Below are 107,415 nucleotides of genomic sequence, written 5' to 3'. Positions count from 1 at the left end.
CGCCCTGCCAGCTCGAGCCGGGATAATTCTTCGGGAACCACTGCTGCCAGCTTTTCAGCACTGTCCGATCGGCGTCGCGGAACGACGTGCGCACCACGACCCAGCGCGAGCGCCGGACGCCCTTCTTGTCGACCGGCATGAGGGTTGCCGCCAGGATCCGCTTGAACACGCACGTCGTGGTTTTTCCCCCGCCCACCGGCCCCATGAGGAATTGGGTGAGGTCACGTTGGTTGTTGAGAAATGCCTGGGACACTGGACCCGGCGGTCGATAGCTGAAAATATCGAAGCCTTCATCGAGCTCTAGGTCCGCCACCAGTGAGCGCACATCGTCGTCGGACAGCTCAGCCATTTCGCGCGCCCTCCCCGGCCTCGGCCTGACGCACCGCGCGGGCGACCCGCACCCCCACCCCATTCCGCTCCAATTGGTTCGCGGCCTCGAAACCCGGCACCGCCGCTGAAAACCGGATCGGTGTGCGCACCGTCCCCCCTGAGTGGGGGGGCGGGGGCGGCTCGGGGAAGGCCTCCGGCTCGACCCCCCGGGGGGGTGCGGCGCGCCCGGCGGCGCGCCGGCCGGCGGCGGCGCCTCGGCCGATCGGGTCCGATATCCGAGCGAGGGGGACGGCCGACACCGGACACGTGCATTGATTTTCAATCATCGTCCTCATCCCCCGCGAAGCCTTGATCCGCCTCACTTTCACCGGGTCGTGAGACGGTCGCGTCATGAGACGCTTCCGCCTCGCCCACGCTAACCCCTTGATTTTCCAAGAGCGGCAGGCCGGCCGAGAGCGCACCGTCGCGGCGCCCGCCATCGATGCGCCCGCGGTCGATATCCAGCTGGTTGCGGCCGGCCTCGATGATCAGCACCGGCAGCTGCTCATCGGGCTGCACCTCGACGTTCGGCATCTTGCCGTGCAGGAAGGGCATGAGCTCCGCCGCCGCCCGCAGCCGGATCGCGCGCGCCTCCGCCAGGGTAATCCGCTCGGTCCGCACCGAGCCATCCGGCTCGCGAACCCGCTGGCTTAACAGGGCTTGCAGGTCGCCATCCGCCATCGACATCGTCTCCGCCAGGACGACGGCCGGATCGCGGTAGCCGAGGCCAGCGAGGTATTCCCGCAGCTGGCGCTTTGACCGCCCCTCGGCGCCGGCCGGTCGCCCGGGCGTCCGAAGCCGCAGCGGCTCGATGCCCGGCAAAGCGGCCTGCCCGGCGCCGGGAATTTTTTCGTCGTCGGTGCCGTCCGCCATCCCGCTCAAAACCCCCTCGAAATATTCACTTCCGCCACCCGCGCCCTAAACACCGCCGGGCAGGGTGTTTCCGAAAGTGTTTCCGAAATTCCCCTGCAATTCTCGACACTTACAATCCCGTAAACACCCTAAACACCGTAAACACCTCTATCTCTCTTTATGCGCGCGCGCGTGCGAGCGCATATACGTGAGGCCGATCCGGTGTTTACGGTGTTTAGCCATGGCTATTTGGTCGGATTGTCCTGATAGATCAGCGCCTTGCGCCTAAACACTTTCGGAAACACCTCGGAAACACCTGCCGTCTGGTGTTTCCCCCGCACCCGACGCCGGCCGAACCCACCGCCAAGTTTCCCCGATCCTGAGCCGCAAGGAGTAACGTCAACCGCATGGGGCCGGGGTGCATGGCAGGAGCAGGAGGGACGGACGGGTGCGGGTTCATGCGCGGCCGATCGGGTGCGGGATGGGGATGATCAAGCGGAGCCGGCCTGGTCGGCCGGCAAGTTGATGCAAGAGAGCGCGCCGCGGGCGCGCTAATCGGCGCGGCCTGGCGGCCGCTGATCTATGCAGGAGGCAAAGCGCTCAGTGCGCGCCAGGATGGCGCTCACCGCCTAAGCAGACGGTGAGCTCAGGGACGTCAGGCTCACGCGCTTCGCGGCCCTGCATCTGCACAGGCACAATCGTCACCAATCGGAGCTCCGGGGCCTTTCCGGCCGCCACCAGCTTCTGCAGGATCTTCTCGACGTACTCGGATCGGGGAAGAAACGTCGTCGCGCCGGCGAGGCTCCACGCCGTCATCACACGACGTCCCTTGCCGAAGCGACAGAAGTACCGAGAACCGATCTTGATGACGTAGGCTGTCGCGAGAGGATCGGGTTTCATCATCCCTCCATCAACTTGAAAAAATCATCCAGCTTGACCAGCGTGCAGCGCTGTTGCACGCCGCCGATCTTCCGATTGTTCTTCTTCTTGTCGGTCACGACGATTTCGGGCGGCCCCTGCCGCAGCGAGCCCGCCCAGCCGCCGACGCCGGCGGCGCCGGCCCACACCGAGCCGTCGAAGAGCTCGGCCAGCAGCGGCGAATTGTTCGGCACCGAGAGGATCAGGCCGTGGGACAAGTCGGGATCCCGGTGCAAGCCGAGGCCGGCCTGCGCCATCAGGCGCACCGCCTCCTCCATGTTCACACCGCCGTCCATCTTGAGACGGCTCGTCTCGAGCACGTCCTCGACTAGCTGCCCGATCGTCTGGCGCGCGCCGTGGCGCCAGGCCGGCACTCTCGAGGTGAGGATGTGCATGATGCATTTGCGCCAGTTGTCCTCGCGCTGGACGTGATCCGGCAGGGCATCGACGCCGAGCAGATCCGCCCACTTCTCGATCGCGTTCACCCCGGCCTCGGCCATGGCGTCGTCGCCGAGCAGCAGATGCGCGGCAGCGAGGAGCGTGCCGTAGGTATCCTGCCCTCGCGTGTCGTGCTTCCCCTTGAACAGCGCCGCCTTGTAGGCATGGAGGAGTTGCGGCCACTGGTCCCAGCGGTCGACCAGGCGCCGCAGGATCCGCGGGCCGATAGTGTCGGCCGCCTCGAGCACCGGCGGCGAGGCGATCTTCTCGGGATCCAGCCGCTTGAGCGTCAGCACGCCGAGCCGGGAAAGATCCTGCGGCGGCAGCGGCGGCGCGACGATCGCGGAGAACAGGAAGGGCGAGCGCGCCTGAAATTCGGTGCCGGTATTGTCCTGGCCGCCGCGCAGCATCAGCCCGCCGGACGCCGAGAGGCGGGCGAGGTTCACCACGCCGATGACGCGCTTGTTGTCGGCACCCGCCTCGAGCTCGTCGACCGCGACGGGCAAGGCATCGGTGCCAATCCGCTGATAGATGCCGGCCGGCGTGGTGTCCGTCGCCTGGACGAGCATGCCGCCCAGGACGGCCTTGATCAGCCGCTGCAGGTGGGATTTGCCGGTGCCAGCGTCGCCGACCAGGAAGATGCTCGGCCGCCATTCGAGGGCGCCGCCGATCATCGCCACGACGATCCAGCCGACGACGAGCAGCGGATCGACGTCCGGCCGCTCCCACGACCAGGTGCGCAGGATCTCGACGAGCTTGAGGCCGGGAGAGGCGTCGTCATCAACCGGTCGCGCGAAGGGATGCGCGATCGACGGCCGGCGGGGATAGAAGAATTCGCCATGCTCGCCGGTGTCGATCCGCTCGACCCCCATATACAGGGCATCGCCACAGTGCAGCACCAGGCGGCCATCCTTCGTGGTCCATGCGCCGCGGCCGCGGATCCGCTCGACGGAATTCCACGGCCCCTTGAGCTTGCAGGCCTGAAAGAGATCCTGACGCACGAGCTCGGCGCGCCAGCTGGTGACGCTGAAACTCTCGCCCTCCTTTTTCGGCGGCGAGATCTTCGGCCACGCCCAGTAGAGATAGTTCGGCCGCGAGCCGAACAGCCGCTGGATGACGTCCTGGCCGAACTGCCGCCCCTCGGGGACGGAGAACAGCTGGCCGATATCGTCGATGAAATGGAAGGTCTGTCCGTCGACGCCGAGCGGATGCACCGGGCAGCCCGGCGGCAGGCCGAGATCATCCTCGAGCCCGCGCGCGCGCCACTGGCCCGGCGGAATGCCGTCCCGATCCGCACCGATGGGCGGGTCGGGGATCGCCTGGCGGCGCTCGACACGAGCCCGCACGCGATCGACAACACCGCCCACCACGCCGGCGACAACGCCGGCGCTCGACTTCCGCTCTGCCATGGCGTGGATGCTCAGGCGTTGGCGTCGTCGGTGCTGGCGGCGTCGGCCTCACCCTCGACGGGTTCGGGCGGCAGATCCACCTTCGCCGGCATGGCGGCCGACATCACCGCCGGCGCGGCGGCGGGCGCCTCCGCCGCCTTGCCCTTTTTGCCCTTGCCCTTCTTCTTCGCCTTGTCGGCCGCGTCCAGCTGCAGCGCCGCCACCCGCACCGGGTCCTGGGCGGGCTCACGGTCCACGTCGAAGATGCTCTCGGCCACCGCCGGGATCCGCGCCGGCGGCGTCACCGTCGCCCCCTCGGCCGCGCCGTCCTCGAGCGTGTCATAGACCTTGTTGCTCACCAGGCCGAACACCTCCCACGCCTTGCGACGGCCGATCGACAGCCCATCCCAATCGCTGCCGAGCGCGGCGAACACCTTGCGCTCGGCCGAGAGGCGGAACAGCACCTCGCCGCTCGGCGGGCGATAGGTGACGGCGAGCCGGGTGATGCGCTCGAGCATGTCATCGGTCTCGCCGAGGATCATCTCGCTGGCTGCCGCTGCGACGATATCACCGGGCAGGAACCACAGCTGCGGATAGGCGCCGCTGTCGTCGCTCCCCTCGGCCGAGATCTCCTCCCGGCCGAGCGTCATCATCACCGCCGTCGCCGAGCCATGGCCGCCGGCCAGCGCCGCCTGCACGAAATCCTCGATCAATTCGCCACGATACATGACTTCCCCCTGTCAGAGCGCGCCGGCGGCCGCCGCCTGCGCCAAATCGTTGAAATCCTTGCCGTGCGGGGACGCGACCCACTCGCAGGGCTTGCCGAAGGAGCGGATCCGATCGAACCCCTCGTCGAACGCCAGGGCGGCCTGCGGCTTCTCCCAATCATTGTCGCGGAGCACCACGTAGCCGGCTGCGCAATCGAGATCGGAGAGGTACGGCAAGTAATAGAGGCTCAGAAACGCCGCCACCCGCGCCGTCGGCTCGCCCATGGCGGCGGTGAGGCCGTCCTCGATGCCCTCGCCCAGGATCACGATCGTCTGCTCGCCACGCCGGCCGGCATCGACGAAGCCGTGCTTCGAGCCGCCGCGCGAGAGCCACACCAGGCCGCCGGCGATGCCGCGCGGCCAGATCTTCCGCGGCGGCTTCACCGGCGCCTTGTCGGATCCGTCCGGCTGCAGCCAGGTGCGATGCGTGCCGATGATGTCGCCGGCCCGATCCACGATGCCGGCGACGATGCAGGGGAACTCCTGCCCGCTCTCGACGTGCTTGTGTGCCGGGAGCCAGCGCAATTGCGACGGCACGCCGCCGATCCGCTGGAAATCGATCGCCCGCGCCTCGGTCAGATAGCGCCACGCCGGCGAAGGCGCCGCGCCGAACACCGGCGGCGCGATCGGCTTGCCGGCCAGCCAGAGAGCCTTGGCGCGCCGGCGCTGCTCGTCGAGCTCGCGCTCGTCCTCGTGCGAGGTGCGCGCCGCTTCCTCGCGCCACTCGACCCGCCGCGCCAGCAGGGCGGGACCGCGGAGCTCGCGCACGCCGGTACGATCCGCCAGCCAGCGGATCGCCTCGCCGGGGCTCAGCTTCAAGGCCAGCTGGACCAGGTGGAAGATATCCCCCTGCTCGCCCGTCGCGCTGTCGCGCCAGAAGCCGGCGCGGGCGCCCTTCACCAGCACGAAGAACGAGCCCACGCTCTTGTCGAGCCGGCCCGGGTTGCGGCAATGGTAGTAATTGCCCGCGAAATAGCCCTTGGGATCCGGCAGCAGGTGCTTGACCAGGTCGAGCATGCCCGCCCTCGAGGCGGCACGCACATCTTCGATGAACTGGCGATCATCGGCCATGCTCACCCCCCGAGACCGGAGGCGAGCAACGTAAGCTCGCGATCGCGGACGGGATTGTCCCGCCGATCCTCGACGCGACGCATGGCCTTGCTTACCGCCTGTTTGCTGATGCCGGCGACGGCGCCGGCGTCGGTCATGGTGACGTTGTGCTGCGTCACCAGGAGATAGATCGCCGTGTGCCGCGCCTCGGCCGCCTGCAGCCAGAAATCATCGCCCTTGAGGTTGGCGTGCGGATCCGCCGCCAGCACCCGGGAGGGCGAGAGGCCCATGTCGATCGACACCAGGCTGACCGTGGCCTGCCACAGCGACAGCAGCGAGAGGGCGAGCTTGCGCTCCGCGTCGGCCTGGTCGATGAGCCGCTCGAGCGCCGCCTCGAGGAGGCGCATGGTCGAGAGGCGCGGCGCCTTGATGCCACGTCGGGCATATATGTAGCCGCGCAGACCGACGCCGGCGGCACCGACAAGCTGCTCGAGGCTGACGCCGGCGGCGGTGCGCCGGGCATCGAGCGCGCGGAAGGCCGCAAATTTTTTTTCGTCGGGCCGGGGCCGCCGACGCATTTGCGTCGAGACGGTTGACAAAGTGCATGCACTTTTAAGGAGGGCGGCGGCGCGGGTCATGCGAACACCCCGGCTTTCTGAGCATCGAGCCGCCGACGCAGCTCAAGATAGGTGGCGGGATGCATGACCATCGTGTCGCCGACCCGGTAGATCGCCGGATCCGGCGTGACGGTGACATCGATGTTCTGGCGGTGCCCCCGGCGCCGGCGACGCGCCGCGCGGGACGGAGAGCGCACGCGCGACCAATCCTCGATCGTGCGCTCGAGCAGGCGGCTTTGGACGATACGCAGGCCCATATAGGTCGGCCCACCAAAATCAATCATGCCCGCCCTCCGCCGCCCGATAGGCCGGGCATCCGACACAGTTTCGTTCAGGCTCGACCGCGACGCCGGCCGCCGCCAGGCGCAACAGCCACAGGGGCGCGCCGGCGAAGCGTTCCGGGTACATGTCCGGCCAGGTGCACAGGGCCACGACGTCGACGGACTGCGGGCCGTCGCGATCGACGACGGCGGGCCCCTCGGATGGCTCGAGGAAGGTGCAGGGAGGGAGGGAGGCCATCTACACCTCCGCCCTGGCGGCGGCGCGGTCGATGCGCTCGATCTCGGCGATGATGAGGGCAGCAGCCCGTACCAAGTCGCGGCGCGGATCCTTTGGCTTCCACCAATCGAGCGACCAGCCGCGAGGCCAGAGGCGCGGCACGGTGAACGCGGCGCCGGCGACACGGCGCAGTAGCGTCGGCCGGGCGGCGCCTTCGCAGTAGCTGCCGGCCGCGAGAGCAAGCTCCCCGTCGGCGTGCTGGTCATCATGCTCCGGCGTCCAGCCCTCTTCATTCCACTGCCGATCGCGTTCGTTCATCACGTCGATCATCGCCTTGGAAAGGTCGGTCGGGTCGATCCAGCCGGCCTCGATCGCCGCCTCGAATGGGCTATCGTCGGGCTCGCCCCATGCTTCGTAGCTCATTGCGAGTCCTCCCTCGGGAAGCTGGGCTGCAGACCGAGCGCCCGGAAGCGCTCCACGAGGCGCTCCTCACGCGCCAGGAAGCGGGCCAGCACGTCGGGATCCGCCTTGTCGGCGATCGACAGGCGCATGAACTCTTCCGAATTTGCCTTGAGCTGCCGTCGAAGATCGGCTGCGTCGGGATGCTCGAGCACCATGTCAGCGCCCCTCCCCCTGCTCTGCCAGCCGCTCGAGCGCACGCTCGGTGATGACCTCGAGGTACTCGGCCATCACGACACGGCTCACGCCGAAGATCTTCTCGACCGCCCGGCTTACACCGACCACGACACTTTCAAGCGCGAGCATCACTGCCGCATCGTCGGCTCCGGCCTCGACCAGATCGCGCACGAGCTCGCGGACAATCCTCGTCGCAATCCGGTTATGAGCTTCCATAGATGCCTTGCTCATGTGGATACCTCCGCCCGCGACGCAGCAATGCCGATCGCCGTCCGCTCGGTGATCGCCTTGCCTTCATCCGTCCAGCTGGCGGCCATGGCCTCGCAGCACAGGCGGCAGAAGCGGAAGGTCATGACCCGGCCCGCACCTTCATTGATCCGTTCGGTACGGGCGCGATGCCGCTCACCGCGAAGGACGTCGCCGAGACAAATGGCGCAGCGATGCGGTGCGCGCGCGAACACCATCCGGTCCGCTAGCAGCGTGGTGTCCGTCTCGTCGGGGAAGAACGGATGGAATGCCATGACCTTGGCGTCGAGCCGCACATCGCCCACCGCAGGATCCGGGTTGCCTTCATCGGCGAACGACACCCAGTCGCCATTGAGCTTGAAGACGTGCAGGGCATGGATGTCGCTCAGGCTGGTGGAGCACATCCATTGCCCCTCCCAGCCGATGAAGGTCGCGCGGGACCGCACACCGCCGCAGCGCGTGAATTGAAGCACGTCGCCCGGCTTCACGATCGCCTTCGCCCGCTCGGTTGCGCGCGCACCGTGCGCACGGCGTTCCTCAAGCTGCTCGGGGGTGAGACGCGGGGTCATGCCGCCCCTCCCACACTGACCGAGTAGCCGATCGGCCTGCCCTCGAGCTCTTCATCGCCGAACAGCAGCGGGATGCGCACCTCTGATCCGTCGAGGGCAATGCCGGCGCAATCTGGTCCCATGCCGACCGGCCCGCGAAAGCGAATGCCGGCGCCGCACAGCTTGCAGCGGCCGGTCATCTCGAGATAGCGCAGGTTGGTATCCCCGAACGAAGCAAGGTTCAGGTTGAAGTCCACGTCATTGTGCGGGCAGCGGGAGGACGCGCTCATGCCGAGCCCTCCGGCATCCTCGCCATCGCCGCGTCGACGGCGAGCATGTCGCCGTTCTTGCGCACGAAGGCGTTCAGCATGTTCACCATGTCGGCGCGGTCGCAGTTCGACATGTAGTTGAAGCGCGGCATCCGGCCTTCGCCTTCAGCCTTGCTGTCGGGCTCGCTAATGAACAGCGTGATGCCGTAGCCGGGCAGCACCTCCGCCAGGGTGTCGATCGCCGCGCCCATCACGGCGACGACGTCGCTCTGCACCGGACCGTGCCCGCCGGAGAGGATCTCCTCCGGCTGGGCGTCGCGGGAGAGCTTCTTGCGCTTGGCCTCTCCCATCGTCATGCCCCCACCATGCCGAGCGCCTGCAGATACAGGTCGACGATCGCCTCATGCTCGGCCCGCTGGTCGCCATCCTGTTTGCGAATGCGGAGGATCTCGCGCAGCGCCTTGACGTCGAAGCCGGTGCCCTTGGCCTCGGCGAACACGTCCTTGATGTCCTCAGAGATGGTCTTCTTCTCCCCCTCGAGCCGCTCGATGCGTTCGATGAAGGATTTCAGCTGTTCCTTGGCGAAGCCGGCCGCGGCATCGGACAGGGGTTGATCGTTCGGGATCTCGCTCATGAGTTCGGCTCCGCAGCGGTATCGGCGGCGGTGAGCTCGCGGCCGTACAGGGTGAAGAACACGCCGCAGCCGATCGCCATGGCGATCTGGGCCTGCGGCCAGGTGACGGCCCGCTGGTTGCCGGAGAGGACGTTCTCGGCACAGCGGCGAATGGCATCGAAAGAGAAGGGGCCGGCGATCGGGATGAAGCGATCACCCTCGCGGCGCGCCAGCGCGCCCGACAGTCCGTCCTGCGACATCAGCAGGTAGCGTGGCGCCGCCCGATCGGCCTGCATGCCGTCGAGCTCGCCGATGACCTGGAACTGCACTTCGGACGAGGTGTCAGCCATGGCCGATCACTCCGCCGCCGTGGCGGCGGCCAGCGGCAGCCGCTTCTGCAGATAGGCGGTGATGCGCGCGGAGAGCACACCGTTCAGGGGTTGCCCCCCCCTATGGTGTTCGACGCGCGCCTCGGTAAGCTCGTGCTTGAAATCGAAATCGTCGAAGGCGTCGAGCAGCGCTCCGCCCGCTTCGCGCCATTCCTTGGCCGCGCCGAGCACGGTGCAGAGCGCCTCGATGACCGGCTTGCCGAGCATGCCCGGGTTGCCCTCGGAGGTCTGGGTCACGCTCGCCAGCGCCGTGGTGACGGTATCGCGGCCGTGGCGGGCAATCGCCGCCAGGATGACGTTCGGCGCGATCGTCTCCCCGCGCTTCATCAGCGTCGCTTGGACCGGATAGCGCAGCACCTTCACCTCGGCGCATCGGCACACCTCGTCGCAGATCTTCGCTTCGGGATCGCCGGCCGCCACGCGGGCGTGGTAGATCGCCACGGAAGACAGCTTCGTCACCTGGCCGTTGATGGCGGCGAAGGCGGCGGCCTGCTTGGCCTGGTCGGCGATCACCACCTCACAGGGCACGCTCTCGACCTTTCGCAGCGCCGCCGCCGTGGCGCGGTGCTGGCCGTCGATCACGGCATAGAGACCGCCCTCGATCGGCGCGACGACGAGCGGAGCGAACTTCGCCCAATCGAAATTGCGGGCGATCGCAAACAGCGAGCGCCGCCCTTCGGCGGTGATGTCGCGCTGATAGGACGGGTCCACGCGCAGATGCTCGATCGGCACCCACTGCAGCATGGGCGCCGCGCCGAGCGGGCGATCGGCGCCGGCGAACTCCGCCCAGAAAGCCTTGACATAGGGTTCGGTCTCAATGGCGCGCATGCGGCAATCCTCCCCAGGGCACCCGGCGGACACGGAAACCGCGATCGCGATGACGCTGGCGGCGAGCGAGCTCATTCACGACCGCGGCGAGCAGCAGGAAGGCCACGCCCAGGGCAGCGAGCAGCAGGGCAAGGGGTTCGAACGAGCCCATCACGCCGCCCCATCCATGCGGGCGAGCTCGCCCTTGAGCCGCGCCATCTCGGCGGCGATCGCCTGTTTGCGCTCCTCCCGCGCCGCGACCTCCGCCCAGCCCGGGCAGGGCGAGACGCAGGCGAGGATCAGCGCCGGCCCATAGGCCGACACCAGCCGCATGGTGTGCTGGAAGGTCGGCGCCGCGCCCTCGATCAGCCAGTTGGCGACCGTGCGCGCGGGGATGCCGGCGTCGGACGCCACGCGCTTGGCAGTGTCCTGCGGATGCCGGGCACGGAGGAACTGCGCCAGGCGCGGGAGATCGACGGAAATCTCTGCGGCGCGGTTCGCGCGAGGGCGGGCGACCGCCGACGCGGACAGCGACGCACGAATATTCGACAGGGAGACAACGCGGGAGCAGGCGGACATGAGCACCTCGTTGCGGGGGAGGGATGGAACGGGCGCAATCATTCGGCGGCTCGCAGGGGTTCGGCTGACACCGGGGCGATGGCCGGAAGGAAATCCGAAGCCGTCACAGCGCCGCCCGTCATCGCGATGATCGCAGCCAGCTTTGCTGGGCGCGGCACTCGCTTGCCGAGCTCGTACTTTCCGAACGTTTGGCCGGTGACGCCGATAGGCGCACCGGCCTGCTCAAGCGTCAGGTCCCGCGCCAGGCGCCACTTCCGAAGGGGATGCGATGCAGAGTGATTTGCGTCCATGCGACAGAATGAGCCGATTTGGCTCATTATTGTCAAGCGAGGATCCAGCCATTTCCGCTGCGGATTATCGGCGGCCCGTCACCTACGATCCGCCCATGTCCGCCACAACTGCCGCCCCTGCTCTCCCCGCCAAGATCTTCTTCCTGCGTGAATGGCGCATTGCGAAGAAGCTCACCCAAGAGCAATTGGCCGAGCAGCTCGGAATGCACCATACGAGCCTCGGAAAATACGAAAGAGGCGAGCGAGAGCCGGGCCCGCCGATGATTGCTCGCATGGCCGACCTCCTTGAGATTTCGCCGGGAGACCTCTTCCGGGACCCGAAAACCCCGTCACTGGACGGCCTAGTCGCCGGTCTGGACGCTTCCGCGCGCGCCCATATCACCCGCACCGTCAAGGCCTTGGCCGACAGCTACAGATAATATGAGCCAAATTGGCTCATTAATTCTTGACACCACATGAGCCGAAATGGCTCAATCTCTCGGCGCAAATCACTGCGCTGAGGGTCAATGTCATGGGAATTCCGGCTTTATCCCCGCCGACGATCGGCCGTGAAGAGCTCGCGCTCTGGCTGAACGTCACGCCCGATCACCTCACCAGCAAGCTCCCGCGGCTGGTTGCCGAATATGGCTTCCCGCCCAAGCTGCCCGGGTTCAATGGCCTCTGGTCGCGCGCGGCCGTCATCGCCTGGATCGACGGCGTGACCAATCCGCCGGCCGGCCAGGCCGTCACCGCGGCCTCGATCGTTCCCACGCTCGAACAGCACTATGGGAGCGCGGCATGAGCAAGCGCGTCACCGACAACGAACTGCTCGATCTCGTCATCATGGTGAAGCAAAAGCTGGGCGCGCTGCCGGCAATCGAGCCCGGCAACCACCAGAGCATGCGCGCCTATCATATCGCCGCCGCCGACGTCCTGGACGAGCTCGTCCGGGAGGGCCGCGCGAAAATGGGCAAGCCGCTGGGCGCCATGTCGCTCTCAATGGGCGGCTTGCGCACCAGTTGCACCCATGGTGCCGCTGGCCTCCTGAAGAACTGGGTCGCAGCAGCTTACCGCGAGCTCGACAAGCGGAGGATGGCGGCATGAACGCGCACGTCAAGCTCCCCCAGCTGCTGATGGCCGACGACGACATCAACCGCCGGATCGGCGAGCGCGCCCGCGCCGCCCGCCTTTTCGCCGGCATCTCCCAGCAGCAGATGGCTGCCCTTCTCGGCGTCACCTTCCAGCAGGTGCAGAAATGTGAGAAGGGCAAAAACCGCATGGGCCCGGAGAAGCTCATCCGCTGGGCGGCCGCCACCGACAAGCCGGTGGAATGGTTTTTCCAGGATGTCATCGGCACGCGCGCGGCCACCACCGCCGACGTCATCGCCACGATCGCCGCCGATCACCACTTCGGCGAGCTCGCGAAGCTTTGGCTCGGCCTTCCGCGCCCCGCGCGGGAGCTCCTCGCCGAACAGGGCCGCATGCTGGCGAACCTCACCGTCACTCTCAAGGCGGAGGGCCGCTGACATGCCGCGGCGCCCCGACGATTACAGCGCGACCCAGAAGGAAGCGCTGATGGCCGCCAAGCGGAAGAAGATCTTCCGCAAGCCGACCGGCCAGTGGAAAGGCCAGGGCACGGCCACCTTCAACCACCAGACGATCCACCGCCTGGTCATCGATGGCCTGCTGACGGAGCGCAACAACCCGTCGCTTCACGTCATCGCCACCACCGCCGGGTGCGAGTTTCTGGCAAACCTCGAGAAAGGGCGGCGCCGTGGCTGAACCGCTCTCCATCGAAGAGAGACGCGGGTTTCCCGCGCCTCGCCCCACTCTCTGGCAGGAGATCTATGGCGAATTCCGCCGCCTCTTCGCCTGCCTCGGCTTCGGCCTCGTCGCCGCCCTGGTGCTGATGCTATCGGGAGTTGTCCAATGACCCACCTTGCCACCGCCCGCGCCTATCGCCCATCATCGCAGCATCGCGTGTCCGCCCCTCGCGAGGTTCCGGTGGCAAAGATCGTCGTCAACATCCCCTTCGTCGTCTGGCGTGACGGCAAGCCCCGCTATGTCGCCACGCCCGCCCACCGCGCCCTTGGCTTCAAGGGCGAGGATCTCAAGCGGCCGGACGGCAGCTGGTACAGCCTCGAGGAGGCCGCGGCCTGGTCGGAGCGACGCAGCGCCGAGGTGACGGAGCGCCGGAAGGACGTCGCCGCCGCCCGCGGTGCGCGCCGGCGGATCCCGCCGCTCAGGCGGCCGGACGTCTACACCATCGGCCAGCTGATGCAGGAATGGCAGGATCCGACCAAGAACCCGAAATGGGGATCCGAGGAGATCATCAAGGGCAAACGCCGGATCAAGCCGCTGGCCGCCTCGACGAAGGTTTTCTATCGGCACATGACCCGGGTCGTAGAGATTTTCGACGAAGGCCGCATATGGGCCGCGCCGACGACAGAGCTCACCGCCCGCGCCGCCCGCGGCATTTATGAACGCCTCTGCGAAGACCGCGGCGTCGCCATGTCGTGGGGCGCCATGGCCGCCCTCTCGGCGGCGTGGACGTGGGGCGCCGCCAAGGGCAAGGTCGGCCCCTCCCCCATGTCGAAGCTGGGTATCGAGAAGCCCTCCGCCCGCCTTCGAGTCGGGTCTGTCGAGGAGATGCGCACCCTCATCGCCGCCGCCGACGCGCTCGGCCTGCCGGAGATCGGCGACGCCATCGTCATGGGCCTTCTCACCGGCCAGCGGCAGAGCGATCGCCTGCTGCTGATCGACGGCCGCGATCTCGACGGGCGATTGCGTTTCCTCCAGAAGAAGACTGGCGCCGTCGTCCTGGTGCCGGCCTCCCCGCAACTGGTCGAACGCCTCAAGGGCGCCCGCCAGCGCCGCGCCGCCAGCACCATCCAGCATCCCGAGCTCATCATTGACGAGCAGCGCGGGCGCCCCTTCGCCGGCAACGCCGGCTCCAAGCTCTACCGCGATGCCTTTCGCGAGGTCCGCGCCGCGGCTGTCGCCGGCATCCAAGATGGTGAGGCGTGGAAGGTTGCGCCCTGCCCGTCGCTGGAAGATTTCCGCGACCAGGATCTGCGCGACACCGCCGTCACCTGGCTCGGCCTGGCCGGCGCCACCATCCCCGAGATCATGTCATTGACGGGTCACAGCCAGACGAGCGCGACGCAGATCCTGCAGCACTACCTCGGCCGGCACCCGGAGATGGCCGCGACCGCGGTCGACAAGGCGGCCGCGTGGCTCGAGGCAAAGGGCGGGCTCTAGGGATAAGCGCCCAGGGCTTCCTTGGCATACGCCTCGCAACCTTCGATGAAGGATTGGGAATTCGTGCCAGCCTCGCCTCGACAGTTCGTCGTCCGCGTTTCGGCAGCCCATGCATATCCGGCCTTGTGACCGGCACAATCGGCGGTGCACTGCTGACCATGGAAGCGCCTGGCGCGAGAAGTCACGCCCAGCGAGGCCTGACTAACGTACTGCAGGCACCCCATGCGAAACGGCGGCGATAGATCCGCTAGGCACTCGTTGGGATCAACTGTTTCGCGCTGCTCCGCCCAGTAGAAGCCCGCGAGATGAGGCCGGCAGTTTTCGCGGCAACTCCATCCCGCCAAAGGATCATCAGCAGGAGCCCAGCGCGACCATACCCCGGCGATCACCAATCCGAGCATAATGCCAGCGACCAATCTCCACACACCACCCTCCCATGTCGGCAAGATCGAAGCGCCGGAGGAACTCAAGCCACGCGCCCAACTTCTACCCCTCATTGGTATGCAACCAATGCCACAACCCTACGTTAACCATACACCTCAATACCGGCGAGCGCGCGGCGATCGCACGCCCACCGGGAATTCGGTTGTGGTCGGCTTTCCACTCAACTGGACACAGAAGAGGGATACCCGATGGAGGATTACATCATCAAGCTGCAGCGCGAGCTTGGAGAAGCCAAGCTCATTCTCGAATGCAGCGCCTACCTGCTGGAAACCGAACACCGCGACCCCAGCCGCTGGCGAGAGATGATCGCAATTCACATTGGCCTGGTCGCGGAGCGCGTCGCGGCAGCCAACAATGCGGCGGCTCAGATCGAGCAGATGGCCGATGAAAACGGGACGGGAACATAATCGTCTCATGTGAGACGTGAGACGGTCTCATGCCGTCTCACGTTCTTTTTTCGTTCGACAGCCCGGTTTTGCGCAAGTCGAGCAATGCCAACGATCCACAGCCCAGCGGCCGCCGCCGGAGACGTTAACCGTCCATTAACCAAGATTAACCGAATCTCTCCTGACCAGAGGAGATTCGCACGGTGAACGCTGTCAGCCGCTCCGGCCCATCCATCCGCTTCCGTGGCCGCTCGTTCATGGCGATGACCCTCGTCGCCGACGTGCCGCTGCAGCAATGGCTGGCCGATTTCGACGTCTGGCTGGAGCGTTCGCCCGGCTTCTTCACCGGCCGGACGGTGGTGCTCGACATGGTCGGCACCGCGGCCAGCAAGGCCGAGGTCGAGCGCTGGATCGGCGAACTCGCGACCCGCGGCGTGCGCCTGATCGGGCTCGAGGGCATACGCCCCAGCATGGTCGACGCCTCCATGCCGCCGCTGCTGCGCGGCGGGCGCGACGCCACCCTGAACATTTCCGACGAACCCGTCGCCGTACCCGAGCCGCCGCGCAAGACGGCCGAGCCGGCAGAGCCGGTGAACCTCGTCGTCGAGCAGCGTGTCCGGTCCGGCCAGTCCATCGTCTGCCTCGAAGGCGACGTGACCATCGTGGGATCGGTCGGCGCCGGCGCGGAGATCATCGCCGGCGGCTCGATCCACGTCTATGGCGCCCTGGCCGGCCGGGCGATCGCCGGCGCCACCTTCGGCGCCAAGGCGCGCATCTTCTGCACGAAGATGGAAGCTGAACTGATTGCCGTCGACGGGATCTACCGGACGGCCGAAGACATCGACGCCAGCCTCCGCGGCCGGGCGGTACGAGTGTGGACCGAGGACGAGGCGTTGCGGCTTGCCGCACTTTAGGAGCGAGGCATGGCAAAGATCATTACTGTCACATCGGGCAAGGGCGGCGTCGGCAAGACCACGACGACCGCCGCGCTCGGTGCCGCCCTGGCGCGCACCGGCGACAAGGTCGTCGTCGTCGATTTCGACGTCGGTCTGCGCAATCTCGACCTCATCATGGGGGCCGAGCGGCGGGTGGTGTATGATTTCGTCAACGTCATCCAGGGCGATGCCCGGCTGCCGCAGGCGCTGATCAAGGACAAGCGGCTGGAATCGCTGTTCCTGCTGCCGGCCTCCCAGACCCGCGACAAGGACGCGCTGACGGAAGAAGGCGTCGACAAGGTCATCGAAGACCTGTCGCGCCATTTCGACTGGGTGATCTGCGACAGCCCGGCCGGCATCGAGCGCGGGGCGACCCTCGCCATGCGCCACGCCGACATCGCCGTCGTCGTCACCAACCCGGAAGTGTCCTCCGTCCGCGACAGCGACCGCATCGTCGGCATCCTCGACTCCAAGACGCTGAAGGCGGAGCGCGGCGAGACGGTCGACAAGCGCCTGCTGCTCACCCGCTACGATGCCGCCCGGGCCGCCCGCGGCGACATGCTGAAGACCGAGGACGTGCTGGAGATCCTCTCCCTGCCGCTGCTCGGCATCGTGCCGGAGAGCCCGGACGTGCTGAAGGCCTCGAACTACGGCGTGCCGGTCTCGATCCACGACCCCGACAGCGCCCCGGCCCGCGCCTATAACGACGCGGCCCGCCGCCTCAAGGGCGAGGAGATCGCCATGGATGTGCCGAAGCAGAAGCTCGGCCTGTTCAGCAAGTTCCTGCGGAGGGCGGCATGACGCTATGGAAGCGGCTTTTCACCAACAACAGCGCGCCGCAGGCGCGTGAGCGGCTGCAGATCCTGCTCTCCCACGAGCGCCAGGTGCTCGGCGGCGAGGATCTCCTGTCCAGCCTGCGCGAGGACATCCTGGCGGCCGTCGCCAAGCGCGTTCCCTGCGAGCGCGACAGCGTGAAGGTTCGCCTGGAGCGCGGGGCGCCGATGTCGGTCCTCGAGATCGAGGTCGAGATCCGCGGCAATGTCGATCTCGGCATGACCAAGGCCGCCTGATCGAAACGGGCCGAGGGAGCCTCGTCCCGGCCGCTCCTTGCTCAGTCCTTGTCCTTTGGCCGCGCATCGCCCCGTCGATGCGCGGCCTTTTGCTCGGCATTGGGGCGCGCCCGGTTGGTGAAGCGCGCATTGCCGAGGCCGGTGCCGATGGTCAGCACGCCCCAGTGCTCAACATCCTGCATGAACGGCACTTCGCTCAGCCCCTGCACCACGGCGTCATTGTGCATGGTCACCGTCGTCTCATGCCCGCCGATGGAAGGGATCGCCTCCCAGAGCGCCGCCGGAAGATTGAAGCGCGAACTCTCCCAGTTCCCCGGCAGGTTCTGCGCGCCGTTCTCGATGGAACCGTCGGCGGCGATCGAGCCGGGACAGCCCACGCCGATGAAGGGCGCGAGGCTCAGTCCGTCCTTCTCCGCCTGACGGATCAACCCCTCCAGCATGCCGACGAGCCGGCCGACCGCCTCGTCGCGACCCAGCTTCTCCTCGCCATGCGTCCATAATTCCATGGTGCGCACCCGCGCCTTGGACAGGTCGTCCGCCTTGTCGAGGTTCAGCCGCACGATCCCGCAACGGATGTTGGAACCGCCGATATCGACGGCGAGAATGTCGTCGAAGCTGGCGAACATCCAGCTCGGCGCGAGATGCACGCTGCCGATGAGCCCGGCCTCGTCGGGGTCGTTGTGGATGGGACGCAGCTCGATCTCGATGCCGTCCGCCCGCGCCAGCAATTCGGCCCGGGCGAAGGCGATCTCGGCGAAGCGGCCGCCCTTCAAGCCTCCGCCAATCGCGATGCGCGACGTATCGCGCCACGCCTCGGTCCGCAGCAGGCGGCGAATGACGGCGAGCATCTCGCCGGCATAATCCTCGATGGCGCTGAGGACGAGCGCCTGCTCGTGCGGCTTGCCTTCCGCCAGGGCCTCGTCGATCCTCGCCTTGGAAATCTCCTCGACCGGGACATCGCCGAGCAGCGCCAGCTTGCGGTCCGCAACCTCCCGCCAGCGCGCGAGAATGTCGAAGAAGGCGGCGCGACGGGCGCGATCTCCCACGAAGCCGTCGCCCTCGCGCAATTGCGCGTTGAAGCTGTCCACGGTCACGGCGGTCAGGGTCGCCGCGCCGTGCACGGTGACGTCCGGCGGCGCCCCGTTGCCTTTCTCCGCCGCCTTTCCGCTCATCCGTAGCCCCCTGTCGCATCGGCGCGTCGTCCGGTGTTGGAGCGCGCAGGAGGCAACGAGCCAGCGCCCCTACCGGTTCCCCCCGGCATCGATATCGACGCGGGTAAACGGCGGCGAGAGAGCATCCCGCCGCCCTCACCCCGAAGAGACACGACGTTGCGGAAATTGACGGACGGCTGAATTTCGCCGTTAACTCAAGCTGTATTGCCTTTTTCATCCCGATTTCATCGAAGCCGGACACTATCCGTCGACTGGTCGAGATTGCGATACGATGCGTGTTTCAGTGGTTATTCCCGCCTATAACGAAGCCGGCAACATCGGCCGCCTCGTGACGGAGGCGTTCGGGGTCCTGCCCGACGACATCCTCGGCGAGGTGGTGGTCGTCGACGATTGCAGCGACGACGGCACCCGCGACGAGATCCGGGCGCTGATGGCCGTCCATCCGCGGCTGCGCTACCTGCGCCACGCGCATCGCGCGGGCCAGAGCGCCGGTTTGCGCACCGGCATCTTTGCCGCCAGCTTTCCCCTCGTCGCCACCATGGATGGCGACGGCCAGAACGATCCCGCCGACATTCCGCGCCTGCTCGCGCATATCGCTCCGCCCGGCGGCAAGGGGCCCGCGCTGGTCGGCGGGCTGCGGGCGCGCCGCCGCGCCGCCGGCTCCCGGCGCTTCGCCTCGACCTTCGCCAACGGATTGCGCGCCCGCCTGCTGAAGGACGATTGCCCGGATACCGGCTGCGGGATCAAGGTCTATTGGCGGGAAGCCTTCCTGCGCCTGCCCTATTTCTCCAGCATGCACCGCTATCTGCCGGCGCTTTTCCTGAGCTACGGGCATGAAGTGGCCTATGAGCCGGTCAACGACCGGCCGCGGCTGGCGGGCGCGTCGAAATACACCAATTTCGGCCGCGCTTTGGTCGGCATCTACGATCTGTTCGGGGTCGTCTGGCTGCGCCGCCGCACCGTCGTGCCGCCCATCGCCGAGGATAGCGGCGCGCCGGTGCCCCTGCGGCCGGCGACGGTTCCATCCGGCAAGCCCGACATGCACACCGCCAGCCTGTAGGCCTCCGCCTAGGCGCCGAGCCTGCGGACACCGCGCGCGGCGATCGCCAGTCGGCCGGCGAGCAGGATGGCGACCGCGTCGAGATCGCGGCGGATCCTCGCCTGCGCCGCCAGTCCGATGCGGGTCAGTTCCGTCTCCAGGCGCGCATCGCAGAACAGTTCGGCGTGGCTGACATAGAAGACCTGCCGCAGCACGACCGCGATCGTCAGCACCATCGCGATGGCGATCAATATATCGGAGAGGAAGTGCGCGCCGAACGCCACGCGATTGAGCGAGACCATCGCGACGAGCATGCCGAGCATCGCCAGCACCCGCCAGCGCCAGGGGCGCGGCACGAACAGGGCGAGCGGCAGCAGGCAGGCCACGGTCGCCGCCTCGCCGGACACGAAGGAGCGGTGGGTGAAGCTCTCCCCCAGCGACCAGGCGTCGAGGAAGGGAAAGGAGCCGCCGAAGGCCTCGACCTTCACCGGCCTCGGACGGCCCCAGAGGGTCTTGAAGATCCCGTTCACCAGCAGCACCGGCCCAAGCAGATACAGGCTGGCGAAATAGAGCGTGAAGCGCGCCGGCAAAAGGCAGGGACGGCGGGGATGCAGCATCTTGAGCGCCAGGGCGGCGATCACCACCACCGCCACCGCGACGGGAATGTTGCTGCCCACCATGCGCAGGTCCTGCAGCCTGCCGTTATGGGCCAGCGGAAAGCCGTCGCCCGGCACGTAGAACTGGCGGGTCACCGCGAGATCGATGCCCGGCATGAGGATGAAGAGCGCCGAGATCAGGAGCATCGCAAGGAGGCAGGCCAAAACCCGGTTCTGGAGGCAGAACGCCCTGAACCGCTCCGCAAGCATCGCCACCGACCGCATCTCGCCCCTCGCCCGCCGCGTCGCCTGTGGGGATACAAGGCGGGCTCGGTGAAAGCCCAATGAAGCGTGGGTGACGCCTCGACGAAAGTTGGGGACAGCCGGCCGAACGGCTCAGCGAATGTCGGAACGCCCTTCCGGCGTGCCGGGAACCACGACCGGGGTCCGCCCCAGGCGCTCGCGGATCACGAAATAGATGTTGCGGGCATAAATGAGCAGTCCCGCCGCCTGCCCGACGATGAAGACCGGATCCTCGCGATAGATCGCATAGGCGAGCAGTATCACGCCGCCGGCGATGGAAAATACCCAGAAGGCGAGCGGCACCACGCTGCGCCGGGCCCGCTCGCTGGCGATCCACTGCACCAGGAAGCGCCCGGTGAACAGCGCCTGCCCGAGAAACCCCACGATGAGCCACGGCGTGATGGTCAGCGACATCATGCTCAGGATCCTTTTGCTTCCGCCGCCACGGGGGCGGCGAGGATTTGCAGCGTCATCCAGCGCCCATTGCCCAGATTGAAGCCGGACACCGTATCGAGCCGCATGGCCCGGCGGCCAAGCTCGGCCTCGCGCGCCTCGAAGGCCGGGCGCTGCCGGTCGGTGACCGCCGCCACCCGGCACCCCGGAGCGGCGAGGAAATCCGCGGCCTCCCCGCCGGAACCGTAACGGGTTTCAGTGCCGAGCACGAACAGCGTGCTGGCCTCGGTAAAGCCGGACACCATGATCTCCGGCTTCTGGCAAAGCCCATGGGCGGCGATGGAGCGGGCGATCTGCGGCGACACCCAAAGCGCCTCGACACGCGGTGCTGCCACTCCAAAGCCGAGGCCATAGAGCACCACGGCCTGCAGGATCAGCAGCGGATAGGTCGCCTCGAGGTTCGCACGCAGCGCCCGATAGGCGGCGAGACAGCCGACGACGCAGGCAAGGGCGGCCAGGACCAGCGCCTCGGCGGGCAGCAGGCCCGACAACCGATGGAGCAGGATCACGAGGCCGATGCCGGCGACGAGGCCTCCGACGGCCGCACCCAGCGCCAGCAGCCGGGCCCAGCCGGCCGGCGGGGTCAGCCGGCCGGAGGCGAGCGCCGCGCCCGCCAGTAGGGCGATCGCCGGATAGGCCGGCAGCGTATAGTGCGGCAGCTTGGTGGCGAACAGCTCGAAGGCGATCCAGAACGGCACGATCCAGCACAGGCAGAACCGCACCGCCGGCACCGACCGGCTCGACCACACCCAGGGCGCGGCGATCGCCGCCAGTGCGGCCCCGGGCCAGAAGATGACGAAGAAGGCGAGGAAATGCGCGCCCGGCGGCGCCCCGTGCGATTCCTGCCCGGTCGCCACCTTGCCGAGCAGGTCGTTGCCCACGGCCTCATGGAAGAAGGCCATGCCGGTATTGAGCCAGATCGCAACCAGCCAGGGCAGGACGATCAGCAGCATGAAAGGCACGCCGATCAAGGGCTTGAGCGGCTTCAGCCAGGCGCCGCGCCGTTCCCAGACGACAAGGCCCAGCACGGTGAAGCCGGCCAGCATCGGCACGATCGGCCCCTTGATCAGGATGCCGCCGCCCATGGCGCCCCAGAACAGCAGCGCCCAGCGGAGCGGTATCCTTTCACCGGGGCGGGCGGTATAGAGCCGCGCCAGCGCCATCTGCCCGATGACCGCGAAGGCGAGCAGCGTGGCGTCCGTCTTGGCGAGCCGCGCCTCGGCGCCGAGGATCAGCGAGGCCGCGAGCAGCGCGGCGCCGAACAAGGCCGCGGGCGGGTTGAACAGCCTCAGCCCTATCGCATGCGTCACCAGCACCGCGACCAGTGCGGTGAACAGTGAGGGCAGCCGATACGCCCAGATCGGCGCATCCGGCGCCAGGCCGGTGAGCTTCACCGCCGCCGTCTGCAGCCAGTAGATGCCGATCGGCTTCTTGAAGCGGTACTCGTCGCCGAGCCGAGGCGCGACATAATCGCCGCTGGCCACCATCTGCCGCGAGGCCTGCGCGAAGCGGGCCTCGTCGCGGTCGATCACCGGCAGGGTGAAGAAGCCCGGCAGCACGCAGGCGAAGAACAGCAGCACCAGGACGAGCCGGGCATGGCGCTCGGCAAGGCCGGCGAGGGAAAGCCCGAAGCGCCCGTTGCGCACGGTTCCGGCTGCATCGCTCATCGTCCGCTCGATCCTCCGCCCGGTTCGGTTGCCCCTGCCGCCTTCCTTGCTACTAGCACGTGACGCTCGTGTGATCGATTTGAGGCAAGGCGTGCCTTGTCCCCGCCGGGCGGCATGCCGCAATCCCGCCCGCATGGCTCGGCAAGGATGGCTGGGCAAGGAAAGCGAAGGGAGCTATGCAGCCCTCGCGGCACCGGCCCGGCAGACGGGCGGCGGCGCCCGGCACCCGCATGCCGTGCACCGGCGGCGCAAATCGGATAGGAAGACGCGATGATGGTGGAACGCCTCACGGTGAGTCGATGCTGAACAGGATTCCTCCGGCCGAACGGACCGACAGCCCCGGCGTCGCCTCGCTGCTGCGCACCCTGCACAAGGCCTCCGAGGCGGTGGAGACGCTGACCGACCTCGCGCGCGGCGACGAGACGCTGCGCGCCGCCTTCGACGCCGCGGTGGAACTGGTGGCGAGCCGCAAGGGCCGGCTGATCATCTCCGGCGTCGGCAAGAGCGGGCATATCGGCCGCAAGATCGCCGCCACCATGGCCTCCACCGGCACCCCCGCCTTCTTCGTGCACCCGACCGAGGCCAGCCACGGCGATCTCGGCATGATCGCCTCGGACGACACGCTGCTGCTGCTCTCCTGGTCCGGCGAGACCAGCGAGCTCGCCAACGTGCTCGCCTATGCCAAGCGCTTCGACATCCCGCTCATCGCCCTCACCTCGCGCGAGGACAGCGCACTCGGCCGCAACGCCAATGTGATGCTGTGCCTGCCGCAGGTGGCGGAAGCCTGCCCGCACGGCCTGGCGCCGACCACCTCGACACTGCTGCAGCTGCTCGTCGGCGATGCGCTGGCCATCGCGCTGCTGGAGCATCGCGGTTTCACGCCGCAGGATTTCGGCATCTTCCATCCCGGCGGCAAGCTCGGCTCGCAGTTGCGCCCGGTCGGCGAGATCGCCCATACCGGCGAGGAAATGCCGCTCATTCCCCTGGGGATGCGCATGAGCGAGGCGCTGCTGGTGATGTCCAGCAAGGGCTTCGGCGTGGTCGGCATCGTCGACGATGCCGGCGCCCTGGCCGGCGTGATCACCGATGGCGACCTGCGCCGCCACATGGCGCCGGACCTCCTGCAGCAGCCGGTCGAAGCGGTGATGTCGAAGCGCCCCCGCGTGGTGGACGAAGCGATGATGGCGGCGCGCGCGCTGCTGCTGATGCAATCCGAGAAGATCACCGTCGCCTTCGTGGTGGATGCCGGGCGCCGGCCGCAGGGCATCGTCCACATCCACGACCTCCTGCGCGCGGGCGTCGCATGAAGAACGACACGCTGGTGCTGATTCCGGCGCGGATGGCCTCCACCCGCCTGCCGGGCAAGCCGCTCGCCGACATCGCCGGCGCGCCGATGATCGTGCAGGTCGCCCGCCGGGCGGCGGAGGCCGAGATCGGCCGCGTGGTGGTCGCCGTCGACCATGCCGACACCCTCGCCGCCGTCACCGCCGCCGGCTTCGAGGCGGTAATGACCCGCGTCGAACATCCTTCCGGCTCCGATCGCATCTTCGAGGCGCTGGAACGCGTCGATCCCGACCGCCGCGCCCGCTTCGTCGTCAATGTGCAGGGCGACCTGCCGACCATCGAGCCCGACAGCGTGCGCGCCGCTCTCGCCCCGCTGGCGGATGAGCGCGTCGACATCGCCACGCTCTGCGTCGAGATCGTCCGCGAGGAGGAGCGTACCAACCCGAACGTGGTGAAGGTGGTGGGCTCGCCGCTCTCCGATACCCGCCTGCGCGCGCTCTATTTCACCCGCGCCACCGCCCCCCATGGCGATGGCCCGCTCTATCACCATATCGGGCTCTATGCGTATAAGCGCGCGGCGCTGGAACGCTTCGTGGCATTGCCCCCTTCCCCGCTGGAACAGCGCGAGAAGCTGGAGCAGCTGCGGGCGCTCGAGGCCGGCATGCGCATCGATGCCGAGATCGTCGCCACGGTGCCGCTCGGCGTCGATACGCCGGAAGACCTCGAACGCGCTCGCCAGATGCTGGCGGGCACGCCCGCCTGACGGCCGATGGGCCAGGAGTTCAGAACGTGACCGCCGCAGCGACCACCAACGCCACCATCCATGTCGGCTCCGGCGACCGGCAGGTCACCTTCGCCAATGACGCGCCGCTGGCGCTGATCGCCGGCCCCTGCCAGATGGAAAGCCGCGACCACGCCTTCATGATGGCTGAGCGGCTGACCGCCATCTGCGACAAGGCGGGAATCCGCTTCGTCTACAAATCCTCCTTCGACAAGGCCAACCGCACCTCGCTCTCCGGCAAGCGCGGCATCGGGCTGGACAAGGCGATGGAGATATTCGCCGAGCTCAAGCAGCAATTCGGCTTCCCGGTGCTCACCGACGTGCACACCGAGGAACAGTGCGCGCTGGTGGCCCCGGTGGTGGACGTGTTGCAGATTCCCGCCTTCCTCTCCCGCCAGACCGACCTGCTGATCGCGGCGGCGAAGACCGGCCGGGCGATCAATGTGAAGAAGGGCCAGTTCCTCGCCCCCTGGGACATGAAGAACGTGCTGGCCAAGATCGCCGAGAGCGGCAACCCGAACACGCTGCTCTGCGAGCGCGGTACCAGCTTCGGCTACAACACACTGGTCTCCGACATGCGCTCGCTGCCGATCATGGCGGCTCTCGGCGCGCCGGTGATCTTCGACGCCACCCATTCCGTGCAGCAGCCGGGCGGCCAGGGCGGCTCGTCCGGCGGCCAGCGCGAATATGTGGAGACACTGGGCCGGGCCGCGGTCGCGGTCGGCGTCGCCGGCGTCTTCATCGAGACGCATGAAGACCCCGACCACGCCCCCTCGGATGGGCCGAACATGATCCGGCTCGACGACATGCCGGCGCTGATCGCCAGGCTGCAGGCCTTCGACGCCGTCGCCAAGGGTTGATCCCTCCGGTTGATCCCTCCGGCGCCGGCGGCGAAGGCCGGGCGATCGATCCCGCCCTATCAGTCCTGGCCGATCAGTCCTGGCCGGGATCGCCAACGAGGCCGGCAGCGGCGATGCCGGCCAGCGCCGCCGCCTCGTCATTGTCCGAGGTGTCGCCGGAAATGCCCACCGCGCCGGCCAGCGCCCCGGCCGCATCGCGAATCAGCACGCCGCCGGGCACCGGCACCAGCGCGCCGTCGACGACGTGGCTCACCGCCGAGATGAAGAAGGCCTGCTCCTTCGCGCGCTTGAACAGCGAGCGCGACCCCATGCCCAGCGACAGCGCGCCATAGGCCTTGCCATGGGCGACCTCGGCCCGCTTCAGGCTGGCGCCGTCCTCGGCGGCCGCGGCCTTCAGCGCCCCGCGCGCATCGAGCACCACCACGGCCATCGGCTTGAAATTGCCCGCGCGGCAATGGTCCAGCGCGACGGAAACGATGGTCTGCGCGGCGGCGAGGGTCAGTTCGGTCATGGACGCACCTTCATCGGAGATGATTGCCGGAAAGTCGGACGCCCCCGATAGGCCCGCTCGCGGCGCCGCCGTCAAGGCGACCCTTGAACGCACGAAAGCCCGGCGCGGGCCGGGCTTTCGCTTTCCAGATTCACGAAGGCGTCAATAGGGGGAGACGCACTGCTGGCGCGGGCCGTTATAGGGCTGGAACGTATTGTCCGACACCCGGTAGGACCGGTACTGGTTCGCGCACCACTGCACATGCGCATTGCCGCCGCCGCTGTAGCTGGGCTGGGCGGCGATGGCCCCACCGATCAGCGCGCCGGTGGCGAAGGCCGCCGCCGGGAACCACCAGCCATTGTAGCTGCGGTAGCCGGGCCGATAGTAATTATAGCCGCGATGGCCGTTGTAATAATAACGCCCGCTCTGCTGGTAATATCCACGACGCGGACCATCATAGTGGCGACGCGGCGCATTGTAGTAACGACGCGGGCCATCATAATGACGCGGGCGATACTGGATCTGCTCGACCTGCGGCGCCGGGCCGGACAATCCTTGCGGACTCCAAGGCGCGGCGGAAGCAGGGAGGGCGGCGGCCGTAGCAAAGGCGGCGACGGTCGCGACCACGAGGGAAATCTTTTTCATCGCTAGCCACTCCAGCTATACCATTCATGGATCCGACTTTATCTAAATCGCATGAATGCGGCCTGAACGAAGTCTTCAGCCTTTGGACAAACGGATGAACGGCTGTTCAGTTCCGGGCGGGGCCGGAAACGCGCATGAAAAAGCCGGCCACCTCGCGGTGGCCGGCCCTTTATGCCCGTGCCGGACGATCAGCGGATCGGCGGCGCGTACTGGATGCCGCCCTGGCTCCACAGCTGGTTGATGCCGCGCGGAATGCCCAGCTTGGAACCGGTGCCGACATTGCGCTCGAACACCTCGCCGTAATTGCCGACCGCCTTGACGATCCGCACCGCCCAGTCCTTGGTGAGGCCGAGATCGGCGCCATAGGTGCCTTCCGCACCGACGAAGCGCTTCACGTCGGGCTTCTGCGAGGCCAGCGCCTGGTCGAGCGTCTTGCTGCCGATGCCGAGCTCCTCGGCGTTGACCAGCGCGTAGAAGCTCCACTTCACCACGTTCAGCCACGCATCGTCGCCCTGGCGCACCACCGGGCCGAGCGGCTCCCGGGAGATGACGTCCGGCAGCACGATGCTGTCGGCCGGCTTGGACAGCCGGAGGCGCAGTGCATAGAGCTGCGACACGTCGGTGGTCAGCACGTCGCACTTGCCCTCGTCATAGGCCTTGACCAGTTCGTCGACGCCCGGCTGCTGCACCAGCTCCAGCTTCATGTTGTTCTGCTGGAAATAGTCCTGGGCGTTGAGGGCGCTGGTGGTGCCGGACTGGACGCACACCTTGGAGCCGTCGAGCTCCAGCGCGCTGGTCTTGTTCTTCGCCGCGGGCACCATGAAGCCCTGGCCGTCATAATAGGAGACGGCGGCGAACAGGAGCTTCAGCCCCGCCTCGCGGGACAGGGTCCAGGTGGAGTTGCGCACGAGGACGTCGACATCGCCCTTGGAGAGGGCGGGAAAGCGCGCCTCCGCGGAAAGCGGGACATACTCGACCTTGGCGGGATCGTCGAAGATGGCGGCGGCGAGACCCTTGCACAGATCGACGTCGAAGCCGCTCCACTTGCCGTCGGCGCCCTTCGCCGAGAAGCCGTCGAGGCCCTGGTTGACGCCGCATTTGAGCGTACCACGCGCCTTCACGTCGGCGAGCGTGTCGGCCTGCGCAAGACTGGCCGTGAACAGGACGCCGGCAGCCGCCAGCGCCATTCCCAGATGTTTCATGCCTTCCCCCTGCGGCCCCTGCCGCATGTCGCTTGTTCAGAGCGCCGGCGTCTGCCGGATGATGACCTTGGTGCCGACCGGCACGCGGCTGTAAAGATCCGCGACGTCGCTGTTCACCAGCCGGAAGCAGCCGGAGGAGACCGCGTAGCCGATGGTCTGCGGCTGGTTGGTGCCGTGGATGCGGTAGACGGTCTGGCCGAGATAGAGCGCGGCCGCGCCCATCGGGTTGCCGGGCCCGCCCGCCATGAAGCGCGGCAGGTAGGGCTGGCGCTGGATCATCTCCGGCGGCGGCGTCCAGTCCGGCCACTCGGCCTTGCGGGAGATCTTCTGCAGGCCCGACCACTGGAAGCCGTCGCGGCCGACGCCGATGCCGTAGCGCATCGCGCGGTTGTCGCCGAGCACCAGATAGAGGAAGCGCTCGTCGGTATGGATGACGATGGTGCCCGGCGGCTCGTTGGTGCGGAAGTAGACCGGCTGCCGGCGGAAGGTCGGATCGAGCTGTTCCTCGTCCGGCGAAGGCACGCGGCCCGGCTCTTCCTGCACGTCCAGCAGCATGCTGTTGAGACCGGCGGGCGGGCGGGCCTGCGCCTGCGCCTCGCTGGCGGCTCCACCGGCAAAGGCGGCGGCAACGGCCAGCGCGCCCAGAATGCTCCAACGCATACTCAATCCCCTCCTCAGATCGCCGCATCCATCGCCTGGCGGGACGTCGGCACGAGTCACGGTCGCTCCCATGGCAGCGATCGAAGGGATTTATTCACCACAAGTCAATGACGGATGGTTAATGCCTTGCCGCGGCAACACCGGGATGTGATGGCCCGCCCGCGCCGCAATGTCGCGGGCGGCGGCCGGGCCGCGGCGAGGGAAAAGAGGGAGCGCGTCCTCGCGGGAGAGAGGGCGCGCTCCCTTTACGCGCCCGGGCGCGGCCGGGCACGGAGGAACCGTCTCAGCGCAGATAGCTGACCGCCAGCGCTTCCAGGCGCTCCTGCTTGCCGGAACGCGGCTGCGGATCGAGGCTCTCCGCCTCCACCCGCGCGGCGATGCCGTCGAGCGAGGCGCCCGGCGCCAGCATCGCCTTCGCCGCCGGCGACTGCCAGCCGGCATAGCGCTCGTCGACCGCCTTCTTCAGCGCCCCGTCCTCCACCATGTCGGCGGCGATCAGCAGCGCGCGGGCGCACACATCCATCGCCGCCGCATGGGCGAGCACGAGGTCTTCCGGGTCGATCGACTGGCGGCGGATCTTGGCGTCGAAATTGGTGCCGCCGGTGGTGTAGCCGCCCGCTTTCAGGATCTCGTACATGGCGAGGGCGGTGTCCTCGACATTGGTCGGGAACTGGTCGGTGTCCCAGCCGGACTGGGCATCGCCCTTGTTCATGTCGATGGAGCCGAACACGCCGAGCGCCGCCGCCATGGCGATCTCGTGCTCGAAGCTGTGGCCGGCGAGCGTGGCGTGGTTGGCTTCGAGGTTGAGCTTCACTTCCTTCTCGAGGCCGGCGCGGCACAAGAGGCCGTACACCGTGCCGACATCGAAGTCGTACTGGTGCTTGGTCGGCTCCTGCGGCTTCGGCTCGATGAGGATGGTGCCCTTGAAACCGATCTTGTGCTTGTGCTCGACCACCAGGTTGAGGAAGCGGCCCATATGGTCCAGCTCGCTCTTCAGGTCGGTGTTGAGCAGGGTCTCGTAGCCCTCGCGGCCGCCCCACAGCACATAGTTCTCGCCGCCGAGCTCATGGGTGACTTCCAGCACGTTCTTCACCTGCGCCGCGGCATAGGCGAACACGTCCGGGTCCGGGTTGGTGGCGGCGCCCGCCATGAAGCGGCGGTTGGAGAACAGGTTCGCCGTGCCCCAGAGCAGCTTCACCTTCGACGCTTCCATCTTCCTGGCGAAGATGTCGGCGATGGCGCGGACATTGGCGTTGGATTCCTTCAGGCTCTTGCCTTCGGGAGCGATGTCGCGGTCGTGGAAGGCGAAATACGGCACGTCGAGGATGCGAAACAGCTCGAAGGCGACGTCGGCCTTGGCGCGGGCGAGGTCCATCTCGTCGGCGCCGTGCATCCACGGGCGCAGGAAGGTCTCGCCGCCGAAGGGGTCGCCGCCCGGCCAGGTGAAGCTGTGCCAATAGGCGACGGCGAAGCGCAGATGGTCCTCCATCCGCTTGCCGAGCACGACGCGATCCTTGTCGTACCAGCGGAAGGCGAACGGATTGCGGGACTGCGGCCCTTCATAGGCGAGCGGCGCGGTCGGCTCGAAGAACCGAGCGGGGGCATTCATGAGGTAACTCCCTTCAGGGCGGGGTAGAGCGCGCGGAAACGGGCATGCCGCTCCGCATAGGCCTGCTGGAGCGCCGGGGTCGGCGCGATGGTCTCGATGCGGCGGGGCGGCAGGCAGATGGCCGCCGGGCTCTCGCCGGTCGCCGCCATGCGCGCGAGGCGCGCGGCGCCGAACGCCCCGCCCCGCTCGCCGTCCTCGATGCGGTTGATCGGCAGGCCCAGCACATTGGCGATCACCGCGGTCCAGAAGCGCGAGCGCGAACCGCCGCCGATGATGTCGGCACTGGCCAGCGTGGTGCCGGCGGCGGCCAGCGCGTCCAGGCAATCCTTGAACGCGAAGGCGACGCCTTCCAGCACGGCCTGGGTGAGCCCCTCCCGCGTGGTCTCGTGGTCGAGCCCGATGAAGGCGCCGCGAATGGCGGTGTCGTTGTGCGGCGTGCGCTCGCCGGAGAGATAGGGCAGGAAGATCGCCCGCGATGGCGCTACCGGCGCCTCGCCAAGCGGCTTGAGCAGATCGCCGGGCGAGATGCCCTCGGTCTGCGCCCACCAGCCGAGCGCCGAGGCCGCCGACAGGATCACCCCCATCTGGTGCCAGGTGGCGGGAATCGCGTGGCAGAAGGCGTGCACGCTGGATTCCGGGTTCGGCGCGAAGCGGTCGGTGGTCGCCCACAGCACGCCGGAGGTACCGAGCGAGACGAAGGCGTCGCCGGCATGGATGGCGCCGAGCCCGATGGCGCCGGCGGCGTTGTCGCCTGCCCCGCCGGCCAGCACCGGCGGCGTCGCCATGCCCCAGCGGGCGGCGAGTTCCGGCTTGATCCGCGCCGCCACCGCGCTGCCCTCGACGAGGCGCGGCATGTGCGAACGGTCGAGCCCGGTGGCGGCCAGCGCCTCGTCCGACCAGTCGCGCTTGCCGACGTCGAGCCACAGCGTGCCGGAGGCGTCGGACATCTCCTCCACCATCTCGCCGGTCAGGCGGTAGCCGACATAGGCCTTGGGCAGCAGCACCTTGGCGGTGCGCACGAAGATGTCCGGCTCATGCTTGCGCACCCAGAGGAGCTTCGGCGCGGTGAAGCCGGGAAAGGCGAGGTTGCCCGCCACTTCGTGCAGGCGGGGAAAGGCGGCCTTGAGCTCCACGCATTCCGCCGCCGAGCGCCCGTCATTCCACAGGATGGCCGGGCGCAGCACCGCGCCGGCGGCATCGAGCAGCACCGCGCCATGCATCTGGCCGGACAGGCCGATGCCCTTCACCGCGGCGATCTCCGCCGGCCGCAAGGCCTTGAGCTGGTCGAGGCTGGCGAGGGTCGCCTGCCACCAGTCCTCGGGATTCTGCTCGCTGTCCCCCGGCTGCGGCCGGGAAACCGACAGCGGCACCTCGGCGGTGGCGAGCACCGTCTGCGTCTCGTCGACGAGCACCGCCTTGATGGCGGACGTGCCTATATCGAGGCCGACAAACATGCCTCACTTCCTTTCATTCACCGTGAATCGACGCGACGTGGCGTATCACGGCAGATTATCCCGCACGAAGATGTCGATGCGGATGCGCTCCTGCTCGTCGAAGAGCGGCTCGCCCGAGCAATGGGCCAGCAGCACCCGCGCCGCCGAGCGCGACTGGTGGCCGGCATCCTGGTGGATGACCGCGTCCATCACCCCGCGCAGCAGGAAGCGGCGGGTGTCGTCGGTGAGGTCGTGGCCGATGAAGACCACCTCGCCGGCCTGCCCGGCGGACGTCAGCGCGCCGGCGATGCCGCTGTTGCCGGCGCCGACATTGTAGAGCGCCACCAGATCCGGCACCTCGCGCAGCATCTGCTCGGCGATCGCCTGGGTGCGGGCGTCCTCGTCGAGGCTCTCGCGCGCGGGCAGCACCCGGAGCGCCGGATATTCCCCCGACAGCACCTGGGTGAAGCCGAATTGCCGCTCGGCATGGTCGCGCAGCGCCGGCGTGCCGACGATCAGCCCCACCGATCCCGTCCGCCCGCCGGCAAAGCGGCCGATCAGCGTGCCGGCGGTGCGGCCGGCGGCGATGTTGTCGACGCCGACATAATGGCGGCGATGCGAGGACGGCACGTCGGACACCAGCGTCACCACCACCATGCCGGCGGCGGTGAGGTCGTCGATGGCCGAGCGCACCCGCGGATGGTCGAGCGCCACCACCGCGACGCCGTCATAGCGGCCGATCAGCCCTTCCAGCGTCGAGGCCAGCGTCTCCGGCGCGAAGACGTCGACCCTCACGAGATCGATATAGGCATTGTGGGCCGACAGCCATTCGGCGGTATTGGTCACCTGCTCGGCGAGCTGGCGCATGAACACGTTCGGCCCCGACGGCAGCACGAAGCAGAAGCGGTAGGTCTCGCCGCGCGCGAGGCGCGCCGCCGCGGCGTTCGGCCGGTAGCCGAGGCGCGCCACCACGTCCCGGACCCGGTCCGCCGTGGCCTCGCGCACGCCGGCGCGCCCGTTCAGCACGCGGTCGGCGGTCGCCAGCGACACGCCGGCCTCGCGGGCCACGTCCTGAAGGGTGATGCGTGAGGAAACTCTCGACATGGCGAAAGGTTGCCCTCAAAATCTGACGTACGCAACTCATGAATGAGCTTTCCACCCGTCAGAGAGGGAGGTAAAAACTCGCGGTGGAATTATAGGACGGCCCTCAGATCAAGGCTCGACGAGACCCCCGAACCTGTGCAAAGTCGGCAGCCGATTGCAGGGCGTGGAAAAACCCGTCATCCGATCTGAGGTTCGAACATCAAGAAAAAGAGGTCGTCAACGACCCACGTCGCGAATCAGGCCCTGCACCCGATCACCACGCATCCTTTTGGGAGGAACGCATGAAGTCCAAGCTCACCGTCACCGTGGCGGCTTTCGCGATGCTCGTCGCGGCCGGCGCCGCCCGGGCCGCCGAACCCGTGGTCGGCGTTTCCTGGTCGAACTTCCAGGAAGAACGCTGGAAGACCGACGAAGCGGCGATCAAGAAGGCGCTCGCCGCCGCCGGCGCCAAGTACATCTCGGCGGACGCCCAGTCCTCGGCCTCCAAGCAGCTCTCCGACGTCGAGGCGCTGATCGCCCAGGGCGCCAACGTGCTGATCATCCTCGCGCAGGATTCCGACGCCATCGCCCCCGCCATCGCCAAGGCGCAGAACGAGGGCATCCCGGTGGTCGGCTACGACCGGCTGATCGAGAACCCCTATGCCTACTACATCACCTTCGACAACAAGGAGGTGGGTCGCCTGCAGGCGGCGGAAGTGCAGAAGATCAAGCCGAAGGGCAACTACCTCTTCGTCAAGGGCTCGGCTTCCGATCCCAATGCCGACTTCCTGTTCTCCGGCCAGATGGAAGTGCTGAAGCCCGCCATCGACAAGGGCGACATCAAGAATGTCGGCGAGGCCTATACCGATAGCTGGCTGCCGGCCAACGCCCAGCGCAACACCGAGCAGTTCCTGACCGCCAACAACAACAAGGTCGACGCCGTCGTCGCCTCCAATGACGGCACCGCCGGCGGCGCCGTCGCCGCGCTCGCCGCCCAGGGCCTCGCCGGCTCGGTGCCGGTCTCCGGCCAGGACGCCGACTTCGCGGCGCTGAACCGCGTGGCGCTCGGCACCCAGACCGTCTCGGTGTGGAAGGATTCGCGCGAGCTCGGCAAGCGCGCCGCCGAGATCGCCCTCGACCTCGCCAAGGGGACCAAGGCCCCGGACGTAAAGGGCACCACCACCTTCACCGGCGGTCCGAAGAAGGTGCCGATGAACTCCACCTTCCTGAAGCCGATCCCGATCACCAAGGACAATCTCGGCGTGATCATCGAGGCCGGCTGGGTGCCGAAGGCCACCGTGTGCCAGGGCGTGAAGGCCGGCACCGTCAAGGCTTGCGACTGAGCACCGTTCAACAAGGCGGCGGGGAGACAGACCCCGCCGCTCCCCGCCCATAGACGGGTCGGCCGAGGAGTACGCCCATGAGCCAGTCAACCAGCCAGTCAACCATCGCACCCGCCCCCGCGCGCCCGGCCTCGCCGCCGCAGGCGCCCGCGCCCTCGCTGCTGGGCGCGCTGGAGCTGGACGTCCGCTTCCTCGGCATGGTCGGCGCGCTGGCCGTCATCTGGATCGTCTTCGACTTCCTCGCCGACGGCACCTTCCTGACCCCGCGCAATCTCTGGAACCTCTCGGTCCAGACCGCCTCCATCGCGGTGATGTCCACCGGCATGGTGCTGGTCATCGTGATGCGCCACATCGATTTGTCGGTGGGCTCGATCCTCGGCGTCACCGGCATGATCATGGCGGTGTTCCAGGCCAACTACCTGATGCCGAGCTTCGGCTTCAACCATCCCGCCGTCGCGGTGCTCACCCTCGCGGCCGGCATCGGCATCGGTGCGCTGATCGGCACGCTGCACGGCTTCGTCATCGCCTATCTCGGCGTGCCCGCCTTCATCGTCACCCTCGGCGGCCTGCTGGTCTGGCGCGGCGCCGCCTGGGCGGTGGCGGAAGGCAAGACCATTCCGCTGGTCGATGACCACTTCAAGCTGCTCGGCGGCGGCGCCGACGGCTCGATCGGCGCCTTCTGGAGCTGGGTGGTGGCGGCGATGGCCTGCGCGGTCATCGTGCTCGCCACCCTGCAGGCCCGCCGCCAGCGCAAGCGCTTCCGCTTCCCGCTGAAGCCGGTCTGGGCCGAACTGGTCACCGCCGGCGTCGGCTGCCTCGCGGTGATCGCCGCCACGCTGGTGGTCAACGCCTATACGCTGCCCGCCGCGCTGGCCCGCCGCTATGCCGAGGCCAACGGCATGGCCGTGCCGCCGGAAGGCCTCGCCATCTCCTTCGGCTTCGCGGTGCCGGTGCTGGTCGCGCTCGCCATCGGGGTGATCATGACCTTCGTCACCACCCGCACCCGCTTCGGCCGCTATGTCTTCGCCATCGGCGGCAACCCGGAGGCGGCCGAGCTCGCCGGCATCAACACCAAGCGGGTGACGCTGATGGTGTTCGCGCTGATGGGCGGCCTCGCCGCCATCGGCGCCGCCATCTCCACCGCCCGCCTCAATTCGGCGACCAACGCGCAAGGCACGCTCGACGAGCTCTATGTCATCGCCGCGGCGGTGATCGGCGGCACCTCGCTCGCCGGCGGCTCCGGCACCGTGGCCGGCGCCATGCTCGGCGCCCTGGTCATGCAGAGCCTGCAATCGGGCATGGTGCTGATGCGCGTCGACACGCCCTATCAGAACATCGTGGTCGGCATCGTGCTGGTGGTCGCCGTCTGGGTCGACACCCTCTATCGCAAGCGCTTCAAGTGAGAGGAGGCGACATCATGGCAACCAACGGCTCCACGCCTGCCTCCACCCCCCTCGTCGACATGCGCGAGATCTCCATCGCCTTCGGCGGCATCCGCGCCGTCGACGGGGTGAATGTCGATCTCTATCCCGGCGAGGTGGTCGGCCTGCTCGGCCATAACGGCGCCGGCAAGTCGACGCTGATCAAGATCCTGTCCGGCGCCTATCGCCCCGATGCCGGCGAGATCCGCATCAACGGCGAGAAGGCCGACATCGGCAATCCCCGCGACGCCAAGCGCTACGGCATCGAGACGATCTACCAGACGCTCGCCCTCGCCGATAATGTCGATGCCGCCGCCAACCTGTTCCTCGGCCGCGAGATCATGACCCCCTGGGGCACGCTCGACGATGTCGCCATGGAAGCCGCCGCCCGCGAGGTGATGGGCCGGCTCAACCCGAACTTCCGCAAGTTCAAGGAGCCGGTGCGCGGCCTCTCCGGCGGCCAGCGCCAGTCGGTGGCCATCGCCCGCGCCATCCACTTCAACGCCAAGATCCTGATCATGGACGAGCCGACCGCCGCGCTCGGCCCGCAGGAGACGGCGCAGGTGGCCGAGCTGATCAAGCAGCTGAAGGCCGAGGGCATCGGCATCTTCCTGATCAGCCACGACATCCACGACGTGTTCGACCTCGCCGACCGCGTCAGCGTGATGAAGAACGGCAAGCTGGTCGGCACCGCCCGCACCTCCGACGTCACCAAGGACGAGGTGCTGGGCATGATCATCATGGGCAAGAGCCCGCCCGGCGCCATTGCCGGCCCCGGCGCGGTACATTAGCGCCCCTGTCGATCAGGTGGAATCGCCTGATCGATGGGAAAGGACTTGAGACCCGGTAAGCTGGAGCCTGTTCTCGTCGCGAAGGCCTTCGGCTTGCGCGAAACAGGCTCCAGCCCCCGCATCCCGGACCGGACGAAGAAAACGCTGTCCCGCCCCCGAAGATCGGAAGCTTTTCCCGACCGCCCGATGCTATCGCTGCGTCAGGAGACGCTTCGGCGCCGAGGGCGGCATCCGGTCGCTTGGTCGCCCGCCTTCGGACGTGCTACGTCCTTGGGCTGAAACGTGGCAGCACGACGGACGGCATGAGCAATCGCATACGACAGATGGGCCTGATGGCGGCGAGCCTCGCCGTCGCCTATCTGCTCGTCCTCAATGTCGTGCTCGGCGGCCTCGCCATGGGTACCCATGCCGGCATGGGCGTGGCGCTCGGTCCGTCCGGCGAGGTCATCTGCCTCGCCGCGCCGACGGAAGACGGCCAGCCTGACAAGGCCGGCCATCTGCCCGATTGCTGCACCGCCGGCTGCCGCGTCGGCCTGCTGGCCTCGCTGCCGCCGCCGGATCTCGCCGCCCTTCCCGCGCCGCTCGTCCTGCCGGCTCTCGCGCTCGCCGCCTCGCCGGTCGACGACGCGCCGGCTGGCATCGGTCGTCTCCCGCACAACGCCCGCGCTCCTCCCCTGGCCTGACGCAGACCCGCCTCGTCGCCTCTGTCGTCATTCGGCCGGGATCCGTCCCGCGCCGGCCTACGGGAATTCAGCATGACCGCCTTCCTCAACAGCTTTCGCGATTCCGCCCAGCGGCTGGCCTTCGGGCTGCTCGCCCTCGCCTTCCTGCTCTTCGCCTTCGATGCCGCGCACGCCCATGGCTACAAGCTCGGCAGCCTCGAGATCGGCCATCCCTGGGCGCGCATGACGCCGCCCGGCGCCAAGGTCGGCGGCGCCTATCTCACCGTGGAGAACAGCGGCACCACCCCGGACCGGCTGGTGTCGGTCAGCGTGGCGCCGGAGATCGCCGGCCGCGCCGAGATCCACGAGATGAGCGTCACCGACGGGGTGATGAAGATGCAGATGCTGCCCGACGGCCTCGCCATCCCCGCCGGCGGCAAGGTCGCGCTGGCGCCGGGCGGCTATCACCTGATGCTGCAGGACCTCAAGCAGCCGCTGAAGCAAGGCGCGAGCTTCAAGGGCACGCTCACCTTCGAGAAGGCCGGCACCGTCGCGGTCGACTTCAAGGTCGAGGGCATGGGCGGCCCCGGCGGGGCGCCGGGAGCGGCAGCCGCCGATCCGCATGCCGGCCACGGCACGCCGGCGACGAACTGACCCCGGGCAGAGGCCGGTCCACCGGTCCGCCGCCCTCGTCGCCTTTCCCCTTCATCGCCGACGCCTTGCTGCGCCCGATCCGCCGGCCCGGACCGACCTCCGGCACGGCGTGCGATCGCCGCGGCCGACGGCGTCGGTTCACCCGGATACGTTCCGATGACCGCCACATCCTTGTCCGGCGAGGCCTCCGCGCGCGCCCTCGACCTCTACCGCGCCGTCTGGCGCTGGCACTTCTATGCCGGCCTGATGGTGCTTCCCTTCCTGGTGCTGCTCGCCGTCACCGGCGGCGCCTTCCTCTTCCACAAGGAGATCGACGCCTTGTGGCACCGCGACCTGCTGCGGGTGCAGCAGCGCACCGCCGATCCGCTTCCCCCGAGCCGGCTCGTCGACGCCGCGCTGGCCGCCCGTCCCGGCACGGCACTGAAGATCGTCACGCCCGAGCTTCCCGAGGCCTCGGCCGAAGTGGTGGTGAAGACGCCGGACGGCGCCCGCCGTTCGGTCTATGTCGATCCCTATGACGGGCGCGTGCTCGGCGAGCTCGCCGACAGGGGCACGCTGATGTGGACGGTGCGGCGCCTGCACAGTCTCGTCGAGTTCGGCACCGTGGCGAACGGGATCATCGAGATCGTCGGCGGCTGGTCGATCCTGCTGGTCGGCACCGGCTTCTATCTCTGGTGGCCAAGGAAACAGACCGGCGGCGTGGTGAGCGTGCGGGGCACGCCGGGCAAGCGGGTGTTCTGGCGCGACCTGCACGCCGTCACCGGCGCCTTCGCCGGCCTCGCCATCGCGGTGATGGCGCTGTCCGGCATGCCATGGTCGGTATTCTGGGGCGCCAAGGTCAACGAATGGGCCAACAGCGCCAATTACGGCTATCCGGCCGGCGTCTACGAAAATGTGCCGATGTCGGACGAGCATCTCGCCCATGCCAACGGCCCGACGAGCTGGTCGCTGGAGCAGGCGAGGATGCCGCTCTCCGGCGCCGGCGCCGGGGCGCCGATCGGCATCGATGCCGCCAAGGCGACCTTCGACCGGCTCGGCGTCGCGCCCGGCTACACGCTGAGCCTGCCCGCCTCGCCGAGCGGGGTCTATTCCGCCGCCGTCTATCCCGCCGACCTGTCGAGGCAGCGCGTCGTGCATCTCGACCAGTATAGCGGCAGGCCGCTGATCGACATGAGCTATGCCGATTACGGCCCGGCGGCAAAGGCGATGGAGTGGGGCATCAATATCCACATGGGGCAGGAATTCGGCCTCGCCAACCAGCTGGTGCTGCTGGCGCTGTGCCTCGCCATCGTGGTGATGGCCCTCGCCGCCGGGGTGATGTGGTGGAAGCGCCGCCCGGCCGGCTCGCTCGGCATCCCGCCGGCGCCGGCGGACCGGCGGGCGATGCGCGGCCTCGTCCTCATCATGGCGCTGACCGGCCTCGTCTTCCCGCTGGTCGGCGCCTCGCTGCTGGCGATGCTGGCGCTCGACCTCGCCTTCGCCCGCCGGCCGCGCCGGACCGTGCCCACCACCTGAGGCCGGAGGACGGCGCCGTGCCGGGCGCTTCCGGCGCGGCGCGGCTTCCCCTAGATTGCGCGGGGGAAGCCGCCACCGCCACGGAGCCACATGACCGACGATCGCGAGCAGGACCGGGAGGATGGCGTCGCCGCGCGCCCGCGCGACGGATTGTTCATCCGGGTCTATTTCGGCGACGGGCGCCATCTCGGCCCCGGCATGGTCGAGCTTCTGGAGACCATCCGCGCCGAGCGCTCCATCCTCTCGGCGGCGAAGAAGATGGGCATGAGCTATCGCCGCGCCTGGCTGCTGGTGGAGGAACTCGACACCTCCTATGGCCAGCGGGTGGTGATCACCCATCCCGGCCGGCGCGGCCACGGCACCGACCTCACCGCCTTCGGCGAGCGGCTGATCGCGCTCTATCGCGCCATCGAGGCGAAGAGCGCCGCCGCCGCCGCCGCGGAGGTCGCCGAGCTGCGCGCGGCCCTCGCACCGGACCGGAGCCCCCGCCAGGAGGAAAAGCCGCCGGCCGGGAGGGCGAAGCGGGCGCCGAAGACGCGGCAAGACTAGGCCGAAGGCTCCGGCGGCACCGTGAAGTCGGCGTTACGGCTGTCCACCGCCACCGATTTGATCATCGCCCAGACGGTCAGCCCCGGCGCCAGCCCCAGCCGCTCGACGCTCTCGCGCGTCACGCTGGCGGCAAGCCGGCTGGCCCCGGCGGCCAGCGCCACATCCGCATAGGGGCCTTCGCCCGGCGTGATCGCCTCGATCACCGCCGGCAGCAGATTGCTCACCGAGACGTCGACCGGCCTTGCGAGGGCGAGCGCCACGTCACGCGCCCGCACCCGCGCCCGCACCGCGCCGCCGAGCGGCGCCTCGACCCGCGGCACCCGGAGCTCGCCGCCGGCAAAGGCCAGGGTCGAGAGCGCATAGGCCTCGTCATGCCGCGTCACCGTGCAGTCGAGCACCGTGCCGAGGTCGAAGCGGCCGATCACCGGCAGGATGTCGGCCCGCGACATCACCTCCGCCACCGGCCCCTCGGCCACCTGGCGTCCCTCCTTCAGCGCCACCACCCGGTCGGAGAGCCGCAGCACCTCCCCCATGGAGTGGCTGACATAGAGGATCGGCAGCCTCGTCTCGTCGCGCAGGCGTTCCAGATAGGGCAGGATCTCCGCCTTGCGGGCGGCGTCGAGCGCGGCGAGCGGCTCGTCCATCAGCAGCAGCCGCGGCTGCGACAGCAGCGCCCGGCCGATGGCGACGCGCTGCTTCTCGCCGCCCGAGAGCGTATGCGGCCGCCGGCCCAGCAAATGGCCGATGCCGAGCAGCTCCACCACCGCCTCGAAGCGGATACCGGCATCGGCGCCGCGCGCGCGGCGCTCGCCATAGCGCAGGTTGCGCTCCACCGACATGTGCGGGAACAGCCGGGCATCCTGGAACACATAGCCGGCGCGGCGCCGCTCAACGGCGAGGTCGATGCCGCGTGCGGCGTCGAAATAGGTCTCGCCGCCGACGACGATCCGTCCCCGGTCCGGCCGCACCACCCCGGCCACCGCCTGGATGATGGTGGTCTTGCCGGCGCCGGAGCGGCCGAACAGCGCCGTCACCCCCGCCGCCGGCGCGGTGAATGTCGCCGCCAGCGCGAAGCCGGGGCGCGCGAGCGCGATGTCGATCTCGATCATGCCCGCCCGATCAGCGTGCGGATCTGCCGGTCGGCGACGCCCGCGAGCAGCAGCGCCCCGAGCGCCAGCACGATCGACACCGCGGTCAGCCGCGCCGCCATGGCGTCGCCGTCCGGCATGTGGGTGGCGCTGTAGATGGCGAGCGGGATGGTGCGCGTCTGGCCCTCGACATTGGAGACGAAGGTGATGGTGGCGCCGAACTCGCCCAGCGCCGAGGCGATGGACAGCAGGGCGCCGGACAGGATGCCGGGCAGCATCAGCGGCAGGGTGATGGTGAGGAACACGTCGAGCCGGCTGGCCCCCAGCGTGCGGGCGGCGGTCTCCAGCCCGCGATCCACCGCCTCCAGCGCGAGGCGGATGGCGTTCACCGTCAGCGGGAAGCTGATCACCGCCGCCGCCACCGTGGCGCCGGCGGTGGTGAAGATCAGCCTGATGTTGAACCATTCGGCGAGGTACTGGCCGAGATAGCCGCGCGCGCCCAGCGTGATGAGCAGGAGATAGCCGACCACCACCTTGGGCAGCACGAGGGGCAGGTAGACGATGCCGTCGAACAGGCTCTTGCCGGGAAAATCGAACCGCGCCAGCACGACGGCGGTCGCCAGCGCGAAGGGCAAGCTCCAGAAGGTCGCCCAGAAGGCGACCTTCAGGCTCAGAACGACCGCCGTCCATTCCTCAGGCGTCAGCATCGGCTCCCCCGGACGAACGGCCCGTCATTCCCGCAGGCGTCAATGCACCACGAAGCCGTACCTGGCGTAAACCGCCTTGGCTTCCGGTCCCACGAGGAAGTCGAACACCGCCTTGGTCTCCGGCGTGTCCTGGCCCTTGACGATCTCGTAGGGATACTCGACCGGCGGGTGGCTGCCGGCCGGGAAGGTGGCGACGATCTTCACGTTCTTGGCGATGGCGGCGTCGGTGGAATAGACGATGCCGGCCGCCGCCTCGCCGCGCTCCACCAGCGCCAGCGCCGCGCGCACGCTCTCGGCGCCGACCACGCGGTCCTTCACCTTGTCCCACTGGCCGAGATTGGTCAGCGCCGTCTTGGCATAGACGCCGATCGGCACCGAGTCGGTGAGGCCGGTGGCGATCCTGCCGTCGGCGCCGAGGAAGGCGAGCCAGTCGAAATCCTTGTCGATCCTGACGTCCTTCGCCTTGTCGGCGGGCATGATGAGCACGAGGCTGTTGCCGATCGGCGTCACGCGGGTCGCCTTCAGCGTGAGGTCCTTGCCCTCGGTATAGTCCATCCACTTGTTGTCGGCGGAGACGAAGATGCCCGCCGGCGCGCCCTGCTCCAGCTGCTTGGCCAGCGCCGAGGAGGCGGCGAAGGAGAAGACGACGTCCTTGCCGGTCTTCTCCTTGTAGAGCTTGCCGATGTCCTGCAGCGCATTGGTCATGCTGGCGGCGGCGAACACCGTCGTCTGCGCCTGCGCCGAGGAAAGCGGCGCGGCGAGGCCGATCAGCAGCGCCGCGGCGGCGGCCAGCCGGGCCGCCGGGCGGAACGAAGGGGCGGGGAAGTGGAACATGGGGTGCCTCCCGAGATCATGTATTCGTCCATATACATGATTGGGCAGCCGACACCAGTAGCGACCGCATGACGCCTTGCAGCCACGCCGTCTCGAGGCCGGGCGATGTCCCGTTCGCACGGCGGCAAGAAAGGAAGCGGCGGTCCGGCGCGCAAACGCTAGCTGACCGCCACGGCGGCGGTGTTTTTCAGGCCGGAACGCGGGGAGGCACCGGAGCCGCCTGCGAGGCTCCGGGCGACAGGACGCAGGCCGGCGGCCCCGAGGGGGCGCCGTCAAAGCCTTGCGAGCGCGTTCGGCCTGCCGCGAAGACCCGTCAGTCGATCATCCCGGTACGGCGGGCGACCTCGGCGGCCACTCTCTCGGCCTCGTCGACGAGATGCCAGGCCGCGACCTTGTCGCTCTTGCCGAACAGGATGGAGGGTCCCTGCGAGACCACGCGCCGGCCGCAGCCGTCATCGACCAGCGAGAACTCATAGATGTGGTGCGCCACCCGGTGCATCACGCGCACCGTGGAAGGCGAGAGTGTGACGATGTCGAAGTCGGCCTGCGGCATCACGATCTCCTCCCCATTGCGTCCCGCCACCGGAGATAAAGGCAGGAACCCGGCCGCTTGTGCGGCTCGCCCAATCATTCCTCGGCGGCGGACGCAGCCGACCGCCGGGATGTCGAACTGGAACTTTCGTCGATCACGAACGTTGCGACAATGAAAAAATTAATCACGTTAGGTCATGGGGCACCCGGAGAGTGGCATGAACCGTACGACCACGCTGATCGCCGCCGCCATCTTGCTGATCCTGGCTTTGTATGCCGCGGTCCATTTTTCCGGCCGCACCACGACGCAGCCGACCGAATCACCGACACCGCCGGCCAGCGATAGCGCCCCGGCCCCAGCCCCGACGGCTCCGGCTCCCGCCTCGCCCACTCCCGGCTCGCCCGCCTCGCCGACGACGCCGGCGCCGGCCAATCCCCCGCCGCCCTGAGCGGCCAGCTAGCGCGCGCCGCGCATCGCCTCCAGCACCTGCCGCGCCGTCGGCGTCTCCAGCACGGTTTCCACCGGCTGCGACAGCCGACGCCGCCAGTTGGGCCGCTCCCGATCGGTGCCGGGCAGGTTCACCGCCACCGTCTCGCCGGCGAGATCGTCGAGCTGGGCCAGGGCGATCAGCGAGGGCGTCCGCGCCACATAGGCATGCACGGCAGCGAGGAAACCGGCCTCGAGCGGAGCGCCATCGGCCGGCAGCCCGGCGATGAGCCCTTGCTTCTGCAGGGCGATGGCCAGCTGCACCTTCTCGCGCGCCCGCTCGGCGAGGCCGGCCCGATAGGCCTCCTCGTCGTCGAGGCCGAGCGCCCGCCTCTCCGCGAGGTCCACCCCGTCCCACCAGCCGGCCAGGGTCGGCAGGTCATGCGTCGAGACGCAGGCGGCCGCCAGCGGCGGATAGCGGTCCGGCGGGGCGAAATCCTCGCCCTGCCGCTCGAACCACAGCACCTTGTAGGACAGCATGCGCTCGCCATCGAGCTCGCCGCGCATGCCTTCCGGCACCGTGCCGAGGTCCTCTCCCACCACCAGGCAGCCCGCCCGCCAGCTCTCCAGCGCCACCTGCCCGGCAAGATCGGCGAAGGGATAGGCGAGATAGGCCCCCTCGGCGGCGCTCGCTCCCGCCGGCAGCAGGAAGAGGCGGCGCAGCCCCATCACATGGTCGATCCTGAGCGCGCCGGCATGGCGCATATTGGCGGCGAGCAGCCGGCCATAGCCGCGATAGCCGTCGCGCGCCATGGCGAGCGGGTCGAGCGGCGGCAGGTTCCAGTTCTGCCCTTCCGGCCCCAGCGGGTCCGGCGGGGCGCCGATCGTCACGCCGGCCATCAGGGCACCCGCCTCGCTCCACGCCTCCGCGCCGTCCGGGGCGGTGCCCACCGCGAGGTCGCGATAGAAGCCGAGCGACAGGCCGGCCGCCCGCCCCCGCTCGGCCGCGGCGCCGAGCTGGCGGTCGGCGATCCATTGCTGCCACAGCTCGAAGCGGAACTCGCGCGGATTGGCGGCGACGAAGGCCGCCACGGCCGGTCCCGCCGCGTCGGCAAAGCCGTTCGGCCAGTCCGGCCAGGCGAGGCCGGCAAAGCGCCGCGCCAGCAACTGGAAGGCCGCGAAGCCTTCCAGCGCAGCGCCGCCTTCGGCGACGAACTGCGCGAAATCAGCATCCGGCAGGTCGCCGGTCGCGTCGAAGGCCGCTTCCAGCACCGCGCGCTTGGCCGCCCACACGCCGGCATAGTCGACGTCGCCGCGGGCGGCGAGCGCGATGAACTCCCCCTGCCCCGCCGCCAGCGCGTGATTGACGCCCGGCGGTCCCGCCAGCGCCCCGACATCGATATAGAGGGGATCGAGAAAGCGCCGGTCGGAAGGATGATAGGGGCTCGCCCGCCGGCGATCCTGCGGGAACAGCGCATGCAGCGGGTTGAGGCCGAGCACCCGCGCGCCCTGCCCGGCCGCCGCCTCGGCGAGCTCGGCCAGGGCGGTGAAATCGCCGATGCCGCAATCATGGCCGTGGCGGCGCAGCGTATAGAGATGGCCGGCAAGGCCGAACAGGCGTTCGCCCCGCTCCAGCGCCGGCGGCAGGTAGCTCGCGCGCGGCGCCACGGTGAGCCGGCACGCGCTGGCGCCGAGCCGCAAGACGTGCCGCCCCTGCGGCAGTTCCGGCAGGGGGATGCGACGCTCCACCGCGAGCCGGCCGTCCGGCCGGAGCACCTCGCGCCGCGCGCCCTCCTCGGGGCGGAGGCGCAGCGCCCGCTCGCCGCCCTCCTCCAGCGCGAGGGACAGATCGAGGCTGCGCCCGCTCGTCGCCGCCGAACCGCCGAGCACCAGTTCGCCGCCACCGGCGCGCAGCACCAGCGCCGGCGGCAGGTCGCGGCCGAACCGCTCCTCCGACAGCGCCGCAAGGCTGTCGCGCACCTCGCCGCCGCTGCCGGCCGGCAGTTTGAGCGCCGCCAGCAGCGCCCGCTTGGTGTCGTCGCTCACCGGATGATGGTTGCCGTCGACATCCCACCAGTCGCGCGCGATGCCGGCGGCGGCCGCCAGCCGTTCGAGCAGCGCCGGATCGGCCGGGCGCCGCGACGGCACCGGCGTCGTGGCCTCGACCAGGATGAGCACCGAGCGGCCGGCGAGAACGCCGCCAGCCTGCTTCGCCGCGTCCCCCGCGGCCGCCTCCGGCCGGGCGCTGTCCGCGGCGAGCCGCCAGTCGAAACCGTCGCGCGGCTGCGGCAGCACCAGCGGCACCGCCTCGTCCCCGGCATTGAGCGCCACCGCCACCCGGTTGGCCGGGCGCTCGCCCTGCGCCGGCGCGTAGAAGACGGCCACCAGCCTCCGCGTCGCCGGGTCTTCCCAGCCGACCGGCCCGCCATCCGGTGCCCGCCATTCGACATCGGGAATGCCGCTGGCATCGAGCGGCCGCCCGGTCAGCGGCGCCTCGCCCGTCAGCGCCGGATGGGCGCGGCGCAGCGCCACCAGGGTTGCGGTGAAGCGCGCCAGTCCCTCGTCCGCCCGGCTCCAATCGAGCCAGGTCAGGACGTTGTCCTGCGCATAGGCGTTGTTGTTGCCATGCTGCGAGTGCCCGCACTCGTCGCCCATGGAGAGCATCGGCGTGCCGCGTGCCGTCAGCAGCGTCGCGAGCAGCGCCCGGGCGTCATCGCGCCGCCGCGCCGTCACCTGCGGGTCGTCGCTCGGCCCCTCGACGCCGTGGCTCCAGCTGTGATTGGCGTCGGTGCCGTCGCGATTGTCCTCGCCATTGGCCTCGTTGTGCTTGCGCTCATGGGACACGAGGTCGGCGAGCGTGAAGCCGTCATGGGCGGTGATGAAATTGACCGCCCGCGACAAGGGCCGCCGGCGCGGCGCGAACACGTCCGCCGAGCCGGCCAGCCGCGTCGCCAGATCGCCGACCCGGCCGGCCTCGCCGCGCCAGAAGCGGCGGGCGGCATCGCGGAAATGGTCGTTCCACTCCGCCCATCCGGCCGGGAAATTGCCGACCTGATAGCCGCCGGGCCCGATATCCCACGGCTCGGCGATCAAAGCGAGGTCGCGCAGGGCCGGGTCCTGCGCCATGGCGGCGAAGAACGGCGCTTCGGGGTCGAAGCCATCCGCCCGCCGGCCCAGCGTCGCACCGAGGTCGAAGCGGAAGCCGTCGAGGCCGGCTGCCGCCCAGCGCCGCAGCATGTCCATGGCGAGCCGCAAGACCGGCGGGCGCTCCAGCGCCAGCGTGTTGCCGGTGCCGGCATCGTTCAGCAGCCGGCCGGGATCGCCGGCGGCGTGACGGTAATAGGTCGCGTTGTCGAGGCCGCGCAGGCTCACCGTCGGCCCGAACACGTCGCTCTCGCCGGTGTGGTTGAGCACCACGTCGAGCACCACGCCGATGCCGGCCTCGTGCAGCGCCGCGATGGTGCGGCGGATCTCGGCGAAGCCCCCCGGCGCCAGGCCGGGATCGGGCGCCCCGAACACCACCGGGTTGTAGCCCCAGTAATTGGCGAGCCCCAGCGGCGGCAGATGCCGTTCGTCGATCCACGCCATGGCCGGCATCAGCTCGACGGTGGTGACGCCCAGCTTCACCAGATGCGCGATCGCCGCCGGCTCGGCCAGCCCGGCGAAGGTGCCGCGCCGTTCCAGCGGCACCTCGGGATGCAGCCTGGTGAAGCCGCGCACATTGAGCTCGTAGAGCACCTGCCCCGCCCAGTCGAAGCGCGGCCGGCGCTCCGGCTCCTCCTCGCCCGGCAGGATGATCGCCTTCGGCACATGGGCGGCGCTGTCGGCCTCGTCCTCGCCGGCTCCCTGCGCGCGGGCGTCGAACAGCGTCTCGTGCAACTGGAAACGCCGGTCGAGGAGCGCCGCATAGGGATCGACGAGCAGCTTGGCGGGATTGAAGCGGTGCCCCTGGCCCGGGTCCCACGGCCCGAAGGCCCGCAGCCCGTAGCGCATGCCGGGCGCCACCCCGGCGACATGGCCGTGGAACACGTCGCCGGTGCGCTCCGGCAGCGGCAGGCGGGCGATCTCGGCATCCGTGCCGTCGAACAGGCAGAATTCGATGCGGGTGGCATGGGCGGAGAACACCGCCACATTGACGCCCGCCTCCGCCCCCTGCCCGGCAAGGGTAACGCCCAGCGGTTCCGGTCGTCCGCCCGAAAGCCGCCAGTCGCTCACGCCGCGCGCTCCCGGTCGAGGTCGCGGAACAGCGTGGCATAGGCGCGCGCGGCGCGATCCCAGGAGACGTCGGTGGCCATGGCGTTGCGCTGCAACTGCCGCCACAGCGTCCTGTCCTGCCACAGCGCCTGCGTGCGGATGAGCGCGGTCTGCAGCGCCGGCGCCGTCACCGGCGAGAACTGCACGCCGGTGCCGACCCCGCTCGCCCGCGCCATCTCGTTGACGTCGATCACCGTATCGGCGAGTCCGCCGACCCGCGCCACCACCGGCAGCGCGCCATAGCGCAGCGCCGCCAGCTGGGTGAGGCCGCAGGGCTCGAAGCGCGAGGGCACCAGCAGCGCGTCCGCGCCGGCCTGGATGAGATGTGCCAGCGCCTCGTCATAGCCGAACTCCACCCCCACCCGGCCGGGATTGACCCGTGCCGAGCCGGCATAGCGATCGGTGAGGTGCGGGTCGCCGCTGCCCAGCACCGCGAGCTGGGCGCCGATGTCGATCAGCGTTCCCAGCCCGTCCATCAGCAGGTCGAGGCCCTTCTGCCAGGACAGTCGGCTCACCACGCCGAACAGCAGCGCGTCGGGATCCTGCGGCAGGCCGAAGCGGGCCTGCAGCGCCGCCTTGTTGGCCGCGCGCGCCTCCAGCCGCCCGGCATCGAAGGGAGCGGGGATGAAGGTGTCCGCGGCCGGATCCCACGCCGCCTCGTCGAGGCCGTTGAGGATGCCGGACAGCACGCCGCGCCGCTGGTTGAGCAGCCCTTCGAGGCCCATGCCGGCCTCCGGCTGCAGGATTTCCGCGGCATAGCCGGGCGAGACGGTGGTGATGCGGTCGGCCAGCTGCAGGCCGGCCTTCAGATAGCCGACCGTCCCATAATATTCGATGCCCTCTATGGCGAAGGCATGGGCCGGCAACCCCAGCGCCGGCACGAGGCTGGCCGGGAACTGGCCCTGGAAGGCGATGTTGTGGATGGACATCACCGTGCCGGGCCGCCGCCCGCCGGCATAGTGCAGATAGGCCGGCGTCAGGCCGGCCTGCCAGTCATGCGCATGCACGATGTCGGGCACGAAGCCCTGCACCAGCCCGAGGCCGATGCCCGAGGCCACCGCCGCCAGCGCCGCGAAGCGCTGGGCGTTGTCGGGATGGTCGCGCCCGTCGGGAGCCGTATAGGGCCCGCCGGGACGGTCATAGAGATGCGGCGCGTCGATGACGAAGAGGTCCAGCCCGCCCACCGTGGCGGCGAACAGCCGGGCCGGCGCGCCGAACAGATGGTCGAAATAGAAGGCTTCCTCCAGCCTGCCCAGCGCCGCCTTCACCACCGGATAGCCGGGAACCAGCGTGCGTACCGCGATCCCCTGCGCCTTGAGCGCCGCCGGCAGCGCCCCCGCCACATCGGCGAGGCCGCCGGTCTTCACCAGCGGATAAACCTCGGACACCACCGAGAGAAGCTTGAGTTCCGACACGATCCCCGCCTGCCCTGTTTGCCTGCCCGACCGACCCTAGCGCGGCTGCGCGACGCTCAGATATCGAGCCGGTCGATCATCGACTGGGTGATCAGGCAGATGCCCTTCTCGGTGCGGCGGAAGCGCTTGGCGTCGAGTTCCGGGTCCTCGCCGACCACCAGCCCCTCGGGGATGCGCACGCCGGCATCGATCACCACGTTCTTCAGCTGCGCGGCGCGGCCGATCTCGACATAGGGCAGCACCACCGCGTTCTCGAGCGTGCCGTAGGAGTTCACCCGCACGCCGGTGAACAGCAGCGCCCGGCGCAGCGACGAGCCGGAGACGATGCAGCCGCCCGAGACCAGCGAGGAGATCGCCTGGCCGCGCCGGCCCTCGTCGTCGTGCACGAACTTTGCCGGCGGGGTGATCTCGCTATAGGTCCAGATCGGCCAGTCGCGGTCGTAGAGGTCGAGCTCGGGCACGATGCCGGTGAGGTCGATATTGGCCTCCCAATAGGCATCGACCGTGCCGACGTCGCGCCAATAGGGCGCCGTCTCCATGTCCGAGCGCACGCAGGAGCGCGAGAAATGGTGCGCGAAGGCTTTGCCGTGCTTCACGAGGTAGGGAATGATGTCCTTGCCGAAATCATGCGTCGAGAGCGGGTCGGCGGCGTCGCGCTTCAGCTGCTCGATCAGGAACTTCGTCTCGAAGATGTAGATGCCCATCGAGGCCAGCGCCTTGTCCGGGTGGCCGGGCATGGCCGGCGGGTCCTTCGGCTTCTCCAGGAAGGAGATGATGCGGTCCTCGGAATCGACATGCATCACCCCGAAGGCGCTGGCCTCCTCGCGCGGCACCTCCAGGCAGCCCACCGTCACGTCGGCGCCCTTGTCGACGTGCTCCTGCAGCATCACCTCGTAATCCTGCTTGTAGACGTGGTCGCCGGCCAGGATGATGATGTGGCGGGTATCGTAGGCCTCGATGATGTCGAGGTTCTGATACACCGCGTCCGCCGTTCCCAGATACCACATGGTTTCCGAGACGCGCTGGCTCGCCGGCAGCACGTCGAAGCTCTCATTGCGCTCGTGGCGGAAGAAGTTCCAGCCGCGCTGCATGTGGCGGATCAGGCTGTGCGCCTGGTACTGGGTGGCGACGCCGATGCGGCGGATGCCGGAATTCAGCGCGTTGGACAGCGCGAAGTCGATGATGCGCGACTTGCCGCCGAAATAGACCGCCGGCTTGGCGCGCCGGTCGGTCAGTTCCATCAGGCGGCTGCCGCGCCCACCGGCCAGCACATAGGCCATCGCGGTTCGGGCGAGTGGTGCGGTCTGGAGCGTCGGCCTGGCCATGGTGGGTTTACTCCTTGCACGTCACAGTGGACTTCGGCGTTTCCTCGGCCTTGGCGGGCACCGCCCGCTCCGGCTCCCATTTCAGGTACAGCGTGGCGAGCGGCGGCAGCACCAGTTCCGCGCTCGCCGGCATGCCGTGGGCGGGCACCTCGACCGCGACGACGCCGCCGAGATTGCCCACGCCGGAGCCGCCATAATCTGCACTGTCGGTATTGACGATTTCCCTCCATCGCCCGGCCTTCGGCAGGCCGAGGCGATAGAACGGGCGCGGCACCGGGGTGAAGTTGGCGATCATCGCCACCGGCGCGTCGTCCGCGCCGCCGGTGCGCAGCCAGGCGAACACCGATTGCTTGTGATCATCGACCACCAGCCAGCGGAAGCCGGCCGGGTCGTTGTCGCCGGCATGCAGCGCCGGCTCCTCGCGATAGGCGCGGTTGAGGTCGCGCACCAGCAATTGCACGCCGCGATGGTGCGGGCCCATGCCGGTGAGGTGCCAGTCGAGCGAGCGCTCCTCGCTCCATTCGCCCCGCTGCGCGAATTCCTGGCCCATGAACAGGAGCTTCTTGCCGGGATAGGCCCACATGAAGGCGTAATAGGCCCGCACATTGGCGAAGCGCTGCCAGTCGTCGCCGGGCATGCGCGACAGCACCGTGCCCTTGCCGTGCACCACCTCGTCATGGGAGAGCGGCAGCACGAAGTTCTCCGAGAAGGCGTACATCAGCCCGAAGGTGATCTTGTCGTGGTGCCAGGGCCGGTAGACCGGGTCGAGCGCCAGATAATCCAGCGTGTCGTGCATCCAGCCCATGTTCCACTTGAAGCCGAAGCCGAGCCCGCCCGCATGCACCGGCGCCGAGACCCCGGCCCAGGAGGTGGATTCCTCGGCGATGGTCACCGTGCCGGGATGCTCGCCATAGAGCGTGACATTGGCCCGCTGCAGGAAGGAGACGGCGTCCTTGTTGTCGTTGGAGCCGTCCGGGTTGGGCGACCATTCGCCCTCGCGGCGCGAATAGTTGAGATAGAGCATGGAGGCCACCGCATCGACGCGCAGCCCGTCGACATGGAAGCGGTCGAGCCAGAACAGCGCGTTGGCGGTGAGGAAGTTCGCCACTTCGCGACGGCCGAAATCATAGATCGCGGTGTTCCAGTCCGGGTGGAAGCCGCGCTGGGGGTCGGCATGCTCGTAGAGCGGGCCGCCGTCGAAATGCGCGAGGCCGTGGATGTCGGTGGGGAAATGCGCCGGCACCCAGTCGAGGATCACCGAGATTCCCGCCCGGTGCGCGCGGTCGACCAGCCGCGCGAAGCCGGCCGGGTCGCCGAAGCGGCTGGTCGGGGCATAGAGCCCGATCGGCTGGTAGCCCCAGGAGGCGTCGAGCGGGTGCTCGGAGATCGGCAAGAGCTCGATATGGGTGAAGCCCATCCACTCGACATAGGGGATCAGCTGGTCGGCGAGTTCGTCATAGGTGAGGAAGCGGTTGTCCTCGCCGCGCCGCCAGGAGCCGAGATGCACCTCGTAGATCGACATCGGCTTGCGGCGCGCCTCGCCCTGCTCGCGGGCGGCCAGATGCGCGGCGTCGTCCCATTCGAACGCGTCGGTGCGCGCCACCACCGAGCCGGTGGCCGGGCGGAACTCGCCCCGGAAGCCGAAAGGGTCGGCCTTCAGCGGCAATAGCCGCCCGTCGGCGGCGATGATCTCGTATTTGTAGATCGCGCCCTCGCCGATGCCGGGGGCGAAGATCTCCCACAGCCCGCTGTCGATGCGCTTGCGCATCTGGTGGCGTCGCCCGTCCCAGGCGTTGAAATCGCCGACCACCGAGACGCGCTGCGCGTTCGGCGCCCACACCGCGAAGGCGACGCCTTCCACGCCCTGGTGCAGGCTGGGATGCGCGCCGAGCCGCTCATAGAGCTGGGTGTGCGTGCCCTCGACCATCAGATGGTCGTCGAGCGGGCCGAGCACCGGCTCGAAGGCATAGGGGTCGTCGAGCCACCATTCGCCGCCGGCATTGCGCGCCTTCAGCGTGTAGCGCGCCCAGGCCGGGCGGTCGGCGACCCGCCCCTCGAAGAAGCCGGCACGGTGGCGGCGCGCGAGGCTAGCGACGGGCGTGCCGTCGAGGTCGAAGGCGTCGAGCGTCTCCGCACCGGGCACGAAGGCGCGGATGACGAGACCGTCCGCCGTCTCATGCGGCCCCAGCAGCCCGAAAGGGTCAGGGTGGCGGCCGCCGACGAGCAGGTCGACGTCGCGGTCCGGGGCCTGCCAGGCGTGCATGCGCGACGACCTTTCCTCATCGGAATCTGCTGCATCAAGACCCGATCGGGGAGAAGGTTCCTTTACCACCGGCAATAAGTCCAGCACGTAACGTCACGGATGCGAGGAAGGGCGCCGCCCGAGGCATGAAGCCGCAGTCCCGGCGCCCCGCCGGGGGTTCAGCGCGTCTGCAGCACCGGGACGTGCCAGATGTCGCGGGCATATTCGGAAATGGTCCGGTCCGAGGAGAACCAGCCCATATTGGCGGTGTTGATGGCGCTCGACGTCCACCAGGCCGGCCGGTCGTTCCACTTGGCGTCGACCAGCCGCTGGGTATCCCAGTAGCTGTCGAAATCCGGCGTCACCAGGAAGTAGTCGTGGTGGCGCAGCGCGTCGACCAGCGGCTTGTAGCGGTCGGGCTCGTCGGGGGAGAACACGCCGGCGCCCACCGCGTCCAGCACCTCGCCCAGATGCGGCGAGGCCGCGATCGCCGCCGCCTCGTCGATGCCGGCGATGCGGCGCTTCTCCACCTGCTCGGCGGTGAGGCCGAAGATGAAGATGTTGTCGTCGCCGACATGCTCCTTGATCTCGACATTGGCGCCGTCAAGCGTGCCGATGGTCAGCGCGCCGTTGAGCGCCATCTTCATGTTGCCGGTGCCCGACGCCTCCATGCCGGCGGTGGAGATCTGCTCGGAGAGGTCGGCGGCGGGGATGATCACCTCGGCCAGCGACACGTTGTAGTTCGGCAGGAACACCACCTTCAGCAGGTCGCGCACGGTGGGGTCGTCGTTCACCACCTTGGCGACGTCGTTGGCCAGCTTGATGATCAGCTTCGCCATGTGGTAGCTGGCCGCCGCCTTGCCGGAGAAGATCTTCACCCGCGGCGCCCAGGCCTTGGCCGGGTTGGCGCGCATGGCGTCGTAGAGCGCGATGGTCTCCAGCACGTTGAGCAGCTGGCGCTTATATTCGTGGATGCGCTTGATCTGCACGTCGAACAGCGCGCCGGGATTGACCTTGATGTCCAGCCGGTCGCGGATGAGGCGCGCCAGCGCCACTTTGTTCTGCCGGCGCACCGCGGCGAGCCGGTCGTGCAGCGCCGTCTCGCCGGCATGGGCCTCCAGCTTCTTCAGCGCCGCCGGGTCGTCCAGCACCTCCGGCCCGCACACGTCGACCAGGAGCGCGGTGAGCCCGGGATTGGCCTCGTTCAGCCAGCGGCGGAAGGTGATGCCGTTGGTCTTGTTGTTCATGCGCTCCGGGTAGAGCCGGTAGAAATCCTTGAAGACCGTGGTCTTCATCAACTCGCTGTGCAGCGCCGCGACGCCGTTGATCGAGTGCGAGCCGAGGAAGGCGAGGTTGCCCATGCGCACCCGCCGGCCGTGATCCTCCTGGATCAGCGAGACGGAGGAGAGCAGCGCGTCGTCGCCGGGGAACTCCTTGCGCACCGCTTCCAGATGCAGCGCGTTGATCAGGTAGATGATCTGCATGTGGCGCGGCAGCACCCGCTCCATCAGCGGTACCGGCCAGGTCTCCAGCGCCTCGGGCAGCAGCGTGTGGTTGGTGTAGGAGATGGTGCGGTTGGTGATGTCCCAGGCCTGCGCCCATTCGATGTCGTGCTCGTCGAGGAGCACGCGCATCAGCTCGGCTACCGCGATCGAGGGGTGGGTGTCGTTGAGCTGGATCGACACCTTGTCGGGCAGCGAGCGCACGTCGCCGAAGGTGTCGACATGGCGGCGCATCAGGTCGTGCAGCGAGGCGGCGGTGAAGAAATATTCCTGCCGCAGCCGCAGTTCCTGGCCCGCCGGGGTGGCGTCGCTCGGATAGAGCACCTTGGAGATCGCCTCGGCCTTCACCTGGTCGACCAGCGCGCCGACATGGTCGCCCTGGTTGAAGGCGTCGAGCCGCAGCGGGTCGGCCGCGCGGGCCGACCACAGCCGCAGCGTGTTGACGTGCCGGCCGCGCCAGCCGACGATCGGCGTGTCGTAGGCCACCGCCTCGACCTGCTCGGCCGGGTGCCAGACCTGCTTCTTGCGGTCGCCGCCCAGCGCCACCGCCTCCACCGAGCCGCCGAAGCCGACATCATAGGTGACTTCCGGCCGCTCGAATTCCCAGGGATTGCCGAAGGACAGCCAGTCCTCGGGATATTCCTGCTGCCAGCCATTCTTGATCACCTGCCGGAACAGGCCGTGATCGTAGCGGATGCCGTAGCCATAGGCGGCGATGGACAGCGTCGCCATGCTGTCCATGAAACAGGCGGCGAGGCGCCCGAGGCCGCCATTGCCCAGCGCCGCGTCCGGCTCCACCTGGCGCAGCCGGTCGAGGTCGACGCCGAGGTCGCCGAGCGCCGCGCGCACCGTCTCCAGCATTTCGAGATTGGTCAGCGCGTCGAACAGCAGCCGGCCGATCAGGAATTCCAGCGAGAGGTAGTAGACCCGCTTGCGGCCTTCCGAATAGGTCTGCCGCGTCGAGGTCACCCAGCGGTCGACGATGCGGTCGCGGGTGGCGAAGGCGGTGGCGAGGAACCAGTCGCGGTCGCTGGCCGCCGCCGGGTTCTTGCCCACCGCATAGGTCAGCTTGGCGATCACCGCGGCACGGAACTTGGCGACGTCGTCGCCGGCCGCGCTCGGCGCTTGGGTGGTCTGCTCCGGCTTGTCCAGCATCTTGCTCTCGACCTCGACTGTCATCTGCGACTAACGCTCCCCGTGGCGATCGGCCGCCCGCATCCTGCCATGTTCAACGGCCCGGCGAATGCCCGCACCGGCCATGCAACCTTTTGGCCAACTCGCCGGCGGCTCCTCATGCCCGCGCCTGCGCCCTCTCGAAGGCCGCCAGTCCCAGCGCCGCCCATCCGACCATCAGCATAGTCCCGCCGGTCGGGGCGGCCATAGGAAAAAGCACGGCATCCAGAAGCACCCGCACGGCGATGGCGCCGCTGAACAGGAGGGTGCCCAGCGCGATCAGCCCGGCGCCGAGATCGGCGAAGGAGCGGCGTCGCCCGCCCGCCACCGCCAGCGCCGCGCAGCCGGCCAGCGCCGCGGCGCCGATCATCAGGAAGCTGGCGGCGGTGGCGAGGCTGGGATCGGGCACCGCATGCGCCGCCGCCGCCGCGAGGCCGACGCCGGCCACGCCGAAAATCCCGGACAGCAACACGATCAGGCGGCGATAGGGCGTCATGGCTCACTCCTGCGCAATCACATGGAAGAAGGCCCCGGAGACGAGGCCGCGCCGGCTTCCCGCCGGCCCCAACGGCTTACCCTGTCCGTCCGCCAGTGTGACGAGCGGCGCATCGTCGCCGGGCTTTGTGACGCTGGCATAATGGAACTCGTGGCCGCGCAGGCTTGTCCCCTGCGGACCGAGCGGCCCCGGCGCCAGCGTCGTCGCCCGGCGGTAGCCGAGATTGAGCCGGCGGCGGGCGAAGCTGGTTTCATGGCCGAGCAGGCCCAGCATCCGATGGGTCGCGCCGTCGGCATCCTCCAGTGCCTCGCCCAGCACCATGTAGCCGCCGCACTCGCCATGCACCGGCCGCTTCCCCGCGAAGCGCCGGACGCCGTCGAGAAAGGTCGAGGCCGCCGCCAGCCGCCCGCCGTGCAGTTCGGGATAGCCGCCCGGCAGCCAGCACACGTCGCACGCCGCGTCCGGCCCCTGGTCGGCCAGCGGCGAGAACGGCACGATCTCGGCGCCCGCCGCCCGCCAGCCGCCGACGAGATGTTCATAGGCGAAGCCGAAGGCGACGTCGGCGGCCAGCGCGATGCGCTGTCCCGGCGGCGCGATCGCCGGCCGCAGCGGCGCCGCGAGATCGAGCGGCGCCGCCAGCCCGACCAGCGCGTCGAGATCGACATGCGCCTGCGCCATCGCCGCGAGGCGGTCGAGATGCGCGGCGAGTTCGGGATGCTCGGCGGCCTGCACCAGCCCGAGATGGCGCTCCGGCAGGCCGAGCGTCGCATCGCGCGGCACGGCGCCGATCACCGGCAGCGGCAGCGCCGCCATCGCCTCCTCGACCTGTGCGCGATGGCGCGGGCTCGCCACTTTGTTGAGCAGCGCCGCGGCGATCCGCACCCGCGGGTCGTGGGCGGCGAAGCCGCGCACCACCGCGGCGGCGGATTGCGACTGCCCGGAAACGTCCATCACCAGCACGACCGGCAGGCCGAACCGCGCCGCGAGATCGGCGGCGGCGCCGGAACGGCCCGCCTCGCCGGAAATCCCGTCGAACAGCCCCATCGAGGCCTCGATGATCACCAGTTCCGCGGCGCGCCCGGCTTCGGCGAGGAGGCCGGCCAGCAGTTCCGGGGCCATGGCGAAGCTGTCGAGGTTCAGCCCCGGCCGGCCGCTCGCCACCGCGTGGAAGGCGGGATCGATATAGTCCGGCCCGGACTTCACCGCCCGCACCTTCACCCCCCGCCGCGCCAGCGCCGCGACGACGCCGAGCGTCACCGTGGTCTTGCCGGAGCCGGAGCGCGGCGCGGCGAGGATGATCGCGCGCGGACCGGCGGTGGCGCGTTCAAGGGAGGTCATGCCGCCGCTCCCGGACGAGCATCCTTCGAGGCTCGCTGCGCTCGCACCTCAGGATGAGGGTGCTCTTTCTTGCAAGGATGAACGGTATCCTGAACCGCCCGGCCGGGATGTATACCGCTCCGCGTCCCCTTGCTTCCGGTCTCCTCCAAGGACCACCTCATCCTGAGTGTCTGACCCGTCATGGCCGAAAGAGCGGCGAAGCTCCCTCTCCCCGACGGGGAAAGGGAGAGAAAGGGCGCGGTGGAGACGTCTCCCTTCGATGGCGCGGTGGATGGCCAGGCTCTTTCGGATCGCTCACAAAGCGCCGTCATCCTGAGCTGCGAGCGCAGCGAGCCTCGAAGGATGTTCGTCCTGGCCCGCCCGCCCCACCTCCTACGCCCCTTCATTCCCGCCCCCGGAAGCGGCGCTGGTAGTGCGCGTCGTAAAGCGCGCTCTCGCGGAAATCCTCGGCACCGAGCGCCCGGCCGACGAGGATCAGCGCCGCCCGCTCCGCCGGCGCCTCGCCATGGCGCGCGAGAATGTCTCCCAGCGTGCCGGTGATCACCCGCTCGCCTGGCCGGCTCGCCTCCACCACCACCGCCACCGGGCAGTCGGCGCCGTGGGTGGGCAGCAGCCGCTCGACCAGCTGCGGCAGGGCATGGATGGCGAGATGCAGCACCAGCGTCGCCCCGGTCGACGCGAAGGCCTCCAGCGTCTCGGCCGCCGGCATGGCGGAGGCGCGCCCCGACACCCGCGTCAGCACCACGCTCTGGGCGACGCCCGGTACGGTGAGTTCGCGCCCCAGCACCGCGCTCGCCGCCGCGAAGGCCGGCACGCCGGGCGTCAGCGTATAGGCGATGCCGAGCCGGTCGAGCCGGCGCATCTGCTCGGCCACCGCCGAATAGATGGAAAGGTCGCCGGAATGCAGCCGCGCCACATCCGCGCCCGCCGCCTCGGCGCGCACATATTCCGCCTCGATCTCGTCCAGCGACAGCGGCGCGGTGTCGACGAGGCGGGCGCCGGGGGGGCACCAGCCGAGCATCTCCGCCGGCACCAGCGAGCCGGCATAGAGGCACACCGGACAGCGGCCGATCAGCTCGCGCCCCCGCAGGGTGATGAGATCCGCCGCTCCCGGCCCGGCGCCGATGAAATGCACGGTCATGTCGGGTCCGCCTCCGGGCTCGCCTTGTCGCGCTCGCGCGCCAGCGCGCACGTCACCGGCCCCAGCACGAAGCGCGGCCCCAGCAGCGTCGAGCCGCGCCCGGCCGCCGCCAGCGCCGCCGCCTCCGCCACCGAGGGCACGCCCATCAGCGCCACCACCCGTTCCGAATGGGTGACGGCCCGCGCCCCCGCCGCCTCCATCTGCGCCTGCGGCACCATGACCAGCAGCAGGCCGAGGTCGAGCGCCCCCTTCATGATGCCCGGCTCCGATCCCTTCAGCGCCGGCGTCGCCATCAGCGAGATCTCGCCGAGCCTTATGCCGTAGCGCGCCAGGGCGCCGCGCACCGCGGCGCAGACCTCCTGCGCGCTGGCGCCGCGCCGGCTGCCGACCCCCGCCACGATCATCGCGCCACCATGCGCGGCTTGAGCCACGTCCATTGCGTGACCGGCATCGCCGGCCGCCAGCCGGTCATGCCGGCGACGGGGGAGGCCTGCGCCATCGCGATCCGCGTCAGCCCGCCGCCGAGCGCGGCGTGGCGCGCCAGCAGCACCGCCTCGGTCTCCAGCGTCACCGCATTGACGACCAGCCGCCCGCCGGGCTTGAGCGCCTCGATGGCCGCCTCCAGCACGCCAGCCTCGCTCGCGCCGCCGCCGACGAAGACGACGTCGGGCGCCGGCAATCCTTCCAGCGCCTCCGGCGCCCGGCCCTCCACCACCCGCAGGCCGGGGGCGCCGAGCGCCCGCGCGTTCCGCTCCACCCGCGAAGCCCGCTCGCCGCGCTCCTCGATGGCGATGGCCTTGAGCGAGGGATCGGCCAGCATCCATTCGATGCCGATCGACCCCGCCCCGGCGCCGATGTCCCATAACAATTCACCCCGGCGCGGCGCCAGCGCCGCCAGCGTCAGCGCACGGATGCCGCGCTTGGTCAGCTGCCCGTCATTCTCGTACCACTCGTCCGGCAGGCCGGGCGTGAGCGGGATCTCCCGCGCGCCCTCGCCCGCCGCCACCTCGATGCCGACGAGGTTGAGCGGGTGGATGTCGGCCAGCGCGAAGCCCTCCGCCGGCGCCGCGCGCACCCGCTCGCGCGGACCGCCCAGCGCCTCCAGCACGGTGAGGCGCGAGGCACCGAACCCGCTCGCGGCGAGCAGCGCCGCCAGCGCCGCCGGCCCTTCGGCATCGGAGGTCAGCACCAGCACCCGGCTTGCGTCGTGCAGATGCCGCCGCACCGTCTCCACCGCCCGTCCATGCGCGGAGACCAGCGCCGTCTCGTTCAGCGCCCAGCCCAGCCGCGCCGCCGCCAGGCTGAAGGCGGAGGGCGCCGGCACCACCTCCATCTCCCCGGCCGGCACATGCCGCGCCAGCACCGTGCCGACACCGTGCAGGAACGGGTCGCCGGAGGCCAAGACGCACACCCGTCCGCCCGCCAGCGCCAGCACCTGCCTCACCCCGTCCTCGAACGGGCTCGGCCAGGCCCGTGCCTCGGCGGGAAACGCCCGCGCCGCGCCGCGGATCGCCTCGCGGGCCAGAGCGAGATGCCGCGCGCCGCCGAACACCACCTCGGCCTCTTCGATCAGCGCGCGCCCGCGCGGCGAGAGCCCGTCCAGGCCGTCCTCGCCGAGGCCGACGATGGACAACCAGCGCCGCGCCGGCGCATTGTCCGCCGCCATGTCACCCACCATGTCACCCACCACGGCTTCAGCTCCCGGCATCGCCGCTCCCCATTCCGCGTCCCTTCCGCTGCGCGTGCTCGTGCTCGGCGGCACCAGCGACGCGCGGGCCCTGGTGGAGGCGCTCGCGGGCCGTGCCGACATCGCACCCAGCGTGTCGCTTGCCGGACGCACGCGCAACCCGGTCGCCTATCCGGCGCCGACCCGCATCGGCGGCTTCGGCGGCGCCGAGGGACTTGCGGCGCACTTGCAAGCCGAGGGCATCGACGCGCTGATCGACGCCACCCACCCCTTCGCCGCCGCCATGTCGGCGAACGCCGCCGAGGCCGCCCGCAGGACCGGCGTGCCGCTCCTCGCACTCGCCCGCCCGGCCTGGACGCCCCGCCCCGGCGACGACTGGCAGCAGGCGCCGACGCTTCCCGCCGCCCTCTCTCTGCTCGGCGAAGCCCCGCGCCGCGTCTTCGCCGCCCTCGGGCGCAACGAGGTGCACGCGCTGGAGGCCGCCCCGCAGCACCGCTACCTCATCCGCAGCGTCGATCCGGTCGAGCCGCCGCTCGCCGTCGCCGATGCCGGCTACCTCCTGGACCGCGGCCCGTTCCGCCTCGACGCCGAGGTCGATCTTTTCAAATCGCACGGCATCGAGATCGTCCTCGCCAAGAACAGCGGGGGAACGGCGAGCGCCGCCAAGCTCGACGCCGCCCGCCTTCTCGGCCTGAAGGTGATCCTCCTCGCCCGCCCCGCCCGCCCGGACGTGCCGGCCGCGACGAGCGTCGAGGAAGCCCTCGCCTGGCTGGAGGCGCGGCTTCATGGCCGCTCCGGCCGGGCGGCGTCCATGCGGCGCGGCGTGTAGACGAGATCGGGCCGCCCCGGCCGCGCCACGATCCGCGTGGCGGCTGTGCCGACGAGGATGCAGGTCGCCATGTCGGCCATGTCCCCCCGCGCCGCGGCGAGCGGCACGGTGGCGATCCTCTCGTCAGCCCGCCCCGCCGCCCGGCCGAAGATCACCGGCACCGTGCCCGGCAGTTCCGCCCGCAGGAGGTCGAACGCCCGGTCGAGCTGCCAGGGCCGCGCCTTCGACACCGGGTTGTAGAACGCCATCGCGAAGCCCGCCTGCGCGGCGAGCCGCAGCCGCCGCTCCACGGCCTCCCACGGCTTGAGGTTGTCGGAGAGCGAGACGGCGCAGAAATCATGCCCCAGCGGCGCCCCCGCCCGTGCCGCCACCATCAGCATGGCGGTGATGCCCGGCACCACGCGCAGATCGAGCCCCCGCCATTCCGCCGGCCCGGCCTCGATCGCCTCGATCACCGCCGCCGCCATGGCGAACACGCCGGGATCGCCGCCCGAGACCATCGCCACCTTCGCGCCGCCGGCGGCATGGGCCAGCGCGGCGCCGGCGCGCGCGATCTCCTCGCGATTGTCGGAGGCGTGCCGGCTCTGGCCGTCCCGCTCCGGCACCCGGTCGAGATACGGGCCGTAGCCATAGACCGCCTCGGCGGCGTCCAGCTCGGCCGACGCCTCCGGCGTCAGCCAGCGCGCCTCGCCGGGCCCGAGCCCGATGACGCTGAGACGGCCGCTCATTCGTCCGCTCCGGCCCGCAATTGCCAGCCGGGCACCAGCACGATGGCGAAATAGGGCGCCGCCTCCCCGCCCCGCGCGGCAAGCGGCATCGCCCCGCCGCCGGCCATGGTGCCGCGCTCGACATAGAGCGCCCGGTCGAGCCGCCCCGCCGTTTCCAGCGCCCGGCGGATCTTCGGCAGGTTGCGCCCCACCTTCATGATCACCGCCGCGTCGGCCGCCGCCAGCCGCCGCGCCAGCTCGGCCTCCTCCAGCGTGCCCGGCAGCACGCTGAGCACGTCGTCGCCCTGGGCGATCGGCGTGCCCGCCTGCGACCAGCAGCCGGACATGCCGGTGACGCCGGGAATCACCTCGGTCGGGTAGCGCGCCGCGAGGCGCACATGCAGGTGCATGTAGGAGCCGTAGAACAGCGGATCGCCCTCGGAGAGCACCGCCACCTTCCGCCCGGCGTCGAGATGCCCGGCCACGAGCCGGGCGCTGTCGTCGTAGAAGCCGGTGATCTGCGACCGGTAGCCCTCGTCATGGCGGTGGAGCTCGGTGGTCACGGGATAGTCGAGCGGCAGCTCCAGCGCCCCGGCGCGGAAATGCGCCTGCGCGATGGCCCGCGCATGGCTGTCCTTGCCGCGCTTGGCGAAATAGGCGACGACATCGGCCTCGCCGAGCGCGCGCGCGGCCTTCAGCGTCATCAGCTCGGGGTCGCCGGGGCCGACGCCGACGCCGATCAGGCAGCCACCCGCAATCGCCGCGCTCATATCCCCGCCCTCGCCAGCGCGTTGATGGCCGCCGCCGTCATGGCGCTGCCGCCCAGCCGCCCGCGCACCACCAGCCACGGCACGCCGTGATCGCCCGCCGCCAGCGCCTCCTTGGATTCCGCCGCGCCGACGAAGCCGACGGGGATGCCGAGGATCGCCGCCGGCCTCGGCGCGCCGGCGTCGAGCATCTCCATGAGCTGGAACAGCGCCGTCGGCGCGTTGCCGATGGCGATCACCGCCCCCTCCATCCGGTCGCGCCACAATTCCAGCGCCGCCGCCGAGCGGGTGGTGCCGAGCCGCTCCGCCAGCCCCGGCACGGAGGGATCGCGCAGCGTGCAGATCACCTCGTTGTTCGCCGGCAGCCGCGCCCGCGTCACCCCATGCGCCACCATCTGCGCGTCGCACAGGATCGGCGCGCCCGCCGCCAGCGCCCGCCGCGCCGCGCCGACCAGACCGGGCGCGAAGTCGATGGCGAGCGCCGCCTCGACGAGGCCGCAGGCATGGATCATCCGCACCGCGACATCCGCTTCCTCCGGCGTGAAGCGGCCGAGCTCGGCCTCCTCGCGGATGATCGCGAAGGAGCGCTCATAGATGGCGTTGCCGTCGCGTATGTAGTCGTCGCGCATGTAGTCGTGGGCCTCAGCCAAGCTCGCTCTCCAGAAACGCACGCACGACCCCGGCCGCCGCGTCGAAGGGGACGATCCGCACCGGCGCGTCGCGCGGCGTGCCTTCGACCACGATCCCGGCCCCTTCGTCCAGCCCCACGATGGTGAGGTCGGCCCGGCCGGGATGCGCACAGCCTTTCACGCAGCCCGAGACATGCACCGTGCGGCCTCCGGCGAGGCCGCGCACCAATTGCCGGGCGAGCGCCCGCGTGGCGAATCGCGCCGAGCCGCAGGCCGGCGCACCCGGGCAGGCCGCGATCCGGCGCAGCGGATCGGCGGCGTCGACGATCAGGCCGGCCGCGCCGGCCGCTTGCGCCAGCGCATCGGCCCGCGCCTCGTCCAATGGCCCGATCACCAGCGCCCGCCCGCCGGCCGGCTCGATGAAGTCCGCGCCGAGCTCGGCCGCCCGGCCGGCCAGCGCCTGCAACCCCTCCGCCTCGATCTGTCCGAAGGGCAGAGCGAGGCCGAGCGCGCATCTTCCCGCCCCATGTCGCCCCTCGGCCAGCGCGTGCCGGCCCACCGGCTCGCCCGGCGACGGGACCCGCCCCTCGGCCGGCACCAGCCCGGCGCCGAGCGCCGCCGCTCCCTCCGCCGCCAGCAGGTCGCGCATTCTGGCCTGCGGCCCCAGGGCGGCGAGCCGTTCCAGCAGCGCCAGCACCACCGGCCCCGGCGCCGGGGTCCGCCCGATCGCCACGCCGGCCGCCGCGATGCGAAAACCGGCCGCCGCCGGCGAGACCGCGATGTCGAGATCGCGCCCGGCGAGGCCCAGCGCCCCGCCGCCATCGATGCCGACGCTCACCTTCGGCGCCAGCCGGTCCGCCAGCCCTGCCACCTGCGCCGCCTGCGCGATCGCCGCCGCCAGCGGACGCGGATCGAAGGCCTCGGCTGGATCGCGCCCGGCCAGCGCGCTCGTCTCGATGCCCAGCCCCTCGCGCAGCGCGAGGCCGAGCGCGCCCACGCCCTCCGCCAGACGCGCCGCCCCCACCGCGTCGAGCCCGCGCAGCTGCAGCTTCCCCCGCGCCGTCACCTCGATGATGCCATTGCCGCAATCCCGCGCCAGAGCCGCCAGCCCGGCGGCCTGCGGGGGCGTCAGCGGCCCGGCGAGCGCGAGCCGCGCCAGCAGTCCGTCGCCGGTCGCCATCGGCGCCGGCAGGGTCGGGCAGGCGCCGCGCCTGAAGGCGGCGGCATTGCCGGCGGCGCCGCTCATTCCGCCGCCTCCTCGCCGGATCCTTTCCCGCGCAACTCGTCGAGCGCCGCGCCGACATCGTTGCGCTTGGGATGCCACAGCCCCCGCGCCCGCGCACCCTCCAGCCGCCCGGCGACGAACAGCGCCCCCTCCGGCGATTGCGCGGCGAGGAAATCCCGCACCCGTTCGTCGGCGACATAGGCGGCGTGGATCAGGTCGATCAGATGCGAAGGCACCGCTGGCGTCACCTCGGCGAAACCGACCAGCCGGTCGACGGTCTCCACCATCTCCGCCGCCCCGCGCGGGCCGTGGCGCAGCAGGCCGTCAACATAGGCCGGCGCCACCCGCCGCCGCACGAGGCGCGCCAACGCCTCGTCGAGCGGCCGCGCCCGCGGCCGCGCCGGATCGTGGGTGTCGAGCACCACCAGGTCCGGCGCCCGCCCCATGGCCGCCGCCGCCGCCGCAAAGCCACCGAGAAAGGCGAGGTCGGCATCGCCCTCCAGCAGGTCGCGGCCCGGATCGTCCTGCCCGTGCACGATCAGGTCGGCCGCCGCCACCCGCGCCGCGAAGGCCCCGCCCGCCGGCCGCGCCGCGCCCTCGGTGCCGCCATAGGCGTGGGACGCCGCCGCGAGATAGGCCACGCCGGCCGCCGCCGCATCCCGCTCGCCGGCATGCGCGTCGAGCCCGGCGCCATAGGCCCCCGGGGCGGTGCCGAAGATGCGCGGCGCCCCCTCGCCCGCCGCCGCCAGCGGGTTCTCCCCGGCGGGCTCGTCGCGGCGGGCCACCGCCTTCAGCGCCGCGTCGAGCAGCGCGATCTGCGCCGGGAACAGGTCGCGGAACAGCCCGGAGATGCGGAAGGTGACATCCACCCGCGGCCGCCCCATCGCCGCGGGCGGCAGCACCTCGATGCCGGTGACGCGCCCGGTCGCCGGGTCCCACACCGGCCGGGCGCCGATCAGCGCCAGCCCCTGCGCGATCTCCTCGCCGCCGGTGCGCAGCGTCGCGCTGCCCCACAAATCGAGCACCAGCGCGCGCGGCCAGTCGCCATGCGCCTGGCAGTAAGCGCGCACCACCTCCTGCGCGGCGAGCCGGCCGAGATCCATGGCGGTCGGCGTCGGCAGGCCGCGCGGATCGGCGGTGAAGAGGTTGCGCCCGGTGGGCAGGACGTCCGATCGCCCGCGCGCGGGCGCCCCCGCCGGCCCGGCCGCCACCCGCCGCCCGGCGAGCGCGGCGAGCAATCCGTCGCGCTCCGCCGCCCCGCAGGCGCCGCGGCCATAGACATGGAAGCCGTCCTTCAGCCGCAGTTCCTTGAGATCGCACAGGAAGGCATCGATGCGCCGCAGCGCCTCGCCCTCGTCGGTGCCGTCGATGCGGGCGTCGCGTCCCAGCCCGGTGCGCGCGGCCTCCTCGACGATCAGCCGCGCCAGCCTCTCGCGCCGCCGCCGGTCGAGCCCGTCCGCCTGCGCATATTCATCGACGAGACGCTCGAGATCGCGCGCGTCGCCGTCGAGTTCGGCATCCTTCAGCGGCGGCGGCAAATGGCCGAGCGTCACGCCGGCGAGGCGTCGCTTCGCCTGCGCCGCCTCGCCGGGATTGGAGACGATGAACGGATAGACCACCGGCAGCGCCCCGACGACGAGGCTGGGGAAGCAGGCCGGGGTCAGCGCCACCTGCTTGCCGGGCAGCCATTCCAGCGTGCCATGCGCGCCCATGTGCACCAGCACGTCCACCTCGCGCTGCAGCCACAGCCCGAAGGCCATCAGCGCATGGCGCGGCGGCAGCGCCGGATCGTGATACTGCGCCCGCCGCTCGGCATGCGAGCCGCGATCCGGCGCCCGCGCGACGAGGACGTTGCCGCAGCGGAGCACCCGGAAGCGGAAAGCCCCGTCGAAGCCGGCGGGGTCGTCCTCCGGGGGCCCCCACGCCGCCTCGATCGCGGCGACGGCCTCGGCAGGGAGGGCGGCGCGGAGGCGGCGGTAATCCGCCAGGCCGAGTGCAGCCTCGTCCCGTGAATCCGGTACACCCTCATCCCCTGCAACCCGCACCACCTCATCCTGAGGTGCCCGGCGCAGCCGGGCCTCGAAGGACGGGTCTCCGGGCGCGCCTTCCCGAGCTCCCTTCGAGGCTCGCTCCGCTCGCACCTCGGGATGAGGGGGCGCGAGAGATGAATGCGAGGGGCGAGCGGGCGCCCCGTCCTCCCCCGTCAGCGCCGCCACCAGCGCCCGCTCGTCCTCGGGCACGCCTTCCACCCGATAGCCGGCGAGCTTCATGTCGGCCAGCGCCGCCCGCGCGCTCGCCGGCACGTCCAGCCCCACCGCCCAGCCGGTCCGCCCGGCGGCGCCGGCATAGTCCGGCAGGATCATCGCCACGCGCCGTTCCGCCGGCGGCAGCCGCCGCAGCCGCACCAGCGCCGCCACCCTGTCGGCCACCGCGTCGATGAGCTCCGGCTCCGGCCGGTTGACGAGATGCGCGAAGCCGGCTTCCTCGGCGGGATCCTTGAATGAAACGGCGCCCGCGAGCAGCCGCCCGTCGAGCTCGGGCAGCACCACATGCATGGCGAGGTCGGCGCTCGCCAGCCCCCGCGCGCCCTCCTGCCATGCGGCGCGCTTCGTCGTCGCCACCACCGCCTGGATCACCGGCGCGTCGGTCAGGTCGAGCACGCTCGCCTCCCCGGCCTCGGCGGCGGCGAAGGCGGTGAGCGTGACGATCGCCGCCGGCCGCATCTCCGGCAGCGCGCGGCGCAGGAAATCGGCGGCGTGCGGGTCCTTGAGGCTGGCGACGAAAATGGGACGCGGCGACAGCCCGCGCGCGGCCAGCGCCGCACAGAGCGCATCGACCGGCGCGGTGTCGCCGGCCATCAGCAGCGAGCGATAGAATAGGATAGGGATGACGGGGGCCGCATCGTCCGCAACCGCCTGCGCCTCCCCCGGTCGCTCGCCCCTGTCGGTTACCGGAGCTTCCCCCTCACCCACCCCTCTCCCCGGCGGGGAGAGGGCTTTCCCCTCGGCGCGACCGGCTCCCTCTCCCCGCCGGGGAGAGGGTTGGGGTGAGGGGAGATGCCGCCGGGAGGACAATCCACCCGCCCCCGCCCACGCATAAAACCCCGCCAGCGGCAGCGGTCGCGGCGGCGGCACCTCGGCGGCGCGACCGGCATGGCGCCCCAGCAGGGCCAGCAGCGCCCGCATATTCTCCGGCCCGCCGGCACGGAAATAGCCGAGCAGCGCCGCGAGCGCCGCCTCGTCCAGCGTCGAGGCGCCCGCGAGGCGCGGATCGTCGCGGTCCTCGCCCGGCAGCACCGCCAGTTGGAAGCCATGCGCCCGCGCCGCCGCGCCGAGCCGCTCGACGCCGTAGCGCCACCAGTCGAGCCCGCCGAGCAGCCGCACCACCACGATCTTCGCCCGTGGCGCCAGCCGGTCGACCCAGAGATCGACCGACATCGGGTGCTTCAGCTCGCGCAGATTGGCCAGCGCCAGGCTCGGCGGCTTCTCGCCGGTGCCCTCGTCCGCGCCATGGCCCACCGCACGCGCGAGCGCCGTCAGGTCGCTGTCGGCGAAGGAGGCCACCACCAGCTCCGCCGGCGGCTGCCGGAGATCGACAGGCTCGGCGAGATCGTCGAGCGAAGCGGAACTGGTGGCGAGGATATGCATGGCGCCTCGAACCGATCGTCCCCGGGCCGCGCGCTCAGGCCGGGACCGGCGCGCCGGCGAGGATCGCCTCCACCTTCGCCCGGTCCAGCCCCTTCAGCCCGATGGCGACCAGCCGCCCGCCCCGCTCGCCTTCCGCCCAGGCCCGGTCGTAATGATGCTCCACCCGCGGTCCCACCGCCTGCACCAGCAGCCGCATCGGCTTGCCTTCCACCGCGAGGAACCCCTTCACGCGCAGGACCTCGGCCTCCTCGGCCGCCTTCGCCACCCGCGCGGCGAACTCCGCCGGATCGCCGATCTCCGGCACCTCGACGACGAAGCTGTCGAAATCGTCGTGGTCGTGATCGGCCTCGTCGTCGTGATGGGTGCGGCGGTTCTCGATGTCGTCCTCGGTGCCGACGCCGAGACCCAGCAGCACCGCCGGGTCGAGCCGGCCGCGCGTCACCTGCACCACCTTCACGCCCTGGGGCAGCTCGGCGTCGAGCTCGGCGCGGGCGCGCACCGCGCCGTCGGCGTCGATCAGGTCGGCCTTGGTCAGCACCACCAGGTCGGCACAGGCGATCTGGTCGTCGAACACCTCCTCGATCGGGTCGTCATGGTCGAGCGAGGCGTCGGCCGCCCGCTGCTCGGCCAGCGCGTCATGGTCATGCGCCACCCGGCCGGAGGCCAGCGCCTCGCCGTCCACCACCGCCACCACGCCGTCCACCGTCACCCGGCTCCTGATCGCCGGCCAGTGGAAGGCCTGCACCAGCGGCTTGGGCAGCGCGAGGCCGGAGGTCTCGATCAGGATGTGGTCGACCTTCGGCGCGCGGGAGAGAATCACATCGAGCGCCGGCACGAAATCGTCGGCCACCGTGCAGCAGATGCAGCCATTGGCCAGCTCGACGACATTCTCCTCCGGGCAGGTGTCGATGCCGCAGCCCTTCAGAATCTCGCCATCGATGCCGACATCGCCGAACTCGTTGACGATCACCGCCAGGCGCTTGCCCCTGGCGTTCTCCAGCACATGGCGGATCAGCGTCGTCTTGCCGGCGCCGAGAAAGCCGGTGACGATGGTGCAGGGAACCCTTTCGAGGCTCGGATGGGCGAGCGAGGCGGAAGCTGGGGCGGTCATCGGGCGTCTCCGGCGGCGTTGCGAGATCGGGGCACGCCGGCCGCGGGAGCCTCCCGCGCAAGCCGCCCGCACGCATGCCGGACGGCTCCACCTGCTCGCCGGGCACCCCGCCGGCACGCACGACCGGACCGTCGGCAGGTCTCCTGGCTCGCGGGTCGCCGCCCTCATCGCCGCCTTCCCGGATCGCTCCAGTGGCTTGTGGCTCGGGCTCGCCGCTCACAGTTGCGGGGGCAGCCGCGGAATTGCCGCCTTGCGAAAAGCTTCGCGAGGCCGACGCACCGCATTCCCTCTTCGTCCCTCCCGGTGAGGGAGGAAACCGTCGATCGCCGCCACTAAAGGAGCGCGGAGGGGGAATGTCAACGCAGGGGCATTGCGACGCCCCCGCCGCCCGGTATAGTTGGAGGCAGTCGACGGTTCCCGTGATGGGCACGGGACGCAAGACGGGAACGCGGTGGGACCTTCGCTTTCGGGCGGGTCGATTCCGCGGCTGCCCCCGCAACTGTGAGCGGCGAGCCTGCCTCCAACGGCCACTGGAGCGATCCGGGAAGGCGGAGGGACAGGCGAGGACCCGCGAGCCAGGAGACCGGCCGTCGACATCACCTCTGGCCCGGGAAGGGCCGGCCCTCGGGTGGAGGGCAGAAGGAGACGACCATGAATCGCCTGAACGCACAGCCGCATTCCGCACAAGCCGCCGCCGAGACCCCGGCCTCGCGCGCGCTCGCCATCACCTTCGCCGCCCTGCTCGGCGTGTTCGTGATCGGCGGGGTGGGCTTCTCCCACATCGCCGCCGCGCACAATGCGGCGCACGACATCCGCCACGTCAACGCCTTCCCCTGCCACTGACGGGGGGTTCCATGTCTCTGTTTCGGACGATCCTGCTCGTCGCGCTGGTGGCGGGCATCGCCACCGGCGTGGCTTCCGCCGCCGTTCATCTCGTCACCACCGTGCCGCTCATCCTCAAGGCCGAGACCTTCGAGGGCGGGGAAGCGGCAGCCGACACGCATGCCCACGCCGCCGGCGAGGCGCACGACCACGAGGCCGGCGCGCCGGCGCACGACCATGGCGACGGCGACGAATGGGCGCCCGCCGACGGCTTCGAGCGCAACGCCTTCACCGTCGTCGCCAGCATCCTCACCGCCTTCGGCTTCGGCCTGCTGCTGGTGGCCGCCACCGAGCTGAAGGGCGGCCTGTCCAGCTGGCGCGAGGGCATTCTCTGGGGCCTTGCCGGCTTCGCGGTGTTCACGCTCGCACCCGGGCTCGGCCTGCCGCCGGAACTGCCGGCCATGCCGGCGGCCGATCTCATGGCCCGCCAGCTCTGGTGGATCGGCACCGCGGTCGCCACCGCCGCCGGCCTCGCGCTGCTGGTCTTCGGCCGCTCGCCGCTCTTCGCCGCGCTGGGCGCCGGGGCGATCCTGCTGCCGCATCTCGTCGGGGCGCCGCAGCCGGTGAGCCATGACAGCCCGATCCCGGAATCGCTGCATCACAGCTTCGTCGTCGCCTCGGTGGCGGTGAGCTTCCTGTTCTGGGTCCTGCTGGGCGGCCTGTCGGGCTGGCTGCGTCCGCGCCTCGGCGCGCGGGCGGGCTGAGCGGCGCCATGCCTTTCACCCTCGTCCTCGGCGGCGCGCGCTCCGGCAAGAGCCGCCACGCCGAGGCGCTGGTCGAGCGCTTCCCTGCGCCGTGGTACTATCTCGCCACGGCGCAGGCCTATGATGCCGAGATGGAGGAGCGCATCGCCCGGCACCGCGCCCGCCGCGGCGAAGGCTGGCTCACCGTCGACGTCCCGCACGACCTCGCGGGAGCGCTGGCCGCGCTTCCGCCCGGCGCCCCGGTGCTGATCGACTGCCTGACGCTCTGGCTCACCAACCGCCTGCTGGCCGACGCCGATCCCGACATGGATTCGGCGATCCTCGAGACCGCGCTCATTGCCCATGACGGCCCGGTAGTGGCGGTCTCCAACGAGGTCGGCATGAGCATCGTGCCGGAAAACGCCCTCGCCCGCCGCTTCCGCGACGCGCAGGGCCGGCTCAACCAGCAGCTCGCCGCGCTGGCCGACGAGGTGACCCTGGTGGTCGCCGGCATTCCCATGAAGGTGAAGTGATGACCGACATCTCCCCCGAGGAGGCCGCCCGCCATCGCGACAGGATGGCGAAGCGCAAGGCCGTGCAGGACGCCGAGGTGGCGGAGAAGACCATCGAGAAGGGCCTCCTCATCGTCCACACCGGTGCCGGCAAGGGCAAGTCCACCGCCGCCTTCGGCCTCGCCCTGCGCGTGCTCGGCCATGGCGGCCGGGTCGGCGTGGTGCAGTTCATCAAGGGCGCCTGGCACTCGGCCGAGCGCGACGCGCTTCAAGCCTTCGGCGACCGCGTCGCCTGGCATTCCATGGGCGAGGGCTTCACCTGGGAAACCCAGGACAAGGCCCGCGACATCGCCGCCTGCCTCCGGGCCTGGGAGAAGGCGCGCGAGCTGATGGCCGACCCGTCCGTCGGCCTCGTCATCCTCGACGAGCTCAACATCGCCCTGCGCTACGACTACCTTCCCCTCGACGAGGTGGTCGCGACGCTCGCCGCGCGGCGCCCGGATCTCCATGTCGTCGTCACCGGGCGCAACGCCAAGGCCGAGCTGATCGAGGCCGCCGACCTCGTCACCGAGATGACGCTGGTGAAGCACCACTTCAAGGCGGGCGTGAAGGCGCAGAAGGGCATCGAGTTCTGATGCCGCCCTCTCGAAATCCCGCTGCGTCATCCCTATCTCAGCAGGGACGCCGGATCGTGCGGCGTGGCTTTGAGAGGAAGAGGCGCGCCCATGCGCTCCACACCGGTTGCCTATCTCTTCTGGCTGTTCGGCCTGATCGGGGTCTGCGGCATCCATCGCTTCTATGCCGGCCGCTACTGGACCGGCGCGCTGTGGCTGCTGACGCTCGGCCTGCTCGGCATCGGCCAGATCGTCGACCTGTTCCTCATTCCCGGCATGGTGCGCGAGGCCAATCTGGAGCGCCGCGTCGACTATCTGGAAGCAGGCCGCTCATAACGGTCTGCTCTAAGGTTCGGCGATGACCGCCGCCTCTCGCCGGGGCCGTGCCCTGATGTTCCAGGGCACCGGCTCGGATGTCGGCAAGTCGCTGATCGTCGCCGGCCTCGCCCGCGCCTTCGCCCGGCAGGGATTGAGGGTCCGCCCCTTCAAGCCGCAGAACATGTCGAACAACGCCGCCGTCACCGCCGATGGCGGCGAGATCGGCCGCGCGCAGGCGCTGCAGGCCCGCGCCGCCTTCGTGCCGCCCAGCGTCCACATGAACCCGGTGCTGCTGAAGCCGCAGAGCGAGACCGGCGCGCAGATCGTCGTGCAGGGCAAGGCGTGGCGCAGCGCCCGCGCCGCCGATTACCAGAAGCTCAAGCCCGAGCTGATGGCCCCGGTGCTGGCGAGCTTCGACAGGCTCCGCGCGGAGGCCGACCTCATATTGGTGGAAGGCGCCGGCTCGGCCTCCGAGATCAATCTGCGTGCCGCCGACATCGCCAATATGGGCTTCGCCCGTGCCGCCGGCGTGCCGGTCATCCTCATCGGCGACATCGACCGCGGCGGCGTCATCGCCAGCCTGGTCGGCACCCGGGCGGTGATCGCCCCGGAAGACGCGGCGATGATCAAGGGCTTTCTCGTCAACCGCTTCCGCGGCGACCCGGCCCTGTTCGCGAGCGGCATGGACGAGATCGCGCGGCGCACGCGTTGGGAAAATCTCGGCCTGATCCCCTTCTTCAGGGACGCGCGCCGCCTGCCCGCCGAGGACGCCCTCGCCCTCGACGCCGCCCCCGCCGCCAAGCCGGGCGCCAGGCTGCGCATCGCCGTGCCGATCCTGCCGCGCATCTCCAATTTCGACGACCTCGACCCGCTGGAGGCCGAGCCCGCCGTCGAGCTGATCCGCCTGGCGCCCGGCCAACCGCTGCCCGGCGACATCGACCTCGTCATCCTGCCCGGCTCGAAATCCACGATTGCCGATCTCGCCGAACTGCGCGCGAGCGGCTGGGACATCGACATCGCCGCGCATGTGCGGCGCGGCGGCCGGGTGCTCGGCCTGTGCGGCGGCTACCAGATGCTCGGCCGCACCATCAACGATCCGATGGGCATGGAAGGCCCGGCCGGCAAGGTTCCCGGCCTCGGCCTGCTCGCCGTCGACACGGTGCTCACAGTGGAAAAGCGCCTCGTGCCGATCGCCGGCACCAGCGCCGACGGCATCGCCTTCCGCGGCTACGAGATGCATATGGGCGCGACGGACGGCCCCGACCGCGCCCGCCCCTTCGCCCATGTCGATGGCGCAACGGGCTCCTCTCATCCCGAGGGCGCGACCTCGGCCGATGGCCGCATCGTCGGCACCTATGCGCACGGCCTGTTCGCCGACGATGCCCAGCGTTCCGCCTGGCTCGCCCGCCTCGGCGCCCCGCCGAGCGCGCTCGACTACGAGGCCGGCGTCGAGGCGGCGCTCGACGCGCTGGCCGACCACCTCGCCGCGCATGTGAAGCTGGAGCGGCTGCTGGAGCTCGCGGGGGGAGTGGCGATCGCGCAGCAGCGATAGGAAATCGCGCAGGGAGCAGGAGGTCGTGCGCGAGCAGCGCCGCCCCGCCTCCCCTGCGATGCCGACGCCCCCAGCCAGAACACCGTCATCCCCGGGCTCGACCCGGGGATCCACGCCTTCGGCCGGGCACGCCGAGCGGAACCGAAGACGCCGAACCGAAGACGTGGATGGCCGGGTCAAACCCGGCCATGACGGCGCGACGGCGGGAAGCGCCCCCAACGGTTCCGACGATCCATGACGAGCCGCCCCGCCTCCCCTGCGATGCCGACGCCCCCAGCCAGAACACCGTCATCCCCGGGCTCGGCCCGGGGATCCACGCCTTCGCCGGGCACGCCGAGCGGAACCGAAGACGCCGAACCGAAGACGTGAATGGCCGGGTCAAGCCCGGCCATGACCGCGCGACGGCGGGAAGCGCCCCCAACGGGTCCGACGATCCATGACGAGCCGCCCCGCCTCCCCTGCGATGCCGACGCCGCCCCCAGCCAGAGCACCGTCATCCCCGGGCTCGGCCCGGGGATCCACGCCTTCGGCCGGGCACGCCGAGCGGAACCGAAGACGCCGAACCGAAGACGTGAATGGCCGGGTCAAGCCCGGCCATGACGGCGCGACGGCGGGAAGCCCCCCAACGGTTCCGACGATCCATGACGAGCCGCCCCGCCTCCCCTGCGATGCCGACGCCGCCGCCAGCCGGAGCACCGTCATCCCCGGGCTCGGCCCGGGGATCCACGCCTTCGGCCGGGCACGCCGAGCGGAACCGAAGTCGCCGAACCAAAGACGTGGATGGCCGGGTCAAGCCCGGCCATGACGGCACGACGGCGGGAAGCGCCCCCAACGGTTCCGACGATCCATGACGAGCCGCCCCGCCTCCCCTGCGATGCCGACGCCGCCCCCAGCCGGAGCACCGTCATCCCCGGGCTCGGCCCGGGGATCCACGCCTTCGGCCGGACACGCCGAGCGGAACCGAAGACGCCGAACCGAAGCCATGGATGGCCGGGTCAAGCCCGGCCATGACGGCGCGACGGCGGGAAGCGCCCCCAACGGATCCGACGATCCGTCATGCTGGACAATTCTGAATATCCGTCCTGCCGAGCAGCGAGCGCAGCGCGCCTCGAAGCACGCGGGCCACCGCCGCCCCCCTCACATCGCCCAGAACGCCGCCGCCCCCGCCGCGACCAGCGCGATCAGGAGCGCGTCGGCGATACGGTACAGCGCCAGCGCCCGCCTTATATCCTCGGCCGTGCACGCGCGCCGCCCGCCGGTGCCCATGGTGCCGTCCGTCACCAGCTGGCCGTGATAGACGCGCGGCCCGGCCAGCGCCAATCCCAGCGCCCCGGCCAAGGCCGCCTCCGGCCAGCCGGCATTGGGCGATTTGTGGAACCGCGCATCGCGCCGCACCGCCCGCCACGCCTGCCGCGCCGAGGCGCCCGGCATCAGCAGCGCCGCCGCGATCATCAGCCAGCCGGCCAGCCGCGAGGCCGGCAGGTTGATCACGTCGTCGAAGCGCGCCGCCGCCCAGCCGAAATCGTTGTGGCGCGGCGTACGGTGCCCGATCATGCTGTCGGCGGTGTTCGCCGCCTTGTAGAGGCAGATGCCCGGCAGCCCGCCGATCGCCATCCACAGGGCCGGCGCCACGATGCCGTCGGAGAAATTCTCCGCGAGGCTCTCGATCGCCGCCCGCGACACCCCGGCCTCGTCCAGCGCGTCGGGGTCGCGCCCGACGATCATCGACACCGCCGCCCGTCCCTCGGCGAGCCCGGCGTCGAGCCCCTCCGCCACTCGCGCGACGTGCTCGTAAAGGCTGCGCTGCGCCAGCAGCGTCGAGCCGAGCAGCGCCACCGCCAAAAACCCGAAGGGCAGCGCCAGCAACGCCCTCTGCGCGAGGATCCCCATGCCGACGCACAGCGCCAGCAGCACCAGCAGCGCCGCGATCCCGGCGATCTTGCGCCGCCACGCCGGGTCGCGGTCGCGGTTGAGATGCCGGTCGAGACAGCCGATCAGCCCTCCCGCCCACATCACCGGATGGCCGATGCGCGCCACGAGCAGGGCCGGATAGCCGAAAGCGGCCTCGAACAGCAGCGCGACTAGGGTTAAACCGAGGGTGAGCTCCGGCGCCATCCGCACTGATTCTCTCAAGACCGGCAGGGAGGCCGCACCATGTCCATCGCCGCCACGGCCGTCCAGAGCCTGTCTGCCGTCCGGGACGGATATGCCGGGCGCCGTCCGGCATGAACATGCGCGCCACCGCTTCCGCCGCCTCCGACGTGCTCGCGCCGGAGATCGAGGCCCGCAAGACCGCCATCCTCGCCGAGGTGTTCGGCTTCGACCGCTTCCGCCCCGGCCAGCAGGAGGTGGTGGACGCGGTGCTCGCCGGCGTGCCGACGCTGGCGGTGATGCCGACCGGCGCCGGCAAGTCGCTGTGCTACCAGCTCCCCGCGCTGACGCTGGGCGGCCTCTCCATCGTCATCTCGCCGCTGATCGCGCTGATGGACGACCAGGTGAACGCCCTGAAGCTGCAGGGCGTGGCGGCGGAGGCCATCCATTCCGGCAAGCCGCGCGAGGACAATGTCGCCATCTGGCGCCGCGTCGCGGCCGGCGAGGTGCGCCTGCTCTACCTCGCCCCCGAGCGGCTGATGACCGATCGCATGCTGCAGGCGCTCTCCCGCCTGCCGCTCGGCCTCGTCGCGGTGGACGAGGCGCATTGCATCTCGCAATGGGGTCACTCCTTCCGCAACGAATATCTCCAGCTCGGCCGGCTGCGCGAGATCTTCCCCGCCGTGCCCCTCGTCGCCCTCACCGCCACCGCCGACAAGGCGACGCAGGGCGACATCGTCGAGCGGCTGTTCGGCGGCACCGCGCGGGTGTTCGTCTCCGGCTTCGACCGGCCGAACATCTTCATCGGCATGGAAGAGAAGAAGGATCCGGCCCGGCAGATCGAGAGCTATGTGAAGGCGCGCCCGCGCGTGCCCGGCATCGTCTACCGCATCTCCCGCAAGAAGGTGGAGGAGACCGCCGAGCGCCTCGTGGCCGCCGGCGTGCGCGCTCTGCCCTATCATGCCGGCCTCACCCCCGAGCAGCGCGCCGCGCATCAGGAGGCCTTCCTCGCCGAGGACGGCATCGTGATGGTGGCCACCGTCGCCTTCGGCATGGGCATCGACAAGTCGAATGTCCGCTACGTGCTGCATGCCGACGCGCCGGGCAGCCTGGAAGCCTATTACCAGGAGATCGGCCGCGCCGGCCGCGACGGCCAGCCCTCCGAGGCACACCTGCTCTATTCCGGCGGCGACATCGCCACCCGCCGCCGCTTCATCGACGAGGAGCAGTCCTCGCCCGAGCGCAAACTGGTGGAGGCGCGCCGACTCGATTCCATGGTCGGCTTCTGCGAGGCGGTCACCTGCCGGCGCGCGGTGCTGCTCGGCTATTTCGGCGAGCGGGCCAAGGCCTGCGGCCATTGCGACGTCTGCCGCGACCCGCCCAAGGTGATCGACGCCTCCCGGCAGGCCGCCCTCGCCCTGCGCCTCGCCCGCGCGACGGGGGAGCGCTACGGCGCCGCCTATCTCGCCGCGGTGATCACCGGCCAGCGCTCCGACCAGGTCTGTGCCCGCGGCCATGACCGGCTCGCCGATTTCGGTGCCGGGGCGGACCGACCTGCGACCGAGTGGCGCGCCTTGCTGCGCCAGCTGGTGGCCACCGGCGCGCTGCACGCCGATGCCGAGCGCTTCGGGGCGCTGGCCCTCACCGATCACGGCCGGTCGATCCTCGACGGCACCCGCACCTTCACCCTGCGCGCGCCGTCCAAGGCACCGCGCCGCGACCGCGCCAGCCGCGCCGAGGCGCCCGAGCTCGCCCCCGCCGAGGCCTCGCTGCTCCAGAAACTCAAGGCGTTGCGGCGCGAGCTCGCCGCCGAGCGCGGCGTGCCGGCCTATGTGGTCTTCGCCGACCGCACGCTGGAGGAGATGGCGGTGGAGCACCCGCGCACCCGCACCGAGCTCGCCGGCGTCAAGGGCGTCGGCGCCGCCAAGCTGGAGGCGTTCGGCGCCGCCTTTCTCAAGATTCTCAAGGAATTTTCTTAGAAATCTCTAAGAATTCGCCCGCGACATTTTCGCCCCGCAAAAGAGTTCACGGCCGGCGATTCCGCTCCTAGACTGGTTGGCAACGGGCGGCCAACGTCCGCCAAGAAGCGTCACAACATCAACTGTTCCGGGATGGAAACGATGAAGTTCGAACTGCTCACGGTGGCGGTGGCCGCCGTCTCTCTCGCCGTCGCCGCTTCCGGCGCGCAGGCGCACGGCCCGACCCGCCAGAAGGTCAGCGAGACCATCGTGATCAACGCCCCGCCGGCCAAGGTCTGGGAAGTGGTCGGCAATTTCCAGGACGGCGGCTGGATCCCGGTGGTGGCCAAGACCGAGGGCACCGGCGGCAGCGCGGCGGGCGCCAAGCGCACCCTCACGCTGAAGAACGGCGCGACGGTGGAAGAGGAAGTCGCCAAGCTCGAGCCCGAGAAGATGACGCTCATGTACCGGATCGACAAGGTCGACGTGAAGGTGCTGCCGGTCACCAACTACTCGTCGTGGCTCGTCGTCACGCCGGAGGATGGCGGCGCCAAGTCGAAGGTCGAGTGGCGCGGCGCCTTCTATCGCGGCTACCCGAACAACGATCCGCCGCCGGAGCTGAACGACGAGGCCGCGGTCGCCGCCGTGACCGGCCTCTACAAGGCCGGGCTGGACGGCCTGAAGAAGAAGATCGAAGGCGGCAGCTGACATCATGCGGCCCGCCTCCCCCCTCTCCCCGGCGGGGAAAGGGCGACCGGCCTCAAGCGCGGCGATGCTGTTCGCCGCGCTCGCAACTGTGGCGAGCGCGAATGTCGCGCCCGCCCGCGCCGACGAGGCCTTCATCACCTCGCAGCCGGCCGAGACGCTCTCGGTCGTCGACCTGCCCACCCGCAAGGTCGTCGCCACGCTGAAGATTCCCGGCAAGCCGGCCGGCATCGCGGTGAGCCCGGACGGAAAGCGCGCCTTCGTCACCTCGCCGGACGGCAAGGCGCTGACCATCCTCGACGCCGCCAGCCGCACGGTGGAGCGCCGCGTCGAGGTCGGCGGCGGCCCGCTCGGCGTCGCCGTGCATCCCTCCGGCAGCCCGGCCTATGTGGCGGACTGGTACCGGCACCGCGTCGTCGCGGTCGATGCGGCGTCGGGCGCCATCGCCGGCGAGGTGCAGGTGGGCGAGTCCCCCTCCGGCCTCGCCGTCACCCCGGACGGCGCGCTGCTGCTCTCCGCCGACCGCGATTCCGATGCGGTGAGCTTCGTCGATACCGCCACCCTCGCCCGCACCGACTCGGTGAAGGTCGGCGCCCGCCCCTTCGGCGTCACCATCGATGCGGAAGGCCAGCGCGCCTATACCGCCAATGTCGGCTCGGACGACGTCACGATCATCGACATCGCCGCCCGCCGGGCGGTCGCCACCGTGAAGGTCGGCCAGCGCCCCTATGCGGTGGCGCTGGCGCAAGGCCGCGCCTTCGTCACCGACCAGTACGCCTCGACCGTCAGCGTGTTCGACACCGGCACGCTGCAGCCGGTCGCCACCATCCCGGTCGGCGACTACCCGGAAGGCATCGCCGCCAGCCGCGACGGCGCCCTCGTCTATGTGGCGAACTGGGAGGCCAACACGCTGAGCGTCATCGATGTCGCGACGCTCAAGGTGGTGGCCGACATCGACGTCGCCGACGGCCCGCGCGCCTTCGGCGCCTTCATCCGCCGCACGGACTAGCGACAAGCGCGCCATGCCCGGGCGTGACGCGCGCCGCCCGGGACGACCCCGCCTCCCGGCGGCCATGACGCGGCGATCCTCAGCCGGCCATCGATCGCCCTGGCGTCATCCATCGCTGGCGGCTCCGCTTGGACGGTGCCCATCGACAGCTCTGGTCAGGCCCGCCGCCGGCACTATGATGGCGCGAGGCAGACGTGGCGAGGCAGACGTGGAAGGTGGCGTATGATGGATGAGGAATTCTGGCACGGCAAATGGCGGCGCGGCGAGATCGCCTTTCATGAGGCTGACGGCAATCCCTTGCTGCGGCGTTATTTTCCTCGTCTCGACCTGCCCGCGGGCGCCCGGCTGTTCCTGCCGCTCTGCGGCAAGACCCGCGACATCGCCTGGCTGCTGGCGCAGGGCCATGCGGTCGCCGGCGCCGAGCTTAGCCGGCTAGCCATAGAGCAGCTCTTCGCCGAACTCGGGCTGGTGCCGCACATCACGCCGGTCGGCCCGCTGGAGCGTTTCGAGGCCGGCCGGCTCACCGTGTTCGTCGGCAACCTCTTCGATCTCGACCGCCACGCCCTGGGCGAGGTCGGCGCCATCTATGACCGCGCGGCGCTGGTGGCGCTGCCCGAGCCGATGCGTCCGCGCTATGCGGCGCATCTCGTGCACCTCACCCATGCCGCGCCGCAATTGCTGATCGCATTCGACTATGAGCCGTCGCTGGTGGTCGGGCCGCCTTTCGCGGTGCCGGAGCCCGAGATACGGCGGCACTACGGCGCCGCCTATCACGTCACGCTGGCCGGCCGGCACGAGCTGAAGGAAGGGCTCAAGGGCAGGAAGCCTGTCGAGGAAACCGTCTGGCTGCTGCGCCCCCGCTGAAGCCGGCGGAGCGTCCTGCTCCCTCCGCCCGCGCCGAAGCCGGCGGAGCGACCTACTCTCTCTCCCCGTTGGGGTGAGGGGCACTCGACCCGCCGCAACGCGTACCCCTGTCGAGGAAACCGTCTGGCTGCTGCGCCCCCGCTGAAGCCGGCGGAGCGTCCTGCTCCCNNNNGGAGAGGGCTGGGGTGAGGGGACTCTCGACCCGCCGCAACGCGTACCCTCACGAGGAAACCCGCCGGCTGCTCCGCCCGCGCCGAAGCCGGCGGAGCGTCCTGCTCCCTCTCCCCGTCGGGGAGAGGGTTGGGGTGAGGGGCGCCCCCGCCTCGCGTCAGATCGCGTAGTCGCCGGTCTGGTGCGCGGAAGGCGCCCGGCAATCGGTGCCCGGCGCGCCCTCGGCGAACAGCCGCGCCCGCTCCAGCCGCACCGCCACCTTCTCGCCCACCGGCACCCGCACCGAGGGAGCGATGTCCGCCTCGAACAGCGCGTTGCCGACCTCCAGCTCCAGCCGGCGGATGGCGCCGTGGCGACGGAAGCCGCGCACGATGCCCGGCAGGCCCGGCGTGCCGGCGAGCCCGATGGCGATGTCGTGCGGGCGCACATAGATCAGCGCCGGGCCGTCCGGCACCGTCGAGATCGGCGCCGCGATGGGGGTATGGCCGGCAAAGGCTGTGCCGTCCTTCACCTCGACCTCGATGCGGCTCGATTCACCCATGAAGCCGAACACCGCCGCCGAGGCCGGCCGGTCATAGACGTCGTCCGGCGTGCCCACCTGCTCGATCTTGCCCTTGCCCATCACCACCACCCGGTCGGCGAGTTCCAGCGCCTCCTCCTGGTCGTGGGTGACGAACAGCGTGGTGTGGCCGGTGCGGTCGTGCAGCTCGCGCAGCCATTTGCGCAGTTCCTTGCGCACCAGCGCGTCGAGTGCGCCGAAGGGTTCGTCGAGCAGCAGCACCTTCGGCTCGATGGCGAGCGCGCGGGCCAGCGCCACGCGCTGGCGCTGGCCGCCGGAAAGCTGGGCCGGGAAGCGGCCGCCATAGCTCTCCAGCTGCACAAGGGCGAGCAGGTCGGCCACCCGCGTCCTGATCTCCGCCTCGCTCGGGCGCTCGGCGCGCGGGCGCGAGCGCAGGCCGAAGGCGACATTGTCCGCCACCGTCATATGGCGGAACAGCGCGTAGTTCTGGAACACGAAGCCGATGCCGCGCCGGCGCACCGGCACGGAAAGCGCGTCCTCGCCATTGAACAGCACCCGGCCCCGGCTCGGCTGCTCAAGCCCGGCAACGATGCGCAGAAGCGTGGTCTTGCCCGAGCCGGAAGGGCCGAGCAAGGCGACGAGCTCGCTCGGCTTCACGTCGAGCGAGATGCCCGACAGCGCCGGCGTGCCGCTGCCGAAATCCTTGCCCACCTGCTCGATGCTCACCGCGACGGTCATCAATTCACTCGCTGTCGACGTGATTAGTAGAATAATCCGCAACCTACCTGAAAAATTGGCGATGTGAAGCCTTTCCGGCAAGGGGGGCCGGAGTCCATAGGCGCCGCCGGCCGGCTCTGCTAAGCCGAGGAACGGCCTTGTCCGCCGCCCTGCCGGACGGGCCGCCGAAACCACGCGGAACACGACGACGCCGACCACGACCACCCTGCCGAGATCACGCACACCACAAGCACGCGCACCATGACCGAGCCCGCCTCCCCCACGCTGGCCCTTGACGGCCTGACGCCGATCCCGGCCGGCAAGATCGCCGCCATCGTCACTTTCCTGGAGATGCGGGAGCGTCCGGCGCCCCTGCCGGAGCCGGAAGGCCATGGGCTGACGATCCGGCGCGTCGAGCGGCCCGATCCCGGCTGGTATCGCGCCCTGTTCCGCCGCATCGGCGAGGATTGGCTGTGGTTCTCGCGGCTGCGCCTGCCGGATGCCGGGCTCGCGGCGATCCTCGCCGACCCGGCGGTAGAGGTGCATGCCCTCCTGCGCGGCGAGACGGAGATCGGCCTGCTGGAGCTCGACCGCCGCGTGCCCGGCGAGGTGGAGCTCGGCTTCTTCGGGGTGGTGCCCGGCGAGACCGGGGCCGGGGCCGGCCGCGTGCTGATGAACCGGGCGACCGAACGCGCCTTCGCGCGTCCCCTCGCCCGCTTCTTCGTGCACACCTGCACGCTCGACCACCCGGCGGCGGTCGGCTTCTACATGAAGGCGGGCTTCGTGCCGGTCGGGCGGGCGGTGGAGATCGCCGACGATCCGCGGCTCGACGGCACCATCCGCCGCGACGCCGCGCGTCACTTTCCGGTGATCGACTAGCCGACCAGCCGGACGGCGCGGCGCTATCGGCCGGGCCGTCGCTTTCGCGCGATCCGCGCGGGAAAAGGCGTCAGGCCAGCGCGGCGGTGGAGCGGGCGCGGCGGTTGCCGGCCGGGCGCGCCACCTCGACGCCTTCCAGCCCGCGTTCGCGCTCGCCGAGCGCCTCGACCTTCTTCAGTTCGTCCAGCGCCGCGTCGAGCGCCGCGCGGGCCTCGTCCAGCTGCCCCTTCAGCTCGTCCGCCGAGCGGCGCAGATTGTCGCGGCGGGTGGCGGCGGCACGCGCATAGGTCGGGTAGGCGAAATGGGTAGTGTCGCTGATGCCGGCGCGGTTTTCCTCCGCGAGGATCTCACGGTCGAGGTCGCGCGCCATGCGGTCGAAATCGGCGATCATGCCGTCGATCTGCGCGAAATGGCGGCGCTTCTCCTCCGCCTGGAACCGCTTCAGGCGAATGACGGTGTCGAGCGACTTCATGCCGGCGTTACTCCGCTTGTCGGGCCGGAGCGACCCGCCGGCGCCCATCGGCACCGACGCAAACCCGCCCGGGTCGAGCCGCCCTTTACGCGGCGGCACGGCCATCTTCGCGTGCAGAGGTTGCCGCTTTCTTACATTTTCCGGGGGAAAGCCGCACCGGGGCACAATTCGGGCGGCGGTTCAGGCATTTGGAAACGATTTGTTTACCGGCTCCATTAATGATCGTTCACGTCCGGTGTGATCCGGTGCCTTGGCGCGAAAGCCGAGTCGCCAGATTCACTTAAGCGCACATCTTAAGATTCGACTCGAAACAGTCGGTCGCAAAAATTCTGGTTCGCCGTCAGCCTCTTGCGGGAAGACTCGAAGAAAATTCGTGCCAACCGCTTGTGCTGGGGAATCCGGTTTTGTTACCCATTGGATCGTAGTTGACGAATCGGTGTGCCGAGCCGGGCGCGGGGTTGGGGTGACGCTCGGAACGGGAGTTGTCCGATTGTGCGCTGAAACCCCGGGGGCCGTGGCGAGGGAAGGGGATTGGCATGCGCGTCTTGCTCATCGAGGACGACCGCGCGACCGCGCAGAGCATCGAGCTGATGCTCAAATCCGAGAGCTTCAACGTCTATACGACGGATCTCGGCGAAGAGGGTGTCGACCTCGGCAAGCTCTACGACTACGACATCATCCTGCTCGATCTGAACCTGCCGGACATGTCCGGCTATGATGTTCTCAAGGGCCTGCGCGTCGCCAAGGTGAAGACGCCGATCCTGATCCTCTCCGGCCTCGCCGGCATCGAGGACAAGGTGAAGGGCCTCGGCTTCGGCGCCGACGACTATCTCACCAAGCCGTTCCACAAGGACGAGCTGGTGGCACGCATCCACGCCATCGTGCGCCGGTCGAAGGGCCATGCCCAATCGGTCATCACCACCGGCGAGCTGGTGGTGAACCTCGACACCAAGACCGTCGAGGTCGGCGGCGCCCGCGTGCACCTCACCGGCAAGGAGTACCAGATGCTGGAACTCCTCTCGCTGCGCAAGGGCACGACGCTGACCAAGGAGATGTTCCTCAACCATCTCTATGGCGGCATGGACGAGCCGGAACTGAAGATCATCGACGTGTTCATCTGCAAGCTGCGCAAGAAGCTCGCCAACGCGTCGAGCGGCCACAACTTCATCGAGACGGTGTGGGGCCGCGGCTATGTGCTGCGCGAGGCCGGCGAGCAGGAGCAGCGCATCCCGGCCTGACGGCCGCAGGATCGCCGCCGGAACAGACCCCGCCGCGAGGCGGGGTTTTGCCTTTCGGCGCCACCGCTCCACGCACGCCGCACGGCCCCCGTCCCGCCCGCGCCTTCCCTGCGCGGCCTCAGCGCCGCACCGCGCTCACCACGATGGCGCGCATATCCCCTTCCATCGGGCCCGGCCCGAAGCGGGCCGCCAGCGTCGCCTCCACCGCCGCGGTCACCTCCTCCAGCCGGCCGGGGGCGCGCGCCTCGATCTCCCCCCGCAGCGGCGTGCCCTGGCAGAAGGCGATGGCGAGATCGCCGGCCGATGTCGCCCGGGCGGTGCGGCTCACCACCACGGCCGCGAAATCGGCGAGGCCGGCCGCCTCCACATCCTCGCGGATCTGGTCCAGGCTGGCATAGCCATGCGGCGTGCGGGCCATGAAGCCCGGCGGATCGTCGGGAAACAGCGCCGCCAGGGCATCGCTCACCACCTGCGTGAACACGCTGGTGGCGAGCCGGTCCCAGACGTTGAACAGCAGCATGCCGCCGGGCACCAGCACGCGCCGGGCCTCGCCGAAGCCCCGCACCTTGTCGGGAAAGAACATCGCCCCGAACTGGCAGATCACCACGTCGAACCGCCCGTCGGCGAAGGGCAGCGCCAGCGCGTCCGCCGGCTGCCAGGCGATGCGCGGATCGTGGATGCAGCGCGCGGCCGTCTCCAGCATGGCGGGATTGAGGTCGGTGGCGGTGAGGCGCGCCTGTGCCGGCAGGCGTTCGGCCAGCGCCCGGGTCGCGGCGCCGGTGCCCGCCGCGACTTCCAGCACGCGATAGGGCTCCAGCGCCGCCGCCCGCATGGCGAGGTCGATGGCGAAGGGCGCGAAGATGATCGGCACCAGCAGCCGCTCATAGATGTCGGGAATGGCGCCGGCGAACACGCTGTCACGGCCAGGCATGGCGGCCTCCGGGGGGACGCGGAAGACAGGCGGAGGGCGTGCATGGGCTTCGCATGAGCCGCCCGCGGCCGGCATCATAGCACGCCGCAGGATCCCCGCCCGCACGTCCGGCGGAGCCTGCCGGCCCCGCCGTTCGTGCCGTCGCTCAGGCCGCCGGCGTCACTTGGCCTTCCTGGCCAGCCAGGCCTTGAGGAAGGCGATCTCGCTTTCCTGCGCCTTGATGATCTCCTCGGCCAGCTTGCGCAGTTCCGGGTCCTTTCCGTATTGCAGCTCGATACGGGCCATGTCGATGGCGCCCTGGTGATGCGGGATCATGCCGCGCGCGAAGTCGACATCGGCGTCCCCCGTCATCGGCATGCCCATGTCCTTGTGCATGCGGGCATTGGCCTCCTCGAAGGCCTTCGAGGAGGGGCCGGCGCCGCCGCTGCCCATATGCGCGCTGTGGTCCATTCCCGGCATGGACTGCGCGAAGGCCGGCGCGGCGAAAAGCAGAAGGCCGGCGGCGAGAAAGCCGCCCGTGAGGGTCGTTTTCATGACGTAAGCTCCTGAATGGGGATCGAGACGCGCCCCGGCATGCGGCCGGAAGGCGCGATGAAGGTTCGATCGGCGTTCAGGTGGTTCGTGGCGGCGGATCCGGCCGCGCGAGGCCGGTGCCGAAAAGCGGCGCCGCCGGCCGGGCTTTCGGCGCGGCGCTCACCGCCAGCGGCGTCGCGAGCAGGGCGGCGTCCAGCGGCGGCACCATCAGGCAGGTGAGCACGCAGCACAGATGCGAGAGGGCGCCATTGCCGTCGGCGCTCCCCTCATGCGCCATTTTCGCCGGCATGCCGGCGTCCACGCGCGCCATGGTCCCGTCGCCCGCATGGCCGAGCGCCGCCTCCGCCCGTGCCGCGGCGCTCTCATGGCAGGGCATGGCGCCGGCCGGCGCCTCCCCGGCGACGGGGGCCGCCAGACGCACCGCCATGGCGGACGCGGCGGTGACCGGTCCGGCAAGGGTGAAGGCGAGCGCGAACAGCGCCGCGATCAGTCTGGCAAAGGCAAGCCGGCGCGAGGCCACGATGATGAAGTCCCGGATTCCACGTTCCGTTTCGACGGGAGGAGACTAGCGCATGTCGCGCCGGAGCCGAATGACGTCTGCGTCAGAACGGCGAGATCGCAACGGCGCGCCGTCAGGAGGCGTGGCGCGGTCCCCAGCCCAGCCCGGTGGCGATCAGCCGCGCCGTGTCGCCCGGCGGCAGATGGCCGGCGAAGCCTTCCAGCCGGCCCGGCCGCCCGGTCAGGGCGAGGCACAGCGCCGCCGAGGGCGCCGCGCCGGCCGGCACGCCATAGGCGTCGACATCGTAGATCACCACGTCGAAGCGGCCGGCGGCGAGTTCCAGCGCCCGCGGATGATCGGCCAGCGAGACGTGATGGCCGAGCGCCCGCACCAGAGTCTGCATCTGCGTCCGGGCAGGGCCGTCGCGCATCACCAGCAGCACCCGCGCCACGGCGCGGTCGGCCGCGGTCCGGCCGGGCTCCAGCAGCGGGTAGCTCTGGCCGTCGGCGATAAGCCGCCGCTTCAGGCCGGCGCTCTCCACCCGGCCTTCCGGCGCCAGGCCGAGAATGGCCTCCACCGGCACCGGCGTGCCCTCGCGCCCGAGGCGCAGCAGATAGGAACGCCCGGCGATCTCGCCCGGGCAGCGTATGGCCTTGAGGCAGGCGACGCTCACCGCCTCCGGCGCATGGCCGGGCCGGCGCACCACGAGATGGGCTTCCGGCGCCGCCGGGGCGGCCTTGCGGCCGAACACGCCGATGGTCATGTCGAGCATCGCCGCCTGCCGCCCGTCGCCGAGGCGGGCGACGCCGCCGATCATCTCGGCACAGGGCGCGAAACGGCTGCGCCAGTCGTCGGGCATCAGCTGGATCTCGGCGCGGGCCTCCACCGGCTCGTCGTCGATCAGCGCCGTCGCCCGCACCTTGCCCTCGGTGCCGAACAGCACCAGCGCCCCGCGTGCGGGCGCCTGGGTCTCGGCGAGGCCCAGCCGGGTGGACAGGCGGATCAGCGGCAGGCCGGAGGCGCCGAGCGTGCCCTTGCCGGCCATGCGGGCAAGCTGCTCGAAACGCTCGCGCCCGAGCGGCATCACATTGACCACCCGCGCCGACGGCAGGGCGAAGCGCATGCCGCCGAGCCGGAACACCAGCACGCCGACCGTGGTTTCCACGCGCGCCGGGGACGGACCTTGGACGCCGACGGCGACGCGGGCGGAAAGGGCTTGCGGGGCGAGGGATTCGATCGGCGACATCTCGGAACCGGCCATTCTCACGCAAAGGGAGCAATTCCCTTTCGGGGTACCGTCGAGTGTGCGCCGATCAATGTTAACGGGTTCTGAAGATCGCTGCCCGTGGGGCAGGCGGTGGAAAGCGGCGGAAACTCAGGCCGCCGCGGCCTCGATCAGCACCACCTCGCCGTCCATGGAGAAGGCGATCGTCACCCCCACCTCGCGGGCGAGCAGCCCGGTATAGTGCGGCTGGATGGCATGGGCGTCGATCTGCCCGTCCTCGCTCACCTGGCCGGCGAGCAGGGTGGGCAGATGCGCGGGGATGCGGGCATGGCTGCCCTCGGTGCGCAGCCGGAAGCCGTCGCCCTCGCCGCTGACCGCGATGCGGCCGCCGCGCGGAATGGTCGAGCCGGCGACGAGCAGCAGGTTGAGCAGCAGCTTCACCCGGTTCTTCGGCAGCAGCGCCCGCGGCACCTGCCAGTCGAGGCTGGTGCGGTCGTCGACGATGAAGCCGCGCGCCACGTTCTCGGCGTCGCCGGTGTCGATCTGCGCCCCCGCCGAGCCGGCCGCCCCGAAGGCGAGACGGGCGAATTGCAGCCGGGCGGAGGCCTGGCGCGCGCTCTTGGCGATCAGCTCCAGCGCGAACTGCTTCATCGAGGGGTCGTCCTCGTCCTCCAGCACCTCCAGCCCGTTGACGATGGCGCCGACCGGGCTGATCACGTCGTGGCACACGCGCGAGCACAAAAGGGCGGCAAGGTCGAGCTTGTCGAGGTCGATGGCGGTCGTCATCGCGGCTCCGTCACGGCAAGGCGAAAGGACTGGTCCTCCGCGAATCGCGCGAGGCACGGCGCGGGCGGACAGGAAGGGGTGATACACCGCACCCGCCGCCGCGCCAACCGGGGCGGGTGCGGTCGGGCAGCAACGACCGGGATCTGCGGGCTGCCTTCCTAACGCCCATCTGCGTGTTAATGATAAGTTGGGATTCGCCGTCCACCGTCTCCCGCGAGCCGCACGATCCACACGCACGTCAGATCCCACGCACGTCAGAACGTCAGCCCGTCCCCAATGTGAGACCGCCCATGCCGACCTTGCGCGCCCTTCTCGCCTGCCTCTCGCTCCTGGTGCTGCCCGCCCTCGCCTCTCCGGCGGCGGCGCAATACCAGCAGCAGCCGCAACAGGGCGGAAACACCTATTCGGCCGACGAACTGGTCTCGCGCGGCCACGGCTTCTTCGGCGAGGTCTCGCGCGGCCTCGCCCTCTCCATCGAGAAGGCCGTCGGCCAGTGGGGCCAGCCCAATGGCTACATACTCGGCCAGGAAGGCGGCGGCGCCTTCGTCGGCGGCCTGCGCTACGGCGAGGGCACGCTCTACACCCGCAACGCCGGCGACATGAAGGTGTTCTGGCAGGGCCCCTCGCTCGGCTGGGACTTCGGCGGCGACGGCGCCCGCACCATGATCCTGGTGTACAACCTCAATTCCATCAACGACATCTTCCGCCGCTTCGGCGGCATTTCCGGCTCGGCCTATTTCGTCGCCGGCTTCGGCATGACCGCGCTGGCCAGCGACAACATGGTGGTGGTGCCGATCCGCTCCGGCGTCGGCGTGCGCCTCGGCGCCAATATCGGCTATCTGAAGTTCACCCCCAACGCGACCTGGAACCCGTTCTGACCCCTCCGCCGGGGATCGGCGGCCGCCCGCCGCCGGAACGCCGGAGATGTGAAGGCGAGGCGAAAGCCGGAAGGTTTCGCCTGCGGCCATTCGCGCCTACACTGGCGGCGACCCGATCCTTCGGTGCCGCCTCCGGCGCCACGGGATCCCCGCTTGCGCCGGCCGCCGGCGTCCCGGCCGGGGAAGCGTTCCGAGGTCGACGGGCCGGCATGCGGCCCGGCGGGGAGGAACGTGCAACGGTCTTTCAACGCTTGCGCGACATGCTCTAGTGTCGGTGCAGGGGGCACAACGGGTGCAGCGTAATGAATGAGGTCGCCGCATGATCGAAGCGGTCATGTACGCCGCCATCGGCTTCCTGACGGCGACCCTGCTCGCCCTGCTGATCCTGCCGGCCGTGTGGCGGCGGGCGGTGCGGCTGACGCGCCGGCGGGTCGAGAATGCCATCCCCGTCACCCTCGCCGAGATCCAGGCCGACAAGGACCAGCTGCGCGCCGTCCACGCCGTCGAGCTGCGCCGCCTGGAACGCGAGGTCGACGCGCTCTATGCCCGCACCGCCGAGCAGTGGGAGCGCCGCGTCGCGCAGGAGGGCGAGCTGCTCGCCCGCTCCACCGCGCTCACCGACATCGGCGCCCGCTTCGAGGACATCCGGGCCCGCCATGACGCGCTGGCCGCGCAGGCCGAGCGGCTCGCCGCCGAGCTGGCCGGGCGCGAGGGCGAGCTGGACGCGGCACGCGGCGAGCTCGAGACCACCCGAACCGCCCTCGCCGCCACCCGCCGGACGCTGGACGAGACCGTGACCCGCGCCAACGGGCTGGAAGTGGAGAACGCCGCGCTGACCACCCTGCGCGAGACGCTGAAGGGGCGCGTCGAGGATCTCGACCGCCATCTCGCCACCACCTCCGCCCATCTCGCCGAGGACCGCGTGCGGCTGCGCGACAGCGAGGAAGGCCTCGCCGCCGAGCGCACCCGTTCCGCCGGGCTCGCCACCCGCCTCGCGGCGCTGCAGGCCGAGGCCGAGGCCGCCGCCGCGCGTGCCGAGGTTCTGGCCACCGAGCTTTCGGCGCTGCAGATCGAGGCCGGCCGGCTGTCGGAACGCACCCGCGCCGCCGAAGCCCGCCGCGACGAGGCGACCGCCGAGGCCGAGCGCGTCACCACCGCCGCGCGGACGGCGCAGGCCGAGGCCGAGGCCGAGGCGCGGCAGGCGAACGACCTCGCGCGCATGCTGCGCGCCGAGATGGACATGCTGGAAGCCGCCCTCGCCAAGGCGCGGGCGGAACGCGGCGAATTGCAGGCCCGCCTCGATGCCGAGCAGCCGACCCTGCAGCCCGGAGCCGGCGAGGACCTTCCCGGCGATGCCGCGGCGCTCAGGGCGCGCATCGCCGAGATCGGCGCCGAGGTCGCCGCCATGGTGGCGGTGCTGGAAGGCCCCGGCTCGCCGATCGAGGCGATCCTGGCGGCCAATCCGCCGGCCGAGGGCACGCCCCTGCTCGCGGACCGCATCCGCGCCCTGCTGCAGCAGGCGCACCAGGACGCCCGGCAGGCGCCCCCGGTTTCGCTGGTGCCGGCGGAGCGGGCGGTGGCGGAATAGCCGGCGGCCCGCCGCCCGCTCGTCACGCCACCGGCGTCAGCACCGCCTGCCCGGCGAAATGCGCCCGGAGATTGTCGATGACGAGGCCGAGCGGCGCCTTCGCCGCTTCCGGCGCGCGGCCGGCCATATGCGGCGTCAGCACGACATTGCCGAGCTCGGTCAGCTCCCGCGGCACGTCGGGCTCGCCTTCCACCACGTCGAGGGCGGCGCCCGCCAGCCGTCCTTGCTGCAGCGCCGCGATCAGCGCCCGCGTATCCACCACGCTGCCGCGCGAGATGTTGACCAGGAAACCCTCCGGCCCCAGCGCGGCGAGCACCGCCTCGTCGACCAGATGCCGGGTCGCCGCCCCGCCGGGCGTCGCCACCACCAGGAAATCCGCCCAGGCGGCGAGCGCCGCGGCGGAAGGCAGATGAAGCCAGCCCGTCCCCTCGCGGGGCGTGCGGCTGTGATAGGCGACCGGCATGCCGAAGCCGCCGGCGCCGCGCCGGGCGATCGCCGCGCCGATGGTGCCGAGGCCGAGAATGCCGAGCTTCTTGCCGGAGATCATCGGGCGCAGCTGGCGCGCGCCCTCCCAGTCGCCGCGCCGCACCGCCGCGTCGGCGCCCACCACGCCCCGCGCCACCGCCATCAGCAGCATCATCGCGTGATCGGCGACGCAGGCGGCGTTGGTGCCGGGGCCATGGGTCACGACGATGCCGCGCGCCCGCGCCGCCGCGAGATCGATCCCCTCATGGCCGGCGCCCAGCGCGCAGATGATCTCGAGGCCCGGCAGCGCGGCGATGTCCTCGGCGCCGAGGCCGGTGGAGCCATTGGTGAGCACGGCGCGCACGGCGCGCGCGCCGCTCCCGCCGATCGCACCGGCCCGCCCGCCCGCCTCCGCCGCGATCACCTCGAAGCCGGCCTCCTCGAGGCGGGATCTCGCCTCGGGGGCAAGCGCGATGACGGCAAGGAGGGGGATCGGCATGGCGGAACCTGGGAGAAGAGGCGGAGGCGGCAGGCCGCATCCTCGCATCGCACACCGGCCGCGCGCCACGCCAAATTTCCCGCCCACCGCGCACGCCGGCCGGGCTCTCCTTCGCGGTCTCGCCACGGTCTCCTGCCGGAAGGCGCGCGGGATGACGGATGCCGGCTAAGGCGCCCTCGTCCCGGTGCGGGCGCCCGATCCGGCCGGGAGGACGTCAGCGGCGCACGTCGTCGCCGTGCCGGCACGGTCATCGCGGGGGAATGTCCTGCGGCGGCGGCCCGACGAGCGAACCCTCACACGAATTCGCGCGTCAGTTCCACATAGGCCCGGGCGCGGGCCTCCGGGTGCTCGTTGAGCAGCACGTCCGTCACCACCGAGATGGTGTCGGCGCCGGCATCGAGCACGCCGCGGGCGCGGTCGAGATTGATGCCGCCGATCCCCACCAGCGGCAGGTCGCCGACCAGCTTCTTCCAGCCCCGCACCCGGTCGAGCCCCTGCGGCGCCCATTTCATCGCCTTGAGGATGGTCGGGTAGACCGGGCCGAGCGCCACATAGTCCGGCTTCACCGCCAGCGCGGTGTCGAGCTCGGCCTCGTCATGGGTGCTCACCCCGAGCCTGAGCCCGGCACGGCGGATCGCCGGCAGGTCCGCCTCGACGAGGTCCTCCTGGCCGAGATGGATGAAATCGCAGCCGAGATCGATGGCGAGACGCCAGTAGTCGTTGACGACCAGCTGCGCGCCATAGCGCTCGCACGCCGTCTTGGCCTCGGCGATCTCGCGCCGCAGCTCGTCCTCTTCCATGTCCTTGGCGCGCAGTTGCACCAGCTTCACGCCCTGCGGCAGCAGGCGCGGCAGCCAGCTGGCGCGATCGACGATGAGGTAGAAGGGATCGAGCTTCATTTGGCGTCTTTCTTGTTGGTCATGTGGCCGGCCGGGCGAGCGCGGCGCGGGCGCCCGGCCCGCAGCCTAGCCGAAATGCGCCTGCCCCATCACCGGGGTCGACGGCGCGGCCATATCGCGCGTCTCCATCGGGTCGGCGCGGAAGCCCTCGCGCCCGGCCTCGATGGCCAGCGCGAAGGCGCGGGCCATCTTCACCGGGTCGCCGGCCTTGGCGACGGCGGTGTTGAGCAGCACCGCGTCATAGCCGAGCTCCATCGCCGCCGCCGCATGCGAGGGCACGCCGACGCCGGCATCGACCACCAGCGGCACGCGCGGGAAATGCGCCCGCATGGAGCGCAGGCCGTAGGGATTGTTCAGCCCCCGCCCCGAGCCGATCGGCGCCCCCCAGGGCATCAGCACCTCGCAGCCGGCGGACAGCAGCTTGTCGGCGACGATCAGGTCCTCGGTGGTGTAGGGGAACACCTGGAAGCCGTCGCGGGTGAGGATCTTCGCCGCCTCGACGAGGCCGAACACGTCCGGCTGCAGCGTGTCGTCCTCGCCGATCACCTCGAGCTTGATCCAGGGGGTGTCGAACAATTCGCGCGCCATCTCGGCGGTGGTCACCGCCTCCTTCACCGTCTTGCAGCCGGCGGTGTTGGGCAGCACCTTCACGCCGAGGTCGCGGATCAGCTGCCAGAAGCTCTGGCCGGACCTCGCCACCCCGGATTCGCGGCGCAGCGACACGGTGACGATCTCCGCCGCCGAGGCACGGATCGCCTCCGCGAGGATGGCCGGCGAGGGGTATTGCGCGGTGCCGAGCAGCAGCCGCGACGTCACCCGGGTGCCGTAGAATTCCACCGGATCGGCGGTGGCGGTGGTCGATGTCATGGCGTCCATCTCAGCCTCCCTGCATGGGCGCGAGGATTTCCACCCGGTCGCCCTCGGCGATCGGGGTGTCGTTTCGCTTGGCCTTGCGCACCATCGCCCCGTTCAGGGCGGTGGCGACGATCGCCTCGGCATAGCCGAGTTCGCCAAGAAGCTCGGAGAGAGTGGCGGCGCGGATCTCCGCCGCCTCACCATTCACGACGATCTTCATCCATCACCTCCGGGAAATGCGTCCCGTCGAAAGCCAGTTCCGCCGCGCGGCGCGCCAGCGCCGGCGCCAGCAGGAAGCCGTGGCGGTAAAATCCGTTCACGCGGATCGTGCGGCCGTGCCGGCGGATGCGCGGCAGGTTATCGGGGAAAGCGGGACGCACATCGGCGCCGATCTCCACCACCTCCGCCTCGCCGAAAGCCGGGTGCAGCGCATAGGCGGCCGACAGCAGCTCCAGCAGCGCCCGCCCGGTCACCCGGCCGCGCTCGTCATTCTCGACCGAGGTCGCCCCGATCATGAAGTGCCCGTCGCCGCGCGGCACGATGTAGACGGGGATGCGGGGGTGCAGCATGCGCACCGGCCGCTTCAGCGAGATCTCGGTGGAGTACAGCACCAGCATCTCGCCCTTCACTCCCCGCAGGTCGGGGAGCACGTCGCGGGCGGCGAGGCCGCGGCAGTCGAGCACCACATCGGCCTCATCGTCCAATGCGGCGGAGGCGTCGGCCGCATCGTACACCTCACTGGCCACGTCGGACTGATAGCGGAAGGTAACGCCATACTCGTTCACCAGCCGCCCGGTGAGCGCGGCCAGCGCCTTGCGCGGTTCGAGATGCGCCTCGGTCGGGAAGAACAACCCCTGCCCGAAACGGCCGTCGAGATCCGGCTCCAGCTCCCCGAGCCGGGCGCCGTCGATCCAGTCAAAGCCCTCGGTGCGGCGGGAAAAACGTTTGAGATCAGGTAGATCGCGCGCCTGCGCCAGCACGAGGCTGCCCTCGGCGGGAACGTTCGGCACTTCGCGACGCCAGTAATCGAGCGATTCGAAGCCCAGCTCGGCGACCAGCGGCTCGGCGCTCTCGCGCTCGCACCACGGCGCCAACATGCCGCCGGCATACCAGGAACACCCCTGCCCCGAGCCATTTTTTCGTTCGATCACAGTGACTTGCGCCCCGCGCTGCGCGAAGGCGTGGGCGCAGGTCAGCCCGGCGACGCCCGCGCCGATAATGGTCACGCGCATCGTGTTGGCGGCCCCGGCCGTCGCCGCCTTGTCATGATCGAGGATGATCGGATCGCCCATGCAGCCTCCCTCCGCCAGTCCGAACTGGATCAGGTTCAAAGGGTCGCCATGCCGCAAGACCTTCTGGGGAAAGGATTTGCGCCGATGGCCTCTCAGCCTCCTGACGAGGCTCCCCCGGATGCCGTTGATATAATCATTCGTCGGCGCGCTGTCACGGTGCGGTCGACAATATTCCCTCACCCGTGCCGCGAGGATAAGGACACCACATTGTCGGTAGCCCCCTGCAGCACCTCGCGCAGCTCGCGGTCGAGCACGTCCTGGCCGAACGGCTTGGCGAGCCGGCGGAAATGCGCATCCGCCCCGTTGGGCAGCTCGGCGTAGCCCGTGCCCAGAATGACGGGAAGTGACGGGAAACGCTCGCTTATCGCCTCCGCCAGCTGCAGGCCGGTCATTCCCGGCATCGCCTGGTCGGTCAGCACCACGTCGAAAGGCTCGCCGCCCTCGAGCGTCGCCAGCGCCTCCTTGGCCGACCCGGCCTCGGCCACCTGATAGCCGAGATCCTCGATCATCGCCGCGGTCGCGGAGAGCACGAGAGGATCGTCATCCACCACCAGCACGCGTTGCAGGCCGGCCGCACGCTGGGGGACGGGAAGCACGGAAGGCGCCGTTGCCACGGCACGCGCATCGGCAGCGATGGGCAGATAGATCGACGCCGCCGTCCCCTTGCCCGGCTGGCTGGTAAGGGCCAGCCTTCCGCCGGACTGCGCCGCCAGACCATGCACCATGGCGAGGCCCAGCCCCGTTCCCTTTCCGACCCCTTTGGTGGTGAAGAAGGGCTCCGTCGCGCGTGCCAGCGTCGCCTCGTCCATGCCGACGCCGTCATCGGCGACAGTCAGGCAGAAGAAGCTGGCCTCATCGGCCTCCCCCGCGACCTCCGCCCTCGCCTCGCGGGCACTGATCACGACGGTGCCGCCCTCCGGCATCGCATCCCGGGCGTTGACCACGAGATTGAGCAGCGCCAGTTCCAGCTGGTTGGCATCGACCATCGCTTTCGGCAGGCCGAGCGGAAAGCGCGTCTCGACATTGATGGCCGGACCGATCGAACGGCGCAGCAGATCGGCCATGCTGAGCACCAGTTCCGGCACGTCGATGGGTTCGGGCTTCAGATCCTGCCGTCGGGCGAAGGCCAGCATGCGCTGGGTAAGCGCCGCGCCGCGCTGGGCCGCCTGCATGGTGTTTTCCAGCAAGGTGCGCAGGCGCTCGTCATTCTGGGCCCGCCGGCGGGCAAGCTCGAGATTGCCGACGATCACCGCCAGCAAATTATTGAAGTCATGGGCGATCCCGCCGGTCAGCTGTCCCACCGCCTCCAGCTTCTGCGCCTGGCGGAGCGCCGATTCGGTGCGCCGGCGCTCGGTGACGTCCACGAGGCCGCATACCGTCTTGGTCAGATGCCCCTCGGCATCGCGCTCGGCCACGGCCGACAGGATGCAATCGATATGGCGCCCGTCCTTGGCCACCATCGTGTATTCCGCCTCGTGCAGCTCGCCGGCGCTCAGCAGGCGCGGCCAATGCTCCTCGTTGCGGCGGCGCGCGGAATCGGGCGTCATGAAATCGGTGAGCAGCCGCCCCATGACCTCCTCCTCGCGATAGCCGAGGAGCTCGAGCCAGCTATGGCTCACCTGCTGGATGCGGCCGTCCGCCCCCAGCGAATGCAACGGCAGCGGCGTGTGGCGATAGAGGAGGCGGAATCTCTCCTCGCTGTCGCGGACCATTGCCGCGGCGCGGTCCGCCAGCACTCCCGAGCGGCGGTCATACATGACGGCGAGGATGGCGGAGAACAGGATCACCAGGGTCGAGGCCGTGACGGCCGTCACGAGCTGACCCGACCCCACCACGGTTCCATCCGCCGGTGCCGCTATCGAGGCGTCAGGCCGCACCGAGAAGCCGGCCATGGCGAGATAGTGCATGCCGGAGATGCCGATGCCCAGCGCCACGGCGGCCGCCAGCCGCTGCGGGGTGGAGTGACGGCGAAAAGCCTGCCAGAGCGCGGCGGTAGAGGCGACGATGGCCACGAGGATCGCCACGGCCAGGTAAAGCGGCTCGTAGCCCGCATGCGCCTGCATGCGCATCGCCGCCATGCCGGTATAGTGCATGCCGACGATGCCGAGCCCCATTATCAGACCGCTCGCAAGTACCGTCCACACACCGCCCTGAAGGCTGGCGACGTGGAACGCCACGCCCGTCGCGATCAGGGCCACGAGGAAGGAAGCCAGCGTCTGCAACGTGTCGTAAGCGATGGGAAGCGGCAGGCGGATCGCCATCATGCCGATGAAATGCATGGACCAGATGCCGCCGCCAAGCACGGCGGCGGCGGCCCATAGCCACCACTTCCGCGCCGCGCCGACGGCCGGCGGAATGCGGGTAGCCAGATCGAGTGCGGTATAGGAAGCCGCTATCGCGATGAAGACCGACAAGCCCATCAACGCGACGTCATGCCCCTCGATGCCAAGCATCTCCACGTCCACCGACCCCTACACCGTACGCAACCTCTCGACCGGCGTATTCCCGGCATGAAACCGCACCGGCCGCATCCTCTTTGCCGCCGACGCCTCCACCCCTCAGCTCAGATAGCCGAGCAGCCACAGGATCAGGATGATCGGAAGGGGAATGCCGATAAGCCAGAGCAGACCGCCTTTGAGCATAATCTTCTCCCGTGACGAATGTGACGAAGAAACATCCGGGCGATGCTTCGGTTCCCTTCCGACGAAAAATCCTTCATCCTGAGAACGATATGCCCATTCCCCCGACCGACCCGCCCTCGCGACGGACCGCCAGCCCGGTCGAGATCAGCGGCCTTCTCGTCCTCGCGCTGGCCGCCGCCAGCCTGCTGCTGTTCGTGCTGGTGGCCGATGGTGTCCGCGAGGGAGCCACCCTCGCCTTCGACGAGGCGGTGCTGCGGTCGTTGCGCCGGGCCGGAAATCCTGCCTCGCCGATCGGCCCGGCATGGCTGGAAATCGCCGTGCGCGACTTTACCAGCCTCGGCAGCACCGCCGTCCTCGCCACCGTCACGCTGCTGACGGCCGGCTATCTCGCCTTCGACGGCAAGCGGGCCGCGGCCCTGTTCGTCGTCCTGGCGACCGGCGGCGGCATGTTGCTGAGCTTTGCGCTCAAGATCGGCTTCGACCGCCCGCGCCCCGACGTCGTCGACCGCCTCGTCGATGTTCACACGCTGAGTTTTCCCAGCGGCCATGCCATGGGGGCGGCCGTGACCTATCTGACGCTGGGCGTGCTGATCGTGCGCACGGAAAGCAAGCGGCGCCTGAAGGTCTATGTGCTCGCGGTGGCCTTGCTCCTGACGCTGACGATCGGGCTCAGCCGGATCTATCTCGGGGTCCACTGGCCGACGGACGTCCTTGCCGGCTGGTGCGCCGGCAGCGCCTGGGCGCTGCTGTGCTGGCTCGTCGCCAGCTGGCTGCAGCGACGCGGACAGATCGAACCGGCAGATCCGAACTGAAACAAAGCGGCTGAAGCAAAGCCGGCTGAAGCAAAGCTCTTGGCGGGGGCTCCGCCACGCGCCTATGCTGTCCCCACGGGCCATCAGAGCCTTGCGAGGAACCGCCAGTCAAAGGAGGAAGCCCATGCCATCGAGCACGCCTGCCGGTCACCTGATACCCGAGATGGGGGTTATCGAGACGACCCAGTCCGACAACATCCTGCGGTGGGACGGCGAGGAACTCTATGTCGAGCAGGACATCTATCACAACGGCCAGCTCGTCCATCGCAAATACAAGCGGCGGGTGACGCGCAACGTCGCACAGGCACTGGCAGCAATGCTGCACCAGCACTGAGCGTTGCGAGCCGGCTTGCCGCCGGAAATGCTGGAGAGGTCCGCCAGACCAGACGCCGACCTCTCCACGCCTGCCGATCCGCATATGCCGACGCAGGCGGCGTGACTTCACACCGGCCGCAGAATGGCGAACAGGATCAATGCCAGCCCGATGATGCCGACAAGCCAGACGATGGAGCGCAGATAGGGCACGCCGACGCCATAGAGCGGCACATAGGCGATGCGGGCCAGGAAATACAGCCAGACGCCCCAGAAGGTCTCGGTGCCGTTCCGGCCCGCGACGTGAGCGATCAGCACGGCTGCCGCAAAGAGCGGCAAGGTTTCGAAAAGATTGGCCTGGGCACGCCGCAAGCGGCCGGCAAGTACACCCTCCGGCGGTGCGGGTCTATCGCGCGCGCCGGCGTTGTAGTCGAGGCCCGTTTCCCCGGTCCTGACCATGGCCGCGGCGAATATCTGTCCAAGCGCAACGACAAGTGTCCAACCCAGCAGCGTGAGCTCGGTCGTCATGGAGCCTCGCAAATCACCGAAACAAAGGATCGAATATTTTCGAAAGTTGATTACATATTGCGTCATGGACAAGGTCAAACAACGCAAGAGGCGCGCGGCCCACGGACATCCGCTACAGCAGGTCGCGGCACTCGCCTATCGCTGGTCGGAGGCGGGCCGTCTTGAGATACTCGTGCTTTCCTCGCGCGAAACCAGCCGTCCCGTCATTCCGAAGGGATGGCCGATCCGGGACCGGAAGGATTGGAAATCCGCAGAGATAGAGGCCCGGCAGGAAGCGGGGCTGGTCGGGCGGATTGCACGCAAGCGTATTGGCCAGTATCGCTACTGGAAACGCATCGACCGGCAATTCGTGCTGGTGCAGGTCTCCGTCTATCCGCTCGAAGTGACGCGCCAGCTCGAAGACTGGCCCGAGCGCAACCAGCGCATGCTAGCCTGGCTTTCCCCGGAGGACGCCGCCTTGCTGGTTGACGAAACCGATCTCGGCACCCTGATCCTCGAATTCGCGGGCGACCTGAGACGGCGCGAGGAGCCGAGGACCGGCTTCCGCGCCGAAGCGGGAAAGCCGGTCGACGCAGCGGGCTGATGCCCGGCAGAGTTACTCGATGATCTGAACCACGCGGTGCGTGCGCGGATCCACCAGCACTGTCTGATCGTTCACCACGGTGTATCGGTATTCCGTTACGCCATATTCCGGCGGCACCTCATAATAGCGAACGCCATCGGCGGGCAGTTCCGCGCCGACCACGACGTCCTCCTGATAGCCGTAGGAGGGGATGCGCTCCTCGACGACATAGTGATGGAAACGGGTCCGGTGATCCTCGGCGATGCCGCCGACCACGGCCCCGGCCACACCGCCTACCACGGCACCGACCGGCCCGCCGACGATCGCGCCGCCAACGGCGCCCGATGTCGCTCCAGCGGCAACTCCCGCGCCTTGCTGTGCATTCGCCGCAAGAGGGGCCGCCACCAGAAATGCAGATGCAATAATGGCATGACGTATCATGATATACTCCTGTTACCCAGCGCCCATTGCGAACGCGGATACAACGCGAGATTTCGCCAGCCGTTCCATAAATTTGGCATCGGCGACGAATTCACTTTGCGTCACGGAATATTACATGATCGTCTGCGCTATTTTCTTACCACCTCTCCACCGAAGTGTGCGGAGGAACCGAACAACCGGCCATGTTCGGCGAAAAGCACGAAACCGAGCGCAGCGACGCCGAAGGCGGCAAAACCGACCGTGAGGGGCAAGGTCGTCCCGTCGAACATCTGGCCGAGACTCGAACCGATGACCGCTCCACCGATGGTGGTGGTGAAGCCCAGCAGCGACGATGCCGTCCCCGCCACGTGACCGACCGGTTCCATGGCCATGGCGTTGAAGTTCGACACCACCAGACCGAAGAAGAACATCGTGACCGCCTGCAACAGCGAGAACAGCAGCAGCGTTTCGTAGCCGAGCACCACCAGAATCGCGTGAATGCAGGTGACGGCAAGGTAGCCGAGCAGCGCCGCATGCGAGACGCGCCGCATGCCGAGGCGCTCGACGATGCGGGCGTTGAGGAACGAGGACATCGCCATGAAGAGCGCAATGCCGGCGAAGATGACCGTAAACAGGCCGGCGGCATCGAAGACGACGGAGAAGACCTGCTGGGCGCTGGTAATGAAGGCGAACAGGCCACTCATGATCATCGTCATGGCGAACATGTAGCCCATGCTGATCCGGCTTCGCAGCACCAGCCCGAACGCATAGGAAATCCCGCGATAGGAGATCGGGATGCGGTCGTCCGGGTGCAGGGTTTCCGGCAGGCGCAGCAGGATCCAGGTGATCAGCACCGAGCCGAAGATCAGCAGCATGCCGAAGATCGCGCGCCACGGCGCGACCAGCACGATGAGCTGGCCGATCGACGGGGCGATCACCGGCACCGCGAGAAACACGATGAAGGACAGCGACATCACCCGCGCCATCTGCCGGCCGGAATAGCAATCGCGCACGATGGCCACCGCCAGGATACGGGTCGCCGCGGCACCGATGCCCTGCAGGGCACGGGCCATCATCATCACCTCGAACGAGCCTGCGAACGCCGCCCCCAGCGAAGCCAGCGTGTAGATGACCATGCCGACCAGCAGCACGCTGCGGCGACCGAAGCGGTCGGCGAGCGGACCATAGACGATCTGCGCCGCTCCGAAGCCGAGCAGGTAGCTGGTGATGATGAGCTGGGTGTGGTTGGCCGTATCGATATTGAGGGCGCGCCCGATCTCGGGCAGCGACGGCAGCATCGAATCGATGGCGATGGCGTTGGTGGCCATCATCATGGCGATCAGGCCGACAAACTGCCTGAACCCCATGCCGGGATGGGGATTATCCGGCGTGGGAAGCGCAGAGTTCATGCTCGGGATATCCAGAAATGCGGCAGGCGCGAGGGCCCGCCTTATCGCGCAATCGCGCCGGCGGCACAATTGAGCGGAAGGAGGAGGGAACAAACGCGCAAACGCCCCGACCCGCTGTGTCGAGGCGTCACCGCTCATGCCGATAGTGAGGAATGGACGACTAGCAGGTCGTATTTATGACAGATAACATGATTGTGCAATCGCCGTAGCCCGGCGCGGGCCGGCCGGCGATCGAGGGGGAGCACCATCATGTTCGATCCGACGAGCTGGGTCGGTTTTCATACATGGCTGAGCCTGATCGGCATCGCCAGCGGTTTTCTCGTCCTTGCCGATCTCATCGCCGGCCGCGACCGGCCATGGGTGGTGGGCGTGTTTCTCGCCTCGGCCTTCGCGACCAGCGCCACCGGCTTCGGCTTTCCCTTCGCCGGCGTGCTGCCGTCCCATATCGTCGGTGGCATCGCCTTGCTGATCCTGGCGGCGACGATTCCGGCGCGCTACCTGTCGGCGTCGAAGGGACATGCCGGCAGCGGCCGTTCCCACCGGATCTATGCCGTGGGAGCGGTCGCCAGCCTCTATCTTCTGGTGTTCGTGGCTGTCGCCCAGGCTTTCGCCAAGATCCCGGCGCTGCAGGCGATGGCGCCGACCCAATCCGAGCCGCCCTTTGCCATCGTCCAGGGCGTGGTGCTGCTGATCTTCGGGCTGCTCGGCGTGGCCGCGGTCCGCGGCAGGATGCACAGCCCCAGGGCCGCCGCCTGACAAATGGGACGCGCCGGCCGCATCCACGGCCGGCGCCGGGCCGTCAGAACTTCGGCGGCGTCATGTCGAGCGACGGTGCATCGAAGGGCTGGATGTTCAGCTCGATGGTCGACGGATCGACTCCCGGGCCGGCATCGATCCAGTAGGTCACCGATTCCGGCCACATGATCACCACGACCACCAGGATCAGCTGCATCAGCAGCCACGGAATCGCGCCCCAATAGATCTGCGAGGTGCGGATCGACGGCGGTGCGATGCCGCGCAGGTAGAACAGCGCGAAACCGAACGGCGGATGCATGAAGGCGGTCTGCATGTTCACGCACAGCAGGACGCCGAACCAGATGAGATTGATGTCCAGCTTCACCGCCACCGGCACCAGCAGCGGGATGATGATGAACGCGATCTCGAAGAAATCGAGGAAGAACGCGATGAAGAAGACGAACATGTTCACGAACAGCAGGAAGCCGACGCGGCCGCCCGGCAATTGCGAGAGCAGGTGTTCGATCCAGCGCGAGCCATCCATTCCCTGGAACACGAGGCTGAACACGGTGGCTCCGATGAGGATGAACACCACCATCGCCGTGAGCCGCATGGTCGAGGCCATCGCCTGACGCACCAGGTTCCAGGTCAATCGCCGATGCAGGGCGGCGAGCACGATCGCGCCTACCGCACCCATGGCGCCGGCTTCGGTCGGCGTCGCAAGGCCCAATGCCAGCGTGCCGAGCACCAGCGCGATCAGCACGACGGAGGGGACCATGCCCCACAATACCTGCCTGATCAGCGGCCAGCCGCCTTCCCCGATCGCCTCCGGCGGCAGCGGCGGCATGTGCTGCGGCTTGATCAGCGACAGCACGAACACATAGACGAGGAACAGCAGCACCTGCAGGATCGAGGGCCCGATGGCGCCGAGATACATGTCGCCCACCGGCTTGCCGAGCTGCTCGGCGAGCACGATCAGCACCAGCGAGGGCGGGATGAGCTGGGTGATGGTGCCCGAGGCGGCGATGACGCCGGTGGCGAGCTTCTGGTCGTAGCCGTAGCGCATCATTACCGGCAGCGAGATCACGCCCATGGCGATCACCGAGGCCGCGACGGTGCCGGTAATGGCGCCGAGGATGGCGCCCACCACGATCACCGCATAGGCAAGGCCGCCCGGGACCCGCCCGAACAGCTTGCCGGTGCCCTCGAGCAGGTCCTCGGCGAGCCCGCAGCGCTCCAGTATCGCCCCCATGAAGGTGAAGAACGGGATCGCCAGCAGCAGGTCGTTGGAGATGATGCCGTAGAAGCGCAGCGGCAACGCCTGCAGGAAGCTGGGATGGAAATGATCGGTCAATATGCCGAGCGTGCCGAAGAACAGGCCCACCGCCACCAGCGAGAAGGCGACGGGAAAGCCGGCCAGCATGAAGCAGATCATGCCGCCGAACATCAGCGGGGGCATCACGCCATGGGAGAACATGTCGAGCTCACTCGTGACGAGGAAGGAGAGAGGCGGCGGGCATGCGCGGCGGGCGCCGCATCACTGCAGCGGTTTCTCGTAGTGGGTCTCGACGGTGATGTCGCCGTGCAGGGCCGCGGCGCGCTTGATCAACTCCGACAGGCCCTGAAGGGTCAGGAGAAAAAAGCCCAGCGGTAGCAGAAGTTTGGCGGGCCACAGCATCAGGCCGCCGGCATTCTGCGAGACCTCGTCGGAGACATAGGCCTGCCAGAAGAACGGAAAGCTCAGCCAGGTGAGATAGATGCCCGCCGGGATGAGGATGAAGACGAAGCCGATGGCGTCGACCCACAGCCGCCCCCGATCGGACAGCATCATGTAGACGAGATCGACGCGCACATGCTCGTTCAGCTTCAGCGTGTAGGACGCCCCGAGCAGCACGACCGCCCCGAAGAGATACCACTGGATCTCGAGGAGACCATTGGTGCTGTAGCTGAAAAGATAGCGCACGGTCGCATTGCCGGCGCTGATCAGGCAGGCGAAGAGCACGCAATAATCGGCGATACGGCCGAAACGCTCATTGATCCAGTCAATAGCGCGGCTCAAGGCGAGAAGCCCATTCATCGCGACGTTTCCCCTCATTATCGGCAGCGTTTCTGGTTATTCCGTTGCTTCCGCCGATTATAGCCAAGCATGCAAGCTAGACGATCGTCTCAGGCAGGCTCCTGCGTGGCCGGTTGCGATCGAAAGTGCCCGTCTTTCGCCCGCAATACGGCCATCGGCAGATGGCCGAACCGGCGGGCAAAAAGCAAGCTGCATCCTTGCGCAGCGCATCAAAACCGCAGACGCCCTTGCGTAAGGGCGAGGATCGGGAGGGAAATATTCTGAAGAAAGGCGCTCAGTCGCCGACTGGCGCTTTGGCGCTCCCAACCGGAATCGAACCGGTGTTTTCGCCGTGAGAGGGCGACGTCCTAGACCGCTAGACGATGGGAGCTGCGCGGCAGGCGCGTCTCATAAGGGGAAAGCGGACGCATAGCAATAGGAGCGATCGAAGATTTCCGCAGCCTGTCCACACATGCAGGCAGGGCAGCCGGCAAGGCCGCCGGGCTCACGGCTCGTGCGCATAGCTCACCACGCCGCGCGGCGCCCGCGTCTCGAGGTCGAACAGCCGGGTCTCGACCGTTCCCTGGCGGTTCAGCGTCACCGCGAGCAAGCCGTCGGAGACGGCACTGGACAGGACCTGCGCCCCCTGCGGCAGCAAAATTGTGCCCGTGAGCTCCTTCGGCGCGCTTTTCCAGCCGACCATGACCCTGTATCCGATGGCCCCGAACAGGGCGAGGAAGCCGAAGCCCATCAATATGCCGGAGAAGGCTGCGAAGCCGCGCAGCTTGCGCAGCACGCGCTCCTGCTGGGGATTGAGCTTGTCGTCTGTATCGGGAGAAGTCATGCGCACACCGCCGGACGAGCCGCTGGAGGATTTCGAGGAGGCCGACGACGCCGCGGCCGAGGGCACGCGCCTCGATATCATCGCCACGGCCGAGGATGAAGGCCTGCGTCTCGATCGCGTGCTGGTCCGCCATCTCCCCGATATGAGCCGCACCCGGCTGCAGGCCCTGCTGGCCGAGGGCCGCCTCCTCCGCGACGGCCGGGCCGTCACCTCGGGATCCGCCCGTGTGCCGGCCGGCGCCCGCTTCGTCCTCACATTGCCGCCTCCCGAGCCGGCCGAGCCGATGGCACAGGCGATCCCGCTCGCCATCGTCTATGAGGACGACGATCTCATCGTGATCGACAAGCCGGCCGGCATGGTGGTGCACCCCGCGCCGGGAAACCCGGATGGCACTCTGGTCAACGCGCTCCTATATCATTGCGGTGACACTCTCTCCGGCATTGGCGGCGTGCGTCGCCCGGGCATCGTCCACCGGCTCGACAAGGAGACCTCCGGCCTCCTCGTCGTCGCCAAGAACGACCGCACGCACCGCGCCCTCGCCGAGCAATTCGCCGACCATGGCCGCACCGGACCGCTGGAACGGCTCTATGTCGCCTTTGCCTGGGGCGTGCCCGAAGCGCTGCGCGGCACGGTGGACGCTCCCCTCGCCCGCCATCCCATCTCGCGCGAGCGCATCGCGGTCCGCCCCGGCGGGCGCTTCGCCATCACCCATTGGGAGCGCACCGCGATCTATGGCGATGCCGACGGCCGGCCAGTGGCGAGCCGCATCGAATGCCAGCTGGAAACCGGTCGGACCCACCAGATCCGCGTGCATCTGGGACATATCGGCCATCCCTTGCTCGGCGATGCGCTCTATGGGCAGGGCTTCCGCACCAAGGCCGCCCGCCTCACGGCCCCGGCCCGTGCCGCGCTGGATTCCCTGTCCGGCCAGGCACTTCACGCCGCCAGGCTCGGCTTTGCCCACCCTGCCACCGGCAAGGTGATGCGGTTCGAAAGCCCGCTTCGACCCGATCTCGCCCGGCTCGAAGCCGCCTTGGCCGCGGCCGGCTGAGCCTGCCGGTTCAAGCCATCGTGACCGGTTTTCATGATGCCATTGCGCAAAACCGACACGTTGCTGCTATGCTAGTTTTTCGGCCGGCGACATGCGGCCGAGCATTCTGGTCGCCCGAAGGGGACCAAAACGAAAGGAGGGCGCTGCCATGGCCCGTTCCGCAATGACGATCCCGTCGGCCGAAGGCGGCCTTGGCCAGTATCTGGCCGAGATCCGCAAGTTCCCGATGCTGGAGCCGCAGGAAGAATACATGCTCGCCAAACGCTGGCGCGAGCACAACGATCCCAACGCCGCCCAGAAGCTCGTGACCAGCCATCTTCGCCTCGTGGCGAAGATTGCCATGGGCTATCGCGGCTATGGCCTGCCGATCTCCGAGGTGATCTCGGAGGGCAATGTCGGCCTCATGCAGGCGGTGAAGCGGTTCGAGCCCGACAAGGGCTTCCGCCTCGCCACCTATGCCATGTGGTGGATCAAGGCCTCGATCCAGGAATATATCCTGCGCTCCTGGAGCCTGGTGAAGATGGGCACGACAGCGGCCCAGAAGAAGCTTTTCTTCAATCTCCGCAAGGCGAAGAGCCAGATCTCCGCGCTCGAGGAGGGCGATCTCCGCCCCGACCAGGTCGCGCAGATCGCCACCAAGCTCGGCGTCACCGAGCAGGACGTCGTGGAGATGAACCGTCGCCTCGGCGGCGATTCCTCGCTCAACGCTCCGCTGCGCGGTGATGTCGAGGGCGGCGGCGAATGGCAGGACTGGCTCGCCGACGATCGCGAAGACCAGGAGACGCTGCTGGCGGAGACCGAGGAATTCGACAACCGCCGCAATGCGTTGAGCGGCGCCCTCTCGGTGCTCAACGATCGCGAGCGTCGCATCTTCGAGGCGCGCCGCCTCGCCGAGGACCCGATGACGCTGGAGGATCTCGCCGCCGAGTTCGGCGTCTCCCGCGAGCGCGTGCGGCAGATCGAGGTCCGTGCCTTCGAGAAGGTGCAGAAGGCGGTCATCGACCGCGTCAACAAGATGGAGGCGCCGGAGGCCCGCGAGGTCGCTCCGGCGCATTGAGGCGGGTTCCGGCGTCCCGGCAGGCCGTCGGAACCGCCTCCGCGCGGCGTCAGGCCTGCAGGTGCAGCGGCCCCGGAACCGGGCGCTGGGCGCCCGTGGAAGCAGCGGCTTCCGCAGCTTTTCTAACGTCATAGGAAAGCACGTCGCGGATGGAGAGCACCCCGACGAGCTGGTGATTTTCCAGCACCGGCAGATGACGGACATGGTGGGTGTCCATCAGCGCGCGGACGTGATCGACGCTGTCATCCATCTGGCAGGAAATCATGTTGCGCGACATGAGGTCGGCCACCGGCGCCCTGAGGGCGGCGGCGCCGCGTTCGGCGATGGCGCGCACCACGTCGCGCTCGGAGAAGATGCCGACGACGGTGTCGCCTTCCGAGCCGCAGGCGTCCTTCACCACCACCGCGCCGATGTGCTCGCGGTTGAGCAAAGTCGCTGCCATTTCAACGCTTTCGTTCATCCGCACGCTGGGGACGCGGGCGGGTTTCAATTGCATGAGATCTGCGACGAGCATGGCGTTCCCTTCCCTGTCGGTGCCTGCACGACCTTCCCGATCTTATTCTTTTGTCTAATTCTGGTATACGATACACCTGCCGTCAACCAGAAGTCGCCACCTCCCTCCCCACTGTCCGATGGGGTGTCCGATGGGTGCGGCTTCGGGGCGTTTTGTCCGATGGGTGCGGGGTGGGTGCGCAAACGCCGAGGGCGCCCTTCC

The 107,415-nt window shown here is 69.7% G+C and carries 117 protein-coding genes, 1 tRNA gene and 3 riboswitches (1 of these 121 only partly in view); of the genes, 44 read left to right on the top strand and 74 right to left on the bottom strand.

Annotation, left to right across the window (positions count from 1 at the left end):
• The 21 genes from KHC19_RS21520 to KHC19_RS21420 all read right to left on the bottom strand — a co-directional run.
• Positions 1–349, bottom strand: partial view of a hypothetical protein gene (locus tag KHC19_RS21520; protein WP_213355446.1) — the start only. 1,232 nt of this gene lie to the left of the window's left edge; only the first 349 of its 1,581 coding nucleotides appear in the window; the start codon lies at positions 347–349; its stop codon lies beyond the left edge, outside the window.
• 299 nt (positions 350–648) lie between these two features.
• Positions 649–1,242, bottom strand: a complete 594-nt coding sequence (locus KHC19_RS21515) for a hypothetical protein (RefSeq protein ID WP_213355445.1) — start codon at positions 1,240–1,242, stop codon at positions 649–651.
• A 579-nt stretch (positions 1,243–1,821) separates the two neighbouring features.
• Entirely contained in the window at positions 1,822–2,124 is a 303-nt protein-coding gene (locus KHC19_RS21510; RefSeq protein WP_213355444.1) for a hypothetical protein, read from the bottom strand.
• A complete protein-coding gene (locus KHC19_RS21505; protein WP_213355443.1) occupies positions 2,121–3,986 on the bottom strand; it encodes a hypothetical protein in 1,866 nt (621 codons plus the stop codon). The genes KHC19_RS21510 and KHC19_RS21505 overlap by 4 nt, the downstream gene beginning before the upstream one ends.
• 11 nt (positions 3,987–3,997) lie before the next feature.
• A complete protein-coding gene (locus KHC19_RS21500; RefSeq protein WP_213355442.1) occupies positions 3,998–4,693 on the bottom strand; it encodes a hypothetical protein in 696 nt (231 codons plus the stop codon).
• Between the two features lie 12 nt (positions 4,694–4,705).
• On the bottom strand, positions 4,706–5,803 hold the full coding sequence (locus tag KHC19_RS21495; protein ID WP_213355441.1) for a DUF7146 domain-containing protein: 1,098 nt from the start codon (positions 5,801–5,803) through the stop codon (positions 4,706–4,708).
• A gap of 2 nt (positions 5,804–5,805) precedes the next feature.
• Positions 5,806–6,420 carry a hypothetical protein gene (locus KHC19_RS21490; protein WP_213355440.1) on the bottom strand — a complete coding sequence of 205 codons (615 nt, stop codon included), beginning with the start codon at positions 6,418–6,420 and terminating at the stop codon, positions 5,806–5,808.
• Positions 6,417–6,683 carry a hypothetical protein gene (locus KHC19_RS21485; protein ID WP_213355438.1) on the bottom strand — a complete coding sequence of 89 codons (267 nt, stop codon included), beginning with the start codon at positions 6,681–6,683 and terminating at the stop codon, positions 6,417–6,419. Before KHC19_RS21485 ends, KHC19_RS21490 begins: the two co-directional genes overlap by 4 nt.
• Complete coding sequence (locus KHC19_RS21480) at positions 6,676–6,918, bottom strand: hypothetical protein (protein WP_213355437.1); 243 nt, start codon at positions 6,916–6,918, stop codon at positions 6,676–6,678. Before KHC19_RS21480 ends, KHC19_RS21485 begins: the two co-directional genes overlap by 8 nt.
• Positions 6,919–7,320, bottom strand: a complete 402-nt coding sequence (locus KHC19_RS21475) for a hypothetical protein (RefSeq protein WP_246549333.1) — start codon at positions 7,318–7,320, stop codon at positions 6,919–6,921.
• The gene (locus tag KHC19_RS21470) at positions 7,317–7,514 is read right to left on the bottom strand and encodes a hypothetical protein (RefSeq protein WP_213355436.1); all 198 of its coding nucleotides are present in this window, start codon (positions 7,512–7,514) and stop codon (positions 7,317–7,319) included. Before KHC19_RS21470 ends, KHC19_RS21475 begins: the two co-directional genes overlap by 4 nt.
• Before the next feature lies 1 nt (position 7,515).
• Positions 7,516–7,764 carry a hypothetical protein gene (locus tag KHC19_RS21465; protein ID WP_213355435.1) on the bottom strand — a complete coding sequence of 83 codons (249 nt, stop codon included), beginning with the start codon at positions 7,762–7,764 and terminating at the stop codon, positions 7,516–7,518.
• A complete protein-coding gene (locus tag KHC19_RS21460; RefSeq protein ID WP_213355434.1) occupies positions 7,761–8,348 on the bottom strand; it encodes a hypothetical protein in 588 nt (195 codons plus the stop codon). The genes KHC19_RS21465 and KHC19_RS21460 overlap by 4 nt, the downstream gene beginning before the upstream one ends.
• Positions 8,345–8,617, bottom strand: a complete 273-nt coding sequence (locus tag KHC19_RS21455; protein WP_213355433.1) for a hypothetical protein — start codon at positions 8,615–8,617, stop codon at positions 8,345–8,347. The genes KHC19_RS21460 and KHC19_RS21455 overlap by 4 nt, the downstream gene beginning before the upstream one ends.
• Positions 8,614–8,952 carry a hypothetical protein gene (locus KHC19_RS21450; RefSeq protein WP_213355432.1) on the bottom strand — a complete coding sequence of 113 codons (339 nt, stop codon included), beginning with the start codon at positions 8,950–8,952 and terminating at the stop codon, positions 8,614–8,616. Before KHC19_RS21450 ends, KHC19_RS21455 begins: the two co-directional genes overlap by 4 nt.
• Entirely contained in the window at positions 8,949–9,230 is a 282-nt protein-coding gene (locus tag KHC19_RS21445; protein ID WP_213355430.1) for a DUF2312 domain-containing protein, read from the bottom strand. The genes KHC19_RS21450 and KHC19_RS21445 overlap by 4 nt, the downstream gene beginning before the upstream one ends.
• A complete protein-coding gene (locus KHC19_RS21440) occupies positions 9,227–9,559 on the bottom strand; it encodes a hypothetical protein (RefSeq protein WP_213355428.1) in 333 nt (110 codons plus the stop codon). Before KHC19_RS21440 ends, KHC19_RS21445 begins: the two co-directional genes overlap by 4 nt.
• A gap of 6 nt (positions 9,560–9,565) precedes the next feature.
• Positions 9,566–10,426 carry a ParB N-terminal domain-containing protein gene (locus KHC19_RS21435; RefSeq protein WP_213355427.1) on the bottom strand — a complete coding sequence of 287 codons (861 nt, stop codon included), beginning with the start codon at positions 10,424–10,426 and terminating at the stop codon, positions 9,566–9,568.
• A complete protein-coding gene (locus KHC19_RS21430; RefSeq protein WP_213355426.1) occupies positions 10,413–10,577 on the bottom strand; it encodes a hypothetical protein in 165 nt (54 codons plus the stop codon). The genes KHC19_RS21435 and KHC19_RS21430 overlap by 14 nt, the downstream gene beginning before the upstream one ends.
• Positions 10,577–10,819 (bottom strand): hypothetical protein, encoded by a 243-nt coding sequence (locus KHC19_RS21425; RefSeq protein WP_213355425.1) that lies wholly within the window; start codon positions 10,817–10,819, stop codon positions 10,577–10,579. The genes KHC19_RS21430 and KHC19_RS21425 overlap by 1 nt, the downstream gene beginning before the upstream one ends.
• A gap of 203 nt (positions 10,820–11,022) precedes the next feature.
• Complete coding sequence (locus KHC19_RS21420) at positions 11,023–11,301, bottom strand: helix-turn-helix domain-containing protein (protein ID WP_213355424.1); 279 nt, start codon at positions 11,299–11,301, stop codon at positions 11,023–11,025.
• A 68-nt stretch (positions 11,302–11,369) separates the two neighbouring features.
• Here KHC19_RS21420 and KHC19_RS21415 point away from each other — a divergent pair, with 68 nt between their 5' ends.
• The 11 genes from KHC19_RS21415 (at position 11,370) to minE (ending at position 17,349) form a co-directional block, all read left to right on the top strand.
• Positions 11,370–11,693, top strand: coding sequence for a helix-turn-helix domain-containing protein (locus KHC19_RS21415; protein ID WP_213355423.1), 324 nt, complete (start codon positions 11,370–11,372; stop codon positions 11,691–11,693).
• Between the two features lie 26 nt (positions 11,694–11,719).
• The gene (locus tag KHC19_RS21410) at positions 11,720–12,055 is read left to right on the top strand and encodes a hypothetical protein (RefSeq protein WP_213355422.1); all 336 of its coding nucleotides are present in this window, start codon (positions 11,720–11,722) and stop codon (positions 12,053–12,055) included.
• The gene (locus tag KHC19_RS21405; protein ID WP_213355420.1) at positions 12,052–12,357 is read left to right on the top strand and encodes a hypothetical protein; all 306 of its coding nucleotides are present in this window, start codon (positions 12,052–12,054) and stop codon (positions 12,355–12,357) included. The genes KHC19_RS21410 and KHC19_RS21405 overlap by 4 nt, the downstream gene beginning before the upstream one ends.
• Positions 12,354–12,779, top strand: coding sequence for a helix-turn-helix domain-containing protein (locus KHC19_RS21400; RefSeq protein ID WP_213355418.1), 426 nt, complete (start codon positions 12,354–12,356; stop codon positions 12,777–12,779). Before KHC19_RS21405 ends, KHC19_RS21400 begins: the two co-directional genes overlap by 4 nt.
• Before the next feature lies 1 nt (position 12,780).
• Complete coding sequence (locus KHC19_RS21395) at positions 12,781–13,035, top strand: hypothetical protein (RefSeq protein WP_213355417.1); 255 nt, start codon at positions 12,781–12,783, stop codon at positions 13,033–13,035.
• Positions 13,028–13,186: a hypothetical protein gene (locus KHC19_RS21390; protein WP_213355416.1), complete on the top strand. Its 159-nt coding sequence runs from the start codon at positions 13,028–13,030 to the stop codon at positions 13,184–13,186. Before KHC19_RS21395 ends, KHC19_RS21390 begins: the two co-directional genes overlap by 8 nt.
• Positions 13,183–14,514, top strand: coding sequence for a tyrosine-type recombinase/integrase (locus KHC19_RS21385; protein ID WP_213355415.1), 1,332 nt, complete (start codon positions 13,183–13,185; stop codon positions 14,512–14,514). Before KHC19_RS21390 ends, KHC19_RS21385 begins: the two co-directional genes overlap by 4 nt.
• Positions 14,515–15,146: 632 nt before the next feature.
• On the top strand, positions 15,147–15,365 hold the full coding sequence (locus KHC19_RS21380; RefSeq protein ID WP_213355414.1) for a hypothetical protein: 219 nt from the start codon (positions 15,147–15,149) through the stop codon (positions 15,363–15,365).
• A 182-nt stretch (positions 15,366–15,547) separates the two neighbouring features.
• Positions 15,548–16,258 (top strand): septum site-determining protein MinC, encoded by a 711-nt coding sequence (minC, locus tag KHC19_RS21375; protein ID WP_213355413.1) that lies wholly within the window; start codon positions 15,548–15,550, stop codon positions 16,256–16,258.
• A gap of 9 nt (positions 16,259–16,267) precedes the next feature.
• Complete coding sequence (gene minD / locus KHC19_RS21370) at positions 16,268–17,080, top strand: septum site-determining protein MinD (protein ID WP_213355412.1); 813 nt, start codon at positions 16,268–16,270, stop codon at positions 17,078–17,080.
• A complete protein-coding gene (minE, locus tag KHC19_RS21365) occupies positions 17,077–17,349 on the top strand; it encodes a cell division topological specificity factor MinE (protein ID WP_213355411.1) in 273 nt (90 codons plus the stop codon). Before minD ends, minE begins: the two co-directional genes overlap by 4 nt.
• A gap of 41 nt (positions 17,350–17,390) precedes the next feature.
• Here minE and KHC19_RS21360 read toward each other — a convergent pair whose 3' ends face one another.
• The gene (locus KHC19_RS21360; RefSeq protein ID WP_213355410.1) at positions 17,391–18,521 is read right to left on the bottom strand and encodes an ROK family protein; all 1,131 of its coding nucleotides are present in this window, start codon (positions 18,519–18,521) and stop codon (positions 17,391–17,393) included.
• A 271-nt stretch (positions 18,522–18,792) separates the two neighbouring features.
• On the opposite strand from KHC19_RS21360, the gene KHC19_RS21355 reads away from it, so the two are divergent.
• The gene (locus tag KHC19_RS21355; protein ID WP_213355409.1) at positions 18,793–19,581 is read left to right on the top strand and encodes a glycosyltransferase family 2 protein; all 789 of its coding nucleotides are present in this window, start codon (positions 18,793–18,795) and stop codon (positions 19,579–19,581) included.
• A gap of 8 nt (positions 19,582–19,589) precedes the next feature.
• Here the strand turns inward: KHC19_RS21355 and KHC19_RS21350 are convergent, their stop codons facing one another.
• The 3 genes from KHC19_RS21350 to KHC19_RS21340 form a co-directional block, all read right to left on the bottom strand.
• Positions 19,590–20,363: a phosphatase PAP2 family protein gene (locus tag KHC19_RS21350; RefSeq protein WP_213355408.1), complete on the bottom strand. Its 774-nt coding sequence runs from the start codon at positions 20,361–20,363 to the stop codon at positions 19,590–19,592.
• A gap of 189 nt (positions 20,364–20,552) precedes the next feature.
• Positions 20,553–20,876 (bottom strand): lipid-A-disaccharide synthase N-terminal domain-containing protein, encoded by a 324-nt coding sequence (locus tag KHC19_RS21345; RefSeq protein WP_213355407.1) that lies wholly within the window; start codon positions 20,874–20,876, stop codon positions 20,553–20,555.
• Positions 20,877–20,878: 2 nt separating this feature from the next.
• Positions 20,879–22,579 carry an ArnT family glycosyltransferase gene (locus KHC19_RS21340; RefSeq protein WP_213355405.1) on the bottom strand — a complete coding sequence of 567 codons (1,701 nt, stop codon included), beginning with the start codon at positions 22,577–22,579 and terminating at the stop codon, positions 20,879–20,881.
• A 299-nt stretch (positions 22,580–22,878) separates the two neighbouring features.
• On the opposite strand from KHC19_RS21340, the gene KHC19_RS21335 reads away from it, so the two are divergent.
• Genes KHC19_RS21335 through kdsA form a run of 3 tightly spaced genes read left to right on the top strand, consistent with a single transcriptional unit; the run spans position 22,879 to position 25,504 of the window.
• Positions 22,879–23,886, top strand: a complete 1,008-nt coding sequence (locus KHC19_RS21335; protein ID WP_213355404.1) for a KpsF/GutQ family sugar-phosphate isomerase — start codon at positions 22,879–22,881, stop codon at positions 23,884–23,886.
• Entirely contained in the window at positions 23,883–24,626 is a 744-nt protein-coding gene (locus KHC19_RS21330; protein WP_213355403.1) for a 3-deoxy-manno-octulosonate cytidylyltransferase, read from the top strand. Before KHC19_RS21335 ends, KHC19_RS21330 begins: the two co-directional genes overlap by 4 nt.
• A gap of 56 nt (positions 24,627–24,682) precedes the next feature.
• On the top strand, positions 24,683–25,504 hold the full coding sequence (kdsA, locus tag KHC19_RS21325) for a 3-deoxy-8-phosphooctulonate synthase (RefSeq protein WP_378297045.1): 822 nt from the start codon (positions 24,683–24,685) through the stop codon (positions 25,502–25,504).
• 73 nt (positions 25,505–25,577) lie between these two features.
• On the opposite strand, the gene KHC19_RS21320 is transcribed toward kdsA, so the two are convergent.
• From KHC19_RS21320 to KHC19_RS21290, 7 genes are all read right to left on the bottom strand, one after another.
• Positions 25,578–26,015, bottom strand: coding sequence for a GlcG/HbpS family heme-binding protein (locus KHC19_RS21320; protein WP_213355401.1), 438 nt, complete (start codon positions 26,013–26,015; stop codon positions 25,578–25,580).
• Between the two features lie 141 nt (positions 26,016–26,156).
• Entirely contained in the window at positions 26,157–26,639 is a 483-nt protein-coding gene (locus KHC19_RS21315; protein WP_213355400.1) for a BA14K family protein, read from the bottom strand.
• A 188-nt stretch (positions 26,640–26,827) separates the two neighbouring features.
• On the bottom strand, positions 26,828–27,841 hold the full coding sequence (locus tag KHC19_RS21310) for an amino acid ABC transporter substrate-binding protein (protein ID WP_213355399.1): 1,014 nt from the start codon (positions 27,839–27,841) through the stop codon (positions 26,828–26,830).
• A 36-nt stretch (positions 27,842–27,877) separates the two neighbouring features.
• Positions 27,878–28,501, bottom strand: a complete 624-nt coding sequence (locus KHC19_RS21305; RefSeq protein WP_213355398.1) for a L,D-transpeptidase — start codon at positions 28,499–28,501, stop codon at positions 27,878–27,880.
• Positions 28,502–28,784: 283 nt separating this feature from the next.
• Complete coding sequence (gene xylA, locus KHC19_RS21300; protein WP_213355396.1) at positions 28,785–30,110, bottom strand: xylose isomerase; 1,326 nt, start codon at positions 30,108–30,110, stop codon at positions 28,785–28,787.
• The gene (gene xylB, locus KHC19_RS21295; RefSeq protein ID WP_213355394.1) at positions 30,107–31,564 is read right to left on the bottom strand and encodes a xylulokinase; all 1,458 of its coding nucleotides are present in this window, start codon (positions 31,562–31,564) and stop codon (positions 30,107–30,109) included. Before xylB ends, xylA begins: the two co-directional genes overlap by 4 nt.
• 45 nt (positions 31,565–31,609) lie before the next feature.
• Entirely contained in the window at positions 31,610–32,647 is a 1,038-nt protein-coding gene (locus KHC19_RS21290; protein WP_213355393.1) for a LacI family DNA-binding transcriptional regulator, read from the bottom strand.
• Positions 32,648–32,928: 281 nt separating this feature from the next.
• Here KHC19_RS21290 and xylF point away from each other — a divergent pair, with 281 nt between their 5' ends.
• The 7 genes from xylF (at position 32,929) to KHC19_RS21255 (ending at position 39,561) form a co-directional block, all read left to right on the top strand.
• A complete protein-coding gene (gene xylF / locus KHC19_RS21285) occupies positions 32,929–33,969 on the top strand; it encodes a D-xylose ABC transporter substrate-binding protein (RefSeq protein ID WP_213355392.1) in 1,041 nt (346 codons plus the stop codon).
• A gap of 77 nt (positions 33,970–34,046) precedes the next feature.
• Positions 34,047–35,372 (top strand): sugar ABC transporter permease, encoded by a 1,326-nt coding sequence (locus tag KHC19_RS21280; RefSeq protein WP_213355391.1) that lies wholly within the window; start codon positions 34,047–34,049, stop codon positions 35,370–35,372.
• A gap of 14 nt (positions 35,373–35,386) precedes the next feature.
• On the top strand, positions 35,387–36,181 hold the full coding sequence (locus KHC19_RS21275; RefSeq protein WP_213355390.1) for an ATP-binding cassette domain-containing protein: 795 nt from the start codon (positions 35,387–35,389) through the stop codon (positions 36,179–36,181).
• Positions 36,182–36,483: 302 nt separating this feature from the next.
• Positions 36,484–36,864 (top strand): hypothetical protein, encoded by a 381-nt coding sequence (locus tag KHC19_RS21270; protein ID WP_213355389.1) that lies wholly within the window; start codon positions 36,484–36,486, stop codon positions 36,862–36,864.
• Positions 36,865–36,936: 72 nt separating this feature from the next.
• Positions 36,937–37,497, top strand: a complete 561-nt coding sequence (locus KHC19_RS21265) for a copper chaperone PCu(A)C (protein WP_213355388.1) — start codon at positions 36,937–36,939, stop codon at positions 37,495–37,497.
• Positions 37,498–37,653: 156 nt separating this feature from the next.
• Positions 37,654–39,012: a PepSY-associated TM helix domain-containing protein gene (locus KHC19_RS21260; RefSeq protein ID WP_213355387.1), complete on the top strand. Its 1,359-nt coding sequence runs from the start codon at positions 37,654–37,656 to the stop codon at positions 39,010–39,012.
• Between the two features lie 90 nt (positions 39,013–39,102).
• Entirely contained in the window at positions 39,103–39,561 is a 459-nt protein-coding gene (locus KHC19_RS21255) for a winged helix-turn-helix domain-containing protein (RefSeq protein ID WP_213355386.1), read from the top strand.
• Here the strand turns inward: KHC19_RS21255 and modC are convergent.
• From modC to KHC19_RS21235, 4 genes are all read right to left on the bottom strand, one after another.
• Positions 39,558–40,670 carry a molybdenum ABC transporter ATP-binding protein gene (modC, locus tag KHC19_RS21250; protein ID WP_213355384.1) on the bottom strand — a complete coding sequence of 371 codons (1,113 nt, stop codon included), beginning with the start codon at positions 40,668–40,670 and terminating at the stop codon, positions 39,558–39,560. The two genes, KHC19_RS21255 and modC, sit on opposite strands and share 4 nt — an antisense overlap.
• Positions 40,667–41,356: a molybdate ABC transporter permease subunit gene (gene modB / locus KHC19_RS21245; protein ID WP_213355382.1), complete on the bottom strand. Its 690-nt coding sequence runs from the start codon at positions 41,354–41,356 to the stop codon at positions 40,667–40,669. The genes modC and modB overlap by 4 nt, the downstream gene beginning before the upstream one ends.
• A gap of 39 nt (positions 41,357–41,395) precedes the next feature.
• Positions 41,396–42,190, bottom strand: coding sequence for a molybdate ABC transporter substrate-binding protein (gene modA / locus KHC19_RS21240; protein WP_213355381.1), 795 nt, complete (start codon positions 42,188–42,190; stop codon positions 41,396–41,398).
• Between the two features lie 313 nt (positions 42,191–42,503).
• The gene (locus KHC19_RS21235; protein ID WP_213355380.1) at positions 42,504–42,743 is read right to left on the bottom strand and encodes a hypothetical protein; all 240 of its coding nucleotides are present in this window, start codon (positions 42,741–42,743) and stop codon (positions 42,504–42,506) included.
• 196 nt (positions 42,744–42,939) lie between these two features.
• On the opposite strand from KHC19_RS21235, the gene KHC19_RS21230 reads away from it, so the two are divergent.
• Complete coding sequence (locus KHC19_RS21230; RefSeq protein ID WP_213355379.1) at positions 42,940–43,170, top strand: hypothetical protein; 231 nt, start codon at positions 42,940–42,942, stop codon at positions 43,168–43,170.
• A gap of 8 nt (positions 43,171–43,178) precedes the next feature.
• On the opposite strand, the gene glgX is transcribed toward KHC19_RS21230, so the two are convergent.
• The 10 genes from glgX to cbiE all read right to left on the bottom strand — a co-directional run bounded on the left by glgX (position 43,179) and on the right by cbiE (position 59,742).
• Complete coding sequence (glgX, locus tag KHC19_RS21225; protein ID WP_213355378.1) at positions 43,179–47,363, bottom strand: glycogen debranching protein GlgX; 4,185 nt, start codon at positions 47,361–47,363, stop codon at positions 43,179–43,181.
• Positions 47,360–48,817 carry a glycogen synthase GlgA gene (gene glgA / locus KHC19_RS21220; protein WP_213355377.1) on the bottom strand — a complete coding sequence of 486 codons (1,458 nt, stop codon included), beginning with the start codon at positions 48,815–48,817 and terminating at the stop codon, positions 47,360–47,362. The genes glgX and glgA overlap by 4 nt, the downstream gene beginning before the upstream one ends.
• 56 nt (positions 48,818–48,873) lie before the next feature.
• Positions 48,874–50,142 (bottom strand): glucose-1-phosphate adenylyltransferase, encoded by a 1,269-nt coding sequence (gene glgC, locus KHC19_RS21215; RefSeq protein WP_213355375.1) that lies wholly within the window; start codon positions 50,140–50,142, stop codon positions 48,874–48,876.
• A gap of 7 nt (positions 50,143–50,149) precedes the next feature.
• Positions 50,150–52,405, bottom strand: a complete 2,256-nt coding sequence (gene glgB, locus KHC19_RS21210) for a 1,4-alpha-glucan branching protein GlgB (protein WP_213355374.1) — start codon at positions 52,403–52,405, stop codon at positions 50,150–50,152.
• A 158-nt stretch (positions 52,406–52,563) separates the two neighbouring features.
• The gene (locus KHC19_RS21205) at positions 52,564–55,065 is read right to left on the bottom strand and encodes a glycogen/starch/alpha-glucan phosphorylase (RefSeq protein ID WP_213355373.1); all 2,502 of its coding nucleotides are present in this window, start codon (positions 55,063–55,065) and stop codon (positions 52,564–52,566) included.
• Positions 55,066–55,177: 112 nt separating this feature from the next.
• Positions 55,178–55,555 carry a DUF423 domain-containing protein gene (locus KHC19_RS21200; RefSeq protein WP_213355372.1) on the bottom strand — a complete coding sequence of 126 codons (378 nt, stop codon included), beginning with the start codon at positions 55,553–55,555 and terminating at the stop codon, positions 55,178–55,180.
• A 3-nt stretch (positions 55,556–55,558) separates the two neighbouring features.
• Complete coding sequence (locus KHC19_RS21195; RefSeq protein ID WP_213355371.1) at positions 55,559–56,893, bottom strand: cobyrinic acid a,c-diamide synthase CobB; 1,335 nt, start codon at positions 56,891–56,893, stop codon at positions 55,559–55,561.
• Positions 56,894–57,275: 382 nt separating this feature from the next.
• Positions 57,276–58,034 (bottom strand): precorrin-4 C(11)-methyltransferase, encoded by a 759-nt coding sequence (cobM, locus tag KHC19_RS21190; RefSeq protein ID WP_213355370.1) that lies wholly within the window; start codon positions 58,032–58,034, stop codon positions 57,276–57,278.
• Positions 58,031–58,471, bottom strand: a complete 441-nt coding sequence (locus KHC19_RS21185; RefSeq protein WP_246549331.1) for a cobalamin biosynthesis protein — start codon at positions 58,469–58,471, stop codon at positions 58,031–58,033. The genes cobM and KHC19_RS21185 overlap by 4 nt, the downstream gene beginning before the upstream one ends.
• Positions 58,435–59,742, bottom strand: coding sequence for a precorrin-6y C5,15-methyltransferase (decarboxylating) subunit CbiE (gene cbiE, locus KHC19_RS21180; RefSeq protein WP_378295556.1), 1,308 nt, complete (start codon positions 59,740–59,742; stop codon positions 58,435–58,437). Before cbiE ends, KHC19_RS21185 begins: the two co-directional genes overlap by 37 nt.
• Between cbiE and KHC19_RS21175 the strand changes: the two genes are divergently transcribed.
• Positions 59,711–60,550, top strand: a complete 840-nt coding sequence (locus KHC19_RS21175; protein WP_213355369.1) for a cobalt-precorrin-6A reductase — start codon at positions 59,711–59,713, stop codon at positions 60,548–60,550. The two genes, cbiE and KHC19_RS21175, sit on opposite strands and share 32 nt — an antisense overlap.
• Here KHC19_RS21175 and KHC19_RS21170 read toward each other — a convergent pair.
• The 6 genes from KHC19_RS21170 to cobW are packed head-to-tail and all read right to left on the bottom strand — an operon-like array spanning position 60,505 to position 68,636.
• Positions 60,505–61,278, bottom strand: a complete 774-nt coding sequence (locus tag KHC19_RS21170; RefSeq protein WP_213355367.1) for a precorrin-3B C(17)-methyltransferase — start codon at positions 61,276–61,278, stop codon at positions 60,505–60,507. The genes KHC19_RS21175 and KHC19_RS21170 overlap by 46 nt on opposite strands.
• On the bottom strand, positions 61,275–62,027 hold the full coding sequence (locus tag KHC19_RS21165; RefSeq protein ID WP_213355366.1) for a precorrin-2 C(20)-methyltransferase: 753 nt from the start codon (positions 62,025–62,027) through the stop codon (positions 61,275–61,277). The genes KHC19_RS21170 and KHC19_RS21165 overlap by 4 nt, the downstream gene beginning before the upstream one ends.
• Complete coding sequence (locus KHC19_RS21160) at positions 62,024–62,653, bottom strand: precorrin-8X methylmutase (protein ID WP_213356327.1); 630 nt, start codon at positions 62,651–62,653, stop codon at positions 62,024–62,026. Before KHC19_RS21160 ends, KHC19_RS21165 begins: the two co-directional genes overlap by 4 nt.
• A gap of 13 nt (positions 62,654–62,666) precedes the next feature.
• Complete coding sequence (gene cobG / locus KHC19_RS21155) at positions 62,667–63,899, bottom strand: precorrin-3B synthase (protein WP_213355365.1); 1,233 nt, start codon at positions 63,897–63,899, stop codon at positions 62,667–62,669.
• Positions 63,896–67,525: a cobaltochelatase subunit CobN gene (gene cobN / locus KHC19_RS21150; protein WP_213355364.1), complete on the bottom strand. Its 3,630-nt coding sequence runs from the start codon at positions 67,523–67,525 to the stop codon at positions 63,896–63,898. The genes cobG and cobN overlap by 4 nt, the downstream gene beginning before the upstream one ends.
• Before the next feature lie 34 nt (positions 67,526–67,559).
• Positions 67,560–68,636: a cobalamin biosynthesis protein CobW gene (gene cobW / locus KHC19_RS21145; RefSeq protein ID WP_213355363.1), complete on the bottom strand. Its 1,077-nt coding sequence runs from the start codon at positions 68,634–68,636 to the stop codon at positions 67,560–67,562.
• Between the two features lie 116 nt (positions 68,637–68,752).
• Positions 68,753–68,972, bottom strand: a riboswitch (cobalamin riboswitch).
• Between the two features lie 58 nt (positions 68,973–69,030).
• Positions 69,031–69,242, top strand: a riboswitch (cobalamin riboswitch).
• A gap of 45 nt (positions 69,243–69,287) precedes the next feature.
• Here cobW and KHC19_RS21140 point away from each other — a divergent pair.
• The 6 genes from KHC19_RS21140 to KHC19_RS21115 all read left to right on the top strand — a co-directional run bounded on the left by KHC19_RS21140 (position 69,288) and on the right by KHC19_RS21115 (position 73,197).
• Complete coding sequence (locus KHC19_RS21140; RefSeq protein WP_213355362.1) at positions 69,288–69,479, top strand: CbtB domain-containing protein; 192 nt, start codon at positions 69,288–69,290, stop codon at positions 69,477–69,479.
• A gap of 11 nt (positions 69,480–69,490) precedes the next feature.
• Complete coding sequence (locus KHC19_RS21135) at positions 69,491–70,222, top strand: CbtA family protein (protein WP_213355361.1); 732 nt, start codon at positions 69,491–69,493, stop codon at positions 70,220–70,222.
• Positions 70,223–70,230: 8 nt separating this feature from the next.
• Positions 70,231–70,734, top strand: a complete 504-nt coding sequence (gene cobU / locus KHC19_RS21130; RefSeq protein WP_213355360.1) for a bifunctional adenosylcobinamide kinase/adenosylcobinamide-phosphate guanylyltransferase — start codon at positions 70,231–70,233, stop codon at positions 70,732–70,734.
• A complete protein-coding gene (cobO, locus tag KHC19_RS21125; RefSeq protein ID WP_213355359.1) occupies positions 70,734–71,348 on the top strand; it encodes a cob(I)yrinic acid a,c-diamide adenosyltransferase in 615 nt (204 codons plus the stop codon). The genes cobU and cobO overlap by 1 nt, the downstream gene beginning before the upstream one ends.
• 90 nt (positions 71,349–71,438) lie before the next feature.
• Complete coding sequence (locus KHC19_RS21120; RefSeq protein WP_213355358.1) at positions 71,439–71,663, top strand: NINE protein; 225 nt, start codon at positions 71,439–71,441, stop codon at positions 71,661–71,663.
• Positions 71,664–71,718: 55 nt separating this feature from the next.
• Complete coding sequence (locus KHC19_RS21115) at positions 71,719–73,197, top strand: cobyric acid synthase (protein ID WP_213356325.1); 1,479 nt, start codon at positions 71,719–71,721, stop codon at positions 73,195–73,197.
• A gap of 1,137 nt (positions 73,198–74,334) precedes the next feature.
• Here KHC19_RS21115 and cbiB read toward each other — a convergent pair.
• Positions 74,335–75,312 carry an adenosylcobinamide-phosphate synthase CbiB gene (gene cbiB, locus KHC19_RS21110; RefSeq protein ID WP_213355357.1) on the bottom strand — a complete coding sequence of 326 codons (978 nt, stop codon included), beginning with the start codon at positions 75,310–75,312 and terminating at the stop codon, positions 74,335–74,337.
• A gap of 110 nt (positions 75,313–75,422) precedes the next feature.
• Between cbiB and recQ the strand changes: the two genes are divergently transcribed.
• The 4 genes from recQ (at position 75,423) to tmpT (ending at position 79,824) form a co-directional block, all read left to right on the top strand.
• A complete protein-coding gene (gene recQ / locus KHC19_RS21105; protein WP_213355356.1) occupies positions 75,423–77,267 on the top strand; it encodes a DNA helicase RecQ in 1,845 nt (614 codons plus the stop codon).
• 141 nt (positions 77,268–77,408) lie between these two features.
• Positions 77,409–77,954: an SRPBCC family protein gene (locus KHC19_RS21100; RefSeq protein ID WP_213355355.1), complete on the top strand. Its 546-nt coding sequence runs from the start codon at positions 77,409–77,411 to the stop codon at positions 77,952–77,954.
• 64 nt (positions 77,955–78,018) lie between these two features.
• Positions 78,019–78,960: a YVTN family beta-propeller repeat protein gene (locus KHC19_RS21095; protein ID WP_213355353.1), complete on the top strand. Its 942-nt coding sequence runs from the start codon at positions 78,019–78,021 to the stop codon at positions 78,958–78,960.
• 222 nt (positions 78,961–79,182) lie between these two features.
• Positions 79,183–79,824, top strand: a complete 642-nt coding sequence (gene tmpT, locus KHC19_RS21090; protein ID WP_246549327.1) for a thiopurine S-methyltransferase — start codon at positions 79,183–79,185, stop codon at positions 79,822–79,824.
• A 328-nt stretch (positions 79,825–80,152) separates the two neighbouring features.
• On the opposite strand, the gene KHC19_RS21085 is transcribed toward tmpT, so the two are convergent.
• Positions 80,153–81,253, bottom strand: coding sequence for a sulfate/molybdate ABC transporter ATP-binding protein (locus KHC19_RS21085; RefSeq protein ID WP_213355352.1), 1,101 nt, complete (start codon positions 81,251–81,253; stop codon positions 80,153–80,155).
• 240 nt (positions 81,254–81,493) lie between these two features.
• Between KHC19_RS21085 and KHC19_RS21080 the strand changes: the two genes are divergently transcribed.
• The gene (locus KHC19_RS21080; RefSeq protein WP_213355351.1) at positions 81,494–82,111 is read left to right on the top strand and encodes a GNAT family N-acetyltransferase; all 618 of its coding nucleotides are present in this window, start codon (positions 81,494–81,496) and stop codon (positions 82,109–82,111) included.
• A gap of 70 nt (positions 82,112–82,181) precedes the next feature.
• On the opposite strand, the gene KHC19_RS21075 is transcribed toward KHC19_RS21080, so the two are convergent.
• The gene (locus tag KHC19_RS21075; RefSeq protein WP_246549320.1) at positions 82,182–82,583 is read right to left on the bottom strand and encodes a flagellar export protein FliJ; all 402 of its coding nucleotides are present in this window, start codon (positions 82,581–82,583) and stop codon (positions 82,182–82,184) included.
• 536 nt (positions 82,584–83,119) lie between these two features.
• Between KHC19_RS21075 and ctrA the strand changes: the two genes are divergently transcribed.
• Complete coding sequence (ctrA, locus tag KHC19_RS21070; protein WP_213355350.1) at positions 83,120–83,821, top strand: response regulator transcription factor CtrA; 702 nt, start codon at positions 83,120–83,122, stop codon at positions 83,819–83,821.
• Between the two features lie 118 nt (positions 83,822–83,939).
• Here the strand turns inward: ctrA and KHC19_RS21065 are convergent, their stop codons facing one another.
• The 5 genes from KHC19_RS21065 to chpT all read right to left on the bottom strand — a co-directional run bounded on the left by KHC19_RS21065 (position 83,940) and on the right by chpT (position 87,796).
• Positions 83,940–84,752 (bottom strand): class I SAM-dependent methyltransferase, encoded by an 813-nt coding sequence (locus KHC19_RS21065; protein ID WP_213355349.1) that lies wholly within the window; start codon positions 84,750–84,752, stop codon positions 83,940–83,942.
• Between the two features lie 159 nt (positions 84,753–84,911).
• Entirely contained in the window at positions 84,912–85,286 is a 375-nt protein-coding gene (copM, locus tag KHC19_RS21060; RefSeq protein WP_213355348.1) for a CopM family metallochaperone, read from the bottom strand.
• Positions 85,287–85,362: 76 nt separating this feature from the next.
• Positions 85,363–85,806 (bottom strand): hypothetical protein, encoded by a 444-nt coding sequence (locus KHC19_RS21055; protein WP_213355347.1) that lies wholly within the window; start codon positions 85,804–85,806, stop codon positions 85,363–85,365.
• A gap of 112 nt (positions 85,807–85,918) precedes the next feature.
• The gene (locus KHC19_RS21050; RefSeq protein ID WP_213355345.1) at positions 85,919–87,031 is read right to left on the bottom strand and encodes a chemotaxis protein CheW; all 1,113 of its coding nucleotides are present in this window, start codon (positions 87,029–87,031) and stop codon (positions 85,919–85,921) included.
• Positions 87,032–87,160: 129 nt separating this feature from the next.
• Complete coding sequence (gene chpT, locus KHC19_RS21045; protein WP_213355344.1) at positions 87,161–87,796, bottom strand: histidine phosphotransferase ChpT; 636 nt, start codon at positions 87,794–87,796, stop codon at positions 87,161–87,163.
• Between the two features lie 290 nt (positions 87,797–88,086).
• Between chpT and KHC19_RS21040 the strand changes: the two genes are divergently transcribed.
• The gene (locus KHC19_RS21040) at positions 88,087–88,674 is read left to right on the top strand and encodes a DUF1134 domain-containing protein (protein ID WP_213355343.1); all 588 of its coding nucleotides are present in this window, start codon (positions 88,087–88,089) and stop codon (positions 88,672–88,674) included.
• Positions 88,675–88,993: 319 nt separating this feature from the next.
• Positions 88,994–90,262 carry a coiled-coil domain-containing protein gene (locus KHC19_RS21035; protein WP_213355342.1) on the top strand — a complete coding sequence of 423 codons (1,269 nt, stop codon included), beginning with the start codon at positions 88,994–88,996 and terminating at the stop codon, positions 90,260–90,262.
• Positions 90,263–90,284: 22 nt separating this feature from the next.
• Here the strand turns inward: KHC19_RS21035 and KHC19_RS21030 are convergent, their stop codons facing one another.
• From KHC19_RS21030 to KHC19_RS21005, 6 genes are all read right to left on the bottom strand, one after another.
• A complete protein-coding gene (locus tag KHC19_RS21030) occupies positions 90,285–91,226 on the bottom strand; it encodes a 2-hydroxyacid dehydrogenase (RefSeq protein WP_246549311.1) in 942 nt (313 codons plus the stop codon).
• A 293-nt stretch (positions 91,227–91,519) separates the two neighbouring features.
• Positions 91,520–92,125, bottom strand: coding sequence for a thiamine phosphate synthase (locus KHC19_RS21025; RefSeq protein WP_213355340.1), 606 nt, complete (start codon positions 92,123–92,125; stop codon positions 91,520–91,522).
• A 66-nt stretch (positions 92,126–92,191) separates the two neighbouring features.
• Positions 92,192–93,001: a thiazole synthase gene (locus tag KHC19_RS21020; protein WP_213355339.1), complete on the bottom strand. Its 810-nt coding sequence runs from the start codon at positions 92,999–93,001 to the stop codon at positions 92,192–92,194.
• A 1-nt stretch (position 93,002) separates the two neighbouring features.
• Positions 93,003–93,200, bottom strand: a complete 198-nt coding sequence (thiS, locus tag KHC19_RS21015) for a sulfur carrier protein ThiS (RefSeq protein WP_213355338.1) — start codon at positions 93,198–93,200, stop codon at positions 93,003–93,005.
• Positions 93,178–94,212: a glycine oxidase ThiO gene (thiO, locus tag KHC19_RS21010; RefSeq protein WP_213356321.1), complete on the bottom strand. Its 1,035-nt coding sequence runs from the start codon at positions 94,210–94,212 to the stop codon at positions 93,178–93,180. The genes thiS and thiO overlap by 23 nt, the downstream gene beginning before the upstream one ends.
• 49 nt (positions 94,213–94,261) lie before the next feature.
• Positions 94,262–94,398: riboswitch (TPP riboswitch) on the bottom strand.
• A 50-nt stretch (positions 94,399–94,448) separates the two neighbouring features.
• A complete protein-coding gene (locus tag KHC19_RS21005; protein ID WP_213355336.1) occupies positions 94,449–96,725 on the bottom strand; it encodes an MHYT domain-containing protein in 2,277 nt (758 codons plus the stop codon).
• A gap of 278 nt (positions 96,726–97,003) precedes the next feature.
• Between KHC19_RS21005 and KHC19_RS21000 the strand changes: the two genes are divergently transcribed.
• The gene (locus tag KHC19_RS21000; RefSeq protein WP_213355335.1) at positions 97,004–97,726 is read left to right on the top strand and encodes a phosphatase PAP2 family protein; all 723 of its coding nucleotides are present in this window, start codon (positions 97,004–97,006) and stop codon (positions 97,724–97,726) included.
• A gap of 124 nt (positions 97,727–97,850) precedes the next feature.
• A complete protein-coding gene (locus KHC19_RS20995) occupies positions 97,851–98,060 on the top strand; it encodes a hypothetical protein (protein ID WP_213355334.1) in 210 nt (69 codons plus the stop codon).
• A gap of 107 nt (positions 98,061–98,167) precedes the next feature.
• On the opposite strand, the gene KHC19_RS20990 is transcribed toward KHC19_RS20995, so the two are convergent.
• Entirely contained in the window at positions 98,168–98,566 is a 399-nt protein-coding gene (locus tag KHC19_RS20990) for an MAPEG family protein (protein ID WP_213355333.1), read from the bottom strand.
• A 64-nt stretch (positions 98,567–98,630) separates the two neighbouring features.
• Here KHC19_RS20990 and KHC19_RS20985 point away from each other — a divergent pair, with 64 nt between their 5' ends.
• The gene (locus KHC19_RS20985; protein WP_213355332.1) at positions 98,631–99,149 is read left to right on the top strand and encodes an NUDIX hydrolase; all 519 of its coding nucleotides are present in this window, start codon (positions 98,631–98,633) and stop codon (positions 99,147–99,149) included.
• Positions 99,150–99,161: 12 nt separating this feature from the next.
• Here KHC19_RS20985 and KHC19_RS20980 read toward each other — a convergent pair whose 3' ends face one another.
• Positions 99,162–99,569, bottom strand: a complete 408-nt coding sequence (locus KHC19_RS20980; RefSeq protein ID WP_213355331.1) for a DUF1236 domain-containing protein — start codon at positions 99,567–99,569, stop codon at positions 99,162–99,164.
• Between the two features lie 128 nt (positions 99,570–99,697).
• Positions 99,698–101,095 (bottom strand): multidrug effflux MFS transporter, encoded by a 1,398-nt coding sequence (locus KHC19_RS20975; RefSeq protein WP_246549309.1) that lies wholly within the window; start codon positions 101,093–101,095, stop codon positions 99,698–99,700.
• A 111-nt stretch (positions 101,096–101,206) separates the two neighbouring features.
• On the opposite strand from KHC19_RS20975, the gene KHC19_RS20970 reads away from it, so the two are divergent.
• Positions 101,207–101,713 (top strand): hypothetical protein, encoded by a 507-nt coding sequence (locus tag KHC19_RS20970; protein WP_213355330.1) that lies wholly within the window; start codon positions 101,207–101,209, stop codon positions 101,711–101,713.
• Between the two features lie 43 nt (positions 101,714–101,756).
• Here the strand turns inward: KHC19_RS20970 and KHC19_RS20965 are convergent, their stop codons facing one another.
• From KHC19_RS20965 to KHC19_RS20950, 4 genes are all read right to left on the bottom strand, one after another.
• Positions 101,757–103,169, bottom strand: coding sequence for a TRAP transporter large permease (locus KHC19_RS20965; protein ID WP_213355329.1), 1,413 nt, complete (start codon positions 103,167–103,169; stop codon positions 101,757–101,759).
• 60 nt (positions 103,170–103,229) lie between these two features.
• Positions 103,230–103,769 carry a TRAP transporter small permease subunit gene (locus tag KHC19_RS20960; protein WP_213355328.1) on the bottom strand — a complete coding sequence of 180 codons (540 nt, stop codon included), beginning with the start codon at positions 103,767–103,769 and terminating at the stop codon, positions 103,230–103,232.
• 294 nt (positions 103,770–104,063) lie between these two features.
• Positions 104,064–104,139, bottom strand: a tRNA-Glu gene (locus tag KHC19_RS20955).
• Positions 104,140–104,253: 114 nt separating this feature from the next.
• Positions 104,254–104,592, bottom strand: a complete 339-nt coding sequence (locus tag KHC19_RS20950) for a hypothetical protein (protein ID WP_213355327.1) — start codon at positions 104,590–104,592, stop codon at positions 104,254–104,256.
• On the opposite strand from KHC19_RS20950, the gene KHC19_RS20945 reads away from it, so the two are divergent.
• Both KHC19_RS20945 and rpoH read left to right on the top strand, forming a co-directional pair.
• Positions 104,591–105,643, top strand: a complete 1,053-nt coding sequence (locus KHC19_RS20945) for an RluA family pseudouridine synthase (RefSeq protein ID WP_213355326.1) — start codon at positions 104,591–104,593, stop codon at positions 105,641–105,643. The two genes, KHC19_RS20950 and KHC19_RS20945, sit on opposite strands and share 2 nt — an antisense overlap.
• 148 nt (positions 105,644–105,791) lie before the next feature.
• On the top strand, positions 105,792–106,700 hold the full coding sequence (gene rpoH / locus KHC19_RS20940; protein ID WP_213355325.1) for an RNA polymerase sigma factor RpoH: 909 nt from the start codon (positions 105,792–105,794) through the stop codon (positions 106,698–106,700).
• A 49-nt stretch (positions 106,701–106,749) separates the two neighbouring features.
• Here rpoH and KHC19_RS20935 read toward each other — a convergent pair whose 3' ends face one another.
• Positions 106,750–107,142, bottom strand: coding sequence for a CBS domain-containing protein (locus KHC19_RS20935; RefSeq protein ID WP_378295558.1), 393 nt, complete (start codon positions 107,140–107,142; stop codon positions 106,750–106,752).
• Positions 107,143–107,415: the final 273 nt, after the last annotated feature.

It is taken from the genome of Ancylobacter oerskovii (genome assembly GCF_018390555.1).
Taxonomy (GTDB): domain Bacteria; phylum Pseudomonadota; class Alphaproteobacteria; order Rhizobiales; family Xanthobacteraceae; genus Ancylobacter; species Ancylobacter oerskovii.
This window is presented reverse-complemented; position numbering and strand designations above follow the sequence as displayed.

Excerpts from the sequence above, each read along its gene's own strand:
- cobU (WP_213355360.1), top strand. The coding sequence starts at position 70,231 with ATGCCTTTCACCCTCGTCCTCGGCGGCGCGCGCTCCGGCAAGAGCCGC.
- KHC19_RS21355 (WP_213355409.1), top strand. The coding sequence starts at position 18,793 with ATGCGTGTTTCAGTGGTTATTCCCGCCTATAACGAAGCCGGCAACATC.
- KHC19_RS21305 (WP_213355398.1), bottom strand. The coding sequence starts at position 28,501 with ATGCGTTGGAGCATTCTGGGCGCGCTGGCCGTTGCCGCCGCCTTTGCC.
- KHC19_RS21260 (WP_213355387.1), top strand. The coding sequence starts at position 37,654 with ATGACCGCCACATCCTTGTCCGGCGAGGCCTCCGCGCGCGCCCTCGAC.
- KHC19_RS21035 (WP_213355342.1), top strand. The coding sequence starts at position 88,994 with ATGATCGAAGCGGTCATGTACGCCGCCATCGGCTTCCTGACGGCGACC.
- KHC19_RS21195 (WP_213355371.1), bottom strand. The coding sequence starts at position 56,893 with ATGACCTCCCTTGAACGCGCCACCGCCGGTCCGCGCGCGATCATCCTC.
- xylA (WP_213355396.1), bottom strand. The coding sequence starts at position 30,110 with ATGAATGCCCCCGCTCGGTTCTTCGAGCCGACCGCGCCGCTCGCCTAT.
- xylB (WP_213355394.1), bottom strand. The coding sequence starts at position 31,564 with ATGTTTGTCGGCCTCGATATAGGCACGTCCGCCATCAAGGCGGTGCTC.
- KHC19_RS21495 (WP_213355441.1), bottom strand. The coding sequence starts at position 5,803 with ATGGCCGATGATCGCCAGTTCATCGAAGATGTGCGTGCCGCCTCGAGG.
- KHC19_RS21315 (WP_213355400.1), bottom strand. The coding sequence starts at position 26,639 with ATGAAAAAGATTTCCCTCGTGGTCGCGACCGTCGCCGCCTTTGCTACG.
- KHC19_RS21290 (WP_213355393.1), bottom strand. The coding sequence starts at position 32,647 with ATGTCGAGAGTTTCCTCACGCATCACCCTTCAGGACGTGGCCCGCGAG.
- KHC19_RS21275 (WP_213355390.1), top strand. The coding sequence starts at position 35,387 with ATGGCAACCAACGGCTCCACGCCTGCCTCCACCCCCCTCGTCGACATG.
- KHC19_RS21415 (WP_213355423.1), top strand. The coding sequence starts at position 11,370 with ATGTCCGCCACAACTGCCGCCCCTGCTCTCCCCGCCAAGATCTTCTTC.
- glgC (WP_213355375.1), bottom strand. The coding sequence starts at position 50,142 with ATGGCCAGGCCGACGCTCCAGACCGCACCACTCGCCCGAACCGCGATG.
- KHC19_RS21505 (WP_213355443.1), bottom strand. The coding sequence starts at position 3,986 with ATGGCAGAGCGGAAGTCGAGCGCCGGCGTTGTCGCCGGCGTGGTGGGC.
- KHC19_RS21320 (WP_213355401.1), bottom strand. The coding sequence starts at position 26,015 with ATGACCGAACTGACCCTCGCCGCCGCGCAGACCATCGTTTCCGTCGCG.
- KHC19_RS21465 (WP_213355435.1), bottom strand. The coding sequence starts at position 7,764 with ATGAGCAAGGCATCTATGGAAGCTCATAACCGGATTGCGACGAGGATT.
- KHC19_RS21430 (WP_213355426.1), bottom strand. The coding sequence starts at position 10,577 with ATGGGCTCGTTCGAACCCCTTGCCCTGCTGCTCGCTGCCCTGGGCGTG.
- cbiE (WP_378295556.1), bottom strand. The coding sequence starts at position 59,742 with ATGCCGGGAGCTGAAGCCGTGGTGGGTGACATGGTGGGTGACATGGCG.
- KHC19_RS21420 (WP_213355424.1), bottom strand. The coding sequence starts at position 11,301 with ATGAGCCAAATCGGCTCATTCTGTCGCATGGACGCAAATCACTCTGCA.
- KHC19_RS20950 (WP_213355327.1), bottom strand. The coding sequence starts at position 104,592 with ATGACTTCTCCCGATACAGACGACAAGCTCAATCCCCAGCAGGAGCGC.
- KHC19_RS21450 (WP_213355432.1), bottom strand. The coding sequence starts at position 8,952 with ATGACGATGGGAGAGGCCAAGCGCAAGAAGCTCTCCCGCGACGCCCAG.
- KHC19_RS21175 (WP_213355369.1), top strand. The coding sequence starts at position 59,711 with ATGTCACCCACCACGGCTTCAGCTCCCGGCATCGCCGCTCCCCATTCC.
- KHC19_RS21165 (WP_213355366.1), bottom strand. The coding sequence starts at position 62,027 with ATGAGCGCGGCGATTGCGGGTGGCTGCCTGATCGGCGTCGGCGTCGGC.
- KHC19_RS21280 (WP_213355391.1), top strand. The coding sequence starts at position 34,047 with ATGAGCCAGTCAACCAGCCAGTCAACCATCGCACCCGCCCCCGCGCGC.
- KHC19_RS20945 (WP_213355326.1), top strand. The coding sequence starts at position 104,591 with ATGCGCACACCGCCGGACGAGCCGCTGGAGGATTTCGAGGAGGCCGAC.
- KHC19_RS21030 (WP_246549311.1), bottom strand. The coding sequence starts at position 91,226 with ATGCCGATCCCCCTCCTTGCCGTCATCGCGCTTGCCCCCGAGGCGAGA.
- KHC19_RS21330 (WP_213355403.1), top strand. The coding sequence starts at position 23,883 with ATGAAGAACGACACGCTGGTGCTGATTCCGGCGCGGATGGCCTCCACC.
- KHC19_RS21335 (WP_213355404.1), top strand. The coding sequence starts at position 22,879 with ATGCTGAACAGGATTCCTCCGGCCGAACGGACCGACAGCCCCGGCGTC.
- KHC19_RS21360 (WP_213355410.1), bottom strand. The coding sequence starts at position 18,521 with ATGAGCGGAAAGGCGGCGGAGAAAGGCAACGGGGCGCCGCCGGACGTC.
- minE (WP_213355411.1), top strand. The coding sequence starts at position 17,077 with ATGACGCTATGGAAGCGGCTTTTCACCAACAACAGCGCGCCGCAGGCG.
- xylF (WP_213355392.1), top strand. The coding sequence starts at position 32,929 with ATGAAGTCCAAGCTCACCGTCACCGTGGCGGCTTTCGCGATGCTCGTC.
- KHC19_RS21230 (WP_213355379.1), top strand. The coding sequence starts at position 42,940 with ATGAACCGTACGACCACGCTGATCGCCGCCGCCATCTTGCTGATCCTG.
- KHC19_RS21185 (WP_246549331.1), bottom strand. The coding sequence starts at position 58,471 with ATGGACGTGGCTCAAGCCGCGCATGGTGGCGCGATGATCGTGGCGGGG.
- KHC19_RS21470 (WP_213355436.1), bottom strand. The coding sequence starts at position 7,514 with ATGGTGCTCGAGCATCCCGACGCAGCCGATCTTCGACGGCAGCTCAAG.
- thiS (WP_213355338.1), bottom strand. The coding sequence starts at position 93,200 with ATGAAGATCGTCGTGAATGGTGAGGCGGCGGAGATCCGCGCCGCCACT.
- KHC19_RS21140 (WP_213355362.1), top strand. The coding sequence starts at position 69,288 with ATGAATCGCCTGAACGCACAGCCGCATTCCGCACAAGCCGCCGCCGAG.
- KHC19_RS21500 (WP_213355442.1), bottom strand. The coding sequence starts at position 4,693 with ATGTATCGTGGCGAATTGATCGAGGATTTCGTGCAGGCGGCGCTGGCC.
- KHC19_RS21005 (WP_213355336.1), bottom strand. The coding sequence starts at position 96,725 with ATGCTTGGCATCGAGGGGCATGACGTCGCGTTGATGGGCTTGTCGGTC.
- KHC19_RS21405 (WP_213355420.1), top strand. The coding sequence starts at position 12,052 with ATGAGCAAGCGCGTCACCGACAACGAACTGCTCGATCTCGTCATCATG.
- KHC19_RS21485 (WP_213355438.1), bottom strand. The coding sequence starts at position 6,683 with ATGATTGATTTTGGTGGGCCGACCTATATGGGCCTGCGTATCGTCCAA.
- KHC19_RS20935 (WP_378295558.1), bottom strand. The coding sequence starts at position 107,142 with ATGGCAGCGACTTTGCTCAACCGCGAGCACATCGGCGCGGTGGTGGTG.
- KHC19_RS21170 (WP_213355367.1), bottom strand. The coding sequence starts at position 61,278 with ATGAGCGGCCGTCTCAGCGTCATCGGGCTCGGGCCCGGCGAGGCGCGC.
- KHC19_RS20980 (WP_213355331.1), bottom strand. The coding sequence starts at position 99,569 with ATGATACGTCATGCCATTATTGCATCTGCATTTCTGGTGGCGGCCCCT.
- KHC19_RS21270 (WP_213355389.1), top strand. The coding sequence starts at position 36,484 with ATGAGCAATCGCATACGACAGATGGGCCTGATGGCGGCGAGCCTCGCC.
- KHC19_RS21395 (WP_213355417.1), top strand. The coding sequence starts at position 12,781 with ATGCCGCGGCGCCCCGACGATTACAGCGCGACCCAGAAGGAAGCGCTG.
- KHC19_RS20995 (WP_213355334.1), top strand. The coding sequence starts at position 97,851 with ATGCCATCGAGCACGCCTGCCGGTCACCTGATACCCGAGATGGGGGTT.
- thiO (WP_213356321.1), bottom strand. The coding sequence starts at position 94,212 with ATGCGCGTGACCATTATCGGCGCGGGCGTCGCCGGGCTGACCTGCGCC.
- tmpT (WP_246549327.1), top strand. The coding sequence starts at position 79,183 with ATGATGGATGAGGAATTCTGGCACGGCAAATGGCGGCGCGGCGAGATC.
- KHC19_RS21000 (WP_213355335.1), top strand. The coding sequence starts at position 97,004 with ATGCCCATTCCCCCGACCGACCCGCCCTCGCGACGGACCGCCAGCCCG.
- KHC19_RS20965 (WP_213355329.1), bottom strand. The coding sequence starts at position 103,169 with ATGTTCTCCCATGGCGTGATGCCCCCGCTGATGTTCGGCGGCATGATC.
- KHC19_RS20990 (WP_213355333.1), bottom strand. The coding sequence starts at position 98,566 with ATGACGACCGAGCTCACGCTGCTGGGTTGGACACTTGTCGTTGCGCTT.
- KHC19_RS21490 (WP_213355440.1), bottom strand. The coding sequence starts at position 6,420 with ATGACCCGCGCCGCCGCCCTCCTTAAAAGTGCATGCACTTTGTCAACC.
- cobO (WP_213355359.1), top strand. The coding sequence starts at position 70,734 with ATGACCGACATCTCCCCCGAGGAGGCCGCCCGCCATCGCGACAGGATG.
- KHC19_RS21025 (WP_213355340.1), bottom strand. The coding sequence starts at position 92,125 with ATGAAGCTCGATCCCTTCTACCTCATCGTCGATCGCGCCAGCTGGCTG.
- KHC19_RS21065 (WP_213355349.1), bottom strand. The coding sequence starts at position 84,752 with ATGCCTGGCCGTGACAGCGTGTTCGCCGGCGCCATTCCCGACATCTAT.
- KHC19_RS21205 (WP_213355373.1), bottom strand. The coding sequence starts at position 55,065 with ATGACAGTCGAGGTCGAGAGCAAGATGCTGGACAAGCCGGAGCAGACC.
- modC (WP_213355384.1), bottom strand. The coding sequence starts at position 40,670 with ATGATCGAGATCGACATCGCGCTCGCGCGCCCCGGCTTCGCGCTGGCG.
- KHC19_RS21085 (WP_213355352.1), bottom strand. The coding sequence starts at position 81,253 with ATGACCGTCGCGGTGAGCATCGAGCAGGTGGGCAAGGATTTCGGCAGC.
- KHC19_RS21475 (WP_246549333.1), bottom strand. The coding sequence starts at position 7,320 with ATGAGCTACGAAGCATGGGGCGAGCCCGACGATAGCCCATTCGAGGCG.
- KHC19_RS21515 (WP_213355445.1), bottom strand. The coding sequence starts at position 1,242 with ATGGCGGACGGCACCGACGACGAAAAAATTCCCGGCGCCGGGCAGGCC.
- KHC19_RS21265 (WP_213355388.1), top strand. The coding sequence starts at position 36,937 with ATGACCGCCTTCCTCAACAGCTTTCGCGATTCCGCCCAGCGGCTGGCC.
- cbiB (WP_213355357.1), bottom strand. The coding sequence starts at position 75,312 with ATGGCGCCGGAGCTCACCCTCGGTTTAACCCTAGTCGCGCTGCTGTTC.
- KHC19_RS21075 (WP_246549320.1), bottom strand. The coding sequence starts at position 82,583 with ATGAAGTCGCTCGACACCGTCATTCGCCTGAAGCGGTTCCAGGCGGAG.
- minD (WP_213355412.1), top strand. The coding sequence starts at position 16,268 with ATGGCAAAGATCATTACTGTCACATCGGGCAAGGGCGGCGTCGGCAAG.
- modA (WP_213355381.1), bottom strand. The coding sequence starts at position 42,190 with ATGTTCCACTTCCCCGCCCCTTCGTTCCGCCCGGCGGCCCGGCTGGCC.
- KHC19_RS21100 (WP_213355355.1), top strand. The coding sequence starts at position 77,409 with ATGAAGTTCGAACTGCTCACGGTGGCGGTGGCCGCCGTCTCTCTCGCC.
- KHC19_RS20985 (WP_213355332.1), top strand. The coding sequence starts at position 98,631 with ATGGACAAGGTCAAACAACGCAAGAGGCGCGCGGCCCACGGACATCCG.
- KHC19_RS21460 (WP_213355434.1), bottom strand. The coding sequence starts at position 8,348 with ATGACCCCGCGTCTCACCCCCGAGCAGCTTGAGGAACGCCGTGCGCAC.
- KHC19_RS21200 (WP_213355372.1), bottom strand. The coding sequence starts at position 55,555 with ATGACGCCCTATCGCCGCCTGATCGTGTTGCTGTCCGGGATTTTCGGC.
- KHC19_RS21400 (WP_213355418.1), top strand. The coding sequence starts at position 12,354 with ATGAACGCGCACGTCAAGCTCCCCCAGCTGCTGATGGCCGACGACGAC.
- KHC19_RS21020 (WP_213355339.1), bottom strand. The coding sequence starts at position 93,001 with ATGGACGCCATGACATCGACCACCGCCACCGCCGATCCGGTGGAATTC.
- KHC19_RS21160 (WP_213356327.1), bottom strand. The coding sequence starts at position 62,653 with ATGCGCGACGACTACATACGCGACGGCAACGCCATCTATGAGCGCTCC.
- KHC19_RS21340 (WP_213355405.1), bottom strand. The coding sequence starts at position 22,579 with ATGAGCGATGCAGCCGGAACCGTGCGCAACGGGCGCTTCGGGCTTTCC.
- chpT (WP_213355344.1), bottom strand. The coding sequence starts at position 87,796 with ATGACGACCGCCATCGACCTCGACAAGCTCGACCTTGCCGCCCTTTTG.
- KHC19_RS21235 (WP_213355380.1), bottom strand. The coding sequence starts at position 42,743 with ATGCCGCAGGCCGACTTCGACATCGTCACACTCTCGCCTTCCACGGTG.
- rpoH (WP_213355325.1), top strand. The coding sequence starts at position 105,792 with ATGGCCCGTTCCGCAATGACGATCCCGTCGGCCGAAGGCGGCCTTGGC.
- KHC19_RS21345 (WP_213355407.1), bottom strand. The coding sequence starts at position 20,876 with ATGATGTCGCTGACCATCACGCCGTGGCTCATCGTGGGGTTTCTCGGG.
- KHC19_RS21095 (WP_213355353.1), top strand. The coding sequence starts at position 78,019 with ATGCTGTTCGCCGCGCTCGCAACTGTGGCGAGCGCGAATGTCGCGCCC.
- cobW (WP_213355363.1), bottom strand. The coding sequence starts at position 68,636 with ATGACCGCCCCAGCTTCCGCCTCGCTCGCCCATCCGAGCCTCGAAAGG.
- KHC19_RS21040 (WP_213355343.1), top strand. The coding sequence starts at position 88,087 with ATGCCGACCTTGCGCGCCCTTCTCGCCTGCCTCTCGCTCCTGGTGCTG.
- KHC19_RS21480 (WP_213355437.1), bottom strand. The coding sequence starts at position 6,918 with ATGGCCTCCCTCCCTCCCTGCACCTTCCTCGAGCCATCCGAGGGGCCC.
- cobG (WP_213355365.1), bottom strand. The coding sequence starts at position 63,899 with ATGAGCGGCGCCGCCGGCAATGCCGCCGCCTTCAGGCGCGGCGCCTGC.
- KHC19_RS21380 (WP_213355414.1), top strand. The coding sequence starts at position 15,147 with ATGGAGGATTACATCATCAAGCTGCAGCGCGAGCTTGGAGAAGCCAAG.
- KHC19_RS20970 (WP_213355330.1), top strand. The coding sequence starts at position 101,207 with ATGTTCGATCCGACGAGCTGGGTCGGTTTTCATACATGGCTGAGCCTG.
- KHC19_RS21445 (WP_213355430.1), bottom strand. The coding sequence starts at position 9,230 with ATGAGCGAGATCCCGAACGATCAACCCCTGTCCGATGCCGCGGCCGGC.
- KHC19_RS21385 (WP_213355415.1), top strand. The coding sequence starts at position 13,183 with ATGACCCACCTTGCCACCGCCCGCGCCTATCGCCCATCATCGCAGCAT.
- KHC19_RS21435 (WP_213355427.1), bottom strand. The coding sequence starts at position 10,426 with ATGCGCGCCATTGAGACCGAACCCTATGTCAAGGCTTTCTGGGCGGAG.
- KHC19_RS21115 (WP_213356325.1), top strand. The coding sequence starts at position 71,719 with ATGTTCCAGGGCACCGGCTCGGATGTCGGCAAGTCGCTGATCGTCGCC.
- recQ (WP_213355356.1), top strand. The coding sequence starts at position 75,423 with ATGAACATGCGCGCCACCGCTTCCGCCGCCTCCGACGTGCTCGCGCCG.
- KHC19_RS21050 (WP_213355345.1), bottom strand. The coding sequence starts at position 87,031 with ATGTCGCCGATCGAATCCCTCGCCCCGCAAGCCCTTTCCGCCCGCGTC.
- KHC19_RS21310 (WP_213355399.1), bottom strand. The coding sequence starts at position 27,841 with ATGAAACATCTGGGAATGGCGCTGGCGGCTGCCGGCGTCCTGTTCACG.
- KHC19_RS21135 (WP_213355361.1), top strand. The coding sequence starts at position 69,491 with ATGTCTCTGTTTCGGACGATCCTGCTCGTCGCGCTGGTGGCGGGCATC.
- KHC19_RS21255 (WP_213355386.1), top strand. The coding sequence starts at position 39,103 with ATGACCGACGATCGCGAGCAGGACCGGGAGGATGGCGTCGCCGCGCGC.
- modB (WP_213355382.1), bottom strand. The coding sequence starts at position 41,356 with ATGCTGACGCCTGAGGAATGGACGGCGGTCGTTCTGAGCCTGAAGGTC.
- KHC19_RS21455 (WP_213355433.1), bottom strand. The coding sequence starts at position 8,617 with ATGAGCGCGTCCTCCCGCTGCCCGCACAATGACGTGGACTTCAACCTG.
- cobN (WP_213355364.1), bottom strand. The coding sequence starts at position 67,525 with ATGCATATCCTCGCCACCAGTTCCGCTTCGCTCGACGATCTCGCCGAG.
- KHC19_RS20960 (WP_213355328.1), bottom strand. The coding sequence starts at position 103,769 with ATGAATGGGCTTCTCGCCTTGAGCCGCGCTATTGACTGGATCAATGAG.
- copM (WP_213355348.1), bottom strand. The coding sequence starts at position 85,286 with ATGAAAACGACCCTCACGGGCGGCTTTCTCGCCGCCGGCCTTCTGCTT.
- cobM (WP_213355370.1), bottom strand. The coding sequence starts at position 58,034 with ATGACCGTGCATTTCATCGGCGCCGGGCCGGGAGCGGCGGATCTCATC.
- KHC19_RS20975 (WP_246549309.1), bottom strand. The coding sequence starts at position 101,095 with ATGAGCGGTGACGCCTCGACACAGCGGGTCGGGGCGTTTGCGCGTTTG.
- KHC19_RS21080 (WP_213355351.1), top strand. The coding sequence starts at position 81,494 with ATGACCGAGCCCGCCTCCCCCACGCTGGCCCTTGACGGCCTGACGCCG.
- KHC19_RS21440 (WP_213355428.1), bottom strand. The coding sequence starts at position 9,559 with ATGGCTGACACCTCGTCCGAAGTGCAGTTCCAGGTCATCGGCGAGCTC.
- KHC19_RS21120 (WP_213355358.1), top strand. The coding sequence starts at position 71,439 with ATGCGCTCCACACCGGTTGCCTATCTCTTCTGGCTGTTCGGCCTGATC.
- KHC19_RS21350 (WP_213355408.1), bottom strand. The coding sequence starts at position 20,363 with ATGCTCCTGATCTCGGCGCTCTTCATCCTCATGCCGGGCATCGATCTC.
- KHC19_RS21510 (WP_213355444.1), bottom strand. The coding sequence starts at position 2,124 with ATGATGAAACCCGATCCTCTCGCGACAGCCTACGTCATCAAGATCGGT.
- ctrA (WP_213355350.1), top strand. The coding sequence starts at position 83,120 with ATGCGCGTCTTGCTCATCGAGGACGACCGCGCGACCGCGCAGAGCATC.
- glgB (WP_213355374.1), bottom strand. The coding sequence starts at position 52,405 with ATGCACGCCTGGCAGGCCCCGGACCGCGACGTCGACCTGCTCGTCGGC.